Raw genomic sequence first — 115,343 nt, forward strand, 5'->3', positions numbered from 1 at the left:
CACCGTTATGGTTCCTGCGTATGCAATCAGTGAGCTGAAAACCGCTTTTCAGATGGGTTTCATGATTTTCATTCCTTTTTTGGTCGTTGATATTGTTGTGTCAAGTACCCTTATGGCAATGGGGATGATGATGTTGCCGCCGGTCATGATTTCTCTTCCATTCAAAATTCTTCTTTTTGTACTGGTGGATGGCTGGTATCTCGTCGTTAAATCTTTACTCCTTAGCTTCAGTCCGTAAGTGCAAGGATCATCTAGACATTGGGAGGTGGCGCCTTGACAGGGGATTTTATCATTGAGCTAGCAGGGCAAGCGATATTTGTCGCTTTGAAAATAAGTGCCCCCATGCTGGTCCTTGGACTTGTTGTAGGGCTGATCATTAGTATTTTCCAAGCAACAACGCAGATTCAAGAACAAACATTAGCTTTTGTTCCCAAGATTGTAGCGGTTCTTTTGGCACTACTGTTATTTGGCCCTTGGATTCTCGCATCGATGGTTGATTTCACTTATGGCATCTTAGACAATCTTCACAATTATATCGGGTAGGTTGATCAATCATGGAGATGATACTTCAAGGATTTTCTGTAGCTTTGCTAATTTTTTGTCGAATAACAGCTTTTTTTGTAGTAGCGCCCGTGTTTTCTACACCAGGGGTACCTCAGATTTTTAAAATAGGATTATCTGTCTTTATTACGATGATTGTTTATTTAACTTTTGGTACGGACCAGGTTATTGCTATGGATGCAGCTTACGTACTGCTTATATTCAAGGAAGTTTTAATGGGACTGTTGCTAGGTTATGTTGCACTTCTCATGATTACGGCCATCCAAACCGCAGGAGCGTTCATCGATATCCAGATTGGTTTTAGTATGGCAAATGTATTTGATCCGATGACAGGTACATCAGTACCTCTCACAGGGAACCTGAAGTACGCTTTTGCAATCCTGTTGTTTCTGACGATGAATGGACATCACCGGATGCTCGATGCCATCGTATACAGTTATAGATGGGTGCCTCTTGCTGGAAACGATATTTTTCAGGCATTTGCAGACGGCAGTGTTGCAGAACTCCTGATCCGTGCATTTTCACAAGCTTTTATGCTTGCGTTTCAGATGGCTGCGCCGCTAGTGGTTGCCTTATTTATGACCGACGTAGGACTTGGGTTTCTTGCCAGGACGGCACCGCAGTTTAATGTTTTTGTTATAGGGGTTCCACTGAAAATCATTGTGGGTCTTTCCATGATGTTGCTCGTAGTACCTGGTTTTCTATACATTTTCGAAAATTTGTTTGGTGTATTATTTGAAGCAATGCAGGGTGTCTTAGAGGTAGTTGGTCAAAGACCTTAGATAACACAAATGCGGGAGGAGAGTAGGATGAGATTTAAACTGGACCTGCAGATGTTTTCCGGAGAGAAGACAGAAAAAGCGACGCCCAAGAAACGCCAGGAATCAAGGGAAAAAGGGCAAGTTGCAAAAAGTATGGAAGTTTCCGGAGCGGCCATTTTGCTCACCTGCTTTATGTGTTTTGTTATTTTTGGAGATTTTTATAAAGAACGAATTACCTATGCTTTTACAGATATCTTTATGAACAGGCTTAGCATGGATGTTACGATACCGAATGTGATGTCTATGTTCGGGCAGCTCGGCATGGAGATTCTTATCATTCTTGCTCCTGTTTTTGCGGCGGGTGTCATTGTCGGAATCCTCGTGAATTATTTGCAAGTCGGCTTTCTGCTCACGGGAGAAGGGGTGGCTCCCAAGTTTAGCAAGCTGGATCCTATAAAAGGGTTTAAAAATATTTTATCCATGAGATCCATTGTAGAGCTGCTTAAATCCGTTTTAAAAATGCTCATTATCGGATTTCTTGTGTATAACATCTTGTGGGGGGCAAAAGATCAGTTTATAGAACTCAGTCACTTATCATCAGAGGGGATCATGAAATTCGCTGCAGAGATGACCAAGAAACTGGGACTGGATATAGGAATTGCATTGTTTGTTCTTGCGATACTCGACTACATGTACCAAAAATATGAATACGAGAAGAACATTCGAATGTCCAAGCAAGATATTAAAGATGAGTATAAAAAAATGGAGGGTGACCCCCTCATTAAAGGAAAAATTCGTGAACGCCAAAGACGTATGGCGATGCAACGGATGATGCAAGAAATCCCAAATGCGGATGTCATCATTACGAATCCAACCCATTTTGCAGTAGCACTGAAGTACGATGGGAATGAAATGGATGCTCCAAAGGTAATTGCAAAAGGAGCCGATCATGTAGCGCTCCGAATAAGGGAGATTGCTAAGGATAATGGGATTATGCTTATGGAAAATAAGCCGCTGGCAAGAGCATTGTTTCAACGTGCGGAGATCGGTGACTCCATTCCTGCGGATCTCTTTCAGGCGGTCGCTGAAGTATTAGCATATGTGTATAACCTAAAAGGCAGAAATAAACCATCGGGGAATCGGAGGCACAGAAACTAGTGAAAATAAAAGAGTTATCAGTCTTAGTTGGAATTATCGGCGTTGTGCTCATGATGATTCTACCTATACCCGTTGGATTACTGGATGTTCTTATGGTCATCAATATTTCAATCGCGCTTATGATCTTGCTGGTAGCTATGAACACGAAGGAAGCTTTAGATTTCTCTATCTTTCCTTCTTTACTGCTTGTAACGACTTTATTTCGACTATCTTTAAACATATCAACTACCAAACATATTCTTGCGGAAGCCTATGCTGGTAAAGTGGTTGAGACATTCGGAAGTTGGATATCCAGTGGACAACCAATTATTGGTTTTATTGTGTTCCTGATCCTAGTTGTTGTTCAGTTTATTGTTATAACCAAGGGGGCTGAACGTGTCGCAGAGGTAGGGGCTAGATTTACGCTGGACGCGATGCCTGGTAAACAAATGAGTATTGATGCTGATCTTAATGCCGGTCTTATTAATGAACAACAGGCAAAAGAGAGACGTAGTAAAATTGAACGAGAAGCCGATTTTTATGGGGCGATGGATGGTGCAAGTAAGTTTGTAAAAGGAGATGCAATTGCAAGTATTGTTATCTTGCTGATCAATCTCGTCGGCGGATTCATTATTGGGATGGTTATGTTAGGAATGAGCTTTGGCGATTCCTTGTCTACATATTCCCTGCTAACCATTGGGGATGGGTTGGTAAGCCAGATTCCTGCACTACTGATTTCTACTGCTTCTGGACTAATTGTGACTAGAGCGGCATCCGATGGAACATTTGCGGATGATATTACGGGTCAGTTATTTTCATATCCAAAGCTTATGTATATCGTTGCAGCTACGGTAACTTTCCTGGGAGTCTTCACGCCAATCGGTCCGATTACAACCTTGCCTCTGGCGGGTCTGCTGTTTTTCGGAGGTTGGAAAATGCAGAAGAATCTCAATAATAAGCAGATTTCCGAAGAACAGATGGAAGAAGAACAACAGATTGAAGAAGTTCGAAGTCCAGAGAGTGTAATTAACCTGCTTCAGGTGGATCCTATCGAGTTTGAGTTTGGATATGGACTCATTCCTCTTGCAGATACCGGACAAGGTGGAGATCTTCTTGATCGGATCATTATGATCCGCAGACAGTGTGCGTTAGAGCTCGGTCTTGTCGTCCCGGTGATTCGGATTCGCGATAATATACAGCTTAGACCTAGTGAATATGTAATCAAAATCAAAGGCAACACCGTGGGCGGTGGAGAATTGTTACTTAACCATTACCTAGCAATGAGCCCAGGGTATGATGACGATTCGATCAGCGGAATTGAGACAATGGAACCGGCTTTTGGACTTCCCGCATTATGGATAGATGAATTGACGAAAGACCGTGCAGAGTTATCAGGGTACACCGTTGTTGATCCTCCATCCGTTGTTGCCACACATCTGACAGAACTTATTAAGAGACATGCACATGAACTGTTAGGACGCCAAGAAACTAAAGCAATTATAGATAATTTAAGAGAAAGTTATCCAGCACTAGTAGATGAACTCATTCCTTCTGTACTCTCAATTGGAGATATTCAGAAAGTTTTAGCCAAGCTGCTTAGGGAGAAAATCTCAATACGTGACATGGTGACGATCGTAGAGACATTAGCGGATTATGGTACATATACAAAAGACCCAGATGTTCTCACCGAATATGTAAGACAAGCTCTATCAAGACAAATAACTCAGCAGTATACCCTGAAAGGGGAGACGATGCGGGTGATTACAGTAGGCCCTAATCTTGAGAAAAAAATTGCCGAGAGTGTCCAACAATCGGAGCAAGGGAGCTATTTAGCACTAGATCCTGTATCAAGTCAAACGCTGTATCAAAAATTGACAGAACAAGTCAATCGTCTGATTCAGTCGGGTCAACAACCTATTGTTCTTACATCACCTACCATTCGGATGTATCTCCGTCAGATTATCGAAAGAACGATGCAAGATATACCTGTGTTGTCGTACAGTGAGCTAGAACCAAATGTTGAAATTCAAAGCGTTGGGGTGGTGAACTTATGAAAATGAAAAAATACATCGTTGATACCATGCCCGAGGCCATGAAACTCATTCGGAATGAACTTGGACAAGATGCGGTCATCTTGTCTACCAAAACCGTTCGAGCAAGTGGTTTAGCAGGAATACTGCGCAAACACAAGATCGAAGTAATCGCTGCAGTTGAAGAAGACAAAATACAGCCAAAGGAACCTGTCCAGGTCCCTCCTGCTATTCAGACGATGCCAAGGAATGCGGTTCCTGAGGTATATCGAAAAGCAGGGAGTTTCAATGAAAAAGAAACAGCTGCTCAGCCTTTAACTGAAACGAACGAAATAAAGCCAAAGGCAACTCTGCAACAAAAAACACAAGAATCAGGAAAATTTTCGAGTCCTCCTGCAGAGTTACAGCCGCACCCGGAAGGGGCGGATTTTTCCGTTTCTTCAAGACAGGAGCCGTTGAAAGCGGAAATGGAAGCAGGAAGTCTGACGGAGAAACTTCTCCAAGAAATCAGTCAGATGAAAACGTTTATGGCTACGATCGCTGAGAGTCAATCGAATGAAGCAAGCTTACCTGGAGATTTGAACGAGATTCGCACGAAGCTGAAAGATCAAGGAATTGCCACGGATATTTGGAGCATCTGGATGGATTCAGCAAAGCAGTCTCTTCAGGTTTCGGAGGAAGAAGCGGGAGAAAACATCGTTAGACCTCTGATTGAGGACTTTTTATCAGAACGGATTACGGACGGAATTAACAAATCTACTCGAATCGTATACGTAGCAGGCCCGACAGGCGTAGGCAAAACAACAACGATAGCGAAACTTGCTGCAGAGCAAATGTTCAAGCATAAACGAAAGGTGGGGCTCATTACTGCGGATACGTATCGTATTTCTGCTGTTGAACAGTTACGGACGTATGCTGCGATTCTCGGTATCCCACTTGAAGTCGTGCAGTCACCGGCGGATACCATAAGAGCACTAGATCATCTCTCTGAGTGTGATTTGATTCTTATGGACACGGCCGGCCGTAATTATCGTAATGAGATCACCGTCTCTGAACTCAAAAGCTTACTGCCGGATGAACCGGAAAGTGAACTAATTGTGGTACTTAGCCTGACAGCCAAAACAGAAGACATGCTTACGATACTGGATCACTTTCATAAATATGGGACACCAAAATTGATTTTTACAAAAATCGATGAAACAGACACGCTTGGATCTCTTTTCAACGTCCTAAAAAAATATCCAAGTAAGCTAGCTTATATTACAACGGGACAAAACGTACCGGAGGATATTATGCTTCCGGATCCAAAGAAATTAGCCGATATCATTCTTGGGAGTGAGCCGTCATGATAGATCAGGCGGCTTCTCTAAGAGAAATGATGTTAAGTAATTCTCTTCCGCAGCTGAATGAGGAGAACTTAGTTCAGGCAAAGACAATGAACCAAGCCAGACTCATTGCAATATCGAGCGGTAAAGGAGGTGTAGGTAAATCAAACTTTACACTTAATCTCGCTTTAAAATTGCATACAGCTGGCAAAAAGGTGCTGGTGTTTGATGCGGATCTGGGGATGGCAAATATCGATGTATTAATGGGTGTATCTTCTAGGTTCAGTCTATATCATGTGCTCAAGGGTGAAAGAAGAATTCAAGATATTATTCAGTTTGGTCCACACGGACTGCCCTATGTGGCAGGTGGATCTGGGTTCATCGAACTTTTGACTCTAACGGAAGAAGACCTTCATGGTTTTACATCTGACCTAGATATTCTTTCTGAGGAATTTGATTATATTTTGTTTGATACCGGAGCTGGTCTGTCCCTCGAGAACAGGCGTTTTATCGCCGCTGCTGATGAGTGTATCGTGGTTACGACGCCGGAGCCCACTTCTATTACGGATGCTTACGCATTAATAAAAGTGATGCACAGACACCTGAGTGATCCTGTAGCTTTTAGCATTGTGGTGAATCGGGCGGAGAACCGAAGGGAAGCGGAACAAGTCAGCGCTAAAATTGGACTTGTTGCGAAACGATTTTTAAATGCTACCATTCCTTTGCTAGGGTATGTTTCAGACGATCAGCATGTGATGCGAGCTGTGAAGAAACAAACACCATTTACGGTGATGTATCCACATTGTACTGCATCCCGAGACATGGAAAGAATAGCATCGGGATATATGGATCTTGCATTACCTTTGACACAGAATACACAAGGGTTCAAAGGGTTTATGAACAAATGGTTAAAGAAAACCATCTAATGTAGGTTTCATTAAATTCAGGGGTGTCAATCATGTCAGTCTATCAAGTACTTGTTGTAGATGATTCAGCTTTTATGAGGAAAATTATTACCGATTTAATTGAACAAGATCCGGCTTTTAAAGTGATGGAGACAGCAGCTACAGGAAAAGAAGCGATAGAAAAAGCAAGAACACACCATCCTGATCTCATAACAATGGATGTAGAGATGCCTGTTCTTAACGGTCTAGATGCTCTTAAAGTAATCGTAGCTGAGGATGAAATTCCGATTATTATGCTCTCGGGTATCAATGAATTGGGTTTACGAGAGACAATTATGTCGCTGGAAGCGGGAGCATTTGATTTTATACGAAAACCGTCAATCAACCATGGACAGGACATAGAAGAAGTTGGGAAAGAGCTTCGGAATCAGATGAAAGAAGCCATGCTAATGAAGGCAAGGCGTGCAGAAAGAAAATTGAGTGAAGAGTTGCTGACAGAAAAAGTAGATTTGCAAACACAAGAACAGTATGAAGTTCCATCTCTCAACATTCAAAAAATGAAAAGTCCTCATCTGTATAAGTCTCGTCCTGCAAAAGAAACACAAACGAAAAAAAACAAGGCGGTTTTTCCGCCGAAGCCGGTCACAAATAAAAATATTAAGCTTACTAAGCATGATAAGAACGATGAAGAAGTCAAAAATAGCACTCAGAAAAAAATGATCGTTTCTTTACCTGAACTTCCTGTATCTTCGAAAACACATGATGTATCCAAAGTGTTTCGCCGCAAAAATGCAACGATTATGCTGGAAGATACACAAAGCGAAAAACAAAAGACGAATATGATGATCCAGCAACTTGTAGCCATTGGATGTTCTACGGGTGGACCACGGGCGCTTAAATCATTGTTATCCCAAATTCCTAAGGATTTTCCCGCTCCTATCGTCATTGTGCAGCATATGCCGCCTGACTTTACTAGATCGCTTGCGAATCGCATTGATTCGTTTAGTCATATTCGGGTAGTTGAAGCAGAGCAAGGAATGCATCTGGAAGCAGGAGTAGCGTATATCGCTCCAGGTGGATATCACATGAGGGTGAATGAAATAACAAATGGGAACTATGAACTTCGTTTAAGCCAGGAAGAAATAGTGAATGGACATCGACCTTCCGTAGATACCCTTTTCGAATCCATTATCCCTTATTCTCAACTGCAGAGGCATATTGTTCTTCTTACAGGGATGGGCAGTGATGGAGCTAGGATGATGAAACGTCTTTACGATACAGGTGTTCGTTCCACTTTTGCGGAGAATGAAGAAAGCTGTGTTGTGTATGGAATGCCGCGAGCAGCAGTAGAACTCGCCTGTGTTCAGCAAGTATTGCCTCTAGAAGAATTAACCTCGAAGCTGATCCAAGCGGTTATGAAACAAACCTAATTCACGAAGGAGGTAATTCAAAGTGGATATGAATCAATATTTGTCCATGTTTATTGATGAGTCTAACGATCATCTACAATCTTTGAACGAAAAAATGCTAGAGCTTGAACAAAGTCCCGAAGATTTATCGATCGTTCAGGTGATTTTTAGATCTGCCCATACATTAAAAGGGATGGCAGCAACTATGGGGTTTGAAGATCTTGCTTCTCTGACTCATAAAATGGAAAATGTGCTCGATCTCGTTCGAAACGAGAAAATGAAAATGAAAGAATCGATATTTGATGTCTTATTCCAAAGTCTGGATGCACTCGAGTCCATGGTACAAGATATTATGGCAGGTGGAGAGGGCAAGTTGGATGTCTCCCATATCGTTTCTTCCTTACTAGCTATTGAAAAAGGAGAAGAGAACTTACCTTCTGTGGTAGAAGCTCCACATGTCTCTAGTACGGATCCTGCTTCTTCAATGCTTGCGCTTGATGAATTCCAAAGCTCTGTGCTCTTACAATCCATTCATGATGGCCAAGGAGTAATGTTTTTACAAGTTAGCATTAGCAGAACAAGTCAGTTAAAATCGGTTCGTGCTTATATGGTATTTGATTTGCTGGAACGATCGGGTGACATCATTACGACCGAGCCATCCGTTCAGCAAATAGAACAAGATCAATTTGAATATGAATTTTCATTATATTACATAACACAGATGCAAGTGGAAGAGTTAAAGAAAGCAATTCTTAATATTTCAGAGATCGAAGAAGTGAGTGTCATTCCATTAACTGAAGAAATGCTGGGGCTTGGGACTAAGGAAGCGGCAGCAACTACGGAAGTGATGGAAAAGCCTGAAGCAACATCAGAAACAGATACAAGTAGTACGAAGATGGAGAGCACGGAAGCAGTACCAGGCGATGAAAAAGAGAAAACAGTTCGAGCTGCTTCAAAAACAAATACGGCACCTGCAGCTTCTAAAACTATTCGCGTAGATATTGAACGGTTAGACGTTCTTATGAATTTATTCAGTGAATTATTAATCGATCGTTCCCGTTTAGAACAGCTCTCTAATGAACTGGAGCATACAGACTTAATCGAAACAGTTGCCCATATGAGCAGAGTTAGTTCGGACTTACAAAATATAGTGCTTAAGCTTCGGATGGTTCCGGTAGATACCGTATTCAATCGGTTCCCAAGAATGATTCGAGATTTGGCCAAATCACTAAACAAAAAAGTGGATCTTGTTATTACAGGTGCGGACACAGAACTGGATCGTACGGTTATTGATGAGATCGGGGACCCGCTCGTTCATTTACTTCGTAACGCAGTAGACCACGGGGTGGAATCAATCTCTACTAGATTGGAGTCGGGGAAATCCGAAACGGGTACCATTCAATTAAGGGCATTCCATAGCGGCAACCATGTATTTATTGAGATTGAAGACGACGGTGCCGGGATATACCGAGATAAATTACTCAAAATTGCTATATCACGCGGCGTCGTAACGGAAGCTGAATCCGCCGAGATGACAGATCAGCAAGTCTTTCAGTTATTGTTTGCGCCTGGTTTCAGTACAGCAGAAACCATCTCAGACATCTCAGGCAGAGGCGTGGGTCTTGATGTAGTTAAGGCAAAAATTACTTCACTTGGCGGGAATGTGACCATTCATTCGGTCCCGGGAAAAGGAACGAACTTTTCAGTTCAACTGCCGCTGACTCTTTCTATTATCTCAGCAATGCTCATTAAGCTTGGAAGTGAGAAATACGCTATTCCGCTTTCTTCGATCGTAGAAACAGGCATTGTGAAAAAAGAAAAAATCCGCATGGTTCATGGAACCAAAATGATTTCATTTAGAGAAGCGTTAGTTCCTTACGTGTCACTTGCTGAATTCTTTAATGTAGAAGATTACAGTGATGAAGCAGAGGATGAAATAGAGATTGTTGTGATTCGTAAAGGAGATCAGCTTGCAGCTTTAGCGATCGATGATTTTATCGGACAGAACGAAATTGTTATTAAAACACTGGGTAAATATTTACCGAATATCCAAGGGATTTCTGGCGCAACCATTCTCGGAGATGGACAAGTCGCACTAATTATAGATCCTAACGGCTTAATTAAATAGTTCTTTGCAGGCGAAAGTTTCTCATTACCTACTTACTTAGGAGGCATTAATCATGGCAGAAGACATGAAAGTAATCGTTTTTAAGCTTGGGACAGAAGAGTATGGAATTGAAGTAGAACGTGTTCAGACGATTGAAAGAATGCTTCCGGTTACCCGTGTTCCAAAGACATATTCATTTGTAAAAGGAGTTGTTAACCTTCGCGGAGTCGTCATTCCGGTTATTGATTTGGGAGGACGTTTTTCCCTTCCAGAAACAGAGTATACCGATCAAACACGGATCATTATCGTTACCGTTTCGGATATGCAGGTTGGTTTTATTGTAGATTCGGCCAATGACGTTGTTGATCTTAACGAAAATGATATCGAAACGCCTCCTGAAATTGTCGGTGGTATTAAAGCCAAATATCTAAGGGGGGTAGCAAAGTTAGAAGAAGACAGACTTCTAATTATGCTGAATCTCCATGAAGTATTGAATAAAAGTGAAATTATAAGTCTTGAGAGTATGGAAGGATAAATGATGGCTACAATCAATCAATTTCAGGAGTTTGAGATGGATATCTTGAAAGAGATCGGAAATATCGGAGCAGGGAATGCGGCTACAGCGCTTGCTACTCTGCTCAATAAACCGGTAGATATGGGTGTGCCGACTGTCCAAAGGGTTCCTTTCGAAGCAATAGCGGAAAGTGTTGGCGGTGATGAGAGTATTGTAGCTGCCGTTTATTTTCGGGTAGAAGGAGAGGCTCCGGGGAACATGTTTTTTATGATGACCCCGGAGGCCGCCAAACAGCTTTTGTATCATTTTAATTCGGAAGTAAGCTGTGAACATCTCGAATTCACGGAAATGGAATGCTCGACGATCTCTGAAATTGGAAATATTCTGGCTGGATCTTATTTATCATCCCTTGCTGATTTCACTCGTTTAAAAATGTTCCCTACCGTGCCTGGATTTGCACTAGATATGGCAGGAGCTATTTTAAGTTACGGGTTACTTCACATGAGTCACACCGCTGACGAAGCCCTTTTAATCGATACTCAATTTCTCGAAGGTCGGAACCAAGTACAAGGACAATTTTTTCTAATACCCGATCCTGAGTCCTTTCATGTAATATTCGAGGCTTTGGGAGCGCCCTATCATGATTGAACAAAGAAACATGGTAAAGGTAGGAATGGCGGATCTAAACATCATTACGGAACCGGGTATCATTCGTACAACAGGACTTGGGTCATGTGTGGGTGTAACGCTATATGATCCATTAGCCAAAGTTGCGGGGATGGCACATGTCATGCTGCCTTCCTCTTCTATTGCGAGAGAAGGTATTTTGAATAAGGCGAAATACGCGGATACTGCCATCGTAGAAATGGTAGAGAAGATGATGGGAGCAGGAGCTTCAAGCTCGAGACTCATAGCCAAAATGGCAGGGGGATCACAGATGTTTCAATTTGCTGGAACAGGTGATACGTTACGTATTGGGCCTCGTAACACGGAGGTTTGTAAACAAATGATAAGAGAACTTCGCATTCCACTTCTAGCTGAAGATTGCGGCGGGAGTCATGGAAGAACCATTGAAATAGATCGGGACACTGGAATATTAACGATTCGAAGCGTACAGATGGGTGTGAAGGAACTATGAATAGAATGTTTGGGAATGTTCGAATCAATTTTTTAGCCGGAATTATCGGACTGATCATCACGTTTTTCGTTTCATTTAGCAGTAACTTACTATCTACCAGTCTTTTCCGGGCAGGGGCGGCTTTTATCATCTGGTTCTTACTAGCCTTTCTTCTAAGGTACGTACTAGGCAGTGTATTGGCACCTCCACCCGACAAAGGAGGACCTGAGAGCCTAGAAGATGGACAAGAAACGAAAGGGGCTCAGTTTGATGTTATTGCTCCGAATGATGATGAAGCGCTGAAGGATATTCTGAATTATGCTCAAGCAGAACCAATTGAAGAAAAAAAGAAACAATCTGCAGTGGAGAGCGGCTTTGAACCACTTAATCCTCCGAAACTTGTTCGGACAAAAGATGCTGAAGAATTAGCACAAGCCGTTCGTCACCTGTCAGGCAAATAGAGGAGGGAAACGATATGAAAGAACCTAATTCATCCCATCTGGCCGACATGGACCTGTGGGAAAAGTGGAAGGAGCACGGGGATTTAGATGCTAGAAAAATCTTGATCGAGAAGCATCTTCATATCGTTCATTATGTATCCAGCCGGTTAGCAGTAGGGCTGCCCAAGAATGTATCAAAAGATGATCTTGAGAGCAATGGAGCGTTGGGGTTAATTGATGCACTCGATAAATTCGATTATAAAAGAGGGCTTCAATTCGAAACCTATGCCTCATGGAGAGTAAGAGGGGCGATCCTAGATGGACTTCGTCAAGGGGACTGGGTTCCGCGTTCAGTTCGTGAGAAAGCAAAACGAATTGAAGAGGCCTATCAACATTTAGAACAAAAATATTCGCGAACCGTCAGTGATGAAGAGATGGGGCAATATTTAGATTTAACTGCCAAAGATTTTCAACATATGATACAAGAGGTGGCTGTAATGTCGTTATATTCTCTTGAAGATCCGCTGAGAGAAGAAGACGCCGAGACAAGAATGTCTCTATTAGTTGACGAGAGAGCATATCCTCCTGACCAAACGGTTCGTGATATTCATCTAAAACAAGCACTTGTAACAGGATTAGATAAATTGACCGAGAAGGAACGTATCGTTGTATCCCTTCTATATTATGAAGACTTATCCCTTAGTGAAATTGCAGAAGTGATGTCTCTATCGCCATCTCGGATTTCTCAGTTACATTCTAAAGCGATTTTACGCCTTCGAGGGACTCTTGAGAAGCAGCGTGAACTGTTAATGAATCGGGACTAATCAAAGGTAGGATGATGACCTGAGAAAGAAGGAAGTTGTATATGACCCAGAAAATAGAGCTCAAACAACATGTGAAAGTACTGTTTTCGGATAATCAAAGCAGCGCATGGATTGATTTATCAAATCTTACATCCGAGTTAGATTTAACCGAACAGGAACTAAACACATTTCTTCTAACCGAAGGTATTACGTATGGAATTCAAACGGGTACAGTTCGTGCAATCGCCGCAAGTCCCCTGAATTTTTATGGTCAAAAGATATTAATAGCCGAAGGGGATCCTCCTGAAGCCGGTAAGGATGGAATGATTGAGTTCTTAACGAGCACCGATTTAACAGGAGAACGAAGACCACTCGAGACAGGGAACGGAAAAGTAGATTATAAGGAAATTACGAGGCTGAATAATGTAAAAAAAGGCCAGGTCATTGCTAAGAAAATAGATCCAAGGCCAGGCAAGCCTGGAAAAAGTGTGAAAGGAGATCTTATTCCTTTCTCTCCAGGTAAAGAAGCGAGATTCAAGACAGGAAAGAATGTGGTAGTCAGTACCGAAGGAAATGCGATGTACGCCTCGATCGATGGACTGATCACGACAACGGAAAATGATCGAATCAATGTATTTCCTGTATTTGAAGTGAATGGGGATGTGGATTACCGAACAGGGAATATAGATTTTGTAGGTACCGTTGTTATTCGCGGGAATGTACTATCTGGATTTAAAGTGAAGGCGGCAGGAGACATACGTGTAATCGGCGGTGTAGAGGGAGCTGAAGTCTTTGCAGAAGGCTCTATTGAGGTAACAGGGGGAATTATAGGTTACAACAAAGGGCTTGTACAAGCTGGTGTTGATGTAAAGAGCTCATTTATCCAAGATGCAAATGTAGAAGCAGGTCAAAGTATATATGTCTCGCAAAGTATCATGCATTCATCGATTAGAGCAGGTAGAGAATGTATTTGTGCAGGAACCAAGGGACTAATTGTAGGCGGTCTCATTCAAGCAGGTGAAAAAGTAGCAGCTAGAGTAGTTGGTAATCCGATGTCTACCGTAACAACAATTGAAGTTGGCGTCATGCCGAGACTGCGTAATGAACTTACAAATCTTCGTCAGCAGCAAAAGGGTTTGAGCGAAAGTATAGATAAGACGGCCAAAGCTCTACATCTATTAGATCAAATGGCTGCTACAGGACATATATCTGATGATAAGATGCATATGCGGATGAAACTTCAAGTGACGCGTGAATCTAGTATGCAACAAATGAAAGAGAATAGGGAGCATATACTGGATATAGAAAAAGTGCTGGAAGATACCTCGAAAGCAAGAGTCGATGTAACTAAGATGATTTACGGAGGCTCTAAAATAGTTATCGGCAGATACACCAAATTTATTAAAGATACAGCTACACAAATTTCATTTTTTTATCAAAACGGTGATATTTCTATGGTTCCTTTAAAAAACAGATAAGTGTATTTATTTTTGGTAACAGTGGAGGAGTGAAGAGGGTGAGCTTGAGAAACGTAGAACTTCAAATTGCTATACCTCGTACGAGTGAGGCAGGACGATATCAAAGCGAATACGATCACAGGAGATCATCAGAACAGTCCCTACTAGCATCAAACGAGAATAAAAAAGCAAAAAAAGAAAGTAAACAAAGTCCGAAAACATCAGAATCAGAACAGACAGGGATAAGAGATCGTTCAGCTTCGTCTGAGACGTTGGAGATGAAGAATTCGAATGATCTTGAAGAAATTACAGAAGAGACACTGGCAGTTACGCCAGCGGAACACCCCTATAAAGGGAAACACATTGACTACAGTTTATAAGTAGGCATACATGAATAGGAGAATAACCTCATGGAACCTTGGAGTACCCTCGTTGTGTTGGGTGTTGGTATCACCCTATTTGCCTGGTTTATGCCCAGATCAAAACCTCAAACAGGGGGAAAAGTGATTAAAGATGTAGAAACAACGTTAGAGCAGTATTTGGCTGAGATTGAACTGGAGAATGAGAAGGTTATACAGAGTATCCAAAAATGGAAGCAGGACTTTTCACATACGAACAACCTAAGAGAAGAAGAAATTCACGATATGAAACAACAGATCCTAAATCTCGAACAGCAAGTTTCCACATTGATGAATGCAAATGCTTTCTCTGGTACGAATACAGAAGCTACTGTGAAAAAAACTGACCATGCAGTAACTGACGATACATTAAAAGAAGAAATTATTATACAGGAAGAGCTAACCATTCATAAGCGTTACCGTGAGGTCTTTCAATTAGAGTCAGAAGGAAAATCAACTGATTATATAGCTAAAAAGCTAGATATGCCCAAGGGAGAAGTACAATTGATTCTACAGCTCGGTGAACGGGAGAGAATGGTATGATGAAAAATCGTTCCTTTCTTATGGGACTTGGAATAGGCATTGCAGTCTGCGCTTTAATTCTGCAACTTGCACTGATCGGGCAGGGTGCGGCAGAAGGAAACGCAAAGAATGTCTTGTCACGTACAGATATAGAAGAACAGGCAAAAACAATGAATCTTAAGGTATACGATGTGAATCAAGAGGTAATGACTGAAGAAGAATGGGCGGAGCTAAAAGAAGAAGGTGCAGGGTCAGAAGAAAAGGAATCGGGTGCAGCTACAGCTACAGTCCCTCCTGATAAGCCAAAAGTTCCGCAGAACGAAACGCCTGATGAGCCAAAGCAGCCGACTTCTGAGAAGACGACAGAGATAGTCAAATACAAAGTGATACAAGGTGCAACCTTAAATGACGTTGCGGATCATTTAAGTTCTTTACATGTGATTCAGGACCGGGATGCATTCTTAAAAGAAGCGAATCGTCAAAAAATCAACAGAAAAATTCAAACAGGCACCTATGAATTTCAGCAGAATGAATCAACCCGTTCTATTATTAAGAAGATCACCACTGCTCCTTAATTTTGGATCCTATGATGATGTTACTAATTTAGAACTAAACATTGTTGCATCTCAGTTTCACTTATGATATATTAATTGACGGTGTTAAAACACACGCTACGCTAATTCTGTCGAGGGTGCTTCCTTTAAGGGAAGTCTTGTCGGGAAATGATGCTAGCGGAGGACACAAAAACCAAAATATTAGGAGGTGTGTGGAGATGGCAGTTATCTCCATGAAACAGCTTCTCGAAGCTGGGGTTCACTTCGGTCATCAGACTCGTCGTTGGAATCCAAAGATGGATCGTTATATCTTCACTGAAAGAAACGGTATTTACATCATTGACTTGCAAAAGACAGTGAAAAAAGTTGAGGAAGCTTACAACTTTGTTAAAAGTATTGCAGGAGAGAACGGTACAGTTCTTTTCGTAGGTACTAAAAAACAAGCACAAGATTCCGTAAAAGAAGAAGCAGAGCGCGCTGGTCAATTTTACATTAACCAACGTTGGCTTGGTGGTACTCTTACTAACTTCCAAACTATTCAAAAACGTATCGATCGTTTGAAAAAATTGGAAGCGTGGGAAGAGGACGGCACATTTGAAGTTCTTCCTAAAAAAGAAGTTATCCTTCTCCGTAAAGAGAAAGATCGTCTTGAGAAATTCCTAGGCGGTATCAAGAACATGAAGGGTCTTCCAAGTGCCCTGTTCATAATCGACCCTCGTAAAGAGCGTATTGCAGTAGCAGAAGCTCGTAAATTGGGTATCCCAATCGTAGGTATCGTTGATACTAACTGCGATCCGGACGAAATCGATTATGTTATTCCTGGTAACGATGACGCGATTCGCGCGGTTAAATTGCTTACTGGAAAAATGGCTGATGCTGTTATTGAAGCACATCAAGGCGAAGAAACTTCCGCTTAAGATTGCTTTCAAAGGCCTAAAGTATATGAATTAAATGAAAAAGGGTGGTTGGCAGGTGGATAACCTCTCACTACCCTTTTTTTAGGGTCATACGCAAATTTATCCTCTGGAGGGAATTAACAATGGCAGTAGATGCAAAATTGGTGAAAGAACTTCGTGAAAAAACGGGCGCAGGTATGCTCGATTGCAAAAAAGCACTAGAAGAAGGAAACAACGATGTAAACAAAGCGATTGAAATTCTTCGTGAAAAAGGCTTGTCCGCAGCAGCGAACAAAGCTGGTCGCGCAGCAACAGAAGGCGTAGTACAATCTTACATCCACGCTGGTGGACGTATTGGTGTACTCGTTGAAGTTAACTGTGAGACCGACTTCGTTGCTATGACAGATCAATTCAAAGAATTTGCTCGTGACATCGCTATGCAAATCGCTGCTTCTAACCCACGTTACGTGAGCCGTGAAGAAGTTCCTCAAGAAGAAATTGAGAAAGAAAAAGAAATTTTGAAAGCTCAAGCTCTGAATGAAGGTAAACCAGAAAAAATCGTTGAGAAAATGGTTGAAGGCCGTATTGGTAAATATTACGAAGAGTTCTGCTTGCTTGAGCAATCTTTCGTAAAAGACCCAGACAAAACCATTGAACAATTGCTGAACGAAAAAATCAGCACAATTGGCGAAAACATCTCAATCCGTCGCTTTACTCGTTATGAGCTTGGTGAAGGTCTTGAGAAAAAACAAGACAACTTCGTTGAAGAAGTTATGTCTCAAGTAAAACAATAAAGAAAATGATCGAATCAAAAGACGGCCCATGTTATTCTTGAAGATAATGTAATGATTTACATCTTAGAGATTACACAGACAGCTTTATATGGAAAGAACAACTGGATTGTCCGAGATTCGGCTCAAAAGGTTTTCTTTAACTAAGAGTGGAACACAATCCGTGTTCCTTTCTTTTTAACTAATATAAGGTTAACATGTGCTTAATTGACGTGGGGAAGCGTCATTTCGAAGTGGAGGGTGAACATTTGGAACAGCCGGTATTTAAAAGAGTTGTGCTTAAAGTGAGTGGGGAATCCCTTTCTGGGCAAAATGGTTACGGGATTGATGCAGAAACAATCTCATCCATTGCACAGCAAGTTAAAGAAGTAGTAGAACTTGGAGTCGAAGTTGCGATCGTATGCGGTGGCGGTAATATTTGGCGCGGGATTGCAGGTAGCGAGAATGGTATCGACCGTGCAACAGCGGACTACATGGGTATGCTTGCAACTGTTATGAACTCGCTTGCGCTGCAAGATGCATTAGAACAGATTGAAGTGCCGACACGTGTTCAAACTTCAATAGCGATGCAGCAAATCGCTGAACCATATATTCGTCGTAGAGCAATTAGACATTTGGAAAAGGGAAGAGTTGTAATTTTTGCAGCAGGAACAGGTAACCCGTTCTTCTCAACAGATACAACAGCTGCTCTTCGTGCAGCTGAGATTGAGGCTGAAGTTATTCTGATGGCGAAGAATAAAGTAGACGGTGTATATTCTGCAGATCCGTTTAAAGACGAAACGGCTGTGAAATTCGAACAATTGACTTATCTTGATGTGTTGAATAAGAATTTAGGAGTTATGGACTCCACTGCTTCCTCACTCTGTATGGATAATAATATTCCTCTCATTGTATTTGCTATTACTGAGCAAGGTAATATCAAACGAGTACTTCTCGGTGAAAAAATCGGGACAATTGTGAAAGGAAGTGTAGATTAATGCCGCAATCAATTAAAAAGAACGCAGAAGAACGCATGGAAAAAGCGATCCTTGCACTCAAACGTGATTTATCAACACTTCGTGCAGGTCGTGCAACCCCTTCTTTACTTGATCGAATTCAAGTTGAATATTATGGCGCACCTACGCCAGTTAACCAGCTTGCAAATATTACTACGCCAGATTCTCGTACTCTGATGATCCAACCTTGGGATAAATCTTCCTTGGCTGATATCGAACGTGCCATTATGAAGTCAGATCTTGGTCTTACACCGCAAAATGATGGTGCTATGATTCGTCTAAGCATTCCAGCACTTACAGAAGAACGCAGAATTGAACTTGTGAAATTCACCAAGAAATTTGGGGAAGAAGCAAAAGTAGCGGTTCGTAATATCCGACGTGATGCAAATGACGATATCAAAAAGTTGGAGAAATCCGATATTTCTGAGGATGAGTCCCGCAGACATCAAGATGATATTCAAAAGTCTACTGATAAATTTGTTGCTGAGGTAGATAAAGTACTCGCTGCAAAAGAAAAAGAAATCATGGAAGTGTAATATAATAAGCTTACGGCCCCTCCGCCTTCGGTGGGGTTTGCTCTTTTCACAGCAAGGAAAAGAAACTTCATGGAATTTTGGAGGAAGTCGAATGATGAAACGCGCTCGGTCGTGGTGGAATAAGAACGGCAAAGAGACGCCTGAACTGTCAAAAGCTAATATTCCGCAGCACGTGGCTATTATTATGGATGGCAATGGTAGATGGGCCAAACAACAAGGTATGCCTCGCATCGTTGGACATCAAAGCGGTATGAAAGCTCTTAAACGGGCAACGATTGCTGCAGATGACTTGGGAATCAAGTATCTGACAATGTATGCCTTCTCGACAGAAAACTGGACGAGACCGAAAGATGAAGTTGATTTTTTGATGCGTCTGCCTGTTGACTTTCTTGCACAGGAATTAGATGAATTAATCGAAAAAAACGTATGCGTACGAATGATGGGGTACGAAGAAAATTTACCTGATCATACGGTGAAAGCATTACGTGAAGCAATTCGAAAAACAAAAGATAATACCGGACTGATTCTTACTTTTGCATTGAATTATGGCAGTAGAAGTGAAATAACAGATGCGATGAAAGCCATTGCTCAGCAAATTGAAACAGGTGATCTGACGGCCAATGATATCACGCCTGATCTGATTGAGAAGCACTTGTTGTCTAAAGATCTGCCTGATCCGGATTTATTAATTCGAACAAGCGGTGAACTTAGAATAAGTAATTTTATGCTGTGGCAGCTTGCTTATAGCGAAATGTGGTTCACGGATATTTACTGGCCAGATTTTAATAGAGAACACTTATATGAAGCAGTAGCCGAATACCAACGCAGAACAAGAAGGTATGGCGGTCTGAAGTAATGGAGGATGGACCAAGTTGAAACAGCGAGTAATAACTGGAATTGTTGCCGGTGCTTTATTTTTGGGGTTTGCAATGCTGGGCGGACTTTGGTATAACTTTTTCATTTTTTTAATGGCACTTATCGGGTTATACGAGTTCATACGGATGATTGGTGTTCCTGCTTTTTCGGGTACAGCGATCATTGGATATGCCGGTATTCTATTCCTTATTTTTCCTAATTTGCTTGCAGAGCTAGGGTTAACGTTTACATTAAATCAGATATTGTGGCTTTTGATGATACTGCTGCTTATCGCTACCGTAACGACAAAAAACAAGATTACCGTTCAGACTGCGGCTTTGATTTTTATTGGTGTCGTATATGTTGGGATCGGTTTTTATTATATTGCAGTAACACGTCAATTACCGGCAGGGTTGTTTTGGACTTTCCTTCTTTTGGCAAGTATATGGGGTAGTGATGCAGGAGCTTATTTTGTAGGCAGGTCGATTGGTAAGAATAAACTTTGGCCGATGATTAGTCCTAACAAGACCATAGAAGGTGCGGTTGGCGGGATTATAATAGCCATTATTATTGCACTTTTATTTGCTGGGTTCTCCGGCGGCCTCCTTGGTTTCGGAAGAGCTGTACTCATCGGGTTGTCTGCTTCCGTTATTGGTCAATTGGGAGATTTAGCACAGTCTGCCTATAAACGTGTATATGGAATTAAAGATTCTGGGAATCTGCTTCCAGGGCATGGTGGTATTCTCGATCGATGTGATAGTTGGATCTTTGTGTTTCCGTTCGTACATATCCTCATGCTCCTCCCTTACTAAGGAAAGACAAACCATTTTATGTAATTACTAGAGGTGTCATTTGTGAAGAAAATTTCAATTTTAGGTTCGACAGGCTCCATTGGAACTCAAACACTAGATGTCGTTCGAATGCATCCTGAAGAGTTCCAGGTAGAGGGCTTGTCAGCAGGTACCAATATAGAGCTGCTTATCGAGCAAGCTAAGGCCTATCGTCCTCGTAAAGTGTCCGTCAGTCGCAAAGAAGATGTAGATCATGTACGTATGCACGTGCCGGAAGGCACAGAAGTGTATTATGGCAATGAAGGTCTGATTGAAGTAGCTGCGGGTACAGATGCGGATACCGTCATTACAGCAGTAATGGGCAGTGTGGGACTAACATCTACATTAGCTGCGATAAGAGAAGGAAAACAGATTGGCCTAGCTAACAAGGAGACTCTTGTAACAGCCGGTCATCTTGTTACTGCACTAGCTCAGGAGAAACAAGTGCAGATTATTCCGGTAGACAGCGAACATTCAGCTATTTTTCAGTGTCTGAATGGGGAGCAGTTGCGTGAGGTTAAACAGATTACGCTCACTGCTTCAGGCGGGTCGTTTCGAGATTTAACTAGACAACAGCTTCAGCACGTAACCGTCGAAGATGCGCTTAAACATCCTAATTGGTCAATGGGGTCCAAGATTACAATAGACTCGGCAACAATGGTGAATAAAGGGCTCGAGGTAATAGAGGCTCGATGGTTGTTCGATCTTCCTTATGAAAAGATCAATGTTCTTCTTCATCCAGAAAGCATTATTCATTCATTCGTAGAGTTTCAAGATACAAGTATGATTGCACAAATGGGTAACCCGGACATGCGTGTTCCCATTCAGTATGCATTAACGTATCCGAAACGATTACCTTCCCCAGCTTCATCTTTATCACTTTCTGAGATCGGAGCGCTGCATTTTAAAGAAATGGACATGGAGCGGTTTCCTTGCTTAAAGCTCGCTTATGAATGTGGTAAAATAGGGGGAACCGCAACAACCGCATTTAATGCGGCAAATGAAGTGGCGGTTGCTCGTTTTCTTAAAGGGGATATTTCTTTTCTTAAGATCGAGGAGATTATTGCAAGAGTACTAGATACTCATCAAAGTATTCCGAGTCCTGATCTAGAGCAGATTGAACAGGTTGATCAGCAAGTGAGAGATTATGCAACCTCTTTATAATACAAGGTTTCTTCCTGCCTGCAGCAAGAGAGTGGTTTTTAAGAATTTGCTTCTCTTGTATCGTACCTTTGAATAATGATAATGTAGTAGGACAAGATCAGCTCTTCTTAAGCAAAAGGAGGAAGGAAGTAATTGGAAACCTTGCAAATTGTAATTTTAACGGTGCTCATGTTTTTCGTCATCGTGACGGTGCATGAATGGGGCCATTATTATTTTGCCAAACGGGCTGGCATTCTTGTCAGAGAATTTGCCATCGGCTTTGGTCCGAAACTGTTTTCTTATAAGTATCAAGAGACCATATTTACACTGCGGTTACTGCCATTCGGCGGTTATGCGAGGATGGCTGGAGAAGATCCTGAATTAATAGAAATTCAGCCGGGTCAGACCATAGCGGTTAAGACAGCCGATGGACAGGTCAAAACGATATACTTGGATCAACTTGATAATCGGAAAAATGTGATTCGAGGAGAAGTAGTTTCTATCGATCTTGAAAGACGACTAATGGTTGAACTCGATGTAGATGGCGAACAACAGCAATTTCCTGTTCATCCTGCAGCAATGCTTGTTGCAAGAAACCAAGAAACACAGATCGCTCCCAAAGATCGTCAGTTTAACAGTAAAACGGTCGGTCAAAGAGCGCTTGCCATTTTTGCCGGACCGTTTATGAACTTTTTACTGGCTTTTATCCTGTTTGCGATTTATGCGATGGCCGCAGGGACACCAGTGGAGAATCCAACCTATGTCAAGATTGGTACGATATCCGAAGGAATGCCTGCAGCAGAAGCGGATCTTCAAAAAGGTGATATTGTGGAGACAATCAATGGTGAAACTATTGGTGGGGATTACACGAAAATGATTAACCTGATTGCTGATTCGCAGGATAAACCCATGGAATGGACCGTGCGGCGAGGAGACGAAGTATTTGATCTAACGATTACTCCGCGTGCGATGGAAGGTCAAGTGGGAGGGAAAGTCGGTATTACTGCTGAATTCCCTCGTGAAGAAGTGGGATTTGCTGAATCCTTTGTCGTTGCTGGAAAAAACATGGTAACCACCACTGAAAATATATTTGAAGGTTTCAGACAACTCATCGCTAAGTTTAGCATTGATGATCTCGGTGGACCTGTGCGAACGTTTGAAGTGACGGGGCAAATTGCGAAGCAAGGCATATTGCAGCTAACCCAGTGGACCGCCATACTCAGCTTGTATCTCGGTATATTTAACTTATTGCCGATTCCGGCATTAGATGGCAGTCGACTTATCTTCCTTGGGATTGAAGGATTGCGTGGCAAGCCCATTGACCCTGCTCGTGAAGGTATGGTACATTTCATCGGGTTTGCGATGTTGTTCATTCTTATGATCGCAGTAACTTATAATGATATTTTACGATTAATTAAAGGATAATTGTGTTCCCTCGGAGTGATCACTTTAGTGATGCTCCCAGTAGGAACTACGGGAGGACGGAATCAAGTCTTATGTCAAACGATAAACAGTTTGTTACTGAAATTACACCCCAGTCAGAGGATTTTTCTCGCTGGTATATTGATACAATTAAAAAAGCGGATTTAATGGATTACTCCCCAGTTCGGGGCTGTATCGTGTTTAAACCAGACGGTTATGAAATTTGGGAACACATTAAAGAAAATATGGATCGCCGTTTCAAAGAAACTGGCCATCGTAATGCTTATTTTCCTATGTTTATTCCAGAAAGCTTCTTCCAAAAAGAAAAAGAACACGTAGAAGGCTTTAATCCAGAATTGCCATGGGTTACTGAAGCGGGCGGAGAGAAGCTGGAAGAACGTTTAGCGATTCGTCCAACTTCTGAAACGATTTTTGGTCATATGTATTCCAAGTGGATTCAATCCTATCGTGATCTTCCGGTGATGATTAACCAATGGGCTAACGTTGTTCGCTGGGAAAAACGGACCATGCCTTTCTTGCGTACAAGTGAATTCTTATGGCAAGAAGGTCATACTGCTCACGAGAACGAAGAAGAAGCTCGCCAAGAAACGATGCAGATGCTTGAAGTGTACCGTGAAGTCGTAGAGGATATTCTTGCAATTCCAGTTATTACTGGACAAAAGACCAAATCCGAGAAATTTGCAGGTGCAGTCGATACATTCTCCATTGAAGCAATGATGAAAGACGGCCGGGCTGTGCAAGCAGGTACTTCCCACTATATGGGAACTAACTTCGCTAAAGCATTTGAAATCCAGTATTTGAACCGTGAAAATGTGCTGGAATATGCTCATACGACTTCTTGGGGAACAAGTACTCGTCTCATCGGTGCAATGATTATGGTTCATGGTGATGATCGTGGTCTTGCTTTGCCACCTAAAGTAGCACCAACTCAAGTTGTTATTATTCCAATTGGACCACCGAAAACGCGTGATCAAGTGGTTGGACGTGCGGATGAATTGTTCGCAGAACTGAAAAAAGCGGGAATCCGAGTGAAAATGGATGATCGCAGTGATGTTCGTCCGGGTTGGAAATTCAACGAGTACGAAATGCGTGGTGTGCCGGTGCGTCTTGAAATCGGTCCACGAGATATGGAAAATGGAGTATGTGTTCTTGTTTCCCGTATTACAGGTGAGAAGAAAGTCGTGCAACAAGATAATCTTACGGAAGAAATTCAAACCATGCTTGAGCAGGTTCAAAAAGATATGTTCGACCGTGCAAAAGCTTTCTTACAAGAACATTTTTATTCCGTAGATACGCTGGAAGAAATGAAGGCTTTAATGGAAGAAAAACGTGGATTCTCACTAGCAGGCTGGTGTGGTTCAGAAGTTTGCGAAGATAAGGTGAAAGAGGTAACGGGAGCAACAAGCCGGAACATTCCTTTTGAACCATCCGAGGAAAAACATGCTTGTCTCGTTTGTGGACAGAAAGCTGAACATACTGTAGTATTTGCTAGAGCATATTAATATTGATTAGTTTTACAGAGTAACACAAATGATAAGCTTCTGTCCGAAATGAGACGGTGCCCCTTTACGGATCGGTTCCCATTTTTGTGCGCAGAAGCTTTTCATGTTTTTTTTGTTTGGAACGGGGGGGAAGAATCGTTTGAACGATACAACTGAACAAAGAAGAAGGTTCGAATTGTTGATGAAACAGGCGGACCTGCCTGCAGGTATAGCAGAACCTCATTTTGTTGATGGATATATTGATCATGTGGAAATCAGCCGTAGTAATCGTGACTGGCATATTACGATAGCCAAGGAAACACTGGTTCCGGCTCCTGTTTTCCGAGCTTTTTGTTTGCATATCCGTGAAAAAATGAGTCATATCGCCAAAATAAGTTTTACTTTTCAATATCAATCCGGGGTTTCGGAGGCTGATATTGTAACGGAATATTGGAATTTATTTCTAGAGTGGGTTCATCAGCAGGTTCCATCCGTAAACGGTTGGATGAATCGGGCTTCTCAAATCGTAGAATCCGGCTTGCTTACGTTAACACTCAGCGATGGAATGGCACTGGAACTGGCTCGAAAAAAACAGATTGATCAAGCTATCGTGAATTATTATGAGCGTTTTTTCAAGCTGCCGCTCAAGGTGAAAATGCTAGTGGGTGAGAGTAACCGCGAAGCAATGGCACAGTTCGAACAGAAGAAGCGAGAAGAAGAGCGGGAAGTTATTCAGAATATGATGACCATGATCGAAGCGGAAATGGCACCTCTTGAGGAAGAAGAAGGGGACGTAAGGCTTCAGATGGGTTATGAAATCAAAGAACAGCCGGTACCTATTAAGGACATCCAGGATGAAGAGAAGAAAGTGACTTTACAGGGAACGGTATTTGGACTCGATAAAAAAGAGTTGCGTAACGGAAATACACTTTATACTTTTTACCTTACAGACTTTACGGATTCCATGCAGATGAAAGTATTTGCTAAGTCGAAGGAAGATGTGCGAATTCTGAACCTGTTGGCTAACGGAAAATGGGTGAAAGTTAGAGGCCGTGTAGAATACGATCGCTTCATGCAAATACCAGAACTTGCGATGATTCCATCCGATTTGGTTGAAGTACAAGCACCCCCTTCTCGTAAAGACAATGCAGAACAAAAACGCGTTGAATTCCATCTGCACACGAAGATGAGCACGATGGATGCTGTCACTTCTATTGACAGCTATGTAAAAACAGCTGCTAGTTGGGGACATAAGGCAATCGCTGTAACGGATCACGCGGGCGTGCAGGTTTATCCCGAAGCTGCTAAAGCGGCTAAGAAACATGGCATCAAAATGATGTATGGCTTAGAAGCGAACATTGTAAATGATGCGGTAGCCGTTGTGCTAGAACCGAAGCCACTTGATTTGAAAACATCGACGTACATCGTCTTTGACATAGAGACTACAGGTCTATCCGTAACACAGAACAAAATTATTGAAATTGCGGCAATTAAAATGGTTGAAGATAAAGAAGTTGATCGATTTTCAACATTTGTCAATCCGCATGAACGGATTCCTTATAATATTCAACAGCTGACCAATATTAATGATGAAATGGTGAAAGATGCACCAGAAATAGAACCTGTATTGAAAGATTTTATTACTTTTGTTGGCGATGGAATTCTAGTCGCTCATAACGCAAGATTTGATATGGGCTTTATTCAAGCGAACTTGAAGTCTCTAGGAATGGCACCACTTGAGAATCCAGTACTTGACACACTGGAACTTGCTCGGATGCTTCATCCGTCCATGAAGAATCACAGGCTGAATACACTAGCGGATAAGTATAAAGTATCGCTTGAGAATCATCACCGGGCGATTGATGATACGATTGCCCTTGCCGGCATTTTGATAGGTCTCTTAAATGATGCAGCACAGATAAAAGGGATTACGCAACTGGATCGCTTGAATGATTTCGTAGGAATGGATCTGTCCAATTCAAGACCGTTTCACAGCGGTATTTATGCATTGAATGCGGTTGGTAAGAAAAACTTGTACAAGCTAGTTTCCCTTTCTCATACAGAGCATTTTAAGCGAGTGGCTACCATTCCAAAGTCTAAACTGGTGCATTATCGAGAAGGACTGCTTATCATGTCAGGCTGTGAAAAAGGCGAGTTTTTTGAGGCGGTTCTTAACAAGTCAGTGGAAGAAGCCGAAGAAATTGCGCATTTTTATGATGTATTAGAGATTCAGCCCATCACGATGTATATGCATCTAGTGGATAAAGGGCTTGTAGCTACACCGGAAGAGATTAAAACAGCGATTCGCAAAGTTGTCGAGATCGGGGAGAAACTCGGTAAACCGGTTGTAGCAACAGGGAATGTGCATTACTTGGAGCCTCGCGACAAAATTTATCGGGATATTACGATTCACGGGATTACAGGTTACAGCCCGCTTAAAGATATTCGCAAACCAGATGCTCATTTCCGGACTACAAATGAAATGCTCGAAGAGTTTGAATTTCTAGGTAAGGAAAAAGCATTTGAAGTGGTCGTAACGAATACAAGCGAACTTGCTGATCGTTTTGAAGAAATTCAGTTATTCCCTAAAGAATTGTTTACGCCGATCCTAGAAGGTGCAGAAGAAGAAATCCGCAGTAAATGTTATGATACGGCAAAGAGTATTTACGGTGAAGAAGTGCCTGATGTGGTTGTAAAGCGACTGGAAAAAGAACTCGAACCTATCATTAAATATGGATTCTCGGCCAACTATCTGATTTCGGAGAAACTTGTAAAAAAATCGAATGAAGATGGTTACTTGGTTGGCTCCCGGGGTTCCGTAGGTTCATCAGTTGTAGCAACATTTTTGGGGATATCGGAAGTAAACCCGCTGCCACCGCACTATATTTGTGGAAATGACGAATGTAAGTATAGCGAGTGGTTCCTTGATGGAAGTATTCGAAGCGGCTTTGACCTTCCTGTCAAAGACTGTCCGAAGTGCGGTACCCTACTAAAAGGGGAAGGCCAAGATATTCCTTTTGAAACCTTCCTTGGATTTAAGGGGGATAAGGTACCGGATATTGATCTTAACTTCTCAGGGGAATACCAGCCCAAAGCCCATCTCTATACAAAAGATTTATTTGGTGAAAAAAGTGTGTTTAGAGCAGGAACCATTGGTACGGTAGCTGAGAAGACAGCTTTTGGGTTTGCTAAAAAATATGAAGAATCACATCAAAAATCTTGGCGTGGAGCAGAGCTTAATCGCTTGGCATCCGGTTGTACAGGGGTGAAGAGAAGTACAGGGCAGCATCCCGGGGGTATTGTTGTTGTTCCTGACTATATTGAAGTAGAAGACGTTACACCTGTGCAGTACCCTGCTGATGATACAAGTGCAGAGTGGAAAACAACGCACTTTGACTATCATGCTTTTGAAGATAATCTGCTTAAGCTGGATATTCTAGGACATGATGATCCTACGATGATGCGAATGCTTCAGGATTTGACCGGAGTAGATCCGACAACGATTCCGATGAATGACCCTAAGGTTATGAGCATGTTTAATTCCACCGAAGCGCTCGGCGTTTCACCTGAGAAGTTACGGACTCCTGTAGCTACTTATGGTGTCCCTGAGATGGGTACTAAATTTGTGCGTCAGATGCTAATTGAATCACAGCCTTCGAGTTTTGCCGATTTGCTACAGATTTCAGGTTTGTCTCATGGTACAGGCGTATGGCTTGGCAATGCACAAGAACTCATCAAGAATGGAACATGTGACATTAAGACGGTTATTGGTTGTCGTGATGATATCATGTTGTTCCTGATCTATAAGCATGGAATGGATGCTGCTCTTGCGTTTAAGATTACAGAGAGTGTGCGTAAAGGTCGCGGTCTTAGTCAGGAATGGATTGACGAAATGAAAAATTGTAAGGTACCGCAGTGGTATATCGATTCTTGTCTTAAAATTCAGTACATGTTCCCGAAAGCACACGCATCGGCTTATGTAATCTCAGCGGTAAGAACCGCGTATTTCAAATTGTATTATCCAATTGAATATTATGCGACGTACTTCTCGGTCCGTGCCGAGGATTTCGATATTGAACTGGCTTGTCAGGGATATGATGCAATCTGCCGAAAGATTATTGAGATTGAACAGCTCGGTTTTCAGGCTTCCACCAAGGAAAAATCAATGCTTTCCGTGCTGGAGATGGCACTAGAAATGACAGCGCGCGGTTTTAGTTTCAAATCCATTGATTTGTATCGTTCGGATGCGACGCGTTTTATTGTAGATCAAGATTCACTGATTCCTCCGTTCTCTGCTTTGCAAGGAATTGGGGACAATGCGGCACGTAATATTGCTGCGGCGAGAGATCATGGAGAATTTTTATCCATTGAGGATTTCCAGCAAAAATCGAAAGCGAGTAAAACAGCAGTGGAGTTACTCACGCAAATGGGTTGCTTCCGCGGACTGCCGGAAAGTAACCAACTATCTCTCTTTTAGCTAATTGAAGAGAGTAGATTTAATTTCCATCCCTGGTTTTCAGATTACCTGAGTAAAAGTCTAGTCAAGTGTCTATACTTGTCACTAGTGACTGTCTATGTTATAATTTTAATGGTAATCATGTTGATAAAACCGTTGTTTAAAGAGTGGGGAAACCCACTCTTTACTCTTTGGTATATAGAAAATTCGCCGATTACCTTCGGCACTAACCTAATTTGGAGGTTATTGTATTTGAGCACAAAGATCAAAACTACCGTGGAAGAAATGATTAAGCCTTATCTGGAAGAGCATGCTTTTGAGCTCGTGGATGTAGAATACGTAAAGGAAGGCAATAACTTTTTCCTGCGTATTTACGTGGATAAAGAAGGTGGCATCGATTTGGATGATTGTGGACAGATCAGTGAATTCGTAAGCACTGAGCTCGATAAGAATGATCCAATTCCTGACGCTTATTTTCTGGAAGTTTCATCTCCCGGTGCGGAACGCCCCCTGAAGAAATCTGCTGACGTCGTCAAAGCGGTTGGGAAAAACGTATATGTGACTACATATGAGCCGATTGACGGACTGAAGGAATTTGAAGGTGAGTTGTTATCTTTTGAAAATGAGGAAATGGTAATAGCTTCTGGTAAAAAGAAGCATACGGTTCCTTATTCAAAAGTGGCGAGTGCACGATTGGCTATTGTTTTATAGTGTTAACTACACTCTATTATGAATTAAATTCATTCCGCGTGTAACGGCAAGGTTCTCTTCCTAAGTGAAGAGAATTTCGTCGTTTTACGCTATGGATGAGATGTTTGAAAGGGGGATTTACATTCATGAGTATGGATTTTATTGAAGCAATGAATGAATTAGAAAGAGATAAGGGGATCAGCAAGGACGTTTTGTTTGAAGCGATTGAAGCTGCTCTCATTTCTAGCTACAAACGCAATTTTAATGCTGCACAAAATGTTCGTGTTGATATGAACCGTAATTCCGGTGTTATAAGAGTATATGCCCGGAAAATGGTGGTGGAAGAGGTCCTCGATCCGCGCACTGAAATTTCTTTGACTGCTGCACGTGAGATTAATCCTCACTTCCAGCTCGAAGATATTGCAGAGATTGAAGTAACGCCAAGAGACTTCGGTCGTATTGCTGCTCAAACAGCAAAACAAGTGGTTACCCAGCGTATTCGTGAAGCAGAACGCGGTCTGATTTATAATAAGTTTGTAGACAAAGAAGAAGACATTGTAACTGGAGTGGTTCAACGTCAAGATCTTCGCAGCGTTTATATCGACCTTGGCAAAGTGGAAGCTGTTCTGCCTCTTACAGAGCTGATGCCTAATGAAAAGTTCGTCCATGGTGAACGTATCAAAGCGTATATCACGAAAGTGGAGAACACAACAAAGGGTCCTCAAATTATTCTTTCCCGTACGCATCCAGGCCTGTTAAAACGCTTGTTTGAACTAGAAGTTCCCGAGATTTTCGACGGTGTTGTTGAGATTCGCTCGGTAGCTCGTGAAGCAGGATTCCGTTCCAAAATTGCGGTACATTCTCGCAACGAAGAAGTAGACCCGGTTGGTTCCTGTGTTGGACCACGAGGAATACGCGTGCAGACCATTGTGGGTGAACTGCGCGGTGAGAAAATTGATATCGTGAAATATTCCGATGTTGTAGAGGAATACGTTGCCAATGCACTAAGTCCTTCCAAAGTATTGGAGGTACAGGTTTTTGAGAATGAAAAAATGGCTCGGGTTATCGTACCTGACTATCAACTTTCTCTCGCGATCGGTATCAAGGGGCAGAATGCGCGTCTTGCTGCGAAGCTGACAGGTTGGAAAATTGATATCAAGAGTGAAAGCCAGGCCGAACAGGAATACGGAAGAGAGAAAGATTCTTCTGAAGAAATGCATCAGGATTCCATCACCGTTGACTAACGGCGAATGATCGGGGGCCTACAAGATGAAACAACGTAAAGTACCGCTGCGAAAATGCGTAGCGTGTCAGGAAATGATGCCAAAGAAACAGCTAATCCGGGTTGTAAGAACTCCCAAAGAAGAAGTGCTGATTGACTTGTCAGGTAAAAAATCGGGCCGTGGAGCTTATCTATGCGGCAAAGAAGCTTGTTTTCGGCTAGCTCAGAAGAACCGTTCTTTGGATCGGGCACTTAAAGCTCAGGTAGTCCCTGGGATATATGAGCAGCTAGCACAAGATTTTCTTCGTGCTGAGGATGAATTTCTAGAAGCACAGAAAAGAGTGGACAATGAATAAGGCACTATCTTATATCGGGCTTGCAATGCGAGCAGGAAAGCTTGTTTCTGGTGATGAGATCGTACTCAAAGCCATCCGGTCATCTGAAGCGAAATTGGTTATCGTTGCGGGTAATGCTTCGGAAAATACACGTAAAAAATTTCGCGACAAGTGCAAATCGTACAACGTTCCTCTCGTGATCGGTTTTGATCGAGACTCCCTAGGCAGTGCCATGGGTAAACCTGAACGCATTGTGCTGGCGGTGACGGATCCCGGATTTGTAAGTATGATCTCGAAACAAGCCTTGACAATGTCGGAGGTGGAGTATATTGAGTAAACAGGAAAGCAAAGACAAACTGCGAGTTTATGAATATGCAAAATCAATCAACATGAGTAGCAAGGAAATCATTACCATTCTTAAAAAATTAGAAATACCCGTGAACAATCATATGAGCGTAATGGAGAACGGATCTGTAGCAAAAGTGGAGCAATTTTTTAATAGCATAAAATCAGATGCTGCTTCCAAACGCGAACAGAATTCGGCTCAGACGGTTTCAACATCAGCGGTTAAAGATGATAAGCTTAATCGCTCGAACCCGTCTCTTCAAGGAGGTGCCAATTCGAATTTGAAGAACGAAATCAAAACAAATCAAGAGTCAGGCAATGTACAGAATGCTTCAAGTGACTCTCAACCAAAAAAACAACAGGAAAAGCAGGTAGGTATGAATAATAGACCAAATCAAAACACAAACAATGGAACACCAAGACAAGGCGGGCAAGATTCCCGCAGAACGAATGGCAGCGTAGGTCAATCAAGCAGCGGACAAGGTAATCGTCCAAGCAGTGCGGGAAGCAATAGACCCGCTGGCCAAGGCAGCAACAGACCGGCTGGACAAGGTAACACTTCAAGCAGCAATAGACCTTCTAGTCAAGGTAGCAATACGAATAGACCTTCTAGCCAAGGTAATAATACAAACAGACCTTCTGGCCAAGGCAGCAACTCAAATAGACCGCAACAAGGTAGCGCTACAGGTCGCCCGGCACAATCTTCGGGTCAAGGTCGCACGAGTACTACAACAGGTAGCACTCAAGGTACTAACAACAACCGCGGTGGAAACAGTAACCAAAATCGCGGCAACAGTAGCAACCGTCCAGGTGCTGGCCGCCGTTTTGAAGATGGTAACGGCAGAGGTAACTATCGTGGCAACAACCGCGGCGGTAAGAACAACCGTGGACGTAACCAAAACCAACCTCCTCGTGAGAAAATCGATAACACACCGAAGAAAATTATCGTTCGCGGTAATATGACGGTTGGTGACGCAGCAAAACTGCTTCATAAGGATGCTTCTGAAGTCATCAAAAAACTCATCTCGATGGGTGTTATGGCTACGATCAATCAGGAACTAGACCTTGATACAATCTTGCTTCTCGCAGGCGAGTTTGGTGTTGAAGTTGAAGTGAAGATTCCGGTTGAAGATGACCGTTTTGAGACAATGGAAGAAAATGACGACCCAGCTGATCTGCAAGCTCGTCCTCCAGTTGTAACCATTATGGGTCACGTTGACCACGGTAAAACAACACTTCTTGATACCATTCGTTCTACTAGCGTAACAAGCGGTGAAGCTGGCGGTATTACACAGCATATCGGTGCTTATCAAGTAGAAATCAACAACAAAAAAATTACGTTCCTTGATACTCCTGGTCACGAAGCATTTACAGCAATGCGTGCTCGTGGTGCGGAAGTTACGGATATGACGATTATTGTCGTTGCAGCTGATGATGGTGTTATGCCTCAAACGATTGAAGCAATTAACCATGCTAAAGCAGCAAATCTACCAATTATCGTAGCGGTTAATAAGATCGATAAACCGGGCGTTGATCCGGATCGTGTTAAACAAGAACTTACGAACTATGAACTTGTTCCAGAAGAATGGGGCGGAGATACCATTTTCGTTAACGTTTCTGCGAAACAAAAATTGGGTATCGAAGAACTTCTTGAAATGATTCTGCTTGTAGCAGAAGTGAATGAATATAAAGCAAATCCTGTCAAACGTGCACGTGGTACAGTAATTGAAGCGGAACTCGATAAAGGCCGTGGACCAGTAATGCGTTTGCTTGTTCAAAATGGTACTTTGAAAGTCGGAGACGCTTTTGTTGCGGGTAACTGCTTCGGCCGTGTCCGTGCAATGGTTAACGACAAAGGACGTAAGATTAAAGAAGCAGGTCCTTCTACTCCAGTTGAAATCACTGGTTTGCAAGAAGTACCACTTGCGGGCGATCCATTCATAGTGTTTGAAGATGAGCGTAAAGCTCGTTCAATCGCAGACAAACGTGCGATTACACAACGTGAATCAGATCTAGGTACACAAACCCGAGTTACCCTTGATGATCTGTTCCAGCACATTAAGGATGGCGAGATGAAGGCTCTGAACGTAATCATCAAAGGTGACGTTCAAGGTACCGTTGAGGCACTTAAAGGCTCCCTTGCTAAGATTGAAGTAGAAGGCGTACGCGTGAAAATCATTCATAGCGGTGCTGGTGCAATTACAGAATCTGATATTATTCTCGCAGCAGCTTCTAATGCGATTGTCATTGGATTTAACGTTCGTCCTGAAGTTCAAGCAAAATCAACAGCAGATGCTGAAAAAGTCGATATTCGACTCTACAACGTTATCTACAACGTAATTGAAGAGATTGAACAAGCGATGAAAGGTATGCTTGATCCTGAATTTAAAGAGAATGTTATTGGGCATGCTGAGATTAGAAATACGTTCAAAATCAGCAAAGTCGGAACCATTGCAGGTTGTATGGTGACTTCCGGTAAGATTACTCGTGCATCACAAACTCGTATCATCCGTGATGGTATTGTTATTTTCGAAGGTAAACTAGATACCTTGAAACGCTTTAAAGATGATGTGAAAGAAGTTGCTCAAGGTTATGAGTGTGGTATCACTATTGAGAACTTCAATGACATTAGAGAAGGCGACGTTATTGAAGCGTTCGTTATGGAAACAGTGGAACGTAAATAGCGTCAACTGCAAGAGAGGTGACATGAGTGGCTAAAATTAGAACTGGACGTGTAAGCGAACAGATAAAAAAAGAGATTAGCTTGCTAATCCAAACCGAGCTAAAAGATCCTAGAGTCGGTTTTGTTACAGTAACGGGTGTTGATCTAACAAACGATCTGTCGCAAGCTAAAATTTACCTCAGTGTACTCGGAGACGAAGAACAAAAAAATAATTCATTAAAAGCTCTCCACAAAGCAAACGGATTTATGCGTAGCGAACTGGGGAAAAGAATTAAATTTCGTCATGTACCTGAGTTGATATTCAAAATTGATGAATCCATTGAGTACGGTAGTCGTATTGAGAAATTGCTTACCGAGATTGATACCAAGGATTCAAAATGAGATGAATAGAGGAGACGGCAATGCAGACCTATGAACAGGCGCTTCAACAAGGGAAGGAATTTCTTTTGGAGCATGATGACTTCCTGATCGTGTCGCATGTACAGCCGGACGGAGACGCAGTCAGCTCCACCGTAATGGTGGGCTGGCTTCTCTCATGTCTGGGGAAGAAATTCACGATGATTAATGAAGGACCGATCCCGCCACGAATGCATTATATGTGGGGAACTTCTCAAATTTTAAACGGAACTGCGACGGAACCATCCAAACCCTATACTTATGTTATCTGTGTAGACTGCGCCGACTACGAACGAGTAGGACGTGTGAAACATTGGTTTGCGGAAGAAAAGCAGATCCTGAATATAGATCATCATCCGACAAATAATGGTTATGGCAAAGTAAATATTATTAAAGATGATGCTGCTGCTACAGCAGAAATTTTATATGATTTGATTGAAGTAATGGGCTTAACCTGGGATAAAGATGTGGCTACAGCTGCATATACGGGGATTCTTACAGATACCGGAGGATTTCGTTATTCAAATACAAGTCCTAAAATAATGGAAATGGCATCTGCCCTATTAAAACATGGAGTTAATGGACCTGAACTAGCTGAAATTTTACTGGAGCAAATGACCTATCCTCAGCTGCAAGTTCTTACTAAAGCGCTGGCTACTCTTCAATTAACTGAGGATGGAAAGATAGCTTGGGTTGTGGTAACGCCTCAGGATATGGAAGAATGCGGTGCAGCAAATGATGATTTAGAAGGAATCGTTAACTACCCGCGTAATATTCAAGGGGTAGAAGTAGGGATCTTCTTCAAGATCATTTCAGATGATGTGGTAAAAGCTAGCTTCCGATCGAATGGTAGAGTTGATGTTGCGGCTCTTGCTAAAGATTATGGAGGCGGTGGGCATGTTCGTGCTGCCGGTGCTAGAGTGGAAGGTCCATGGATGGAAACAGTAAAACAAGTTGTAGAACGGGTGAAAAAAGAGCTATGAGTGGTTACGAAGGAGTACTTCCAGTACTAAAACCGGCAGGCTTTACCTCCCATGATGTAGTTGCTAAATTGAGAGGCATTCTGAAAATGAAAAGAATTGGGCACACAGGAACACTGGATCCTCAGGTTACAGGTGTCCTGCCTCTTTGCTTAGGAAAAGCGACAAGAGTAGTAGAGTACTTGCAGGAGCTTCCGAAAGAATATCATGCTACGCTTCGGCTCGGGATTGCGACAGATACGGAAGACATGACAGGTGAAGTAACAGCGCAAGTCGATGACGTTCAAGTGACGTATGAACAAGTAGAGGCAGCACTGAAGCGGTTCCATGGGGTTATCTCTCAGGTTCCTCCTATGTATTCTGCTGTAAAAATTAACGGGAAAAGGCTTTATGAAATTGCCCGTGAAGGAAAGACAGTGGAACGCAAAAGCAGAGAAGTAACCATACATGAACTTGAACTTATACGAATGGAAGATGTAGACGGATTGCCGGAAATTTCTTTTCGTGTACTGTGTTCCAAAGGGACTTATATTCGAACTTTATGTGTAGATATTGGAGAGGCGCTAGGCTATCCCTCTACAATGGTTAAACTTGAAAGAACGATGTCTGCTGGTATCCCAGCAGGGCGCTGTTTGACGATTGAAGAGATACAGCAATGTGTTGAGAATGACACGTTGTCTACTTATCTAATTCCTACAGATCAATCGATTTGGAATTTCCCTTCCCACACGATTGAGTCGGAACAAGAGCGCTCTGTACTACAAGGTAAAAAAGTGTCTGCTTCTTATGTCCAGCCTGCTTTGAAAGAGGAGGGATTGTTCCGCCTTTACTCTAAGGAAGAACAATTTCTAGGAATTTATCAGTGGGATGCGGAATCAGATACAATTACCCCTAAAAAAGTTTTTTTACCGGAACCAAGTTGAAGTGTGATCAATAACAGATACGGCAACAGGATTATCATGGGAATTGCAGGTGAATTAGATTGAAAACAATAAATTTATCATTTCCTCTGACAGAAGAAGTGCGTAAAGAGATTGCCGTTCCTCAGGCACTTGCGATGGGACAGTTTGATGGGCTGCATTTGGGACATGTAAGTGTGATTGAGTCGGCTATAAAACGATCCAGAGAACAGGGGATTCAAGCTGCTGTCTTAACTTTTCACCCTCATCCAAAAGAAGTGATGCGTAAAGGTGACTATCAGGGTTATCTGACACCGCTTCGTGATAAAGAAGAAATCCTTGAAAAAATGGGTATAGATGTTCTATATGTTATCGAATTCAATGCGTCTTTTTCTAATCTTCTGCCAGAACAGTTTGTAACTGAGTTTTTGATTCAATCCGAAGTAAAAGTAGCTGTGGTTGGTTTTGACTTTCGGTTTGGTCATAAAGGAGCCGGGGACGAAAACAAACTACGTGAACTCGGATTGCCTCATATGAACGTGGTAACCATTCCTCCGCTTATGCTGGATGGTAAAAAAGTGAGCAGTACTTCGATTCGTTCTGTCTTACACGAAGGAGATGTAAAGGAAGCTCAGCGTATGTTGGGCAGACCTTATTCTCTAAGAGGGACTGTGATTGACGGAGAAAAAAGAGGACGTACCATTGGTTTTCCTACAGCCAATGTAGAGCCATCAGAAAGCTATGTTGTACCACGGAAAGGTGTATATGCCGTTTGGGTATCGCATCGTAATCAGAAGTTTCCTGGTGTCATGAATATTGGAGTTAAGCCTACTTTTCATAAAGATCGGATTAAACCTTCTTTTGAAGTTCACTTGCTCGATTATAGTGGGGATTTATATGGACAGGAACTCACTGTCGAGTTGGTAGAGTTTCTACGACCTGAACAACGGTTCCCATCCATCGACGAACTCATCGCCCAGATTCAGAGAGACTCGGAGACGGCGAAGCAAATTTTAGCGAATCTATCGTAGAATACTTAAATATTGAAGTTTAGATTTACATGAAATAGGCAAGTATGATATACTAAGATACGTTGCTGAAAGGCAACCATAACCTTAGCTTTAGTTGAAGGCTCTCACCGGCCCCGACGAGGCTACAGGCGATTATAATGAAGGAGGTGAACAGGATGGCTTTGACTCAAGAACGTAAACAACAATTGATCGAAGAGCACAAAACTCATGAATCCGATACTGGATCTCCAGAGGTGCAAATTGCTATCCTTACGGAAAACATCAAGAGTTTGACGGATCACTTGCGCACACACAAGAAAGATCACCATTCCCGTCGCGGGCTTTTGAAAATGGTAGGTCAACGTCGTAAGCTCTTGGCTTACTTGAAAAACAAAGATGTTAGACGTTATAGTGCTTTGATTGAGAAGCTTGGATTGCGCCGTTAATCTTCGTATATCCTAACAACGACAGCCTGGTTGTCCCCGTCTCTCTATTATAGAGGAACGGGCTCGCAGCCGGGTTGTTTTGTAGATTTAGGCTTCTTTTTTTTGTGGACAGGAATAGTCCCAATTAAAATTTTGTGAATATGTCAATACTAGGTCATACTAGTAAATAAAAAAATAAATTATGTGAATAGAAGGAGGGGTCTCATGGAACAACGTGTTGAGATGCAACTTGGCGGCAGAACACTAATTCTAGAAACAGGACGTCTTGCTAAACAAGCAAACGCTGCTGTAACTGTACGCTATGGAGATACCGTTATTTTATGTACCGTAACTGCGTCAACTGAACCTAAAGATTTGGATTTTTTCCCGCTTACGGTTAACTACGAGGAAAGACTATATGCAGTAGGTAAAATTCCGGGTGGATTTATTAAAAGAGAAGGCAGACCGAGTGAGAAAGCTATTCTTGCCAGCCGCCTGACAGATAGACCAATTCGTCCTTTATTTCCGGAAGGATTCCGTAATGATGTTCAGATCCAGAATATCGTAATGAGTGTAGATCAAGACTGTGAACCAGAAATTGCAGCAATGATCGGTACTTCTGCGGCACTAAGTATTTCAGATGTTCCTTTTAATGGACCTATCGGCGGAGTAGCTGTTGGCCGTGTTAATGGTGAATTTGTAATTAACCCGGATATTGCTGCTCAAGAAGCGAGTGATATCTATGTTGTGGTTGCAGGAACTAAAGATGCGATCATGATGGTAGAGGCAGAAGCGAATGAAGTACCAGAAGAAGTGATGCTCGAAGCGATTATGTTTGGTCATGAAGAGATCAAAAACATTGTTGCTGTAATCGATCAACTGGTACAAGTTGCAGGTAAAGAGAAAATGGCAGTTAAATTGCATGCAGTTAATGCTGATATTAATGCTGAAGTTCGCGAGTATGCAGCAGCACGTCTCGTTGAAGCAGTTCGTATTGAAGAGAAGCATGCAAGACAAGATGCGATTGATCTAGTTAACGATGAAACGGTTGCTTTCTTTGGTGATAAATACATAGAAACTCCTGAATTGTTAAAAGACGTGAAGGAAGTTCTTCATGACATCGTTAAAGAAGAAGTTCGTAGATTGATCACGCATGATAAAGTGCGTCCAGATGGACGAGCACTGTCTGAAATTCGTCCAATCGATTGTGATACAAACCTCTTGCCGCGTACACATGGATCCGGATTGTTCACTCGGGGACAAACTCAGGCGCTCAGCGTATGTACACTTGGAGCATTAGGTGATGTTCAGATTCTAGATGGTATTGATCTGGAAGAAACAAAACGCTTCATGCATCATTACAATTTCCCACCATTCAGTGTCGGTGAAGCAAGACCGCTTCGTCCTCCAGGTCGTCGTGAAATCGGTCATGGTGCACTCGGAGAAAAAGCATTGTCTAAAGTGATTCCGTCTGAGACTGAATTCCCTTATACGATTCGTCTTGTTTCTGAAGTTATTGAATCCAATGGATCAACATCTCAGGCTAGTATCTGTGCTTCTACACTTGCAATGATGGATGCTGGGGTACCAATTAAAGCTCCTGTAGCTGGTGTGGCAATGGGTCTGATTAAAGATGGAGATCATGTATCGATCCTGACTGATATTCAAGGTATGGAAGATCATCTTGGCGACATGGACTTTAAAGTAGCCGGTACTCCTGAAGGGGTTACTGCAATTCAGATGGATATTAAGATTAATGGTATCGATCGTGCTATTCTTTCCGAAGCTCTTAGTCAAGCAAAAGAAGGACGTATGCATATTCTTGGTAAAATGATGGAAGCTATCCAAAAACCAAGAGAAACATTATCTCAATATGCACCGAAAATTCTTACCATGCACATTAACCCGGATAAAATTCGTGATGTTATTGGCGCAGGCGGTAAAATCATTAATAAGATTATTGAAGAGACCGGCGTTAAAATTGATATTGAACAAGATGGCCGTGTGTTCATCTCTTCAGCCGATCAAACAATGAACGATAAAGCTCGTGATATTATTGAAGGCATCGTTCGAGAAGTGGCTGTTGGTGAAATTTATGTAGGTAAAGTGAAACGTATTGAGAAGTTTGGTTGTTTTGTGGAAGTACTTCCTAACAAAGAAGGACTTGTTCATATCTCCCAACTATCTACAGAGCGTGTAGCTAAAGTGGAAGATGTAGTAGCTATTGGAGATTCCATTACAGTAAAAGTAACGGAAATCGACCAACAAGGACGCATCAATCTTTCCCGCAAGGCAACTTTGACTGCAGAAACAAAAGCTTAATCTTAATATAGATCTTACAAAAGAGACAGAAGTTTATTCTGGCTCTTTTTTTCATACATATTCAGCCTCTTGTACACATAAGATGGGACAAACGTGACCGGGGGGTTGAAGCAGTGAAAACGAACAAGAAAAAATGGGCTGCCGTGCTTGTTAGTGCGGCAGCCGTCGTTTTGATCGGACAAGTAACGGATGTAACAAGTTTTATTACGGATCAAAGGGTAATTCATACAGAAGATGCATTTGATATGTATGTTGATGCTACACCAGAAGATGAACTAAAAAAACAGATTACACTCAAAGCAGCAGAGCTGAAAATAGAACCTATTGATGCTAAGCTAGATCGGGTTTGGAAAGCAATCCCGGGATATAACGGATTAGAAGTAGATGTAGAAGCAACTTATCAAAAAGCATTATCTTCTCCAAAATCAGAGTCTATTTCCTATGTGATGAAAGAGATCCCGCCCAAAGTCTCGCTTGACGACATTGGTCCTCATCCGATTTACCGAGGCAACCCGGAGAAAAAGATGGCTTCTTTTATGATCAATGTAGCTTGGGGCAATGAATATCTTACTCCAATGCTCGATACACTCGATAAATATAAAGTGAAAGCCACATTTTTTCTTGATGGGAGTTGGCTGAGTAAGAATAAAGACCTTGCTCTGGAGATTAAAAGGCGCGGACATGAATTGGAGAACCACGCGTATTCTCATCCGAATATGAGCCGGCTGAGTACGGAACGAGCCATTCTCGAGATTAGCAAGACCAAGCAACTGCTTAAGGAGTCGCTTGGTGTAGATAATAAATGGTTTGCTCCCCCTTCCGGAGATTATGATGAGGAAACAGTGAATCTCGCTGCTGAGCAAGGTCTAAAGACAGTGCTATGGACGATTGATACGGTAGATTGGAAGAAACCTAGTTCTGAAAGTGTGGTTGCTAAAATCACAAAAGGGACGGAGGCAGGGTCTCTTATTTTAATGCATCCAACTGCTGCTTCGGAAGGCGCTCTTGAAGGGATGATTCAAGGAATTACCCAAAAAGGAATCACGCTTGGAACGGTAAGTGAGACCTTATCGCCCGCTAGACTTCAAACGAAAGTTGAGTAAGACCATTTTTTTTGGTAGGATTATGATATTTGGTTGGGAACTAATCAAAGTCATTTTAAGATATGATTTTTAAAAGTTAGTTATTAAATTTGGGGAGGCCAGCATGTGAAAAAAATGAAGCTGAAGAATGGCCTTAGAGTGGTCATGGAAGAAATTCCAACAAGCCGATCGGTTTCCTTCGGGATATGGGTTAAGAATGGTTCGCGTAATGAAGATGATCAGAACAACGGAGTATCTCATTTTATAGAGCATATGCTGTTTAAAGGCACGGATCGTTTTGACGCGAAAGCGATAGCAGAACAATTTGATGCCATCGGCGGTAATGTGAATGCATTTACCTCAAAAGAATACACTTGTTATTATGCGAAAGTTCTTGATGAACATTTGCCGATTGCGGTAGATGTACTATCGGATATGTTCTTTCATTCCAAGTTTGACAGTGAGGAACTCGCGAAAGAGAAGAATGTAATTTTAGAGGAAATCTCGATGTATGAAGATACACCGGATGATATGGTTCATGATTTAATTTCGCTTGCAGCTTACGGAGATCATCCTCTAGCTTATCCGATTCTCGGTACAGAAGAAAAATTAAATGCAATGGATCAGACGACACTTCGTAATTTTATGAAGGAACGTTATACGATTGAAAATACAGTGATCAGCCTTGCCGGAAATATGGATGCTGAACATATTATGGAATTGCTCGAAAAATATTTTGGCTCTTTTGATCTTCATGGTGAAATGCAGGAAGTTTCTGAGCCTGTATTTAAAGGTGAACAGCTGTTTCATAAAAAGAAAACGGAGCAAAATCACATTTGTTTAGCTTTTCCAGGATGCTCTATTCACGACAACAAACAGTATGCAATGGCCCTCATTAATAATGCGATTGGGGGCGGGATGAGTTCAAGACTGTTCCAGGAAATAAGAGAAAAACGAGGTCTAGCTTATTCTGTCTATTCCTATCATAGTGCACATGCAGATAGCGGTTTGTTTACGATCTATGCAGGAACAGCCCCTAAACAGACAAAAGAAGTTATGGAGTTAACGATTGCCCTTCTTAAAGATCTAGCCGTTAATGGCTTGTCTGAAGAGGAACTCCGCAAAGGAAAAGAACAGCTCAAAGGCAGCCTCATCTTGAGTCTTGAAGGTACAGGCAGCCGAATGAACCGTAATGGTAAAAACGAGCTGATGGTAGGGAAACACCAAACCCTTGACCAAATGATTGAAAAAATTGAAAATGTAACAATGGACGACATCAATGTTGTTTTAGACCGAATGTTTGCTGTACCTTATGCACTGGCTATGGTAGGCGCTTCGGATAAAGCAATTGCATCTATGAGGAGGAACGAGTTTGTCAGTATCCGTACAAATTAAAAGATTAGCTGGGAATGAAGATATTTCACTTCCAGCTCAAATGTCTGAACTAGCAGCAGGGTTTGACCTGTATGCCGCTGTTGAGGCTGATAAGACATTAAATCCAGGAGAGCGTAGTTTGATTCCTACGGGATTTGCTATGGCTTTACCAGCGGGTTATGAAGCTCAAATTCGCCCCAGAAGCGGCTTAGCTTATAAACACGGAATTACCTGCCTTAATACGCCGGGAACAATTGATGCAGATTACCGTGGTGAGGTGAAGGTGTTGCTTGTGAATTTAGGACAAGAACCTTTTACAATTCGCCGGAATGAACGCATCGCTCAAATGGTAATTCAAGTCGTACCTGCGGTTACTTTAACCGAAGTAGTAGAATTATCTGATACGGTTCGGGGTACCGGTGGTTTTGGTCACACAGGTAAATAAGAAAATAGCATGAATGAAGCTGCTCTTCCGTAATGGGAGGGCAGCTTTTTTATGCTTATCAATCACCAGGGCTATCTGTAAGGCATAGGATGATATCATACAGCTTTTGAAAGGAGTGACATCCTGATGTTGACCGGAGTTCGGATCGTCGTTTTAGGAGGAGATGCACGTCAGCTTGAGGTCATCCATCGCTGCGTAGAGCTTGATGCATCTGTAAGTATAGTAGGATTTGATACTTTGGAGCATTTTCCTGAAGGAGCTGTCAAAGAAACCTTGTCTGACCAGCTTCTTTCTTCCGCTGACGTATTAATACTGCCGGTGGTGGGATGTGACGACAGCGGAAATATTCAAGCTAAGTATGCAAGCGAGGGGACAACGTTAACTTTAACTGCAAAACTTGCAGCTGAACTTCCAGAACATTGTACGATATTCACAGGTATGGCAAAACCTTATTTAAAAGAAATCTGCAAACAGAGTAAAGTTCGTCTTATTGAACTTCTTGATCGGGATGATGTAGCTATTCATAATTCGATTCCGACAGCTGAGGGCGCAGTCATGCTAGCTATTCAAAAAACAGATTTTACGATTCATAACTCAGTTGCGTTCGTATTAGGACTCGGACGTACGGGTTTTACAATGGCAAAAACACTTCAAGGTTTGGGTGCTGATGTAAGGGTGGCTGTAAGACGAGAAGAAGACATTGCTAGAGCATCAGTGATGGGCTTAAAGCCTTTTCTGACGAGGGATTTAGAGAAGCATGCAAGGGAAGCTGACTTGATTTTTAATACGATACCGTCTATGATAATCACAGCACAAATCCTGTCCAAAATGAAGTCGAAATCGTTTATTATCGATCTTGCCTCAGCACCTGGTGGAACCGATTTTCGGTATGCAGAGAAGCGCGGTATTCAAGCGATGCTCGCCCCTGGGCTCCCTGGCATTGTTGCTCCCAAAACAGCGGGTGTTATTATTGCCAACTCCATTGTTAAGCTGCTTTTAGGTGAACAAAATGATCGGGGGAATAAGCAATGAATTGGCAGGGTAAAACGGTTGGTTATGCAATAACAGGATCTCATTGTACTTTTGAAGAAGTGATGCCGGTAGTACAAAGGTTTAAGGATGAAGGGGCAGATGTTGTACCTATCATATCTCAGACTGTACTTACCACAGATACTCGGTTTGGTACGTCTCAAAGCTGGCAACAACAGTTGAAAGATATAACAGGGAATGATATTATTTCTTCGATTGTAGAGGCTGAGCCGTTAGGACCATCGAAAAGGCTCGATGTACTGGTTATTGCACCTTGCACAGGTAACACAACCAGTAAGCTAGCAAATGCAATGACAGATAGTCCCGTTCTGATGGCTGCGAAATCGCAAATGCGGAATCAACGGCCGGTAGTCCTTGCTATTTCGACGAATGATGGCCTTGGACTAAACGCAGCGAATATTGCGAAATTACTTGTAGCGAAGTATATCTATTTCGTTCCGTTCGGTCAGGATAATCCAGAGAACAAACCGAACTCACTCGTCGCTAAAATGCATTTGATTCCCGAAGCAGCTTATGCCGCTCTAGAAGGAAGACAATTGCAACCTATACTTATGTAAAGCGGCAAATGACATGTTAACTTCACGAATGAGAGGTATCGCAAGATGCCTTTTTTCGAGGTGAGTATACTAAGCACTTTTAGGTATATGATCCTTTATAGCATTCTTATATGTGTCTTTTTTGAAAAATGAATTGATGTAGAATGTAGAACAGATTACTAACAGACACTGCAAGTATGCAGTATGTCAAAATCATCGCATCTGAACGCTTAAGCAACGCAGAAGGTTTAAATTCCATTTGTTCTACATCCTTTATGCTTAGGTCTTCTTGATACACAAATGGAGGAATTCGTGCATGGGCATTTTAGTGCAAAAATTTGGGGGGACGTCCCTTTCAACACCCGCTGCTAGAGAACGTGTTCTTCAGCATATGAAGCGTGAAATTAAAGCAGGGCATTCACTTGTTGTTGTGGTATCTGCGATGGGACGCAGAGGCGAACCTTATGCAACAGATACTCTTCTGGACTGGATTGGAAGTAATGGAGATGCTCTTCCTGCAAGAGAGAAGGATTTGCTGCTATCTTGTGGTGAATTTATTTCTGCAACAACATTAACCAGTTTGGCACAGAGTGAAGGACTCACTGCGACCGTTCTAACGGGCGGGCAAGCCGGAATTATTACCGATCACCAATATGGCAATGCCAGAATCATTGAGGTGAAGCCGGATCGGATCTTAGAAGAACTGAAATCTCATCAAGTGGTTATTGTTGCCGGTTTCCAAGGCATTAATGATATAGGTGATATTACTACATTAGGACGCGGAGGTAGTGACACGTCAGCAACAGCTCTTGGGGCTGCACTCCGAGCGGATATGGTCGATATCTATACCGATGTCGAAGGTGTACTGACGGCAGACCCGAGAATTGTAGAAGATGCGAAGCCTCTTTTATATGTCAGTTATGCAGAGATTAGTAATATGGCTCACCAAGGCGCAAAGGTTATACATCCGCGTGCCGTAGAGATCGCCATGCAGTCACATATTCCGGTGCGTGTACGCTCTACTTTCGGTGATGGTGCAGGAACGCTTATTACTCACCCAGAAGGAGTTCGCGATATTCAATCTGGCGTTGTTGATCGTCATGTAACCGGTATTGCACATGTAAGCAACGTAACGCAAATTACGGTTGAAGCAGAAGAGAATGTAGGTAAACTACAGCTTCAGGTCTTTAAAGCGATGGCAGAGAATGGCATTAGTGTTGATTTTATTAATGTTTCACCATCTGGCGCCGTATATACCGTATTTGATTATGATTCCGAAAAAGCGATCCGTGTCCTACAGGAACTTGGACTAAAACCGAAAAGTTTATCCGGTTGTGCGAAGGTTTCGGTTATTGGCGGTGGGATTAACGGTGTCCCAGGAATTATGGCTCGTATTGTAGAGTCACTCGCTGATGTGAATATTGACATTTTGCAGTCAGCCGATTCGAACACAACGATTTGGGTACTAGTGAAAAAAGAAGATATGGTAGGCGCAGTTCGCGCTCTTCATACCAAATTTGAGCTCCATCTATAATCAGCAACAGATCAAGGAGGACATAAACGTGGAATTTGGAAGACTAATAACGGCCATGGTAACGCCATTCAATGATCAAGGCGAAATCCATTGGGAAGAAACCTCTAGGCTCATAGATTACTTAATAGATGTACAAAAATCAGACGCTCTGGTCGTATCAGGTACAACAGGAGAATCACCGACCCTTTCGGATCAAGAAAAAGTGGAGTTGTTTTCTTTTGCGGTAAAACATGCTGCTGGGAGAGCCAAAATTATAGCAGGTACGGGCAGCAACAGTACACACCATTCAATCAAGCTTACACAAGAGGCAGAAAAAGCTGGTGTGGACGGGGTTCTTTTAGTTGTTCCATATTACAATAAGCCGAATCAAGAAGGAATGTTTAGACATTTCGAAGCGATCGCGAAGTCTACTTCCTTACCTGTGATGCTGTATAATGTGCCAGGAAGAACAGTCGCTAGCCTTTCTGTAGAAACGACACTTCGACTTGCACAAATCGAGAACATTGTAGCTACAAAAGAATGTGCATCCATGGAACAAGTGACGCTGATTGCTTCCGGTGCTCCGGAAGGGTTTGTTGTCTATTCTGGTGATGATTCAGCAACTCTGCCAGCCCTTTCTGTGGGAGCTTATGGTATCGTGAGTGTTGCGAGTCATATCATAGGTTCATCCATGAAAGAAATGATTGAATCTTACGTGAACGGAGATGTACAGAAGGCAACTTCCTTACATCAGACGTTATTCCCTGTATTTAAAGGTTTGTTTGATGCACCGCATCCGCTGCCGAATCCTGTAGCTGTAAAATATGCATTAACACTTAAAGGCTTTGAAGTGGGTTCAGTACGTCTTCCGCTCGTTGCACCTACTGAACAAGAAGCTAAGTTCATTTCAGAACTGATTGCAAAGATGGACTAACATATCTGATAAAAAATAGAGCATCCTCGAACTCTTCGTTAGAGCTTCGGGGATTTTTCTTTATATTTAGAGTTTCAGCAATGCTTGTTTTGAGGAATTAAAACCCATCCGTATAAGTGGAAAAAGGTTGTTTTCTGCATTTTATTTTGATTGTTTTTAAAGAAAACGGGAAAACTACACCTTACAAAGCATGCTCGACTTGTTTTTTCGCTTTTTAATCATGTATAATGATGTCAAGTGACTGGGTGCGGTATATTTTTGAAAAAGGTTTAATTAATGATAAGTGTGCAGGAACTTCGGCTGAGAAGCTGTAAGTTTCTTAAACAATAATAACAAATATTAACTATTATAAGGTACGACGTCCAACTACCATAGGAGGTTCAGATTCATTTGTCTAAGAAAAATAATAACGATAAATTGATGATTTTCTTTGGGCGGCGTCGGTGAAATCGGAAAAAACATGTATGTTGTTCAGTACGGTAATGACATTGTAGTCGTTGATGCGGGTCTTAAATTCCCAGAAGAGGATATGCTCGGCATTGATATTGTCATTCCTGATATTTCTTATCTTACCGAAAATCGTGACAAGGTAAGAGGGATCGTTCTGACGCATGGTCATGAAGATCACATCGGCGGTTTGCCTTACGTTCTAAAACACCTTAATGTTCCTGTTTATGGAACAAAGCTTACACTTGGCTTAGTGGAGAACAAACTTAAAGAAGCCAATTTACTTGGCGAAACAAAACGTATTCTTATTAATGAAGATTCCGTAATCGAGCTTGGTAACAGCCTCACGGCTTCATTCTTTGGAACAAATCACAGTATTCCAGACTCTGTTGGCGTATGTATTGAAACACCTGAAGGTGTAGTCGTGCATACCGGAGACTTCAAGTTTGATCACACACCAGTCAATGGTCAATTTGCAGATCTTCAGCGTATGGCTGAAATTGGAAGCAAAGGTGTTTTGGCTCTCTTGTCGGATAGTACGAATGCAGAGAAAGCTGGTTTTACTCCTTCTGAGAAGAATGTCGGTATCGTTCTTGAAGATATTTTCCGTAAAGCAAGTCAACGTGTAGTTGTAGCTACTTTTGCTTCTAACGTGCATCGTGTTCAACAAGTCATTAATGCAGCTGAAGTGACAGGTCGTAAAGTAGCAGTAATCGGTAGAAGTATGGTGAATGTTGTTAATATTGCTTCTGACCTAGGTTACCTTGAGATTCCAGACGGGATGATCATTGAACCAGAAGAAGTAGGAAAAATGGCAGCTGACCGTGTGGTTATTCTGTGCACAGGTTCCCAAGGGGAGCCAATGTCAGCACTTACACGTATGGCCCGTTCTACACATCGTAAAGTAGATATTTTACCAGGAGATACCGTTATTATTGCGGCTACCCCTGTTCCAGGTAATGAAAAATACGTAGGACGTACAATTGATGAACTATTCCGCCTCGGTGCTGAAGTTCACTACAGCGGAGCTAACTCCGGCGTTCACGTATCTGGTCACGGAAGCCAAGAAGAACTTAAACTTATGCTTAACCTTATGAAGCCGAAATACTTTATTCCAATTCATGGTGAGTTCCGGATGCAACGTCGTCATGCTCTGCTTGCAGAAGCGGTTGGCGTAGAACGTGAAAACATCTTTATTACCGATATTGGTGAAGTTGTTGAGATTCAAGGTGGTTCTGCTCGTAAAGCAGGTAAAGTATCTTCCGGTAATGTATTGATTGACGGTCTTGGTGTCGGTGATGTAGGTAACATTGTACTACGCGATCGTAAACTTTTATCACAAGACGGCATTCTGGTTGTAGTTGTAACACTAAGCAAACAGGATGGAAAAATAGTTTCGGGTCCAGACATCATCTCCCGAGGTTTCGTGTATGTTCGTGAATCGGAAGGTCTGCTAGATGAAGCAAACCGAATTGTGACGAGTACCCTTCAGAAGTTAATGAGTGAGAATGTTAATGAATGGGCTTCACTCAAAACGAATGTAAAAGACTCTTTGGGTCGTTTCTTATATGAACAAACGCGTCGTAGACCAATGATTTTGCCAATCATTATGGAAGTGTAATACGTTTTTAACAAACAGATTAAAAAAGATGAATCAAAAGGCACACAGTCGCCTCTTCAACCAACAGGTAATATTGGACGGTTCCCTGTTGGAATGAAGAGGCTTTTTTGTGTAATTTTGAATAGAAACAGATCCTTAACTGCCATAATAAACAAATATGGACGTTTATCAATGGCAGAGAAGGGCGTGTTTATTAATGCAAGAATTAAATAATAAAACAAAAGAAACAAACAATGAAACCCCAATCGCACCGCAAGAAGAGATTAAAAATAATCCAGTTGTAAATACCATTCAAGAACTAGGAACAACGTCTGTTCCTGTCCCGCCTGGGGAATCGAACATTTTTTGTATGACGATTATCGGTCAGATCGCAGGACATCTTATATTACCGCCACAAAATAAAACAACAAAATATGAGCATTTAATTCCTCAGCTTGTAGCTGCAGAGCAAAACCCGCGCATAGAAGGAATCCTCATCATTTTAAATACAGTGGGTGGAGATGTGGAAGCGGGACTAGCCATTGCTGAAATGATAGCATCAATGACGAAACCTACCGTTACGGTGGTTATTGGGGGAGGACACAGTATAGGTGTTCCTATAGCGGTCAGCAGTAGCTATTCGATTATTGCAGAGAGTGCTACCATGACCATACATCCGATCCGAATGAATGGATTATTCATTGGTGTACCTCAGACTTTTGAATATATGGAAAAGATGCAGGAAAGAGTCGTCCGTTTTGTAACTTCTCACTCGCGGATCTCCGAAGAGCAATTTAAACAGCTTATGTTCAAGACAGGGGAGCTTAACCGTGATATTGGAACCGCAGTTGCAGGCGCTGATGCAGTTGAGTATGGGCTGATGGATGCGGTAGGCGGCATTGGGGACGCGATTAAAGAATTAAATCGCCGTATTCAAGCAGGGAAAGACATGGCCGAGCCGAAAGGATTAACACAATGACGATGTATACGGTAATGCCTACGGAGCAGCTTTGGGAAGGGATGTGGAAAGAACAGCTGCCTATGATGGAGATGAGTGTAGCGGGACGTTTAATTCAGGTGATGCCGAAGGACGAAAAAACAGGGATTATTGTAAGAATGTTAAGTGGAGGGTTATACGACTATTTAGATCCTGCATATTCACCGGGGAGAGAAATCCCGCTTTATACAGGGAAAATAGAACAAGGATAACCTTCTATACAGCCGAAAAAGAACATATGTGCTGTAGTATGTACTTATGGTATAATATTCTTCTGGAGGTGACCTTTTTTGGCCAGAAAGAAGAAAAAGAAAAGAAAATCAACCCTTGGTGGGGTTCTTAAATACGAGATCTATGGAATCATTTTGATTACTTTGTCTGTTATTGCCCTCTCTGGTGAGGCCACAGTTGGACGCTCTTTATCCAAAATGTTTGGACTTTTACTGGGCAAGTTTTATTTTGTAATCCCGCTTATCGGGATATTTTATGGCCTCATGGTGATGATTCATCGGAAGTGGCCGGCGAGCTGGAATCTTAGAAAAAGCGGCTTGGTGTTGCTTGTCCTTGCTTTGACCTTAATGAGTACAATCTCAGCTATGGAACAGAAGCTTGGTCCGATGGATCTGTTACGTGCATCCGAAGTGATGAATCAGATACATATTGATTTGCAAACCGAACTGTTAAGAGCGGATGAAACAAGTAATGCTTCCATGCTGGGTAGAGATATCAGCGGAGGATACATCGGAGCGGTAGAATACGCTATATTGTTATGGTTATTTGGCAATATGGGTGCGAACTTGATGATGATTGTTATGTTCTTTATCAGTTTTATGTTGATTACCGGTTTATCTTATGTAGACTTAATGCGAATATTTAAAACTCGTGTCCTTCGATCAGGACGAGCCCTTGCTGCGAAATGGAAATCTACATCTAAATCAGGGACTACTCGCAAATCAGGTACGAAAAATAAGACGAAACCAAAACCGAAAGTTATTCCTTACCATGATGAAGAGGACGAAGAGGATCAGTATATGGAGGATCTCCCTAGTCGCAAAGCACCTTTATTCTTTCAATTGTTTGGTAATGCGAAGACAAAGCAGCATGCAGATGATGATTCTCAGGTAGATCCGTATCAAGAGGGTGGACAAGAGGTGGTTTACGGATCGGCCTCTTCGGATACGAATCTTCCATGGGCAGAAGGATACTCGGAGCTCAGTAACTCTTTACCAAAAGATTCAGAAGTGAAACCGGGAGGTGCTGCAAGTTCAGCGCCCATCATTCGGGACTTCTTTGAGAATGTACGTAATGAAAATGCGGTGGAGGAAGATGATCTGGATGATGCTTATCCTTCAGAAGAGAACCTTGCTGTATCTTCAAGCGTAGTGGAAGAGTCTGGTTCTGTTTCAGATGTAGTCCATTCACCGGAAGTCCTATCTAAGGTAGACTCGGGAACAGTAGAAGTACCAGAAGAAGGTGCCATTCAGCAACCGGCTCCACCGCCTAAACCTTATAAGCTTCCACCGTTTAAGTTGTTGTCTAGACCAAGTAACAGCGGTAAGGGTGGAGATCAGAATGATTACAAGCAAACTGCACGTAAACTAGAGGCTACGCTTGAGAGCTTTGGTGTCCGCGCTAAAGTCCTTGAAGTCGTTCGTGGTCCAGCGGTAACAAGGTATGAAATTCAGCCGGATATCGGTGTTAAAGTGAGCCGAGTAGTCGGTTTAACGGATGATATTGCACTTGCGCTTGCGGCTAAGGATATTCGTATGGAAGCTCCCATTCCAGGTAAATCCGCCATTGGTATTGAAGTACCGAATGGAGAGGTGTCCGTTGTTACGATGCGTGAAGTGATGGAAACTACGGTCTTCCAGGAAGCAGAATCCAAGCTTTCTATCGCATTTGGCCGTGATATCTCGGGTCAAACGATTGTCGGAAACTTGGCAAAAATGCCCCATCTACTTGTTGCCGGCGCTACAGGCTCAGGGAAATCCGTGTGTATCAACGGAATCATCACGAGCATTTTGTATAAAGCGAAGCCCGATGAAGTGAAGTTTCTGATGGTCGATCCCAAGATGGTAGAACTTAATATGTACAATGGGATCCCGCATCTGCTTGCCCCTGTGGTGACGGACCCGAAACGTGCTTCACTTGCGCTTAAGAAAATTGTTGTCGAGATGGAAAAGCGTTATGAGCTGTTCTCTAAGTCAGGTACCCGGAACGTAGAAGGATATAATAATCTGATGAAAGATAATCCTGCTGCTATCCTTCCTTATATCGTTGTAATTGTCGATGAGCTTGCCGACCTTATGATGGTTGCCGCCAATGACGTAGAAGATGCCATAGCGAGACTTGCTCAGATGGCTCGTGCTGCGGGCATACATCTTATTATCGCAACTCAAAGACCGTCCGTTGACGTTATTACCGGTGTAATCAAAGCGAACATACCATCCCGAATCGCTTTTGGTGTTTCTTCACAAGTCGATTCCCGTACAATACTTGATATGGGGGGAGCAGAGAAACTTCTTGGTCGTGGAGACATGCTCTTTATGCCAGTCGGTTCTTCTAAGCCGGTTCGTGTACAAGGCGCGTTTTTGAGCGATCAGGAAGTAGAGAATATTGTGAGCTATGTTCGTGACCAGGCAGAGGCAGAGTATGATGAATCGCTTGTACCTGAGATTGATGATACTTTGCAACAAGCGGAAGAGATTCAAGATGAGCTCTATGATCAAGCTGTACAGATCATCATAGAAGCCAAACAGGCATCCGTATCTCTCCTTCAGCGGCGAATGAGGGTAGGTTACACTCGTGCTGCAAGACTTATTGATTCTATGGAAGCTAGAGGTGTTATTGGTCCTTACGAGGGCAGTAAACCGAGAGAAGTTCTTATCTCCATGGAACAATTTCAAGCAAATAAAATAAGTTCATAGTATGACTAAGGAGTTCCTTTCTAATGCGAAAGGGGCTCCTTTTTTATTTTCATATTTACTATTTCCACTCTTTAACATCTTTTCTACTATGACTAAACGTGAATAGGAACAATAACTGCTAAACATAATAAATGTAGCCAACAAGAGAACATTAAAGAAAGGTAGATTCTACACATGCGAAAAATCAATCTTTGGATCCTCGCCGGCGTGATCTTACTATCGGCTTCTTCATATCGTCTGATCCTGATGACAAATGAAGAAAAGACAGAATCAAAAATCGAGCAGAATGCCGAAGCAGTTCCTACGTTTAGTCAAAACCTGGTTACATCTGGTGCCTATGGACAGGATGTATATGAACTTCAAGGCCGGCTTAAGTATCTTGGTTACTACTATGGTAAGATTGACAGCCACTTTGGACCCAAGACACTAGGTTCCGTCAAGTGGTTCCAATCGGAATTTGGTATCAGAGTAGATGGTGTCGTTGGTGCTAAGACAAAACTTAAACTTTACAACGCCACTAAGGATTGGCGTCCAACCGAGCCAGGACCAGGGGCAGCTAGTGGAGGCAACTCATCTTCTGGTAATAACTCGGGAAGTGATAACAAGGGTAATAGTGGAAGTAGTGGGAATAGTAACATGGGAAGTACCAACTCACTGGGACTAACTGAGAATGAGATTAAGATAATGGCTAATGCCGTTTACGGAGAAGCACGCGGGGAACCTTTTGAAGGACAAGTGGCTGTAGCAGCTGTCATATTAAACCGCGTTGAATCACCGCAGTTCCCAAATACTCCGTCAGGTGTTATTTTTCAACCGGGTGCGTTTACGGCTGTAGCAGATGGACAGATTTATCTTGAACCGAACGAGCAAGCACGGAAAGCGGTAATGCAAGCCTTAGATGGATGGGATCCATCAGGAGGATGTCTGTACTACTTCAACCCGAAAACAGCGACTTCTAAATGGATATGGTCTAGGCCTCAGGTGAAAACGATTGGTCAGCATATATTCTGCATGTAAGTTATAGAATGGGATGGATAAGAGTCTATTACATTTCTGAAAGCAGCAGCTAATTACTTAATAAAGAATGTACGGACAGCAATCGGCGGATTTCCCTCCGGTTGCTTCTGTGCTTTTGAATGAGTTAGAATGAAATCATACTAGGAAAATTAATGAAAAATTATGACGTCGTAAAGGGGTTTTGAAACTTGACTAATACAGGATTCGAACGCGGCAGCAATCAGCATATTCGCATTCATGTGCTGCCTACCAAACGCTTTAAGACGTTTGCCATATCTCTGTATGTGGGCGCGCCGCTTAAAGAAGATACGGTAACCAGTACAGCATTGATCCCATTCGTTTTGCGTAGAGGAACATCATCATATCCAGAGACAATCCAGTTTCGTGAGCAGTTAGAAGAGCTGTACGGAGCAGGATTCGGTTTTGACGTATATAAAAGAGGAGACCATCAAATTATCCAGTTCCGTATGGATACCATTAATGACTCCTTTGTTCAAAGCAGTGATCGTCTGCTTGACCGATCCTTTGCTTTTCTAGGCGAAGTGGTTACAAGCCCTGCGAAGGAAAATGGTCATTTCCGCTCTTCCTATGTTCAACAAGAGCGGGATACCGTTCGCAAAAGACTAGAGTCCATTGTAAATGATAAAATTCGTTACGCAGGAGAGCGCTGTATTGAAGAGATGTGTAAAGGAGAACCCTACCGTCTTCATCCTTTAGGAGAACGTAAAGATCTTCCGGGAATTGATCCAGAAGGTCTTTATCATTCCTATGAACAGTGGCTTCAGAACGCGGGAATGGACCTATACGTAGTAGGAGACACCACTCTTGAAGAAGTGGAAAAACTCGTAGAGAAGTATTTTCATCTGAATCGCAATACTTCTTTCGAATATAAAACGGAAGTAAGTAGTCGTCAGCACCGCGAAGTACAAACCGTTGTTGAGAAGCTGAATGTAAATCAGGGGAAACTGAATATGGGTCTTCGAACATCCATTACATATGGAGATGACCAGTATGCATCTGCCTTAATGTACAATGGTATTTTGGGCGGGTATCCTCACTCCAAACTGTTTGTTAACGTGAGGGAGAAACATAGTCTTGCTTATTATGCTTCTTCGAGATATGACGGTCATAAAGGGATTGGAACGATTCAATCAGGAATCGAGATCCCTAATTACGAGCAGGCGGTCGAGATTATAAAGAATCAATTATCCGATTTAAAAGAAGGTAAAATCTCTGACCTGGAGATGAACCAAACCAAGGCGATGATTCGTAATTTGCTTAAGGAAATCGGAGATTCCGCATTTGAAATGATTTCTTACGATTTTAACCGTCAATTGTCAGGTAAAGAACGGACAACGATGGAACTGCTGAAGCAAATTGAGTCCTTAACGAAAGAAGATGTTCAGAAGGCAGCGGAAACGTTCCAGTTGGATACCATTTATTTCTTGAGAGATCAGAAGGGGGAATGACCGGTGGAGAGCATACGATATGAACATCTACAAGAAACTTTGTATTATGAAGTAATGGACAACGGTCTTTCTGTATATGTACTCCCTAAACCGGGGTTTGAAAAAACCTATGCTACCTTTGCTACGAAGTTTGGTTCTGTTGACAACCATTTTCAAGTAGAGGGTAAGGAAGAGCAGCAAGTACCGGACGGGATCGCTCATTTTCTGGAGCATAAAATGTTTGAAGAGCCTGAAGGCGATGTATTTGCTAAGTTTGCCTCTCATGGAGCTTCTGCTAATGCATTTACAAGTTTTGATCAAACCGTATATTTATTTTCAGCTACCGAAAATATTAACGAAAATATCGAGACACTTGTGAATTTCGTACAGAATCCTTATTTTACAGATCAAAATGTAGAAAAAGAAAAAGGAATTATCGGTCAGGAAATTAATATGTATCAAGATAATCCGGATTGGCGCGTATATTTTGGATTAATCGAAGCTATGTTCCAAAAACATCCGGTGCGGATTGACATTGCCGGTACGATTGAATCCATCAGTACGATTACGAAAGAAACCCTATATGATTGTTATAATGCATTTTATCACCCGAGCAATATGCTTCTCTTTGTAGTAGGTGGAGTGAACCCAGAGGAAGTCATGGACCTCATTCGTAATAATCAGGCCCAGAAGAATTATGAGAAGCAAGGAAAAATAGATCGTTTATTTGAAGAGGAACCTCTGGAAGTAGGACAGAAACGCCGGGAAGTAAAACTTGCGGTTTCTTTACCTAAATGTTTATTTGGGTTTAAAGAACTTAGTAAAGGTCTGAGCGGCGAGGAATTGGTTCGAGAGGATTTAACCACGCGATTGATGCTTGATTTATTGTTTGGTTCAAGTACTGAACTGTATCAGAAACTTTATGACGAAGACTTAATATCCGATGGTTTTGGGCATGAGTATAACAGTTCAGCACAGTATAGCTTTTCCGCAGTCGGCGGAGATACAAAAGATCCTGATCTTCTGTTAGAACGTGTTCGTACGGAAGTGGAAGCGATGCAGCAAAAAGGGTTTGACCAAAGTCACTTTGAACGGACTCGCAAGAAAAAAATGGGTGGATATTTGCGTATGCTTAATTCCCCTGAGAGTATTGCACATGAATTTACTCGTTATCAATTCCGCGGCGGCGATCTTTTCCGTGTACTGCCTATTTATGAATCTATTACGCTCGAAGATGTAAATCGTCGTCTTAGAGAACATATTAATTGGGATCAGCTGGCCGTATCTTTGGTGGTGAGTCCTTAACATGGAGAGAGAAACCGGATCCTTTATGAAGCCTATACTCGATACAACGGTTCTGGTTACAGGAGCAAGCAGGGGAATTGGAGCTGCCATAGCTAAGCGTTTTGCGTCTGTTGGAATGAATGTAGTTATTCATTATATGAACTCTCATGAAGCAGCCAACGAAGTCGCAAGGCAGTGTATGGACTTTGGCGGTAGAATTATGACCGTCAGTGCGGATCTAACCAGTAAAGAACAAATCGAGCGCATGGCTCAAAAATTAAAAGATTATGATATGATTCCTGATATTCTGGTAAATAATGCTGGGATTTCTCATTATGGTCTTTTATCCGATGTCACGGAAGAAGAATGGGATCATGTCATGGCAGTGAATCTGAAAGGCACTTTCCTCTGCACACAAATGTTTATGCCGGATATGGTTTCCCAGCGGTATGGCCGGATCATTAACGTCTCATCAATCTGGGGGATTTCAGGGGCTTCTTGTGAGGTTCTATATTCAGCGACTAAGGGAGGCATCAATGCCTTTACGAAAGCGCTGGCCAAAGAACTGGCTCCCTCTGGTGTGACGGTGAATGCAGTGGCGCCAGGTGCCGTGGATACAGATATGATGAATTCCTTTGACGAAGAGGAAAAGAGAACGTTAGAACAAGAAATTCCGGCAGGGAGACTTGCTAAGCCAGATGAAATCTCGTCGTTGGTCTATTTTTTAGCACTCCCTGAGTCTGGTTATATTAATGGACAGATTATTTCGCCGAATGGCGGTTGGTTGACCTAGAAGACAGTAAATTAATTCCTGTATAAGGAGTACGTACCTTGCTCATATTAACTACTGCTCACTTTAAATCTCATGAGAATGCTAAGGAGGATTTAATGATGTCAACAGTAGTCAGTAATTTTGATGCATGGAAAAAATTTCTGGGTGATCGTGTAGCGCAGGCCGAAAAACTCGGTATTAGCGAAGATGTCATTAACAAACTTGCTTACGAAATCGGTGATTTTCTTGATGAAAAAGTCGATCCGGCAAACCCATCCAACCGCGCATTAAAAGAACTATGGGACGTGGGTAATGAGGAAGAGCGTCGTACAATTGCTAAGCTCATGGTCAAATTGGCTAAGAAAAACGCATAGTGGCGCAAGGAAGAGCTCCCGAAAGGGAGCTTTTCTGTAATTGTTACATCCTTGGTTCTTGTAATTCATTTTTATTTTATATATCATTAGTAAGACCCATGTTTGATGGATTCAGATCCAAACATTTTCTGCTCGGGGAATGACTGATTATGTCGAATATTGAGGAATAAGCTTCAGAGGTGTTAATATGGAGTACAAACAATGGTATATGGAGTACAAAATACATAAGAACAGACCTGGACTCCTTGGTGATATTGCTTCCATGCTTGGAATGCTTGAAGTAAACATTTTGACTATTAATGGTGTTGAAGGAAAAACAAGAGGGATGCTGATCGAGTCAGATGATGATGAGAAGATCCAACTCTTAGGTCAAATGCTGAAAAAAGTGAATAACATTACGGTAACAGCTCTTCGTGCGCCAAGACTTGTGGATATACTCGCTGTCAGACATGGCCGATATATTGATCGTGATTCAGATGATCGTAAAACTTTTCGCTTTACTAGGGATGAACTTGGGTTACTTGTTGATTTTTTGGGTGAAGTATTTAAGAAGGAAGGAAATCAGGTGATTGGTCTGCGGGGAATGCCGCGTGTAGGGAAAACGGAATCCATTATCGCGGGAAGTGTATGTGCGATGAAACGATGGACGTTTGTATCGTCGACCCTATTGCGCCAAACCATACGTAGTCAGATGTCTGAGGACGAAATGAACCCAAATAATGTTTTTATTGTTGATGGGATCGTGAGTACAATTCGTTCTAATGAGAAACACTATAATTTGCTGCAAGAGATCATGAGCATGCCGAGTACGAAAGTAATTGAGCATCCTGATATTTTCGTGCAAGAATCTGAGTATGACTTTAATGATTTCGATATTATCATTGAACTTCGAAGCACTCCAGACGAAGAGATTATATATGATACGTTTACTGCAAATTATACCGATGATCTGTAAAGGTACAGCGATAATTTAAAGAAATGTGTTTTTTATAAATGAAATACATCTTTGATAAGACAAAAAAAGAGGAGGAATTCGCATGTCTGAACTGGGTCAGCAGTTGAAAGAGGCCCGGCTGCAAAAAGGACTAAGCCTTGATGATGTTCAAGAAATGACGAAGATTAGAAAAAGGTATCTTGAAGCAATCGAATCGGGAGATTATAAAGTCCTCCCTGGCAGCTTTTATGTGCGGGCGTTCATTAAAACCTACGCTGAAACGGTAGGATTGAATCCCGATGAGTTGCTCGAAGGACATAAGAAGGATGTTCCAGATTCAGAACAAGAAGCTACAATGGAACCGGTTATTACTAAGCGTTCCAGCCGTCCGGCATCGGAGCGTAATAACAAATGGCTCACTACTGTATTACCTTGGACTTTTTTGGCTCTCATTCTAGTCTTAATTTACGTTTATGCGGTCAGTGATAACGGTAATAAGCAAGCTGAGACACCAAGTGATCCTGATACGGAACAGCTTAACCCACCCGTAAATGAAACGCCGACACCACCCGAAGACGAGGGAACTGCCGGCGAGAATACAGAGGAGCCAGGTACCGATGTAGGTGGTGGTGATCAACAAGATCCGAATGATGGAGAAGATACTCCGGCTGAAGAAGAATCTACGGAGGAAGAACCTGTCGAAGAGCCAACTGAACAGCCAGTGAAGATTACGCCAAGTGGTAAAGCAGGTAACATTACGATCTTTGACGTTGCGGGCGGCAGTGCTGATGAACCGGTGAAGGTTGTAATCAAAGCTTCAGGTCTTAGCTGGATGGAAGTATATGCAGGTGAGAACTCTAGTGGTGAGAAATTGTTCAGAGATAACACGGCAGAGGGGCAAACCTACAGCTTTGATCTGGGCCCAGAAGGAATGTATATTAAATCTGGTTATGCTCCCGCTACGGAAATTACCGTTAATGGTGAAGTAGTTACCGATGGCAAGACGACGAATCGGATTCGTTTAGAGCGTGTGGAAGGATCAAGTTCTGATCAGAGCAATACTGCAGGCGAAGATGAATCTTCAGATTCTGGCGAGTAATTGCCTACTCTAACATGTACAGCGAAATGTCGCTGTACATGTTTTTTCGAGTAAGGTTTTCTGACAACACTTTGAAAAGAGATTCGATTTATGTACCCTATTCTAATATAATGTTACATAGGGCATCATGACTAATGAAAGGAAGTGGATAACATGAGTGAAAGTTCATTTGATATTGTATCCAAATTAGATTTGGCGGAACTAACGAACGCCGTAACCCAAGCAGAGAAGGAAATTGCGAGCCGTTACGATTTTAAAGGTAGTAAGAGCAGTCTTAAAATAGAGAAAGATGCGCTTATTATTGTTTCTGATGATGAATATAAACTAGGTGCAGTCATTGACGTTTTACAATCAAAAATGGTTAAAAGAGGTCTACCGCTAAAAAATCTCGACTATGGCAAAATTGAACCTGCTTCTATGGGTACAGTGCGTCAGCGACTTGGTTTTAAACAAGGAATTGATCAGGATAACGCTAAAAAAATCAATATTCTGATTCGTGACTCTAAGCTGAAAGTGAAAAGTCAAATTCAAGGGGATCAAATCAGGGTCACTGGAAAAAATCGGGATGATCTTCAAGCAATTATACAGTTGCTGCGCTCAAGTGATTTGCCTCTTGATCTTCAGTTTACAAACATGAAGTAAAACAAGACATGCATTCATGAGTAAATCTCTATTAGTTTTCATGCTCGCCATATTTAAAATATTTATGTTTATTTAATATGCAAGAGTAGTATAAATAGAGATGTTGAGATTTACATTACATACCTCATGAATGACAAAAAGACATAGGTGGGATTTGCTACGATGCAAATCTCCAAGTACGATCTAAAGGGGAGGGCGTCTTTCTTGAATTTACCCAACCGAATCACACTAGCAAGAATTTTTATGATTCCGGTCATGATGATCTTCTTGCTAGTTGATTTTGATTTCTATCCATCTCCAATCCAGTTTGGTGACTATTCTCTTCCTTATAACCAGCTCATTGCTGTAATTATTTTTATCGTAGCTGCGAGTACAGATGGAATTGACGGATACATTGCGCGAAAACACAATCTGGTTACCAATTTGGGCAAACTGCTCGATCCTCTTGCAGATAAACTTTTAATTACTGCCGTACTGGTTTCCTTAGTTGAAATGGGCAGCGTACCCTCATGGATGGCTGTTGTTATTATCAGTCGCGAATTTGCGGTAACAGGATTACGTCAGGTAGCGCTCCTAGATGGTTCAGTTGTAGCTGCTAGCTCTTGGGGCAAGGTGAAGACGGTAACTCAAATTATCGCAATTTCTCTTTTGTTATTGAATAATTTCCCGTTTGCTTTGATATCCATTCCTATGGATGTCATTTTCATCTGGCTGGCCACCATCGTGACTTTATACTCTGGAATCGACTATTTTGTTAAGAACAAACATCTTCTTCGTCAAAATTAAGCTTAAACAAAAGCGTAATTGTTTAATATAATTTTATAATTAAACCAAAAGAGCAATAGGTTAATCCTATTGCTCTTTTGGAGACTAGAAACATAAGCTGGGAGACTGGAGGAGTTAAAATGAAAGCAGAGATTATAGCAGTGGGTACAGAACTTTTACTCGGTCAAATAGTGAATACGAATGCTCAGTTCCTATCAAAGGAGCTTGCCGCTATTGGTGTGGATGTATACTTTCAAACGGTTGTCGGGGATAATGCGAACCGAATGAAACAAGCGATAGAAACGGCTCGCAGCCGTGCAGATATTGTTGTTTTTTCAGGTGGAATCGGTCCGACTCAAGATGATATTACAAAGGAAGTTTTAGCCGATCTTCTGGGACTTAACCTTCTCATGGACCAGCGTTCCTTGGATCAAATTGAAAAAATGTTCACTAGACGCGGTACAGTAATGACGGAAAATAATAAACGTCAAGCTACTATTATAGAAGGAGCAAGTCCGCTGCTTAACGAAACGGGACTAGCACTTGGTAATGCGATCAGTCATGAAGGAACCCATTTTATTATTCTTCCTGGTCCTCCTAAAGAGCTGAAGCCTATGTTTACAAATCAGGTCTTGCCTTGGTTGTATCAGCATGTTTTAGCTGGCGAAATGCCAATATATTCAAAAATGCTTAAGTTTGCTGGTATCGGTGAATCCATGCTGGAGGACAAGCTGAAAGATTTGATTACAAGTCAAACGGATCCCACGATTGCGCCTTACGCCAGTGAAGGAGAAGTTACCGTACGAATCTCAACAAAGGCTCCAAGTGAAAGGGAAGCCATGGTGAAGCTAAACGAGCTTGAGCTACTCATTCAGCAACGTTTACCTCAGCATATGTATGCAAGCCATGATATTCCGATAGAACATGTTATCGTTGAGATGATGGCAGATCGTGAACAGACGCTGGCAGCAGCTGAGAGTTGCACAGGAGGACTCTTGATGGCCCTTCTTACTTCTATTCCAGGCAGTGGAACCATGCTCCGAGGTGGATTTGTATGCTATTCTAATGAAATGAAAGAGAAGCTTCTGAATGTGCCGCATCATTATCTTGAAGGAGAGGATGCGCCTGGGGCCGTGAGTCCTGAAGTCGCGAAAGTACTCGCAGAACAAGCTCAGATGATTACAGACTCAGATTACGGACTATCCATTACGGGTGTAGCAGGCCCAGGATATTCGGAGCGAAAAGAAGTCGGACTTGTATATATCGGTATAGCTGAACGAGGCAAGGAGACAGAAGTTCATGAGTTAAAACTGAGCGGTAATCGGGAAACGATTCGAATCCGTTCTGCCAAAACCATTTTATATCGTTTGTGGCGCCGACTGATTGAAAACGAAAAACTTAACTAGATGATCAGTTAATAAGTAGATAAATATAACAACTAGTAAAATAAATTTTATCAAATTTGTTTGACGCTTTTGTTTGGAACCAGTATACTACAAGTAATCGGAAGAACCGGGCGCAAATCAGATTTGCACAGGTTCTTCCTTTTTTTGTGTTCTGAAGATCAGCGGGCCCCTGATCTCTCAAAAAAACGAATGTATGTTCTCAAAAAATGCTTGGCAAACGAGTCCAAAGAGAGTATCATAGAGTTATAAACATAGAAGGATGTGAGTTTATTGTCAGATCGTCGTGCAGCGTTAGATATGGCGCTACGTCAAATAGAGAAACAATTCGGTAAAGGTTCAATTATGAAACTGGGTGAATCAACTCACATGCAAGTAGAAATTGTACCCAGCGGATCGATTGCTTTAGATATTGCACTAGGAACCGGCGGATTTCCAAGAGGTCGGATTATTGAAATATATGGACCAGAATCATCAGGTAAAACAACTGTTGCACTTCATGCTATTGCTGAAGTACAAAAGGCAGGCGGACAAGCTGCATTTATTGATGCAGAGCATGCGCTTGACCCGCAATATGCAAGTAATTTGGGCGTAAATATTGATGAATTGCTTCTTTCTCAACCAGATACAGGGGAACAAGGTCTTGAGATTGCTGAAGCTCTTGTAAGAAGCGGTGCTGTTGATATTGTGGTAATTGACTCTGTTGCAGCACTTGTACCTAAGGCAGAGATTGAAGGAGATATGGGGGATTCCCACGTAGGTCTCCAAGCTCGTCTGATGTCTCAAGCTCTTCGTAAGCTGTCTGGTGCGATCAGTAAGTCCAAAACGATTGCAATCTTTATCAATCAGCTTCGTGAAAAAGTGGGAGTTATGTTCGGTAACCCAGAAACAACACCAGGTGGACGTGCACTGAAGTTCTATTCCACAGTTCGTCTTGATGTGCGACGGATTGAAAGCATTAAGATGGGTAACGACGTTGTCGGAAACCGTACAAGAATTAAAGTAGTCAAAAATAAAGTGGCTCCTCCGTTTAAACAAGCCGAAGTCGACATTATGTACGGTGAAGGGATTTCCAAAGAAGGAAGTCTTATTGATATCGGTGCTGAACATGGGATTGTTGACAAGAGTGGCGCTTGGTATTCCTACAGCGGTGAACGTTTAGGCCAAGGCCGTGAAAATGCAAAACAATTCTTGAAAGAAAATGTTGCGATTGCTAATACAATTGAGCAAAAAATTCGTGAAGCGAGCAATTTGACAACGGTTGTTGAAGCTCCTTCTGATTCAGACAAGGCGAAAGAAGAGAAAGAAGAAAAAGAATTGTTTGAGGTTGAATAAGAGGATTTGCCGATTGTGAGAACAATAGTGTAAAGATAAGAAACCGCGGCTTATTTTTAGCTGCGGTTTTTTTGTTTTATGGCGTATGTCGGATAGACGATCGATAGTAGAACAAAGTATGGGGGGACGGGCTAAATTGAGAGAATACGAAGAGTTCGATAACAATGAAGAAGCGCAAAGAGGCGTGAGCCACTTTCCTGAGCAAAAGCTTGAAATTACCCGTGTAGAGAAGATGAAAGGACGCAATGCCAGGTATATCATCTATTTTGGTGAATACGAATTATCCGTTCTTGAAGATGTGATGATTAAATATCGAATGATAAAAGGGAACACTTTTCATAAAAATGAGCTGGAAGAAATCATAATTGCAGATGAAAGGCAGCGTGCTTATGTAGAGGGACTTCGTTTTCTCGGACGAAAAGCAAGGACGCGACATGAAATATCAAAAAAATTAAAAGAAAAAGAGTTTACATTACCTATTATTGAAGAAATATTAACCAAACTTGAGCAAGAGGGACTCATTGACGATTCATTATATGCTAAAGAATGGACTAGACAGCGTATTTCAAATCACCGCAAGGGAAAACTGTGGGTAGGTCAAGAGCTTCGTCAAAAAGGCATTGCCAAAGATGATATCACAGAAGCACTTGGTGAAATTAGTGTGGAAGAAGAGTGGAACAGCGCTCTTATGGTTGGACGCAAAAAATGGAATCAGATCAAAGGTGATCTTACGGAAAAGAAACGTAAAACTTTCCCTTTTTTAATGAGAAGAGGATACTCTGGAGAAGTGACACGAAAGGTAATGACAGAACTTGTTCGAGAGAGCTCTGAGGAGGAACAGGAGTTTGATGAGGATTTTTAGGGAAAAAGTGGTGACCGAGGTCCCTAAAATGTTCATTCTCTTGACAATATCTTAACACGAATACTAAAATGTACATGAGCCTATGCAACAAAAAAAGTATTTTTTCCTTCCAAAAAAGTACAATTGTTGCAGAGTCTTGTATAAAGGTTGTAATGTAAGCCCGCCATGTCCTGCGGCGGTAGAGTGTACATGCCCTGGCGTGTACAAAAAAAGAAACAGTGATTTTCACTGTATGGATTTTTTTGTAAATGTGAAGTCTTGAAATGCAAAAAACAAAACATGAATATCCCAAGGAGAAATCCCTTGGAGGAATCAACGAGGAGGTGAACAGAATGGATGCTATCGCCTGGTTAATTCTCGTTGTTGCCGCTTTAGTTTTTGGGGTTATTGGGTTCCTTGCCGGATATTTTATTCGCAAATCTTTAGCTGAAGCTAAAATTTCCAGTGCTGAAGAAGCTGCAGTCCAAATCGTAGAAAATGCGAGAAAAGATGCAGAAGCACTGAAGAAAGAAACGGTACTTGAAGCGAAGGACGAAGTCCATCGTGTACGTACTGAAGCTGAAAAAGACATTCGTGAACGTCGAAATGAAATTCAACGACAAGAAAGACGATTGTTGCAAAAGGAAGAATCGCTGGATAAAAAAATGGATTCCTTGGAACGCAAAGAAGAACAAGTGGCCAACAAAGAGAAGCGAATTGATGAGACGCAGCAACAAATTGAAACAATCTACAAGAGTCAGGTAACGGAGCTTGAAAGAATCTCCAATCTGACGATGGAAGATGCTCGAAGCATCATTCTGTCCAACGTAGAGCAAGAAGTTCGTCATGAAACGGCTCAAATGATTAAGGATATTGAGCAACAAGCGAAAGAAGAGGCGGATAAGAAATCCCGCGAGATTATTACACTGGCTATCCAGCGTTGTGCAGCTGATCATGTTGCCGAGACTACCGTATCGGTCGTGACATTGCCTAACGAAGAGATGAAAGGACGTATTATCGGTCGTGAAGGCCGTAACATTCGTGCACTTGAAACCCTTACAGGGATTGATCTCATTATTGATGATACTCCGGAAGCAGTTATTCTCTCAGGCTTTGACCCAATTCGCCGCGAGATTGCAAGAACCGCCTTGGAAAAACTAGTGGCAGATGGACGAATCCATCCTGCACGTATTGAAGAGATGGTTGAAAAATCGCGTAAAGAAGTGGATGAACGTATTCGTGAATACGGTGAACAAGCTACCTTTGAGGTAGGAGTTCATGGATTACATCCAGATTTAATCAAAATTCTTGGACGACTTAAATTCCGTACCAGCTATGGACAAAACGTGTTGAAGCATTCGATGGAAGTAGCATACCTGACAGGGCTGATGGCTGGAGAACTTGGCGAAGATATCGTACTTGCCAAGAGAGCTGGTCTACTGCATGACATTGGTAAAGCACTGGATCACGAAGTGGAAGGTTCACACGTGGAAATTGGCGTGGAATTAGCGAAAAAATATAAAGAACATCCTGTTGTTATTAACAGTATTGCATCGCATCATGGTGATGAAGAAGCCACTTCTGTTATAGCGATGTTGGTCGGAGCAGCCGATGCTTTGTCCGCTGCAAGACCGGGAGCACGTCGTGAAACACTGGAGACTTACATTAAACGCTTGGAAAAACTCGAAGCGATCTCCGAATCATTTGATGGAGTTGAAAAATCTTACGCGATTCAAGCAGGTCGTGAAATTCGCGTCATGGTACAACCGGATAAGATCGATGATGCTGAAGCGTTCCGCTTAGCACGCGATATTTCGAAAATGATTGAGAACGAATTAGATTATCCAGGACATATTAAAGTAACGGTCCTCCGAGAAACACGTGCGGTAGAATACGCTAAATAAGAATGAAACGAAGAAAAGTGGCCGAGCTTCGGCCACTTTTCTCATTCATAGATGATTAATTTTCTCGTATATAGGTTAAAAGGAGGCAACACACATTAAAGTTCTATTTATCGGAGACATTGTTGGCAGCGTTGGTCGGAAAGCATTGAAGGAAAACCTTCCATTACTCAAAACAAAATATAATCCTCATATCATTATTGCGAATGGTGAGAATTCAGCATCGGGCAGAGGGATAACTCAGTCCATTGCCAGACAGTTCTTTGACTGGGGTGTTCATGGAATTACAATGGGGAATCACACTTGGGACAATCGTGATATTTTTGAATTTATCGATGATGAACCTCGCTTGATTCGCCCCGCTAATTTTCCGGAAGATTCTACACCAGGGAAAGGCCATGCTGTAATTAAGGCAAATGGGAAGGAATTGGCTATTGTTAATTTACAAGGCCGGACCTTTTTACCCGCGCTAGATGATCCTTTCCGCAAAGCTGATGAACTGGTAGATGAGCTCAAGAAGAAACATAAATGCATTCTCGTTGATTTTCATGCGGAGGCAACTTCTGAGAAAATAGCAATGGCCTATTATTTGGATGGCCGAGCTTCAATTGTGGTTGGTACACATACACATGTGCAAACCAATGATGAGCGAATACTAGAGGAAGGTACTGCGGCGATTACCGATGTTGGGATGGTCGGACCGAAAGATGGGATTTTGGGTATGGAACGGGAAGCTGTACTTCATAAATTTCTAACCAGTCTGCCAGTACGATTTAATGTGGACGAAGGAAAATGGCATTTCCACGCAGTTATTGTTGATATCGATGAAAACACGGGTAAAGCAACTAAGATTGAAAAAATCCGGTTGGTTGAAGATGAGTGGCGAATGGAATAAAGGATTCGTTAGACCTCTTTTGGCCAGGACGCTAGCACCTGATAAAAAGAAGGAATCTTTTACATTCTCGCGAATAACATTTATTAGAGTCTGTTCAATCAAAAGATCAAGCTAAAAACAATCGGGCGGACTATTGCATGTACCAAAGAGGGCGAGATATTCAGTTCAGATGCTGCATTTTCACATGTTGGACCATGTCGTGGAAACAATCCATCATCCTATTCCCAGGGGAGGTACTTACCATGGACGTATTAAAAGTTTCAGCCAAGTCCAATCCGAATTCAGTCGCAGGTGCATTAGCAGGTGTTCTAAGAGAACGCGGAAATGCTGAACTGCAAGCGATTGGTGCAGGAGCTCTTAATCAAGCAATAAAAGCAGTAGCCATTGCCCGGGGATTTGTGGCACCGAGCGGAGTTGATCTCATTTGTATCCCTGCCTTTACGGATATCGTAATCGACGGGGAGGACCGGACAGCAATTAAATTGATTGTAGAACCCAGATAAATAAGTAGTTATCTTAGCCTGTTTGCACTCGTTGCAAATGGGCTTTTTTGCGTATTCATGCATATAGAAAGAATGAGGATATGAATAGCTTCTTATGGCGGTAATGCGAAAAAGATGAAGGGAGTTCTTTTATGAAGTTAGATATTCCAGTTATTGATATGCACTGTGATGTACTGTATAAAATGCAGTTTGAACCAAGTCTCGACTTTCTAAACGATTCTGAACTAGATGTAACGATGAGCAGGTTGCAGGAAGGGAAAGTAGCGCTTCAAACATTTGCGATATATTTATCTGATCGGCTGGGTACACCGCGATTTGAACATGTCTATAAACAAATAGAGATATATGGCAGGCTAATCGAACAAAAGAGCAGTACGCAGGGTTTACGGCCTTTACGATGGAAACAAGATGCAGAGGAACTCCGTAATCTTATCTCCCAAGGTGAATGGCAGCAAAGGAATCAAATATGGAGTTTGTTATCACTTGAAGGTGTGGAGGGTCTTGAAGGGAAACTTTCTTATCTAGATCTCATTTATGAAAAAGGTGTTCGGTTTATTGGTGTCACATGGAATTATGCAAACTGGGCAGCAGATGGAATTCTGGAAGAACGAAATGGAGGCTTTACGAACAAGGGGAAAGCGCTCATTAAGAAATGTAATGATATAGGACTGATTTTAGATGTATCACACTTATCAGAGACGGGGTTTTGGGAGCTTGCAGATTTGTCGGAACAGCCGATGATTGCTTCCCATTCGAATGTAAGATCGATTTGTCCGCATCCTCGTAACCTTACAGATCATCAGATTCGTGCGCTCATTGCGCTGAATGGGCGAATCGGTATGACATTTGTGCCTTGGTTTGTGAAGAAGGAAGGGAAAGTTACAAAAACAGATCTCTTACAACATATTGATCACGTATGTGCTTTAGGAGGAGCAGACCATATCATGTTTGGATCGGACTTTGATGGTATTCATCAGTGGATAGAGGGTCTTGAACATTCTGGCAGGTATCCTGATTTGGTAGAACTACTGCTGAAATACTATCCCGAATCGTTAGTGAGACGGTTTATGTATGATAATATGCTTTCGTTTCTATGTGAAAATCTCAAGGATAAACCTAATTTAAAGTCTTAAAAAGCACTGAAATTGAAGGATGCCTTTTCAATTGGGTCTTAATATGGGTATAATATAGGACGGACCAAATATATAGACAGAGAATTAAGGAGTGTTATTTGAAATGACTAAAACAGTACCAGTAGGTGTGTCTGCACGTCACATCCATTTAACCCAAGAACATGTTGAAGCTTTGTTCGGAGCTGGATATCAATTGACTGAATTTAAACCGTTGTCCCAACCTGGACAATTTGCAGCAAACGAAACTGTTGCTGTTATTGGACCAAAAGGCCAATTTGATAAAGTAAGAATTTTGGGACCGGCACGTCCGGCAAGCCAATTGGAAATCTCTCGTACAGATTCTTTTGCAATCGGAGTAAAAGCTCCCGTTCGTGAATCCGGAAGTATTGAAGGTACACCTGGTGTAACTCTAAAAGGACCAGCAGGCGAAGTGACTTTGGAAGAAGGCGTGATTGTAGCTGCAAGACACATTCATTTCCATACTTCTGATGCAGAAAAATGGGGCATTAAAGATAAAGAATTGTTAAAAGTTCGTCTTGGCGGAGAACGTGGTCTTGTTCTTGAAAATGTCATTGCACGCGTATCTGATTCCTTTGCTCTTGATATGCATATTGATACAGATGAAGCAAACGCAGCTGGTGCTAAAACTGGTGATGTAGCTGAAATTATTGGCTAAGCATTTGTCCTTATAAGTACTAAATAAGTAAGGGTTGTTTCTATGGATTTTTTAATCCAGAAGGGACAACCCTTTTTTGTATGTTTAGGATGGGGAAGTACGGTAGATATGCACTGTGAATCATGATATAATTTGATGTAATGCCTTTTTGAGTTGGATATTGATGATCGATGATGGATAGGAAATACGAAATAGATTTAGCGTAAGGAGTGACCGATCTACCATGACGAAAGATACAAAGGATTACTCCAAGTATTTTGATTTTTCGGATGCAAAAGTACTCTCTGAAGATGAATTCGGCAAAAAAATCCGAATTCGTGGACGTGAAATCAATATTATATCGGAGCCTAATCACAAACGCGAGAAACAACGGGGGAAAGAGAATATTCAGGTGTTGTATGATAATGCGATTCCTGAAGAACTAAAAGCAATCGGTAAAGGAAAACACTATCTGGTATATACTTATGGATGCCAGATGAATGAGCATGATTCTGAAACGATCAAAGGGATGCTGGAAGAGATGGGGTATCAGCCGACCGAAGATCGTAAGGAAGCGGATATTATTCTTTTAAACACTTGTGCAATCCGTGAAAATGCCGAAGACAAGGTATTCGGTGAATTAGGTCATCTAAAACATCTGAAGACGGAAAAACCGGATTTGTTACTTGGTGTATGTGGATGCATGTCACAAGAAGAAAATGTAGTAAACCGTATCCTGCAGAAGCATGGGTTTGTCGATATGATTTTTGGAACACATAATATTCACAGACTGCCTTATCTAATCAAAGAAGCTTACTTTAGCAAGGAAATGGTTGTTGAAGTGTGGTCCAAAGAAGGCGATATTATTGAAAATATGCCTAAGAAACGTCAAGGTTTGCGCGCATGGGTTAACATTATGTATGGATGCGACAAATTCTGTACTTACTGTATTGTTCCATTTACGCGCGGGAAAGAGCGCAGTCGCCGGCCTGAAGATGTAATTGCGGAAGTCCGTGACTTAGCTCGCCAAGGTTTTAAAGAAATCACTCTGCTAGGGCAGAACGTGAATGCCTACGGTAAAGATTTTACGGATATAAAATATGGTTTTGGTGATCTCATGGACGAGATTCGCAAAATTGATATTCCAAGAGTGCGTTTTACAACTTCGCATCCGCGTGATTTTGACGATCATCTCATTGAAGTACTTGCCAAAGGCGGAAATCTGGTGGAACATATTCACCTTCCGGTGCAATCGGGTAGTACTGAAGTGCTGAAAAAAATGAGTCGCAAGTATTCTCGTGAACGTTATCTTGAGCTTGCACACAAAATTAAACAAACAATCCCTGGTGCTGTCCTGACAACGGACATCATTGTTGGTTTCCCTGGGGAGACGGATGAACAGTTTGAAGATACACTGTCACTCGTTCGGGAAGTGGGATTTGACTTTGCATATACCTATATTTATTCACCTCGTGAAGGAACGCCGGCAGCCGTAATGGAAGACAATGTTCCGATGGAAGTGAAGAAAGAACGTCTACAGCGTTTGAACAAGGCGGTTCAAGAATACAGCTTTGAAGCACACGAGCGAATGAAAGGACAAATTGTCGAAGTTCTTGTAGAAGGAGAAAGCAAGAATAATGACGAAGTACTGTCTGGTCGAACTCGTGGAAACAAACTTGTTCATTTTGAAGGACCAAAAGAATTAATCGGTACTTTTGTACAAGTAGAAATTAAAGATGCTAAATCCTGGTATATTAAAGGTGATTGGCTCCCTTTACCACAAGCGGCAAATAACTAATATACAACAAGAGATACATTGCAATATGAGTCAACCTAACAGAATGGAGCGATCATTATGGAAAGCGATCAACTGAAAGTCAATCAATATGGTATGCCTTCATTTCGAACGCGGGATCTCATTATACGCGATGATATTATGAATAAGGCCAAAGAGCTCGCTGATTTAATCGGTACGAGCGAAGAAGTTCAACATTTTAAACAAGCTGAGTCTAAAATTCAAGAACATGAGCGAATTCAAGGACTCATCCAAAAGATGAAAAAGAAACAGAAGGAAATTGTAGCTTTTGAGTCATTTCAAAATAAAGAAATGGTTGCGAAGATTGAAGCTGAGATCGAGCAACTGCAGGATGAGATTGATGGCATTCCGCTGGTGACTGAATTCCAGCAAAGCCAAAGTGATATAAACTATTTATTACAGCTTGTGATGTCAGTTATCCACGATACGGTCTCTGAGAAAGTGAACGTGGAGACAGGAACGGATGCACCTCCATCACGATGTGATTAATACAGTAAGGGTGCGGAAATGTTTCCGTGCTCTTTTTCTGTATCATTAAATAGATGACAAGAGTAGAGCATAGGATACAGGGTATTCTAAAGTACGAACAGCATGAGGGGAGTTACACAGATGAAGATAATCGAACAGATGGTTCAAGATGCAGATGACCGTTTTTGGGGACTATTAGGTTGCAAATTGATTCAAGCCACAGAGAACAAAGTTACGGTTTCTATGATTGCGGAGAAAAAACATACGAATTCTATGGGAATCGTACATGGGGGAGTCTTATCGTCCCTAATGGATCAAACAATGGGAATGGTAGCGGTAGCGAAAAAACAAATGGATAACTGTGTTACTACAAATCTAAACGTTCATTATTTAGCACCGATGCATGAAGGGGAACTTTTGGTAACAGCCGAAGTGATTCATGAAGCGGGAAGAAGTTTAACAACAAGAGCAGAAGTAAAAAACGCAGATGGAGCGTTAGGCTGTATGGCTACAGCTTCCTTCCGTTTAGTTGTGCCTAAGAAATAAAGGAGTAAGCAAGATTAGCTTGCCCTCATATGGATACGGTTGACAAACAAGATAATGATGTCATAATGAAAATATCAAAATGAAATCATAGCGGTGATAATAGATGAACGAGGAAATCAACCATTTTGCAGGAAATAATGATCCGGATCGTATCCTTCAAAAAAAGAAATATCGGACACCTGATGGTGTACCAGCGGACATTGTTATGTTTACATTAACGAAGCGTGAGCGTAAGACGGTCACCAAAACGCTTCCCATTAGAGAACTTAAGGTGATGCTGATTAAACGTAAATCTTGGCCTTTTGCTGGAAAATGGGCATTGCCAGGCGGATTCTGCCAAGAGAATGAATCTATTTACGATGCAGCAAAACGTGAGCTCATGGAAGAGACCGGTGTAGACGGCGGACATCTAGAGTATCTTGGAGTATATAGTCGACCAGGAAGAGACCCGCGCGGCTGGATTATCTCTCATGCGTTTTTTGCTCTCGTGGAAGAATGGATGCTCGAACATAGGCAAGTAACAGATGGCGCAGAAGAAGTAGGGCTATTTACGATAGAAGAAGCACTGCACAAGCTGGAACTTGGCTTCGATCATCGAACGATCATAGAAGATGCCTATAGAAGGATACAAGAGCAGATGCTGCAAACAACCATTGCAAGGCAATTTTTGCCTCGGCATTTTACGCTTAGTGAATTATATCAGGTTATTCAGAGTGTCGTTCCTGATTTTGAGGAACCAAATTTCATTCGTAAAATCACTTCAACGAGAAGCCGCAAGGGAATTATTGAAGAAGTGAGAGATGAAGAGGGAAATCCGCTTAGCTCGAATCAGTATTCTCAGCGTCCTGCGCAGCTCTACCGATTTACTGACCTGAGGCCGAGAATATCCATTTATACGTAAAGAATAGAGATGAGGAGTGAAAAGGATGAAAGCTTTGATCGTCATTGACTACACAAAAGATTTTGTGGATGGTAATTTACCCGTAGGGGAACCCGCAATCGCTATTGAGGAAAGAGTCGTGGACATTACAAAACAGTTTATACATAATAATGATTATGTTGTAATGGCCGTTGATTTACATGATGAGAAGGATCACTTTCATCCCGAAACTTCGTTATTTCCACCCCATAATATACGAAATACAGCGGGGAGAGAACTTTACGGCAGGCTTGGCACATTGTATAAAGACAATAAAGAATCCATTTATTTTATGGACAAAACACGATATAGTGCCTTTGCGGGCACAGATCTTGAGATGAAACTACGTGAGCGCAGAATTACCGAGGTTCATTTGATTGGGGTATGTACCGATATATGTGTACTCCATACCGCAGTTGATGCATACAACAAAGGTTTTTCCATCACGGTATATGAGGATGCAACTGCCAGTTTTAATGCAGAAGGTCATGTGTGGGCACTGGGACATTTTAAGAATAGTCTAGGTGCAACCGTGACGAAGCAGACCCAATAATCATACCAAAGAAATTGTTTGCGGCTTCACTAGAGGCCTGAGAGGATGAGACAGATGCAAACCACAAGCCTGGCATTACATACGGATAAATATCAAATTAATATGATGTACGCGCATTGGGTGAACGGAACTCACAAACGCAAAGCCGTATTTGAGGCTTATTTCCGCAGGTTGCCTTTTAAAAATGGTTATGCCGTTTTTGCAGGACTTGAACGGATTGTACATTATATTAGTAACCTCAGGTTTACAATGGAGGACATTAAGTATTTATCCAGCCAGGAGGAAAATTATGATCCGGCATTTCTTGAAGAATTGCTGCAGTTTACTTTCCAAGGCACGATTTATGCAATGAAAGAAGGAGCACTCGTATTTCCAGATGAGCCGTTAGTTCGCGTCGAAGGAAATATTATGGAAGCCCAACTTGTTGAGACGGCGATCTTAAACTTTATGAATTATCAAACATTGATCGCTACCAAAGCTTCTCGGATAAAACAAGTTTCCGGCGATAATAAATTACTAGAGTTTGGCACAAGAAGAGCACAAGAAGCGGACGCAGCAATTTGGGGAGCTCGTGCTGCTTATGTAGCAGGTTTTGATGCAACGTCTAACATGCTTGCGGGTGAGCAGTTTGGCATTCCAACAGCAGGTACGCATGCGCATTCTTGGGTTCAAAGTTTTGAAAGTGAGCAGGAGGCATTTGATGCCTATGCCAAAGTAATGCCAGACCAGGTAACACTTCTCGTGGATACTTTTGATACACTCGGAAGCGGTGTGCCTCATGCCATTGAGACGGCGAAAAAACTAGAAGCCAAAGGTAAGAAAATGAATGCGATTCGGCTCGATAGTGGTGACCTTGCGTACCTATCTATACAAGCAAGAAAAATGCTTGATGAAGCCGGTTTTCCATATGTTAAAATTGTCGCTTCTAATGATCTGGACGAACACACCATATTCAATCTAAAAGCTCAAGGGGCACAGATTGACACTTGGGGCGTGGGTACTCAGCTCATTACAGCAGCGGATCAACCTTCACTTGGCGGCGTCTATAAGTTAGTAGAACGTGAAGTAAGCGGGGGCATGCAGCCGACAATCAAAATCTCTGCGAATCCCGAGAAGGTAACAACACCCGGCAAAAAAGAAGTGTACCGGCTTGTAGATCCTAAAACAAACAAAGCCATCGCTGATTATATCTGTTATCCCGACGATGAACAGCCAAAGCAGAAAGAACCATTACAACTATTTAATCCCGTACATCCTTACATGAAGAAGACGATTAAGGATTACGATGTTGTGACGATGCTTGAGCCTATATTTGTTGATGGGAAGAAAGTCTACGAACTTCCAACGTTAGAACAAATTCGCGAGTACCATCGTGAGCAGATCGGTATGTTCTGGCCGGAATATTTACGTAAGTTAAATCCGGAAATCTACCGGGTGAACATTAGCCCAGCTGCATGGAATCTAAAACAAAAAATGATTTCGGATTATATTCAATCTTAATGAATTCAACCGTAAAGGAATTCGTGAGGAAAGGTCGCCCTAAAGGCGGCCTTTTTCTCTTGTACAAACATTGACTTGAAACTCTGACTGATTTACCCGGGAAATAATTGCTCTTATTTTTAGGAGATTATTTCTCGGGAAAGCGCACGAGTTGGCATTTCCCGTCAAAATACTACGAACCTTGCCACATAGAAGTAGAATTGTGTCTATGCGTTTCTCGTCTTATATATAGGGTAATTTTTATAAAGGGTTGTTATATAACTCATGGAAAATGGTAGTAAGTTGTGTAACAATGGGTGCATGTAAAGTATACAAAAATGGATAAAGAGGAGAGATCAAGAAATGAACGAAGTGAAAAATCAGATGTTTCAAGCATATATAGTTCGTAAGGATGACAATGGGTTTCGGGCTGGGGTGGAACAACTTACACTAGCTGACTTGCCTGAAGCAGACGTTACGATTCAAGTGGAATACTCCAGTGTCAATTATAAAGATGGACTAGCTAGTATAGAAGAAGGAAAAGTCGTTCGTGGATATCCGGTTATTCCAGGGATTGATCTCGCAGGAACCGTGCTTGAGTCATCAGATGATAGATTTAAAAAAGGAGATAAGGTACTCGCAACAGGTTATGAGCTGGGTGTAAAACACTTTGGCGGTTATAGCCCATATGCGAAAGTGCCTGGTGATTGGCTTGTATCTCTGCCTGATGGTTTAACAACAAAAGAAGCCATGGCGATTGGTACAGCAGGATTTACGGCTGCGATGTCCGTAGAGAGTCTGCTGCGTACAGGTATAAATCAAGACTCCGGCCCGGTTCTTGTAGCGGGTGCGAGCGGGGGTGTTGGAAGTATGGCAATTTCGATATTGTCTGCCCTTGGTTTTGAAGTAACCGCAAGTACGGGGAAGAAAGAACAGGAAGAGGAACTACTTCAGAAGCTTGGAGCAACGCAGGTAATAACGCGAGAAGAAGCTTATGAGACGGGAAAAGGGCCTTTATCTGCCGAACGTTATGCAGGGGGCGTTGATCCTGTAGGAGGAAAAATGCTGCAGAGTGTGCTTGGATCCGTGAAATACGGGGGCGGAGTGGCTCTCTCTGGTATGACAGGCGGTTATGAGTTTGAATCTAGTGTCATTCCGTTTATTCTGCGCGGGGTTCAGCTCATAGGTATTGATTCCGTATATTGCCCGGCTGATAGACGCGCTCAGCTTTGGAAGCATCTCGCTAAAGAATGGAAACCGAAATCAGCGCTGCAGCGGGGCGTAAATGAAATCACCCTTGAAGAACTACCAGTTACGCTAAGTCGGATCTTGGATGGTAAAGCGGTAGGGCGTACTGTTGTGAAGTTGTCATAGAATAAGAAGGATATGGCTGTAAAGTAACGATAAAAAAGACGTTTTACGAATGAGCTAAGCTCGCTTCTACTCCCATTAAATAAACAAGGCAACTGATGCTAGCGACAGTATGCCTTGTTTGTTGTGTGTCTATAGGTTAACTGTTCTTGTAGATCTCTCGCATAATATGACGTAATTCTGGAGCAATAATTCGGGTGATGGCGAGCTTTACTGCACCCCTCGATCCTGGCATTGAAAATATAGCTTTAGAACCGATTGTACCCCCAACCGCTCTGCTTAAAATAGCAGCTGTGCCGATATCCTCAGTAAAACTAAGGTACCTGAATATTTCTCCAAATCCCGGAAGTTCCTTGTCGAGCAGAGAGTGTACTGCTTCGTATGTATTGTCACGCGGTGAAATTCCTGTACCCCCCGTTAGTAATATAGCCTCAATATCATCTCTCACTACGGCTTGATGAATGACAGAGTGTATAGTAGCCGTCTCATCAGGGATAATGATATAATCGACAACAGCGTAGCCGTTTGTAAGAAGAAGTTCCTGCATGAGCTGTCCACCGGTATCTGTATCCTTGGTACGTGTATCCGATACCGTAATAACCATACAGTTTACACTAGTTGGCGCCTCCTGTTTGTGTTCTTCGACAGAATTCATAAAAATCAATCCTCCAAATTCAAGATATGAATCTACTTTAGTCGATTACTTCAGTAGACGCAAACGAAGCGGATATTTGTTAGGTATTAGAAGACAGATAAAGCAGCTACATAATAAATACGATGAATCATTTATTACTTGAATAAAATGAAATGCACCTGATGGGAAGGAAGTAGGAAAGATGACAATAGAGCAAAATACTAACAATAAGACAATACCTGTATATATTTTATCGGGATTTTTAGGAAGCGGAAAAACAACATTATTAGTAAAGCTGCTTGCATATTGGAAAAGTAAAGGAATGACTCCTGCAGTTGTAATGAATGAGCTGGGGGAGGTCAACCTAGACGGTGAGCTTATTGGAAAAGATGTAAACATGGCTGAAATACTTGGTGGATGTATCTGCTGTTCTGTACGAGGTGACCTTGCTCCGCAGCTTGTGGAATTGGTACAGAGTTCCTCTCCTGATGTGATTGTGATCGAAGCAACGGGAGCTGCAAATCCAGTAGAAATTTTAGATGGGATTGCGGACACTTCTTTATATGTGAAACTTGAAATAAGAGAACTAATCTCTGTTGTAGACAGCATTCACTTACTCGATACGTACAGGAAGCAGAAGGGCAAAACTTATCGCTTGATGCAAGAGCAAATTCGTGCTGCTTCTCAGTTGCTGCTGAACAAAATTGATCTTGTTACGGAAGAGGAACGTCAGGAGCTGGGGGAGTGTTTACGCAGATGGAACCCGCATGCTGAGATTCATATGACGAACTACTGTGCCACTCCTCCTACAGCGATCCTAAGAGAGAACGAGCTTCCAGGAGTGTCGGCTGAACACCGTTCTGTAGCCGCAAATGAGGTAAGTGATAACAGCTCAGAATCTGATCACTCTCATTCACATGATCACGTAATGGCTTATACTCATTATTTCTCAAAACCCATTAATAGTGTGCAGTTCGAATCATGGCTAAAGCAGTTACCAAGAGATATCTACCGTGCCAAAGGGATTGTTACTTTTTCGGATACCAACAGTCGGTTTTTGTTTCAGTTTGCTTATCGTGAAACAGATTTCACGAAGCTTGGAAGCAGCGATCGTTTAGAAGATGTAGGTGTTTTCATCGGAGAACATTTTTCCAAAACAGAGATAAAGCGTTCATTACAGCAGCTTGAAGCTTATGGAGAAACTGCGGAATGAAAAATATAACGTAAAAAGTCGAATCTTAAGTATTGTCATTGCATATTGATTAGCGTATCCCTTCTTCGGGTAATAGAAGAACAAATAGCGAATACGCGGAGGTATATCACAATGACAATGACAAACTTAGAGATTGAAAAGCAAACTCAAATTGCAGCATGTATTGAAGCAATGAATGCGTGTAATAAATGCTATGTATCCAGCCTAAAAGAATATGACCTAGCTTCCCTGTGGGAAAGCATGAAGTATAATAAAGAAGCAGCCGAAATTTGCAGCTTTGCAGCAGCAGCCCTTAGCCGTGGAACGGTATTTGAACAAGAAATTCTGGCTCTCGTAGTAAAAGCTTGTGAACAATGTGCAAATGAAAGCGAAAAATTCGAACATATTCATTGTCAAAGCAGTGTAGAAGCATGCCGCCGTTGTGCAGAGATCTGCTCAACAATGAGCATGGCCGTATGATGTGTTGTTCCCTTATATATGTGAGTAGGGAAGAGAAGTAGCAGAAGAAGGAGTTTATCCTTGTTCTGCTTTTTTTAATTTTCATTATCATCCGAATCATGACTGTTTTAACTTTGTTAAAGGATCGAAAATTTTAGTTAAACGGAGTCTTCATCACAAATAATAATTCACTAAAAAAGTTGCACTTTAGCAAAACTAAATATATAATATTACAAAATTATACATTCGATGATCAAGAGAGTAATCCAGGACACCGTATTGTTAGCGAACCGGGATGGTGGAAGCCGGTATGCAGGATCTGGTATGAAACGCACTTGGGAGATGGTATGCCGAAATCGCAGTAGGCGTATCCGGTCATTGCGGACGTTACCCGCATATAAGGGGGATAGACACATCTTTTTCGTTATGTTTTTCGCAGAAACGAATCGGTGATCTTTTCACATAGAGTGGTACCGCGGGAATAATAGCTCTCGTCTCTGATAAACAGAGATGAGGGCTTTTTTTGATATCCAATTTTAAAGGAGTGTAGAAAGGATGTTAACGAAAAAGATAGCTGGGATTTTAGATTTACATCTAGATATGACAGCACATGAGATAGAATCTATGTTAGAACAACCACCTCATCCTGAAATGGGTGATGTCGCCTTTCCCTGTTTTTTGCTGGCTAAATCACTGAAGAAATCCCCTGCAATTATAGCAGCTGAACTGGCAGCTTCTATTCAAGAATCCGGAATAACAGCAGTGGCGGCGGGTCCATATGTCAATTTCTTTTTTCAGCGGAGTACTGCTGCCGAGGCAATATTTGCTCAGTTAAGTGAACCGGACTTTGGGAAGCTTTCTATAGGGGAAGGGAAAAAAGTAGTCATCGATATGTCTTCTCCCAATATTGCTAAACCTTTTGGAGTAGGTCATCTTCGTTCAACCGTTATTGGTGCCGCTCTATGTAGAATGTACGAAATGGCAGGATACGGCGTAGAAAATGTAAATCACCTTGGAGATTGGGGAACCCAGTTTGGTAAACAAATTGCAGCTTATAAAAGATGGGGGAATGACGAGAAGTTGGCGAAAGAACCCATCAAGGAATCACTTAACTTATATGTTAAGTTCCATGATGAAGAAGAGCATGATCAAACGCTTGGCCCAGAAGCAAGAGAGTGGTTTCGTAAGTTAGAACAAGGTAATGAGGAAGCCATCCGATTGTGGAATTATTTTATTGAGATCAGTATGCAGGAATTTGAACGGATGTATAAGCGTCTTGGCGTAGACTTTGACCATGTTCTTGGCGAAAGCTTCTATATCGATAAAACGGCAGGGATTGTGACAAAGCTTCAGGAGTCGGGTCTGCTTATCGAAAGCGATGAAGCGCTCGTTGTCCCGCTGGAAGAGGAGGGAATGCCGCCTTGTCTTATTATTAAGCAGGATGGAACGACGATTTATCCTACAAGAGATCTCGCGACAGCTTTTTATCGCCATGAAGAAATGGGCGCAGATGAAATTCTTTATGTCGTCGGTGCGGAGCAAAAACTTCATTTTCAGCAGGTCTTCGCTGTTCTTCACAAGTTGGGAAAGTCTTGGGCGGAAGACTGCATCCATGTTCCATTTGGTTTAATGAAATTTGAAGGGCGCAAAATGTCCACGAGACGGGGAAAAGTAGTTTTTCTGGAAGAGGTTCTTGATGAAGCCGTTCAGCGGGCACGTGAAATTATCAATTCCAAAAATCCAAATCTGCCAAATGCAGAAGAGGTAGCAGAGCAGGTAGGAATAGGAGCGATTGTATTTGGAGATCTCAAAAATCATCGGTTAAATGAAATCGATTTTTCACTCGAAGAGGCGCTTAGTTTTGAAGGGGAAACCGGTCCATATGTGCAATATACGTATGCAAGAATTCAAAGCCTGCTTACAAAAGCACAGGAAATCGTTCCACAAGGGAATACAAGATCCTATACATCGTTAGATAAAATATCAATAAGTGATGCTGCTTGGCATTTGTTAAAACACCTCTCTAGATACCCTGAGTATCTTGAAAAAGCAATCCGTTTAAAAGAACCTTCTGTACTCGCAAGGTATGTTATCGATACGGCTCAGTTATTCAATCGTTTATATCATCAAGAACGTATTTTGGACGGTGAGCCGCAAGAGCTGGAGTATAAGCTATATATAGCACAAGTAACAGGTCAACGGATTCAGCAGATCCTCACCTTGCTTGGAGTGAAAACACCGGAACGTATGTAGTCTATAAATGTGCAGCGAGGAGGAGCGGTCTTGGTCATTCAATTAAATGAAGTATCAAAAAAATATGGGGAGAAAGCTGTTATCTCAAATATTTCTCTGCAAGTTGATCAGGGAGAGTGCCTCGTGCTGATGGGTCACAATGGATCAGGAAAAACCACCCTCCTTGAACTGCACCCCAAATGTTAGACATTAACTAACATTGGAGGTGCAGTTTTTATATGGCTAAGTTTAGTTCAGATAAAAAATTACAAGCAGTTATGCGTTATCAAAATGGATCGGAAGGAATAAAATCGATTGCGAAATCGATAGGAATCCATCATTCTGTCTTATTAAATTGGATTAAGCAATATGAGCACCATGGTGAAGAAGTTTTTAAAAAGCGCTATACACCGTATTCCATACAGGATAAACTAGACGTACTTAATTATATGAACGAATTCGGGACGTCTGCTAGAGAAACGGCTGCAATATTTAATATTGCAAGTCATAGCACCATTTTAAGCTGGCAAGAGAGCTTAAAATCACATGGAATGGACGCCCTAAGACCAAAGAAAAAGGGGCGTCCATCCGTGAAAAAAGAATCGATCAAACGAAAGAATCAAACGTTAGTAGAAGGGTCCGTAGAGGCCTTACAGGCAGAAGTGGAACGTTTACGAATGGAAAATGAGTATTTAAAAAAGTTAAATGCCTTAGTTCAAAACAAGAAAAAATCACCAAGGAAGACAAAGTAAAGGTCATCTATGAATTAAGGCATAAATACTCGGTGAAGGCGCTTGTGGCATTTGCTGCTATTCCACGAAGCACATATTACGATGTAGTGAAGAAGCTAGATCGTCCAGATCCAGATGCTGACTTGAAGGCTGAAATCAAAGCGATTTACGAGGAACATGAAGGTCGATATGGCTATCGTCGCATTCGAGATGAACTAGCCAATCGTGAGCAAAAGGTGAACCATAAGAAAGTGCAGCGTATCATGAAAGAATTAGGCTTAAAAAGCGTAGTTCGCATGAAAAAATATAAATCGTACAAAGGAACGGTGGGCAAAATTGCGCCAAATATTCTAAACCGTAACTTTACGGCAGAAGCTCCGAATGAAAAGTGGGTTACGGATATTACAGAATTTAAATTATTTGGTGAGAAGCTCTATTTATCAACTGTGTTAGACTTGTTTAACGGAGAAGTTATTACCTATACAATCGGCTCTAGACCAACGTATTCACTTGTTTCAGAGATGTTAGAAAAGGCTTTAGAACGTCTCCCGAAAAAACATAAACTATTGATACATTCAGATCAGGGATGGCACTATCAAATGAAGCAATATCGTCATGCCCTTGAATCAAGAAGAATTATTCAAAGTATGTCACGTAAAGGAAACTGTTACGACAACTCTGTAATGGAGAACTTCTTTGGCATTATGAAGTCAGAGTTCCTCTATTTAAAGGAATTTGAAAGTATAGAACATTTTAAATCAGAATTAGAAAAATATATCAATTACTATAATATGAAACGGATCAAGGCAAAATTCAAAATGAGTCCAGTGCAATACCGAACTCATTTTGAAAAAGTTGCCTAATGAAATAACCGTGTCTAACTTTAAGGGGTCACTTCACCTTCGATTGCTCGCAGGGCTAATCTCCCCAACAGAAGGAAAAGTGCTCAGGACAATAACTGAGGGTAATAAAAAGACATCGGCAAGAAAAACAGGATATGCGATTGATCGTTTACCCGTAACAAATTTTACAGCAGAAGATTATTTACTTGCCATGGGTGCAATGCAAGGTCTCAGTAAAAAGGATATTCTATATCAAACGGGTATGTGGTTTGAATTATTTGGACTTACGGAGGATAAAAACGAGCTGATTGCTTCTTATTCGAAGGGAATGAGACAGAAGGTAAATATCATGCAAAGTTTGTTAGGTGATCCAGAACTTTTGCTGCTCGATGAGCCTTTGTCTGGATTAGATCGGAATTCACAGAAGAATTTGATCGAATTACTATCAGCATATAAGAAAACAAAGATGACCTTAGTGTTTGCTAGTCATGAACATCTAATTGTAAGCAAACTTGCAGATCGAGTAGTTGAACTGGAAAGAGGAAAGTTGATGCGAATGCTGCAGCCAGAAGAAATAGTAACATTTGATACCGTTGTGGTTCGAGTTACTAATCTATCCGAAGCAGACGCAAAAGTCATTTCTACTGCTGAAGGTATCATTGAACTCAGTAGACAGTCAAAAAAAGAAGCTGAGCCCGAAGTAACGATTATCATGCACGGAAGCCATAGCGATATTTTACTAGCACATATTCTAGCAAAAGGCGGATCGATACAATCCGTGATCAGAGAAGGAAAATAAACAATTTTGAAAGGAGGGAAAAGGTTGATCTTATCTAATATAACGTATCTTCTACGTACCTATCTGAGATCAAGTGCTTATTTTGTACCTTGTTTTCTGTACGTTTTAATTACGATGCTATTGTATTCCTATAAGCCGAACCCGATTGCTGATAGTTACAGTATATCGGCAATATTTCTCTTTTTTTGTATCATGCTGGGTAGGAAGAAGTTTATATCATGCAGAAAGCCCGGATCAGCGGGCTATTACGCTTACGCATTCCCCACATAGGTGGAAATACTATTTATCCGAATGGTTATCTGCCATCGTAGTGACCTTCTTGTTAGCGACCATAGCCATCCTGTATCCGGTTCTCACGATGATGTTTCAAGATTTCCCAAGTGCGAAAGAATGGGTTGCAGCAATCACTGGTCATTTCACAGTAGGAATTTTAGGAACATCTTTAGCACTGCTAACCCAGCGAAGTATGATTCCTCAATTGAATTATGGATTAAATCTCCTTATCGTATGGTCTCTTGTAGGCATATTGCATACACAATTGATAGCATTCCTACCTGATTCCGTCCTGTTTATCAGCTGGATTTTGCCTCCTGTATTACCGCTTATTCAACAAATGCTAGCACTTGAATCTATATGGCCTATGTTAGGTTTGGAAATTTATTCAATTGTATACGCTATTATCTTAGGTTCATGTTATGTTTATCTATCTTCTAAAAAAAGAGATGTCATGTTATAACGCTTACATCTTTTTTTAATTTTATATGTAAACGCTATCTTTCTTGGTTCATTGTTTTTTTAGTGAAAAAACGTTATTTTGTGTTACGATTACTTACATTATCATTGATTTTTATCAAATATCGTTAATTACATATATAGTTTCTTCTCCAAGAAAATTTTACAATATAAACAAGAGGAGGGGGAACAATGGCACAGATCTCTACGGACACTAGATTGGCGGAGCGCAAAAAACCAAGAGGTCTAGCGGTTCGGTTAAGAAAACAATGGGAGCTCCAGCTTATGGTGATTCCAGCGCTGATTCTTGTATTCATATTTAGCTATATTCCGATGTATGGAGTGCTGATGGCTTTCCAGGACTACAGTATTTTTGATGGATTTTGGGCGAGCCCTTGGGTAGGATTTAAACATTTTGAAATGTTCTTTAATGCACCAGAATTCTGGACAATTATGAGAAATACGTTGGTCATTAGTGCGTTAAAGTTAATGATTGGTTTTCCTGCCCCCATTATTCTAGCCCTGATGTTAAATGAAGTTAAGCAAATGGCATTTAAGCGAGTGATTCAGACCATTAGTTATTTACCTCATTTTCTGTCTTGGGTTATCGTTGCAGGATTTGCCATGTCGATTCTTTCAACGGACAACGGTAGTTTGAATATCCTCTTACAATCACTGCGTGTAATTGATGAACCTATTGGATTCCTTGGTACAGCTGATTATTTCTGGACAATTCTTGTAAGCACCAATGTATGGAAAGAAATAGGTTTTAACTCGATTGTATACTTAGCAGCAATCGCAGGAATTAACCCAAGTCTATATGAAGCAGCAGAGATGGACGGTGCAAGCCGCTTGAAACAAATTTCATTCATTACGATACCTTCTATTATGCCCGTGATTATCATCTTCTTTATTCTTGCGATCGGTAACCTGCTAAATGCGGGTTTCGAAGACATCTTGTTGCTTGGATCAAACCCGGTTCTTCGAGATGTTTCCGATGTTATTGACACTTATGTTTACCGAATTGGTATAGAGAATCAGCGTTTTTCTTACGCTACAGCGGCTGGACTGTTTAAAGCCGTTATCAGTGTAACTCTACTTACGGTAGCTAACTATATCGCACGTAGATCGGGGAATAGCTTATGGTAGGTTTAATCGTGCAACAAGGAGACATGTCGCAAGGGGGGCAACTAGATGAAACACCGAAGTTTGAATGATCGATTGATGATGTTTATCATCTACACGCTTCTTATTTTACTAGGGTTCTCGACATTCTATCCTTTCTGGAATGCGCTGGTGGTTTCCTTTAATGAAGGGATGGATACGGCGCTTGGAGGTATAACCTTTTGGCCCCGGGAATGGACACTCGAGAACTACAGCATTGTATTCCAAGATAGCAGAATAATAAATGGATTTTACATATCTATCATGAGAACACTGATCGGTACTCTATTTTCCATTTTGCTTACTGCTTTGCTTGCTTTTGCGATGTCCAAACAGGATCTTATCGGTAAGAAATATTATATGATCTTCTTTATCGTAACCATGTATTTCAGTGGTGGTTTGATTCCTACCTTTCTCGTAGTTCGCAGTCTTGGATTAATGGATTCTTTCTGGGTGTTCATCATCCCGACGTTAATCAGTGCATGGAACATGATCATTTTCCGAACCTTCTTCCGTGGATTGCCGGATGGTTTGCTGGAGTCTGCCCAGATTGATGGGTGCGGTCATTTTAAAACCTTTTTCCGCATTGTCCTTCCGCTCTCCGGTCCGGTTATCGCGACACTATCGTTATTCACTGCGATCTTCCACTGGAATGAATGGTTTCTACCAAGTATCTACATTAACAATGAAAAGTTATTGCCGATTCAGTCCATGCTTCAACAAATCCTTAATTCCAACATCATGAGTGAACAGATGTCACAGCTAGACTCTGCTGCACAAGCCCGTATGTCTCGCATGCAAAATGTGACCACAAAGTCGTTATCTATGGCTACGATGATGGTTGCGACACTTCCGATCATTGCCGTATATCCTTTTGTACAAAAGTATTTTGTGAAGGGTGTACTCGTTGGATCGCTGAAAGAATAGGTGTTTAAAGTCATTTGGCTTTGGACCATAGGTCGTTTTGCCAGATATAATAAGGGGAGGGTTTACAAAGATGTGGAAAAAAAGAAACAAAGGAACTAGCACCTTGCTGGTTGCACTGCTTGCATCAGCAATCGGTATTGCAGGTTGTTCAAGTGGTAATGGGGGAACGGCTACTACACCAGAAGCAGAACCGACTCCGCCAAAAGAAAATGTAGAATCAACTTCATTTGAACTAGGGAAAGAAGATCTGAATTTCACTTTCTATGGTCATTATGATTGGTACACAATGCCGCAGTGGGGCGGTGACGAAGCAAGTAAATGGATTAAAGATAATAAAAAAGTGAATGTTTCTGCCATTAATTCGGGGGGGAATGCTGCTCAAAAGCTAAACACCATGATTGCTGCTTCTGAACTCCCCGATGTGATCTGGATGGACCGTAATGCGGATATAGAGCGTCTGCGTGAGGCGGGAGCACTTGTCCCATTCGATGATTATCTTGATAAATATCCGAACCTAAAAGAGTGGGCTGGAGAAGAAACGTTAAATATGCTTCGCTCCAGCGACGGTAAGTTATATCAATTCCCGAATTGGTATACATCACAACCAAATGGTAATGCAGGATACTTGGTTAACAAGAAGATGTATACGGAGCTTGGTGAACCAGCGCTCGAAACCACAGAAGACCTCTATAATTATCTTGTAAAAGTTAAAGAAAAGTATCCGAATGTTGTTCCATTTGAACCGGATCTTGCGGTAGATGGCCAAGGACTGGATGTTCTTTACGGTTCCTTTGGCGAAGATCATCCTCCTGTCTTTGTTAAGGAGAGAGCAGTACCGAAAGACAATCAGCTGACTTCTATTTTCCTTGATCCTGTATTTAGAGAATCAACGCAATATGCAAGCAAATTGTTCCGTGAAAAATTAATGGCCCAAGATACACTTACGCAAACAAAAGATCAAATTAAGGAAAAAGTATATACAGGACGTGTTGCCGTCGCAGCAGGGGCAAGCCCGACCGAGTATGGTGCTGTGGGTGATATTGAGCTGAAGAAGAAAGATCCAAATGATGGTTACTTCATGATCTGGCCTGTGCATAAAGAAGGTCTCGACAAAAATAAAATCTGGGCGGGTACGTATAACAGCCTTGGTTGGAACGTAAGTGTGATTACGAAAAGTGCGAAAGATCCTGAGAAAATCTTTGCTTTCCTTGACTGGTATACCTCTCCTGAAGGCCAGCGTGTCATTATGTGGGGACCTGAGGGGAAATACTGGGATGGAACAGATGAAGACGGAGCTCCCAAATTTACAGATGCTTATGTAACCGATGTGGAAGGACGTAACAAAATGATGGATGCAACGGTTAACCTTCAGTGGAACGGAAATACCGTCTTTGTAGATAATGCGAAAATGAAGTTTGAAAAGACACTTCCAGCGGATCAGCAAAACTGGGAGACAAAATATCAATCCGAAGTTACTTGGAAAACGCAATTCAATGCGACAGAGTATATCAACCTGACGGCAATGCCTGAGTCCGAAGAAGGAATTATTCAGCAACAACTGAATGAGATTTTCACAGAAGCAAGAGCAAAAGCGCTTTATGCGAAAAATGATGAGGAAGTATTATCTATTCTTGATAAAGCTCATGAAAATGCGGTATCTATCGGATATGATAAGTTACTTGCTTACAAAACAAAAAAGTGGCAAGATAATATCGCTAAAATAGCTGGAAAATAATATAGCTTACTGCTCTCTGATTTCACGAAGTGAAGTATAATAATGGTAAACGCGCACCGCTCTTCAGAAGAACGGTGCCATGCGTTTATCATTTATTCGTTGTGAATTCTCTACAGGGGGAGTGACACTATGTATCAGGTGCTAATAGTGGACGATGAGATTTTAGATCTGGAAGGGATGTGTCGATTTATCCCTTGGGTGGAATTAGGGCTTGAAGTGACGGGATCCGTAAATAATGGATTTGAAGCCCTCGAAGTGATGGAAACTAAACATGTCGACATTTTAGTTACAGATGTACATATGCCTGGAATGTCTGGAATGGAGCTTGCACGTAAAGCCCTTCAACTGCGTCCAAATTTAAAATTAATATTTGTAAGCGGATACCAAGATTTCACTTATGTGAAGGAAGCTTTGTCCTTACAAGCCTATAGTTATGTACTCAAGCCAATGGATGATTCTGAACTGATTACCGCACTTCAAAAAATAACGAATGAATTGAATGAAAAACTTCTGCGCGAAGAGATGGACTTGGTATTTAGTCAGGCAGCGATCAAATCGATTGAGTATCACCTGATTGGAACAAGCTCAACTCATAAAAGCGAGCACCACGCAGATCTATACCGTATTACATCTGATGCGAAGGCGCTTATTTTTGATAAACCATTGGATTGCTTGGTCTCCTGTCTGCTTGCTTGTGATCGAGTCATGGTACAGGAAGAACTAAAGGAGTTGCTTGTAGTAGCTCGAGGCGAAAACAACAAATCTCAACTGCATTTTATGGTGCTGTATTTACTTATACGTATCGATCATTATGTCAGTACTCAATTGAATTACCCTATTGGTTTTATTCCTCTTAGTGAGCTTGAAGTAGAGAAGATCAAAAACCATCAAACTAAAAGTGAACTTCTCTCCTGGTTGACAGATCATTTATTGAATCTATTCGACATGGAGAATCATCCGAGGTTCAAACAAAAGAAACATGCCAAGGTGATCGGTCAGGTTATCCATTATATAGAAGAACATTTACATCTAAATGTAACGCTCCGCGAGGTCGCTGATGAGCTGTGCTTTTCTCCTAATTACTTAGGAGCGATCTTCAAGGAAGAGACGGGGAAAAGTTATAATGAGTATATTATTGCCCTGCGTATGGAGAAAGCTCGTGACTTATTGCGAGATCCAAAAATCAAAGTATATGAGGTAGCTGATCGTGTCGGTTACCGATATATGCCGTATTTCAGCAGACAATTCAAAGAAACATATGGGATGACTCCTATTGAATATCGTAGGAAAGCATAAGAAAGAATGAGGCTGGCTCCATGTACAAACGGATGAATCAGGGTGCGAAATTTTTGCCTTTTGGCTGGAAATTATTTATTTCTTATCTCGTCTTAATTATCCTCCCAGTTCTGATCTTGGGCTATACCGCTAACTCCATCCTAGTCGATTCCATGCGGACACAAACCATCACCAATTTACGAGGAACACTTGCTCAGATGAGAGATAACGTTAGCTATAAATTAAGGGATACCGAAAGAATTTCAGATATGCTTTACTACGATGAGACGCTTGCACTGAGTCTAAGGAGATCTGAAGAAGGTTGGATCAGTTACGAGAAAACTTCAACCATTTTACTTCCGAAATTTAGGCAAGCGGTTGAATCAACGAATCAAAAATTATGGTTATCTATTTATCTGCGGGATCCTAACTTACCAGAAGTATATTATGATGCAGGACCCGTGGATTTACTAAAGATGAAAGATAAATACTTTGATGTATATCATATTCATCGGATTCAATTTGAGGATTGGTATCGAAGTTTCCCACCAGAGAAGTATGGCAAGACAATGAAATGGTCACAAGTGGATGATGATGAACAGTTTGGACGAATTTCTTTGCTTCGGCGATTGGTAAATACACTAGATCCTCTTGATTTAAAAGAAATTGCTTTTACTCGCGGCAGTATCTATCTATCTGAATTGTTTGAGAGCATGGACTATAATAAAATTGGGCCCGGAAGTATGATCGAAGTCGTCGATCAGAACGGCCAGAAAATGTATGCTACTAGTAGTCTGAATGCTGAAGGTCATCCTATCAAGCGTAATGAGAGTGCTTCAAGTGAACTGATTATTCATGAGGAGATACCAGAGCTTGACTGGACAATTACGGCTTATGTACCTCAAGGGATTTTGGGGAAAGGAGTACAAAAAGTTACCCAGACCACGCTGCTTATCTGCGTATTGTTTGTTGTATTGATTAGTGCGGTAGCCAGCTATTTCTCCAGATATATTTCAAAAAGATTCAGTAAACTGATTTCCGTACTTGTTATGTTTCAGCAGGGGGATTACCATAAACGAATTCATTATAAAGGAACCGATGAATTTACATTAATTGCCGATGCGCTTAATAAAATGGGGGCGCAAACAGAGCATTTAATTGAAGAAGTATATGAAACGAACCTCAAAAAGAAACAAGCTGAACTCGAGTCGCTTCAAGCCCAGATCAATCCCCACTTTTTATATAACACGCTCTCTTCGATCAGCAGGCTAGCGAAGTTTGGGAGAGTGGAGCAGCAACATGAAATGGTCATGAATCTAGCTAAATTTTACCGACTGACCTTAAATGATGGTCAGACTATCATTTCTATTTATAAAGAACTGGAACAGGTACAGGCCTATCTGGATATTCAGAAGGTAAAGTACGGTGATCGTATGGAAGTGGATTTTCATATTGATCCTGATATATTGGGGTATGAGACAATCAAGCTGATTTTACAACCTTTTATTGAGAATGCACTAGAGCATGCTTGGTGTGGAGATCGAATTTATATCCGGGTTACGGGTGAACAACTCACAGACAAGATCGTATTTCAGATCATTGATGATGGAGTTGGTATGAAGCCACAACATGCAGAATCCTTGCTTCAAAAAGATAGAAATAAACAAAAAGGATATGGAATATGTAATGTTCATGAACGGATTCAGTTGTCCTTTGGTGAAGAGTACGGGGTAAGCATTTATAGTCAGCTTGGTATGGGAACAAGTATCACAATCATCATTCCGGTGCAGAAAAAGAGTGGTCTCTCTCCAAAGAAATCAGATTTTGGTTGATTTTACCACAACTTTCCTAGTAACATAGGCATAAGAAAGTATAAAGGAGAGACATCTTATGCATGAGCATCGGCTGCTGGATAGTGAACATTCCAAGGAATTGTTCTCTTATTACGGTTTGGCGGTATACTACTCACAAGCCTTAGAACAACAACTCGTCAATTTGCTGGTGCTAATGAAGCTGACGCAAGGAAAGATTAGCCCGGAAGAGGAACTTACGAACTTATATTATAAAAAATTAGGAAGTTCATTAGGTCAACTGGTTCATGAAATACAGCATAATTTTGATTTCTCAGAAGAGGAAAGTATCCTTTTAAATAATATATGGAAAAAACGAAATTATATCGTGCATGATTATTTTAAGGAACGAATATTAGAAACCTTCACTCCCGAAGGTCGTTCTCAGATGATTGATGAGCTTATTGAATTCAAAGACCAAGCGCAGAAGCTAGAGTATAAACTACTGCATTACACACAAGTTCTGATTAATCAACTTGAACTCGAAGAGGAGACGGATCAAGAGTTATACGATGAGGAATGGGAAGACGGCTATTCGGCTGATGGGGATGGGAATTCCAAATAATAACAAAAACCCTCTTGCAAAATTGTGATTGCTCCGTAGGCAAACCGATTTTGCAAGAGGGTTTTTTATGTTTTTCTTGTGGGTTCGTGCATGGTTGTTAATTAAAGCGGAGAAGATGTCTGCGCCAGGGCTGGATGAATCGCTTGATCTGCAGCAGTGGAATCAGCTAGTAGGTTCCCTTGTTGCAATTGATACATCTGATAATATCGTCCGCCGAGGGCCATCAGCTCATCATGGTTTCCGCGCTCCGCAATTTGCCCTTGGTGAAGTACTAATATTTGATCGCTACTACGAATAGTAGAGAGACGATGGGCAATGATGAAAGTCGTTCTCCCTTTTTTCAGCACTTCCAGCGCACTTTGGATGATGGCTTCTGTTTCCGTATCAATATTTGCGGTTGCTTCATCCAGGATGAGGATGGCAGGATCATAAGCCAGAGCTCTTGCAAAAGAAATCAGCTGACGCTGCCCAGCGGATAAGGTGCTTCCTTTTTCTACGACTGGTTCGTCAAAACCTTGCGGGAGATGTGAGAGTAACTGTTCTGCACCCACATCCCGAAGGGCCTTTTCAATCGTGTCTCGAGTAATTTTTTCATCATTCAAGCTGACATTTGAAGCAATGGTGCCCGTGAAAAGATAAGGATCTTGTAGTACGATTCCCATATGTTCTCTTATCCATTGTTTTGGAATGTCTTTGACATCCTTACCGTCAATCGTAATGGAGCCTTTTTGTGGATCATAAAAACGAAACAGCAGATTAATAATTGAACTTTTTCCTGATCCGGTGTGACCTACGAGTGCGACCGTTTCACCTTTTTTCGCTTCAAATGATATATTCTTGAGCACATAATCTTTGTTATAAGCGAAGGAAACCTCTTTAAATTCTACGTTACCAAGATATCTCGGCATAGAACCGTCCGTTACTTGTTCGCCGGTCTCATCCATGAGTTCAAAGACACGCCCCGCAGATACCATGGAAGAATCCAGATTAGCCAGCTGATTAACCATACCTGTAACTGGCTGGAATAAACGGCTTAGTACGTCAACAAATGCGTAAAGTACACCAAGAGAGATCAGACTTGATCCGTCTATAGAACCTGCACCAAAATAGAGAAGAACAATAGCAAATGCAAGGTTACGAAGGACGTTTACAAGGTTATGGGTGGTGAACGCGTTTAGGTTGAGCATTTTGTTCTGATGATTCATGTAATCTTCGTTTAACGCTTCGAACTCCTCGTTTGTTTTCTTCTGACGCCGGAATACGCGAATGATAGACATACCCTGAATGGATTCGTTAATCATGGCATTAATTTCGCTAAGTCTCGAACGAATGATTGTATTATATTTCGTTGCGATTTTCCGGTAAAGGAACATCCAGACCACCAGTAAAGGGACAACAAAGAGGGAGATCAGTCCTAGCTTTACATCTAGAATGAAGAGAGCGACATAAACCCCAATCATGGTGATGATTCCTGAGAAAAAATTCGAGAGCACAGCTACAAACAAATCTTTGACTGCTTCCGTATCATTCGTGATTCGAGAAACGACTTTACCTGCGGGTAAATTATCAAAATAATGAACCGGAAGTCTTTGAATATGTGCGTATACATCCGTACGGAGCCTTTGAATCACTTTATTGGCTGAAGATTGCAACCAGTACGTTTTCCCAAAATCCATAATGATCGCTATCAGTAGAAATATAAAATATAAACCGACTAGCTTATAAATACCTGGAAGCTCTGGCGCATAGAAAGCGAACAGCTCATCTACAGATAAGGGTGCTGCTTGATAAGCTGCGCTTTGTTCACCGCGTGTCACTGTGAGTACGCCATTTTCGTAGGTTCGAGTCCCGCTATCTAGGGTCACGGGTTCGTTAATGAGATAAAAAGAGCGTCCACTTTGTAAGATACGAATCTCTTCACCTTGTATTTCTCCTTCACGAAAGCGGTCATAACGTTTGTAATATTGATCTTGATATAGAACCGCATCTTGACTTGGCTCTGACTCAAAGTAAGGTTTTTCGATCGCAAGAACGTGGTTATCGATCATGTTTTTTGCGATAAACGGAGCCGTCAGATCAGCAGCAACTCCGATCGATAACATGATAAGTGCAGCAATGAAAGTTCCTTTTGATTGTAGTGCATAGGCAAATAATCGCTTAGTAACGTTTTTTGTATAGTTCATATAGAGGACACCTCCTTAACGAGTAAGAGTAGATTCGACTTGCTGACGTACGTATTGTTCTTTATACCAACCCTCTTGGTTTAGGAGTTGTTCATGCGTACCTTGTTCCACAATTTTCCCTTGTTCTAGAACGATAATATGGTCCGCATGTTCTACCGCAGATAAACGATGGGTAGAGATGAACGTTGTTTTGCCGGATCTTTGTTTTCGAATATTAGTTATGATCTTTGCTTCGGTACGTGCATCCACAGCGGATAAGGCATCATCGAGAATAAGAATGTCGGGATCTGAAATGAAGGCTCTTGCGAGAGATACCCGTTGTTTTTGGCCTCCTGATAAAGCAATTCCTTTTTCACCAACGAGTGTTTCTAGTCCATCCGATAACGTACCTAAATCTCCATCAAACGCCGCGGTGCGAATCGCATCCATAACCATTTCTTCATTAGCATGAGGTTTACCAAACTGGATGTTCTCACGTACTGTTTTCGAGAACAAAATCTGTTCTTGAGGAACATATCCAATCCAGCTGTGAAGTTGGTCTTTAGAAATGTCATCCATCTTGGTATCGTTAATTAGAAGATCTCCAGAACCAGAGGGATATTCATGAAGTAGTTGTTTCAGCAAGGTTGATTTCCCGCTTCCTGTTCTTCCAACCACACCAAGAGTCTGGCCTTGATGAATATCAAGGTTTATGTCAGTCAGATTGGGGACAGTAGAAGTTGGATAGCGGAAGTTCAGGTCTTTCATTTGAATTCGTTCAGGTGCATTTACATGGACGGGTTCAGCAGGATCTTGCACATCAGGGACTACATGTAATGTTTCGTTCACACGGTCTAGGGAGGCACTGCCGCGCTGCATGACATTAATCAGCTCCCCAATGGCAAACATCGGCCAGATCATCATTCCAAGATACATATTGAAGGATACGAGATCTCCTAATGTAATTTCATTTCGAAAAACAAGGTAGATTCCGTAGCCAAGTCCGATAATATAACTGAGACCAACAAATAGGCGAATGGTAGGTTCGAATAAAGCATCCATTCTAGCTACAGCTAAATTTTTACGGTATACATCATCTGTAATTCCATTAAAGCGTTCTTCATCATGACGTTCTTGTACATAAGCCCGAATGACACGAACACCTGCCACGGATTCAAGGACTTGGTCATTCATATCACCAAAAGCATCTTGAGCAAGAGAGTAGCGCTCATGCACTTTTTTTCCATAAATCATCATGGCGATAGCGATAAAAGGAAGCGGTAGAGTTGCAGCAAGCGTAAGTTTCCAACTGATCAGAAATCCCATTGCAAAAAGTACTGTCGTCAAGTAAGCGGTCGAGTCTGTTAAGGTGAGCATTCCAAACCCTGCGGTTTGAGCAACAGAGCGTAGATCGTTCGTAGCCCTTGCCATCAGGTCGCCAGTACGATTTCGCTCAAAGAATGGCGGAGTCATGCGAAGCAAGTGGCCCATAAACCTGGATCTAAGTAATTTTTCGACGAGGTTAGCACCTCCAAATAGCTTGTGCATCCAAACGTATGTAATAAAGTAGATGACCAGAATAATACCAAGAATAAGTAAAATATACCGGGTAAGTGAAGGCCAGGTGATGGAGCCGGTGACAATATCATCAATGGCATGCCCGATCAGCCTAGGTGGAAGCAGTTCAGCGATGCCCACAAGAATTAGCAGCATTAAACCAACGATATATCGCTTTCGCTCCTGTTTAAAATACCAGCTTAAATTTTTCAGTACTGCGAACAAGGTGATCCCATCCTTTCTAAAATAAATTTCAATTTCTTTCATCTGTTTTGTGATACGATTCAAGATCCTAGCGCAATCTTACAAACCACAAAAAAAGGCATACCGTTCGCTAAACGGTATGCCTTCCTATATTCAGGTTCATACGTAGCAAATGTCACGTGCGTGAGCAGAAGCCGCTAATGATTGGATGTAAAAAAGTAAGTGTAAAAGTCGTGAGATACATTTTCACTGTTCAGAATGAATTCCAATTTCATTGATGGGCTGCTCCGTATTCAGTTGTCTGGTTGTAAATAAATCATCCATAATTCTAAACATCGGAATCACCCTTTCTCTAATTGGTAATTAATTCTAGCTAAGGAATCGTCTGAAAAAAATATTATCACCTGACAAATTATATGTCAAATATTTTCTGTATAATTACAAATATTGGGTAATTAAAAAATTGTTCTCCATTTTATACTTCATTCATGCGGCTTAAGTATGACTTGAAGGGAATCAATATGATAATATAAAAACAAACGATGAGGAGTTGACATAACGATGAGCATACACGTAACGGAAGCAGCGGCAGAATGGTACAAGAAAGAGCTTGGAATATCAGATGGCGAAGCCATTCGATTTTTTGCTCGGTACAGCTCTGGCGGAGGTCTTCATCCGGGCTTCTCACTCGGTATTGCTGTAGAACAACCCGAAGATCCGATTGAACGCACAGAGGTTTCAGGCATAACTTTCTTTATGGAAGAGCAAGACTACTGGTATTTAAAAGGTCACCGTTTGGATGTAACCTACGTGGAAGCAGAAGATGATATCTTATACCGATACGAAACAGAATAAACAAGTTGTCACCACTTAATTGCTTGTAGCTTATAGACAAGGAGGGAGGTCCTCGTGAATTCCAAAAAAGGAGATCTTGCGCAATTTGTAATGAAAAAATCCTTGATTACTGTGAAAGCTGCTGTGGTCGTTTTGAACAAACAGGGTAAAATTTTGCTTCAACAGCGTGCTGACGATGGATTATGGTGCATACCTCTTGGTAACATGAAGCCTGGCGAGATATTGGAAGAGACTGCGCTTCGTGAGTTATGGGAGGAAACAGGACTTAGAGCGGAGGGTATGAAACTCGAATTGCTGCTGTCTGGTCCTGAGCTGAAGCGAACTTTTGCTACTGGAGACGAAGAGTATGATCTGATTGCAGTCTATTCTGCACAAGGCCTGCTTTCTTCGGAACTAGATTACGGGGCAGTTAAAGAAGGACCATTGCGCTTTTTTGCAAAAGAGGAGACTCCAGAGCTTTGTCCAGTTACAAGTATGATGCTTTCTCGATTATAAGCACACAAAAACAACCTCTCCTGTAGTAGCAGGGGAGGTTGTTTTTGTGTTGTGTACTAATAAAATAAAAGTCAAGATTTCGGGAAGTCGTTATTTTCGACAGCATATTCAAAATCATCAATATCATAAATTTGAACAGAAACCTTTGCTTCAAGGATTCGAGAAATCCATTCGACTTGATCCGTTAGAAGCGGGGCCTTAAAACGCTGAGAGGTAAGCAGCAGTTCTGTCTCAATTGGATCAAATGACTCACCAAACACTGCCGTATCGAGTGCGTTCACGATACGTATAGAAATCAGATCACTGAGCAGTATAGGTGAGCTTTGCGCCCAAGGGATCTGAAGGGTTCTCCGTATTTTTTTTTGATTGAGCGGTTCTTCAAAGTACTGGAGCAGCTGACTTATTTTTTTCTTCACGTGCTGATCCTCGTGTTTCGATTCCATAAGCGGATCGAGACTGGATTGTAATTCGTATAATTCCACCACCGTGGTATAAGGTAACAGATATTCAATAGGCGCTGTTGGCGCCAGTAACTGACCATATATTGCGATCATCACGGCTTCCGTAACCAGTGTTCGTGGCATTGGGGTAATCCTCCTGCTGCTGCGATGTATTTTTCTTATTTTTGTCAATTGATATGAGTATAACATATATCACTTTAGCTATATAGTTTAAGAACAGGCGGCACACAAAAGACCATCACTTTGGTTGAAAAGTGATGGTCTTTTGATAAAGTATTAGGATTTACCAATCAGTAAGGATAAGATACCCGCAGCAATGAGCGGACCAACAGGGACGCCTTTAAATAGAGCGACACCAAGAACGGTTCCAATAAGAAGTCCAGCCACGACGGTAGGTTGTCCGCTCATTAAACTGGCGCCGCGACCGCCAAGGTATGCTACTAGCATACCAATGGCAATGGCAAGAAGTGACTTCCAGTTCAGAAAAGAAGAGCCGAGCGTATCCAGGCTGATCTTCCCGCTGGCAAGAGGAGCCATGACGCCAATCGTAAGTATGATAATACCAATGGTCAGACCGTACTTCTCGAGCCAGGGAAAAGCCTGCTGCATACCGGATACCCGGATCAGCAGAAGAACAACCACGGCAATTGTAATGGGGGTATTACTGCTGATAATCCCGAGAGCTGCAAAAGCTAGCAGCAAAAGGGAAGTGACATCCATTGTTTTCATCCTTCCTTAACCGCATCGGCAGCTTTGGATTTAATATGTTCCGCGATGAGCTTACCATGCCATCTTCCAGATTCGATAAATACTTCATTGGCATTGCGTCCCGAAGCAATAACGCCCGCTATGTATATTCCAGGAACACTGCTTTCCATTGTTTCCGGGTTAAAGAGAGGTTTGTCCATATCATCGGACATGGTAACACCTATAGAGGTAAGTAACTTGCGATCGGGACGAAATCCTGTCATGGCAAGTACAAAATCATTGGCAAGCTCGAAAGGAATGCCTTCGTTCGGAGTAACCACCACATGGTTTTCATGAATTTCGGTAACTCGTGAAGAAAGCTGCAGTTTTATTTTTCCTTTAGCTACCATCCCTTCAAAAATAGGACGTACCCATGGTTTGATATGCTCGGATATACTGTTTCCGCGGTAGACCATATCAATATCTGCATCCACTCGGGCAAGTTCAAGGGCGGCATCAACGGCTGAATTGCTACCCCCAATGATTGTAACTTTTGTACGTGCATAAGGATGTGCTTCTCGGAAGTAATGTGTTACTTTATCCATTTCTTCTCCCGGAATACCGAGGTAATTAGGATGATCAAAATATCCCGTGGCAACAACCACATGTTGTGCCTCATATATTGCGGTTTCATCTTTGCGATTCTTCGTTTTGACGCGAAACCCTCCCTCAGCAGAAGGTTCAATGGCATAAGCTTCTTCATACAAAGACATTTCTAAATCATAATGCGAAGCAACTTTACGATAATAGGCAAGTGCTTCATAGCGATAGGGTTTGTCATTAGGCGAACTGAAGGGTACATTTCCGATTTCAAGCAACTCTGCGGTACTAAAAAATTGCATATTTGTTGGATACAGGTAGATCGACTGAACGACATTATATTTCTCAATGATGTGTGCAGATAGGCCAAGCTTTTTACATTCAATTGCAGCAGAAAGACCGCAGGGGCCTCCTCCAATAATGATGACATCTTTCTTCATAAGGCTTATTTCCTCCTTTAATCATTATCCCTTCATACTTCATGGATAAACATAAGTATTATTATCGTATCGTATTCATCAATTGATTGCCAGTAAACAGGTGTAAGGAATAGGAATTGACAATAATTTGAAGTTAGATTACCATCTAATTAGATAAGTTACTAAATAGTGAATGAGGAAGGAGGGATTCTATTGCAGCTCGATAAAATTGTGAACTATCACAAGGCACTCGCTGATCCGACAAGAATGCGTATCTTATTACTTTTATCTCATGGGGAAATGAACGGGCAACAGCTTGCGAAGCGACTTAACTTGTCACAGCCTACCGTTACACATCACGCAGCGAAGTTAAGAAGAGCAGGCCTTATTAAAGAACGGCGAGATAAGAATACAATTTATTTCAGCTTGTATCCTTACTTCATTCAGCAGCATGCCGAAGCATCCTTACACTTTATTTTCAAAGGAGAGAATGAAATGGAAGAAATGGACCAGAGCCAGAAGTTAAAGGATTCGGTAATGCGTAATTTTTTCAGTAAAGACGGTAAGCTTAGATCGATTCCCGCCCAGTATAAGAAGAAACTGATTGTACTTCAGCATATGGTGGAACAGCTTGATCAAGGGAAGGAATATGAAGAAAAAGAAATGAATGAGTTTATCAAGAAGTTTCATGAAGATTTCGCGACCTTGCGCCGGGAATTTATTATGCACCAGTTTATGTACCGGGAAGATGGGATCTATGAAGTAAATCCGGTTGAAATGTGGACTCGGTGGGACCAAGTAAAATAAATGTTTTCACAAATAGATCCTGAGGATGATTTTTTATTGCTATAAGATGATGGTAGCGGCAACGGCTATCTACGTTCTGCATACGATAAGGGCAGGAGGAGTTGCACATGCCAAATTATCGTATCATTGTGGATCTAAGTGATCACATGCTTTATCTGTTGGATAATGATGTTGTAGTGAGAGCGTATCCAGTAGCAATTGGAGCGATGGTTACACAAACGCCCATCGGTGAGTTTACAATTGTGAATAGACAGGCAAATCCTGGCGGCCCATTTGGTGCATATTGGCTTGGTTTATCGAAAGCTCATTATGGTATTCACGGGACAAATAACCCGTCTTCGATTGGACAAAATGTATCTCATGGATGCATCCGTATGTATAACGACGATGTACTTGATCTCGCCAGCAAGGTATCTGTAGGCACGAGAGTTACTATCCGTTCATGAAGGTCGCTGTAGGCGTAAGTGGCGTACTGTAGTGGTGTCGGGAAACGGTCTTTCCGTGCTCATGCTCCACTTGTTTTGGCTGGACGTAAGTAGACTCGAAGAAGTAATGTCCAGCCAAAGCCAAAAGTCGCTATGATCTCGGAATGACCTTATTCCCTGGAGTCACGTTGTGGGATGAAGCTGGCTGTGGAAGCCGTGGGAGAACGGATATATCGTGCTCATCGTTACTGTAGTAGTGTCGGGAAAGGCTCCTTTCGTGCTCATGCTCCACTTGTTTTGGCTGGACGTAAGTAGATTCGCAGAAGTAAGGGTCCAGCCAAAGCCAAAAGTCGCTATGATGTCGGAATGATCTTATTCCCTGAGTCACGTTGTGGGATGAAACCGGGCAAAGCTTCCTCCCCAGGTGAGGGAGGGGTAAGGACGTCGCTGTTTTCCTTGGGGTAAACAGCGAGTCATAGAAGAAAGAGGGGAGGCAGGCTAGTAATTAGCTGCCTCTTATTTGTTATGTGAGTACTATAGTGGGTGAACCGCAATGGAGCTGTGAAGGTGAGGGAGAACGGGTAAACCGTGCCAACGTTACTGTAGTGGCGTCGGGAAACGTTCCTTCCGCGCTCATACTCCGCTTGTTTTGTCTGGACGTAAGTATACTTGAAGAAGTAAACGTCCAGCCAAAGCCAAAAGCGCTATGATCTCGGAATGATAGTGATAATTGAAGTCCTGAATAAAAGTGTGGGTTCACTTTTATTTTGGAATTGTCCCTTTTTTGTGGGCTCATGTGTTTTACCTTTATAAGAGTGAAATAGTAGAGCTTGAAAGGAGGGGGAATATGGATGAATACCGTGAACATCCTGCAAACCATCAAGTGCTTCATGCAATTAACCGAGTACGAGAAGGAGATAGCGAAGCTTATCTATTGATTGTAGAAATCTATCAACAGAAAATATTTATGTATTGCTGGCGATTACTCGGAAACCGGGAAGATGCGGAGGATGCTGTTCAAGAGATTTTAATGAAAGCATATCAGAATCTGAAAGACTATCGTGATGAAGCACACTTTCAGTCTTGGTTATACATGGTTGCCTATCATCACTGTTTGAATGTCATCAGAAGAGTACGTTTTCTACACCGGATCGCACCTTTGTTTAGAAGTGAGAAACATCTATCGGACGGTCCTGAGCAGGAGCTAGAGAAATGGATATTCAGTGAACCGCTGGAGAAGGCGCTTCAGAGACTATCTGCTGATGAAAGGAACATCGTCATTCTGCATATTTTTGAAGAAAAAAGTTTTAATGAGATTTCTGCTATTGTGAACAAATCAATGGAATCAGTAAAGAAGAAATATAGTCGATCAAGGCTGAAGCTAAAGAAGTGGATAGAGGAAAGTGAGGAGGAGAATGAATGGAAAGTCGCGCAGACCGTTTGGAAAAGAAGCTGAGAACCTATGAAAAAAGAGTAGATTATAAGGTGGATGTGCGTTCTGAGGTCATGAATCAAATCAGCCAAATGCCAGTCTCTACTTACTGCTCAAAAACAAAATTTGTATTTCCTAGGCAGAGAGCGTCTAGAACTCTCGTTTCTACTTTTGGAGCTTTCCTGATCGTAATAGTCCTCTCCTTTACCGCTTATGCTGCTTCTGAGTTTTTACAGCTTCGTGCAAAGGATGGAAAAGTACTGCTTGAAACGACTACTCCTTGGAATCGGAATGATAAAGTAGAACGATTGCACAAGTTATCTTTTCCCTACGTAAGTCAGGCAATCCGCTCTGTTCTTCCAGGTCAGCATATTGCTTACTACATAAAAGACGATACGATTAATCATTTGATAAGTGAAGTTAGTCCTAACGGGGGATTGCTCGGTTTTCAAGGAAATCAGATCGAATACTATACTCTGCCAATGTTAGAGCTAGAAGCGAAGAAGCTAAACTCTCCAATCACTCCTATTCCAAGTTCCATTACGGGAGGATATTCCTTTAAATCTGGCGGAATTTATTTAGATATGCCAAAATTATATAATACAGATGATACTCCGAATGATAAATATTGGAAGATCCAGGCTGGATTGGTGGAGGAAGCGAAGGCGGATCATTCAGACAAAAAATTATTCATAGAGACACTGGAATCTGACCAGCTAAGATCCATTTCTTTACATTATAGGAGAGGGAAAAATAAAGAGGACTATGTGACGGTCCTGGCATCTTTTACGGATGGAGTTAAACAAGAGGTGCAGCAAGAAGCAGGAATGATTGCAGAAAAAAGCGTAGTACATGGAAAAGAAATTCTTTACTTGAAATATGAAGGAGACAACCCTCATCAAGTGATCAAATGGATCGATGAATCGTCCGGGGCTTATTACCACATAAGTGACACGGAGAAAAGCAAGCTCAGTAAGCAAGAATTTTTGAAAATAGCGGAGGAATTCGTGCAGTAGTTCGTTCAGGTTATGTAAATATCTATCCATATGTTTGAAAGGGAGAAGAAGATGAAGATCCGTTCTGCTACGAAATCAGACGCTGTTCAGATTGCTGAGGTTCATGTGAACAGTTGGAGAACCACTTATAAGGGAGTCGTTCCAGAATCATATTTAGATAATTTATCTATTACGAAACGCACTTTAATATGGGAAAAGCAGCTAGATGAGGCAAACACAAACAGCGAGGTTTTTGTTGCTGAGAACGAGTCAGGGCAGATTGTAGGTTTTGTAAGTGGTGGACTTAATCGGCTGAACAGCATGTCTTTTGATAGTGAGATCTATGCTATCTATTTGCTCAAAGAATATCAAAGACAGGGAATTGGAGAACAACTTATGTCTTCAATCACAAGTTTCCTAACAGATAAAGGTTATAAATCCACCTATTTGTGGGCTCTAGAGAACAATCGCTATCGGTCTTTCTATGAAAAACTTGGAGGAGTACCTGCAGGCCGTGAAGAAATAGAGATCGGCAGTGTAAAACTCGGAGAAATTGCTTATGGATGGGATAATCTCGATCGTTTAACAACACAGAAATGAAAATAAAGTAAACGTGAAATAGTTGTTTCAACAATGTAAATATATGGGTAATCCTGATGTACCGGAACATCACGTATTCTTGCAGTCACTTGAGAAATACCAAATGAAAAAAGGAGGCTGTCACGTATGTCCAACTCCATAGACCGTTTTATAATCAGGAAATTAAATAGCTGTGAAGAAGAACATACCAAAGAGCATCTTCTAGAGCTGTTTATGATTCGAATTGAGATGGCAGAGCAAATGGAGGAGCTGATGAGTCGGCGTAAATCAGTATTTGCATACGAATATGTATGGTAATAAAATGGTACTGCCTGAGGACTTCTAATCGAAGAGGTCCTCTTTTCTTTGAGCAATTCTTCAATTCTACACACAGAAAAGCACCACCCCTTAATAAAGGGATAGTGCCAATGTGTCATTCTCACTAATGCTGTGCAAAATAGCCTCACTACCCACAATCTCGATACTAATCAGCGTATTTAAACATTTCTGTAATGCACGTTTTCCGTGGTTAATCTTTGTTTCTAAAGCACTGCTAAGAAGTTTTAATGTCTTTTGAACAGGTTGTTTGTTTTCTGTGTTAAAGTAAACTGGGATTTTTTTGTCTTGAAAAAAGATTAATGTTCTCATTGAAATCACCTCAACTAGATTACTAGAGTTATTTCATATTGCTAATACTATATTCCGTTGCTTAAAATTACCTTAAAATAACCTTATGTAAACATAAAGAACACCAATGTTTGCAAAGTGTTCACAATTTGGTTGTGAGCAACTAATGACTTCGGTTGTACTAACATTAAAAATGATGTCGATAAATATTCTTTTTAAGAGTAAAAAATGAAAATAAGTAAGTCAATAGTAATAGATTCTTCTGTTGAAACTAGGTATTTAGCTTTAAAAATGAAATCATAACATTGCAATTAAGTATCTTCTGTAAGAAAATATGATAGATTATAGGATGAGCTTAGTCGTTAATACAGGTGAGATATGATTTAGGACGATGGACATAGTCAAAAAGGGTGTGAATGGAATGATTCTCACAGTGGTACAAGGCAGACAGGGGACAGAGTGGCTTGACTTAGAAGTTCCGGATGAAAGCACCATTCAATATGTGAAATCAGTGCTTGCGGTTCGGATTTTTAATGAGCCTCCACAAGATCATGTTCAATATATAGTAGAAGCTAAATTTCCAGGTTCCCATTGGTTTGTGTTGCCGGATACGAAGTTGCTGTCTGAAACGGGGCTTCGAGAAGGAAGTTATGTTCGATTACAAAAAACGTTCTCTACAACAGATAAAGAAGCACCGGTTATAGGCAAACGTCTTTTATTTCAAACAGGTTCTCATACATAGCCAGAGGAGGGACTTTCATGAATATTTTGTACCAGCGTTCCCCCCGTATGAAAGAAGTGCTCAAAAAAGAAACCGTGGAGATTTTACGTCCTCCGGTTGAACCGAATAAACCGACTTTTTCTCTCATTTCTATTATTATACCGATCGTAATGACCGCCGTTACGGTTAGTTTGTATTTCTATTTAAGTAAGTCAGGGAAACTCAGTAACAGCAGTTTTATGACAATTCAGATGGTTATGATGTCGATGATGCTGATGACCTATACGATTCCATTTTTCGTATATTTAGGTAATAAGAAGGACTATAAGCGAAAGATTGAAGAGCGAGATCAGATGTATAGGTCTGAGCTTCAGAAACACCGGGATGAGCTTACACGGGAAGCCGAGCGTCAGGTACAGGTAATGCATGAGATTCATGGTGACCCTGAAGTTTGCTGTCAAATCGTTAAGAATAAGCACAGTTCCCTATGGGAACGGTCTCCTGAGGATAATGATTTCTTACAAGTACGTGCAGGGACCGGAGAGGTTCCGTTTCGTATTTCTGTAGTACCGCCTAGACAAGATGGATATGAGAAAGAACCGTTGATTGAGGCAGCACATGAACTGGCAGAAGATTTCCGTATGGTAAAAGACGCATCCATTGTTCTTCCTATCTATGAATCAAAAGTGGTAGGAATCGTCGGCGAACGAGAAGATGTGTTGTCTATGCTTCGGGTCATTGTTACGCAGCTGACCACGAGGCACTCTCCTGATGAAATGAAGCTTGCCGCTTTTTATGAAGACAAAGAGGCAGATGAATGGGAATGGATGCGATGGTTCCCTCATTTTTGGGATGATGAACGTGATCAAAGGTATATGGCTGACAGGCACAGCGGCGTACATCAGTTAGCTGACCATCTATATACGTTACTTCACCGCCGTAAAATGACTCGAAAAGAAAGAGGAAAGAAAAGTCCAGATCTTCCTTGCTATGTGGTGTTGCTGTCAGAAAGAGACATCATAGAAGAGGAACCTTTACTTCCTCTTATTCTAGAAGATGCTGAGGCGGTCACTACATGTACTATCATTCTTGCCTCACGTAAAGAATACCTGCCAATGCATTGCCAGCTTGTGGTTGAAGCAGGGAAAAAAGAAGGCAGTTATTCTAAAAAAACAGAGCAGGCAGACGTCATTCATCAATCTTTTGTTCCTGATCGAATGACGAGAGAAGAAGCAGAGATTAGTGCAAGGCACTTAGCGCCGCTTCGATTGAAACGTTCATCCGCCTCTGATATTCCGCCGCTGCTTCCCCTGTTTGATATGCTGGATGTTTCGAGAGTCGAGCAGTTGAATGTGGAATCTAGATGGACTGATAATCGTCATCCAAATACGCTGCCTGTTCCTATGGGAGTGCGAGCAGGCGGGAAACGCGTATATATTAATTTGCATGATAAAATAGAGAGACAAGGCCATGGACCTCACGGACTGATCGCAGGAACAACTGGCTCAGGGAAGAGTGAAGTTATTCAATCGATCGTAGCTTCGCTCGCATCTGAGTTTCATCCGCATGATTTGGCATTTATGCTGATCGACTATAAAGGCGGAGGAATGTCTAACACATTCAATGACTTGCCACATGTGCTAGGTACCATTACGAATCTTGATCAATCGTTAATTGAAAGAGCTAAAATTTCACTGCGAGCAGAACTTGTTCGGAGACAAAAGCTTCTTAATGATGCAGGGAATTTACAACATATTGATGAGTATTATAAATGGCTTGGTTCGCACGAGGCAGAGCCCCTGCCGCATCTAGTCATTATTATTGATGAATTTGCTCAGCTGAAGAGAGAACAGCCTGAATTTATGGATGAACTAATTAGTATTGCTGCGATTGGCAGAACTTTGGGCGTCCATCTAATCCTTGCTACTCAGAAACCAGCAGGTGTCGTCGATGATAAAATATGGAGTAACTCAAGATTCCGCATTTGTCTGCGAGTACAAAGTGAAGGCGATAGCCGGGATATGATAAAAATACCGAACGCAGCCTGGATTACAAAGCCCGGGCGCGGCTATTTTCAGGTCGGTAGTGATGAAGTATTTGAGGAGATGCAGTTTGCTTGGAGTGGAGCCCCGTATACATCGAGTGAGGAAGATAGTGCTTCGTCCCTTCCGCTGATGGAAGTGAGACTGAACGGCAAAAGGGAACCTTTGCTAACGGGAGAACGCGTAACGATGATGAAATCTGAAGGTTCTTCTAAACAGCTTCAGGTATTTATAGATTACATTGCAGAGATTGCTGAAAAGCAAGGAATCAAAAGGTTACTGGGGCCCTGGCTCCCTCCTTTGCCTGAATTGATCGAGCTTGATGAGATTACATCTCAAAAATCAATGACTTCGGATGAGACAGACGAAGGAATGTCCTGGGAACCGGTCGTAGGATTACTCGATGATCTGCCGAATCAAAAACAGGTACCGCTGCGAATCTCACTTCATTCTGGACATTATGCGATTTACGGTATGCCGGGTCTTGGAAAAACGACGTTTATTCAAACTCTCTTGATGTCACTTGCCGAGGCTAACGACAGTCCATGGCATGGATATGTCATCGACATGGGCCGCATGATGAGAGAGTTCAAAAATTTACCTCAGATCGGCGGTGTGATGACTGCAGAGGATGATGATCGGATTAAACGTTTATTCCGTTACTTGTCCAAAGTATTCATGCAAAGAAGAGAAATGATAGCAGATGCTGGTGTCAAAACGATCTCTGCTTTCCGCAGAGGGACGGGACAAAGAATTCCACAAGTTGTTGTTGTTATTGATGGATATTTATCTTTCCGTAATTCCTATCCCGATGAGAATGAACAGCTTGAGATTCTGCTAAGAGAAGGTGCAAGCCTGGGCATTACATTCGTAATTACGGCCAATCGGATCACAGACATTTTTGAAAAAGTAAGAAGCAATATTTCGAATGCCATTTCTTTTGAAATGGCAGATCCAAGTGATTATTATTATGCAGTTGGAAGACCTTCTCGGGTACCGAATGGTTATCCGCCAGGCAGAGCACTCGTTAAAGGGCAGACCCCGCCGTTAGAATTTCAAGTAGCTCTTCCTGTTACAGGAAGAGAGGAATCAGAGCGGGCAGAACAGCTGAAAATGCGTATTCAAAAAATCAATTATCAGTATTCGGGAACTGAAGTTCCACAAATCGAACCGTTGCCTGATGTAGTTACACTATCGGAGCTTCTTTCTGTAGAGGATAGACTGCAAGAGGAAGCGACTATTTATAAAGTCCCTGTGGGACTTATGACAGACGATCTTTCCCTGTTTCATATAAGCCTTAGAGAAGGACCACACTTTATGGTGGCAAGTCCTATGGAAGGCGGTAAATCCAGCTTTTTAATGACTTGGATGTTATCTCTTGCCTATCATCATTCGCCTGAACAGTTAAATATGTATACGATTGATACGAGGTATGGAGAGCACGGACTAGGTCAACTAAAAGATCTACCGCATGTTTATAAACACGCGGCCCGGGAAGAGGAACTTGCTCCACTTATTCAAGAAGTATATGAGAGAGTAATGAAACTATCTTCAGATACTTGTGGACCTGAGATTGTTTTGTTCATTGATGATGCAGATACTTTAGCAAAACAGATGAATGATTTCACAATGAAAGATCAGCTTGGTGTGATTGTAAGACAGGGAAGAGACCGAGGTGTACATGTAGTGTTGGCTGGTGTAGCCTCTGACTTTCCAACCTTTGGAGCTGATTGGGTGACGGATGTAAAAGCATCGCAGAGTGGATTATTATTTGGTACGCTTGACCCTAATGATTTATCCTCCTTCCGTATACCTTATTCAGAATCGAGTGCGGCATCGAATGGTCTAAAAGTCCTTCCGCCGGGCCAAGGGTACTATGTAAAACGAAGGTTTTCTAGGATTAAAGCTGCTCTGCCATGGAATAACACCAAAGAATGTGCTGAATGGATTAAAAAAATTCGTGACCGATGGCATGTTGTAGTTTGAAGGGAGGTGGCTCATAATGTTGACGGTTCATCATTCCAAACAGAAGGTAGTAACATTGGAACGAACAGAACTGTTTTTTCTGGCCGGAATCTTAGGATCTGACCGATTGCTTGGCATTGATGATCCTTTTCTTGGTTATTTAACAGAAGATATTGTTAAGGAATGGGATAAAGTTAAGGAAGCATTGTTGCAAAAAGGTTACTTGATTCAAGATGAAGGCTCCAGTGATATCACGATGACACCGACCGTGTTCTCAAGAGTTGCCATTGCAGGATTATCCTCGAGAGCATTCCGTTTTCAATATGAAGATAAAGGTAGTAGTTATGAAGGGTATCTGCACTGCACAAATGAGCGCGTAGTGGAAGTGACCCCGGTACATGAAGAGCAGGTAACCTACCAATTATCCGATCTTGGTAACGTAGAACAGGCATGTGAAGCTGTTGTCGATAAAATAAAATGGAGTCAAGAGAAAATCAGTGAAAATATTCCTGCACTAATGTTTTCAAAGAAAAAGTTTTATGAGAATATAAAGCAATACCAAGAATTGGACTCTTTGAGTCAAGCTCTTGCAGAAGATTGTCATGACAGGCAGGGAGCTCACGCACTTGCTAAAACAATTATAGAAAAGCAGACAGAAGGGGAACTTCAGCTGCTTGTCTGGAACGGACAGGAGTGGGAATCTCAATCTGCTGCGTTTATATCTGGTCCTTCCGTTAATTGGTTGTTACGCATGAGTACGATGGGTAAAGGGGATTGGCTCGTTGCTTCTCCGGCAACGAAAGAGCAGTTTAAGGAAATGCTTTTCGATTGGCTGAATCAGCCTCTAGATCAAGAAGAAAGGTGATGCATTATGCGCATTCGTGTGGAACCGAATGTGCTTCGAACGCTTAGCAGTCAATTGAAGCTCGCGGCGGAGCAAATTCAGCAAACTATTGTTGTTTTGGAGAGAGCTCTCAGTACTATCGAGGGAGATACAGCTGTTCATGAAGGTATCGTTTATGAATGGATGAGATCAAAGCAGCTGGCTTCATATATCGAAACAGAGCTTGAGAGATTTAGCTCCGAGTTGTCGCGGAAGGCAGAAGATTTTACTCGTGCAGACGAAGATTATCATACCGTTTTATCTTATATTGATTATTCTAACGTCTCACCAATGCGCATGCTGCAATCTCAACAGATTACTTCTTTAAGAAATAACGAGCTGACATCGTTTGCGGTATCTAATCCGAAATCAGCTTTAATGGCAATTCATCCATCGGGTAGTTCTGATGAAGGAAATGGGTTAGGAGTGCTCCTCCAAGCTTCTGAAACAAATCCAAGAGGTTGGATTTTCAAGGACCCAGTTATAGGAGGAAAGGCGGGTTAATAGAATCTAACAAACTTTTATTCGCTGCGATTCGCTTCCTATTTGCGTAAATATAGAATTATAGATGAGCTAACAAGCAAGAAAAACCTTTATCAACTCTTTGTTTACAGAAGTTTCATTCTTACTAATTGGGTTTATTTACATTTAGGACCAATGACTTTAGACAGGTCTAAAGTCATTTTGGTACAATTTTTTCAGGAATTAACTAAATTTTGAAGAATAAGAGGAGGAATATCATTCTATGTCAGGTCGTATTCTCATTTCCCCGGAGCAAGTGGATCAAGTAGCTAATCAATTTAAACAAAGCGGTGAGCAAAGTCAACAAATCGTTTCTAGTTTGACTCAATCCATTAATGGTATGGAAGGTCAATGGGAAGGGATGACAAAACAACGCTTCTTCACTGAGTTCCAGGAAGCAAGCAAGCAAATGCAAAGTTTTGTTCAAACCTTGAACAGCATCAGTACAGAACTTACGGCGATTGCTCAGAAATTCCGTTCAGTGGATCAATCTCGCTAATCTGTTGTCCCAAGATTATAATTATACTTACTAGAGTTAATTTCATAATACCTTTAGTTGCTTAATCAGGACTATATAGATCAAAAAGGTTCTATTTCTCTATATAGTCACAAGTTTATCGTTTCAATGAGTTATGAAATGGATTCACTACACATAAAAAATAGCTTTATCAACCTGGAAACCGGGAGTTAACATAACTTCCGGTTTTCTTGCATCGACAACGAAAAGAGAGGGATGTTCATGTCTTTTCAACCCAATCCGGGGGATCAGCTCCATATTAATGGGGTTACTTACCAGGTGGGACAACATCCGGCTGCCCCTGGCATTGCATATGCACAGACGGGAAGACAAGGTACCGTATATAAGTTGATTCCTGCCGACGGTAACGAATATGAATCTAAAGCGTTAAAAGTGTTTTTCCCTAAGTTCCGTGTCCCTGCCATGGTCTATCAATCTGAACAGATGGAAAAGTATAGCGAAGTGTCAGGCTTGCAGGTCTGCAATCGTGACGTGCTCACTCCTGAAAGAAACGGAAAATTAATTAGTGAGCATGGGGATCTACTATACTCAGTGCTTATGCCATGGATCGGCGGGATTACCTGGTTTGATATCATATGTGACAAAAAACGTTTGACTCCAAGTGAAAGTCTGACACTTGCAACCTCTTTTGCCGGGATCGGATCTGCTATGGAGCAAAGAGGGATTGCACACTGTGATCTATCAGCCCCCAATGTACTTATTCCGTTTTTTTCCGAAGATGAACAGCCTGAAGGCTCTGCAGCAGTTGAACTCGTTGATGTGGAACAGATTTATAGTCCGAAGATGGACAGACCCGATGCTTTATTAGCAGGTTCAGCTGGATATGCTGCCCACCGTATCGTTAACAGCGGTTTATGGAGCAGTTATGCAGATCGTTTTGCAGGAGCCGTGATTCTTGCAGAGATGCTTGGTTACTGTGATAAAGATATCGTGGACCTTACTTACGGTGAAAGTTATTTTGATCAGCGCGAACTTCAAACGGGCTGTGAGAGATACATGAAACTTATGCACTTTTTAGAAACAAGGTATGGTCGCAAAATTTCAGAATTGTTCAGCAGAGCATGGAATAGTCAGGATCTAAGCAGTTGTCCTACTTTTGGAGAATGGTTAATTGCCCTTTCCAATGTTGAACTTCTGCCGGAAGAAGATCGGCAAGAAGTTCAAGCGGACACAGTTGATGAAGGATTAGCAGCAGGTTCGGTTTCCACTAAACCTTGGGAAGTAGAATCTGACATTCATACGATAGATGAGCAAATCTTAAGTACTTCACCTAACCTTTCGGCGGAATCTAGTGTAGAGGATGATCCCCTTACTAACAAAAATTGGACTTCCGAAGAAATACAATATGCAGTTCAAAAAGCAAGAGAGTTAGAGAAACAGGGAAAGGTGATACCGGCTATAGATGCCTATCGTTCTGCCCTTTCCAAAACAGCATTGGGCAGTGCCTTATCCGTTGAGATTAGTGCGGCCATCCAGCAACTTGAAGCCAATCATCTCGAAAAGAATGAAGGAGATAACGTAAAAGCTCCTCCATTCTGGTTGCGCCATAAAAAATTAACTATTGCAGCAGCAGTAGTTTTAATTATCTCAGCGATCGCTATTCCTGGAGTGAACACCCTCGCGGAACGTGCAGAGACAAGACAAGCTCTTGCTCTGCAAGAAGCAGAGCAGTTAAAGAAACAAGAAGAAGTTCAGCAGGCTGCTGAAGCTGCCAAGCTTGCAGAAGAAAAGAAGAAACAAGAAGCAGCAGCACTTGCTCAACAGAAAGCAGAGGAAGAAGCTGCTAAAAAAGCAGCTAAAGAGAAAGCTGCATTACAAGCAAAGTATGATAAGCAAGCAAAATATGATGCTTATCTTGCTAAGGTAGAAGCCAAGAAAGAAGCTGCAAAAAAGGCGGAATTACAAGCAAAATACGATAAACAGGCAAAGTATGAAAAATATTTGGCAGATAAACAAGCGCTTAAACAGAAACAAGCGGAAGAACAAAAACAAAAGGAAGCCGCTTCGAAACTAGCAGCTCAAAAGGAAGCGGCTGCAAAATTAGCAGCTCAGAAGGCAGCAGCAGAGAAAAAGGCGGCTGAAAAAAAAGCAGCACAGAAAAAAGCAGAAAAAGCGGCAGCTTTGAAGAAAAAACGTGCCCAAAATGTAGTTCAGCTCATTGCTTCTTATAATTTGGCTTACAATGCTCAGCAAGGTAAAAAAATCGAAAACGCAAGAACGTATGCCAGAGATTTTATGGAACGCTATGAGAAAGATGCCAGTTACTATAACGGTGTCGGGAAAATATCTCAACGGGTAAAACATATCAAGAAATTTATTAGTAATCGAAGTTATCGTTTACCCAATATCTGATCTGTCCTCATTTTATTATTTTTAATTATTTTAGAGGTGAAGGAACAAGAATGAATTATACAATACAAGCCTCACAGCGTACGCCCGCACTGATCATTTATTTAATTGATATTAGTGCTTCGATGAATATGATGATGGATAATCGCAGACGGATGGACATTGTGTATGATGCTTTATCACTTGCCATCCGCCAAATGGTTTTTCGCTCCACGAAAGGGAATCGTCTAACTCCGAGATATCGAATTGCCATCCTGGCTTACAGTGATGATGTATATGATTTGCTTGGCGGCGTGAAAGGAATTGATGAGATTGCAGCCATTGGCTCACTCCCAGACCTGACACCAATGCGGTTTTCAGATTCGGCTAAGGCTTTTCTACAAGCGGAAAAGATTTTACAAAGCGAGCTGCCTCATATGCAAGATTGTCCTGCACCGCTTATCTGTCATATGACAGATGGAGTTGCGACGGGGGAAGACCCTGAGCCTATTGCCAAACGAATTATGGATATGAGTGTGCCGGATGGAAATGTTCTTATTGAAAATATATTTATTTCGGATCATCTTCTGGATGCGCCTATTACAGAGCCGAGAAGATGGGGTGGTATTTTAAAAGATACCGAATTAAAGGATGAACATGGGGAGAAGTTGCGCAACATGTCATCAGTTCTTCCTGAGAGTTATCGGGAAATGTTGATGGAAGCTGACTACTTATTATCCCCCGGTTCGTTAATGATGCTGCCTGGCTCATGCGCAGAATTGGTCTCGATTGGATTCCAAATGTCTGCAGCTACACCGGTAAGGTAAGGAGGAGAAGGGTTTGAAGTCTTTGCGAACGTCGGCACCAGATCGTGGAAAGCAGCTCTTCTCCGAGGAAACTTTTCATTATGTTAGTTCTCAACATACGAATGAGCCTTTATCCACGTATAAAGGACGCTGGCTCTGTCGATATGGATATGGTCTATCCTTTGAAACGGCATCTTATGGCGATAAAGGACAGGATTTTGCTGCAGTTCATATTCAGGGTGATGTATGCACCTTTGTACTCTGC

109 protein-coding genes, 2 pseudogenes and 1 other annotated feature (2 of these 112 only partly in view) are annotated in these 115,343 nt (G+C 41.7%); of the genes and pseudogenes, 104 read left to right on the forward strand and 7 right to left on the reverse strand.

What is annotated here, in order from left to right:
* From fliP to ACWPWY_RS04890, 74 genes and pseudogenes are all read left to right on the forward strand, one after another.
* Positions 1-238, forward strand: the final stretch of a protein-coding gene (fliP, locus tag ACWPWY_RS04525; protein WP_454190582.1) for a flagellar type III secretion system pore protein FliP. 518 nt of this gene lie to the left of the window's left edge; only the last 238 of its 756 coding nucleotides appear in the window; its start codon lies beyond the left edge, outside the window; it ends in the stop codon at positions 236-238.
* A 35-nt stretch (positions 239-273) separates the two neighbouring features.
* Positions 274-543, forward strand: a complete 270-nt coding sequence (gene fliQ / locus ACWPWY_RS04530) for a flagellar biosynthesis protein FliQ (protein WP_454190583.1) — start codon at positions 274-276, stop codon at positions 541-543.
* An 11-nt stretch (positions 544-554) separates the two neighbouring features.
* Positions 555-1,343, forward strand: coding sequence for a flagellar biosynthetic protein FliR (gene fliR, locus ACWPWY_RS04535; RefSeq protein ID WP_454190584.1), 789 nt, complete (start codon positions 555-557; stop codon positions 1,341-1,343).
* 27 nt (positions 1,344-1,370) lie between these two features.
* On the forward strand, positions 1,371-2,480 hold the full coding sequence (flhB, locus tag ACWPWY_RS04540; protein WP_454190585.1) for a flagellar biosynthesis protein FlhB: 1,110 nt from the start codon (positions 1,371-1,373) through the stop codon (positions 2,478-2,480).
* Positions 2,480-4,513 (forward strand): flagellar biosynthesis protein FlhA, encoded by a 2,034-nt coding sequence (gene flhA, locus ACWPWY_RS04545; protein ID WP_454190586.1) that lies wholly within the window; start codon positions 2,480-2,482, stop codon positions 4,511-4,513. Before flhB ends, flhA begins: the two co-directional genes overlap by 1 nt.
* Positions 4,510-5,838 carry a flagellar biosynthesis protein FlhF gene (gene flhF, locus ACWPWY_RS04550; RefSeq protein WP_454190587.1) on the forward strand — a complete coding sequence of 443 codons (1,329 nt, stop codon included), beginning with the start codon at positions 4,510-4,512 and terminating at the stop codon, positions 5,836-5,838. The genes flhA and flhF overlap by 4 nt, the downstream gene beginning before the upstream one ends.
* The gene (locus ACWPWY_RS04555; RefSeq protein WP_454190588.1) at positions 5,835-6,740 is read left to right on the forward strand and encodes a MinD/ParA family protein; all 906 of its coding nucleotides are present in this window, start codon (positions 5,835-5,837) and stop codon (positions 6,738-6,740) included. The genes flhF and ACWPWY_RS04555 overlap by 4 nt, the downstream gene beginning before the upstream one ends.
* A 32-nt stretch (positions 6,741-6,772) precedes the next feature.
* Entirely contained in the window at positions 6,773-8,149 is a 1,377-nt protein-coding gene (gene cheB, locus ACWPWY_RS04560; protein ID WP_454190589.1) for a chemotaxis-specific protein-glutamate methyltransferase CheB, read from the forward strand.
* 22 nt (positions 8,150-8,171) lie between these two features.
* On the forward strand, positions 8,172-10,256 hold the full coding sequence (locus ACWPWY_RS04565) for a chemotaxis protein CheW (RefSeq protein WP_454190590.1): 2,085 nt from the start codon (positions 8,172-8,174) through the stop codon (positions 10,254-10,256).
* 52 nt (positions 10,257-10,308) lie between these two features.
* The gene (locus tag ACWPWY_RS04570; RefSeq protein WP_454190591.1) at positions 10,309-10,770 is read left to right on the forward strand and encodes a chemotaxis protein CheW; all 462 of its coding nucleotides are present in this window, start codon (positions 10,309-10,311) and stop codon (positions 10,768-10,770) included.
* Positions 10,771-10,773: 3 nt separating this feature from the next.
* Positions 10,774-11,397, forward strand: a complete 624-nt coding sequence (locus tag ACWPWY_RS04575) for a chemotaxis protein CheC (protein WP_454192793.1) — start codon at positions 10,774-10,776, stop codon at positions 11,395-11,397.
* Positions 11,390-11,887, forward strand: a complete 498-nt coding sequence (locus tag ACWPWY_RS04580) for a chemotaxis protein CheD (protein WP_454190592.1) — start codon at positions 11,390-11,392, stop codon at positions 11,885-11,887. Before ACWPWY_RS04575 ends, ACWPWY_RS04580 begins: the two co-directional genes overlap by 8 nt.
* Positions 11,884-12,327 (forward strand): hypothetical protein, encoded by a 444-nt coding sequence (locus tag ACWPWY_RS04585; protein ID WP_454190593.1) that lies wholly within the window; start codon positions 11,884-11,886, stop codon positions 12,325-12,327. The genes ACWPWY_RS04580 and ACWPWY_RS04585 overlap by 4 nt, the downstream gene beginning before the upstream one ends.
* A gap of 14 nt (positions 12,328-12,341) precedes the next feature.
* On the forward strand, positions 12,342-13,130 hold the full coding sequence (locus ACWPWY_RS04590) for a FliA/WhiG family RNA polymerase sigma factor (RefSeq protein ID WP_454190594.1): 789 nt from the start codon (positions 12,342-12,344) through the stop codon (positions 13,128-13,130).
* A gap of 41 nt (positions 13,131-13,171) precedes the next feature.
* Positions 13,172-14,587: a DUF342 domain-containing protein gene (locus ACWPWY_RS04595; protein WP_454190595.1), complete on the forward strand. Its 1,416-nt coding sequence runs from the start codon at positions 13,172-13,174 to the stop codon at positions 14,585-14,587.
* Between the two features lie 38 nt (positions 14,588-14,625).
* Positions 14,626-14,946, forward strand: a complete 321-nt coding sequence (locus ACWPWY_RS04600; RefSeq protein WP_454190596.1) for a hypothetical protein — start codon at positions 14,626-14,628, stop codon at positions 14,944-14,946.
* A gap of 30 nt (positions 14,947-14,976) precedes the next feature.
* Positions 14,977-15,507 carry a hypothetical protein gene (locus ACWPWY_RS04605; RefSeq protein ID WP_454190597.1) on the forward strand — a complete coding sequence of 177 codons (531 nt, stop codon included), beginning with the start codon at positions 14,977-14,979 and terminating at the stop codon, positions 15,505-15,507.
* Complete coding sequence (locus tag ACWPWY_RS04610; protein ID WP_454190598.1) at positions 15,504-16,061, forward strand: hypothetical protein; 558 nt, start codon at positions 15,504-15,506, stop codon at positions 16,059-16,061. Before ACWPWY_RS04605 ends, ACWPWY_RS04610 begins: the two co-directional genes overlap by 4 nt.
* Positions 16,062-16,258: 197 nt before the next feature.
* On the forward strand, positions 16,259-16,957 hold the full coding sequence (gene rpsB, locus ACWPWY_RS04615; protein ID WP_191798431.1) for a 30S ribosomal protein S2: 699 nt from the start codon (positions 16,259-16,261) through the stop codon (positions 16,955-16,957).
* Positions 16,958-17,079: 122 nt separating this feature from the next.
* Positions 17,080-17,730 (forward strand): translation elongation factor Ts, encoded by a 651-nt coding sequence (gene tsf / locus ACWPWY_RS04620; protein WP_191798433.1) that lies wholly within the window; start codon positions 17,080-17,082, stop codon positions 17,728-17,730.
* Positions 17,731-17,975: 245 nt separating this feature from the next.
* Positions 17,976-18,704 (forward strand): UMP kinase, encoded by a 729-nt coding sequence (pyrH, locus tag ACWPWY_RS04625; protein WP_191798657.1) that lies wholly within the window; start codon positions 17,976-17,978, stop codon positions 18,702-18,704.
* Positions 18,704-19,258, forward strand: a complete 555-nt coding sequence (frr, locus tag ACWPWY_RS04630) for a ribosome recycling factor (RefSeq protein WP_213532580.1) — start codon at positions 18,704-18,706, stop codon at positions 19,256-19,258. The genes pyrH and frr overlap by 1 nt, the downstream gene beginning before the upstream one ends.
* 91 nt (positions 19,259-19,349) lie before the next feature.
* Complete coding sequence (locus tag ACWPWY_RS04635; RefSeq protein ID WP_454190599.1) at positions 19,350-20,114, forward strand: isoprenyl transferase; 765 nt, start codon at positions 19,350-19,352, stop codon at positions 20,112-20,114.
* 16 nt (positions 20,115-20,130) lie between these two features.
* Positions 20,131-20,925, forward strand: coding sequence for a phosphatidate cytidylyltransferase (locus ACWPWY_RS04640; protein ID WP_454190600.1), 795 nt, complete (start codon positions 20,131-20,133; stop codon positions 20,923-20,925).
* 42 nt (positions 20,926-20,967) lie between these two features.
* Complete coding sequence (locus tag ACWPWY_RS04645) at positions 20,968-22,107, forward strand: 1-deoxy-D-xylulose-5-phosphate reductoisomerase (RefSeq protein WP_454190601.1); 1,140 nt, start codon at positions 20,968-20,970, stop codon at positions 22,105-22,107.
* 132 nt (positions 22,108-22,239) lie between these two features.
* Positions 22,240-23,511, forward strand: coding sequence for an RIP metalloprotease RseP (gene rseP / locus ACWPWY_RS04650; protein WP_454190602.1), 1,272 nt, complete (start codon positions 22,240-22,242; stop codon positions 23,509-23,511).
* A 71-nt stretch (positions 23,512-23,582) separates the two neighbouring features.
* Positions 23,583-25,031, forward strand: coding sequence for a proline--tRNA ligase (proS, locus tag ACWPWY_RS04655; protein ID WP_454190603.1), 1,449 nt, complete (start codon positions 23,583-23,585; stop codon positions 25,029-25,031).
* A 139-nt stretch (positions 25,032-25,170) separates the two neighbouring features.
* Positions 25,171-29,487, forward strand: a complete 4,317-nt coding sequence (locus ACWPWY_RS04660) for a PolC-type DNA polymerase III (protein ID WP_454190604.1) — start codon at positions 25,171-25,173, stop codon at positions 29,485-29,487.
* A gap of 231 nt (positions 29,488-29,718) precedes the next feature.
* Positions 29,719-30,177, forward strand: coding sequence for a ribosome maturation factor RimP (gene rimP, locus ACWPWY_RS04665; protein ID WP_454190605.1), 459 nt, complete (start codon positions 29,719-29,721; stop codon positions 30,175-30,177).
* A gap of 125 nt (positions 30,178-30,302) precedes the next feature.
* Positions 30,303-31,400, forward strand: a complete 1,098-nt coding sequence (nusA, locus tag ACWPWY_RS04670) for a transcription termination factor NusA (RefSeq protein ID WP_191798450.1) — start codon at positions 30,303-30,305, stop codon at positions 31,398-31,400.
* A 25-nt stretch (positions 31,401-31,425) separates the two neighbouring features.
* On the forward strand, positions 31,426-31,734 hold the full coding sequence (gene rnpM, locus ACWPWY_RS04675; RefSeq protein ID WP_454190606.1) for an RNase P modulator RnpM: 309 nt from the start codon (positions 31,426-31,428) through the stop codon (positions 31,732-31,734).
* Positions 31,727-32,050, forward strand: coding sequence for a L7Ae/L30e/S12e/Gadd45 family ribosomal protein (locus ACWPWY_RS04680; RefSeq protein ID WP_191798454.1), 324 nt, complete (start codon positions 31,727-31,729; stop codon positions 32,048-32,050). Before rnpM ends, ACWPWY_RS04680 begins: the two co-directional genes overlap by 8 nt.
* Complete coding sequence (gene infB, locus ACWPWY_RS04685; protein WP_454190607.1) at positions 32,043-34,742, forward strand: translation initiation factor IF-2; 2,700 nt, start codon at positions 32,043-32,045, stop codon at positions 34,740-34,742. Before ACWPWY_RS04680 ends, infB begins: the two co-directional genes overlap by 8 nt.
* 26 nt (positions 34,743-34,768) lie before the next feature.
* Complete coding sequence (rbfA, locus tag ACWPWY_RS04690) at positions 34,769-35,122, forward strand: 30S ribosome-binding factor RbfA (RefSeq protein WP_454190608.1); 354 nt, start codon at positions 34,769-34,771, stop codon at positions 35,120-35,122.
* A 20-nt stretch (positions 35,123-35,142) separates the two neighbouring features.
* Positions 35,143-36,120 (forward strand): DHH family phosphoesterase, encoded by a 978-nt coding sequence (locus ACWPWY_RS04695; protein ID WP_454190609.1) that lies wholly within the window; start codon positions 35,143-35,145, stop codon positions 36,118-36,120.
* Positions 36,117-37,040 (forward strand): tRNA pseudouridine(55) synthase TruB, encoded by a 924-nt coding sequence (gene truB / locus ACWPWY_RS04700; RefSeq protein WP_454190610.1) that lies wholly within the window; start codon positions 36,117-36,119, stop codon positions 37,038-37,040. The genes ACWPWY_RS04695 and truB overlap by 4 nt, the downstream gene beginning before the upstream one ends.
* A gap of 59 nt (positions 37,041-37,099) precedes the next feature.
* Entirely contained in the window at positions 37,100-38,047 is a 948-nt protein-coding gene (locus tag ACWPWY_RS04705; RefSeq protein ID WP_454190611.1) for a bifunctional riboflavin kinase/FAD synthetase, read from the forward strand.
* Between the two features lie 155 nt (positions 38,048-38,202).
* The gene (gene rpsO / locus ACWPWY_RS04710) at positions 38,203-38,472 is read left to right on the forward strand and encodes a 30S ribosomal protein S15 (RefSeq protein ID WP_213532595.1); all 270 of its coding nucleotides are present in this window, start codon (positions 38,203-38,205) and stop codon (positions 38,470-38,472) included.
* A 204-nt stretch (positions 38,473-38,676) separates the two neighbouring features.
* On the forward strand, positions 38,677-40,773 hold the full coding sequence (gene pnp, locus ACWPWY_RS04715) for a polyribonucleotide nucleotidyltransferase (protein WP_454190612.1): 2,097 nt from the start codon (positions 38,677-38,679) through the stop codon (positions 40,771-40,773).
* A gap of 113 nt (positions 40,774-40,886) precedes the next feature.
* The gene (locus ACWPWY_RS04720) at positions 40,887-41,876 is read left to right on the forward strand and encodes a polysaccharide deacetylase family protein (protein ID WP_454190613.1); all 990 of its coding nucleotides are present in this window, start codon (positions 40,887-40,889) and stop codon (positions 41,874-41,876) included.
* A 114-nt stretch (positions 41,877-41,990) separates the two neighbouring features.
* Entirely contained in the window at positions 41,991-43,250 is a 1,260-nt protein-coding gene (locus ACWPWY_RS04725) for a M16 family metallopeptidase (RefSeq protein WP_454192794.1), read from the forward strand.
* The gene (dut, locus tag ACWPWY_RS04730) at positions 43,228-43,674 is read left to right on the forward strand and encodes a dUTP diphosphatase (protein WP_454190614.1); all 447 of its coding nucleotides are present in this window, start codon (positions 43,228-43,230) and stop codon (positions 43,672-43,674) included. The genes ACWPWY_RS04725 and dut overlap by 23 nt, the downstream gene beginning before the upstream one ends.
* A 126-nt stretch (positions 43,675-43,800) precedes the next feature.
* The gene (gene dpsA, locus ACWPWY_RS04735) at positions 43,801-44,706 is read left to right on the forward strand and encodes a dipicolinate synthase subunit DpsA (protein WP_454190615.1); all 906 of its coding nucleotides are present in this window, start codon (positions 43,801-43,803) and stop codon (positions 44,704-44,706) included.
* Positions 44,703-45,281, forward strand: coding sequence for a dipicolinate synthase subunit B (locus tag ACWPWY_RS04740; protein WP_454190616.1), 579 nt, complete (start codon positions 44,703-44,705; stop codon positions 45,279-45,281). Before dpsA ends, ACWPWY_RS04740 begins: the two co-directional genes overlap by 4 nt.
* Positions 45,282-45,576: 295 nt before the next feature.
* Positions 45,577-46,794 carry an aspartate kinase gene (gene dapG / locus ACWPWY_RS04745; RefSeq protein ID WP_454190617.1) on the forward strand — a complete coding sequence of 406 codons (1,218 nt, stop codon included), beginning with the start codon at positions 45,577-45,579 and terminating at the stop codon, positions 46,792-46,794.
* A gap of 28 nt (positions 46,795-46,822) precedes the next feature.
* Positions 46,823-47,707 (forward strand): 4-hydroxy-tetrahydrodipicolinate synthase, encoded by an 885-nt coding sequence (gene dapA, locus ACWPWY_RS04750; protein ID WP_454190618.1) that lies wholly within the window; start codon positions 46,823-46,825, stop codon positions 47,705-47,707.
* 390 nt (positions 47,708-48,097) lie between these two features.
* Positions 48,098-49,775 (forward strand): annotated as a pseudogene (locus ACWPWY_RS04755) (ribonuclease J).
* Positions 49,776-49,971: 196 nt separating this feature from the next.
* Positions 49,972-50,733, forward strand: coding sequence for a ClpP family protease (locus ACWPWY_RS04760; RefSeq protein WP_454190619.1), 762 nt, complete (start codon positions 49,972-49,974; stop codon positions 50,731-50,733).
* Complete coding sequence (locus ACWPWY_RS04765; RefSeq protein WP_454190620.1) at positions 50,730-50,963, forward strand: YlzJ-like family protein; 234 nt, start codon at positions 50,730-50,732, stop codon at positions 50,961-50,963. Before ACWPWY_RS04760 ends, ACWPWY_RS04765 begins: the two co-directional genes overlap by 4 nt.
* Positions 50,964-51,041: 78 nt before the next feature.
* Positions 51,042-53,678: a DNA translocase FtsK 4TM domain-containing protein gene (locus ACWPWY_RS04770; protein WP_454190621.1), complete on the forward strand. Its 2,637-nt coding sequence runs from the start codon at positions 51,042-51,044 to the stop codon at positions 53,676-53,678.
* A 174-nt stretch (positions 53,679-53,852) separates the two neighbouring features.
* Complete coding sequence (gene sleB / locus ACWPWY_RS04775; protein WP_454190622.1) at positions 53,853-54,695, forward strand: spore cortex-lytic enzyme; 843 nt, start codon at positions 53,853-53,855, stop codon at positions 54,693-54,695.
* 188 nt (positions 54,696-54,883) lie between these two features.
* Positions 54,884-56,164 (forward strand): EF-P 5-aminopentanol modification-associated protein YfmF, encoded by a 1,281-nt coding sequence (gene yfmF, locus ACWPWY_RS04780; protein ID WP_454190623.1) that lies wholly within the window; start codon positions 54,884-54,886, stop codon positions 56,162-56,164.
* A gap of 3 nt (positions 56,165-56,167) precedes the next feature.
* Positions 56,168-57,448 carry an EF-P 5-aminopentanol modification-associated protein YfmH gene (gene yfmH / locus ACWPWY_RS04785; protein ID WP_454190624.1) on the forward strand — a complete coding sequence of 427 codons (1,281 nt, stop codon included), beginning with the start codon at positions 56,168-56,170 and terminating at the stop codon, positions 57,446-57,448.
* 1 nt (position 57,449) lies between these two features.
* Positions 57,450-58,220 (forward strand): elongation factor P 5-aminopentanone reductase, encoded by a 771-nt coding sequence (gene ymfI, locus ACWPWY_RS04790; protein WP_454190625.1) that lies wholly within the window; start codon positions 57,450-57,452, stop codon positions 58,218-58,220.
* A gap of 98 nt (positions 58,221-58,318) precedes the next feature.
* Complete coding sequence (locus ACWPWY_RS04795; protein ID WP_213532611.1) at positions 58,319-58,573, forward strand: DUF3243 domain-containing protein; 255 nt, start codon at positions 58,319-58,321, stop codon at positions 58,571-58,573.
* A gap of 187 nt (positions 58,574-58,760) precedes the next feature.
* Positions 58,761-59,528 carry a DUF3388 domain-containing protein gene (locus ACWPWY_RS04800; RefSeq protein ID WP_191798485.1) on the forward strand — a complete coding sequence of 256 codons (768 nt, stop codon included), beginning with the start codon at positions 58,761-58,763 and terminating at the stop codon, positions 59,526-59,528.
* Between the two features lie 82 nt (positions 59,529-59,610).
* Entirely contained in the window at positions 59,611-60,606 is a 996-nt protein-coding gene (locus ACWPWY_RS04805) for a helix-turn-helix domain-containing protein (protein ID WP_454190626.1), read from the forward strand.
* A 153-nt stretch (positions 60,607-60,759) separates the two neighbouring features.
* Positions 60,760-61,248, forward strand: a complete 489-nt coding sequence (locus tag ACWPWY_RS04810; protein ID WP_454190627.1) for a YajQ family cyclic di-GMP-binding protein — start codon at positions 60,760-60,762, stop codon at positions 61,246-61,248.
* 204 nt (positions 61,249-61,452) lie between these two features.
* Complete coding sequence (pgsA, locus tag ACWPWY_RS04815) at positions 61,453-62,034, forward strand: CDP-diacylglycerol--glycerol-3-phosphate 3-phosphatidyltransferase (protein WP_454190628.1); 582 nt, start codon at positions 61,453-61,455, stop codon at positions 62,032-62,034.
* 119 nt (positions 62,035-62,153) lie between these two features.
* Complete coding sequence (locus ACWPWY_RS04820) at positions 62,154-63,419, forward strand: competence/damage-inducible protein A (protein ID WP_454190629.1); 1,266 nt, start codon at positions 62,154-62,156, stop codon at positions 63,417-63,419.
* A gap of 270 nt (positions 63,420-63,689) precedes the next feature.
* Positions 63,690-64,751: a recombinase RecA gene (gene recA / locus ACWPWY_RS04825; RefSeq protein WP_454190630.1), complete on the forward strand. Its 1,062-nt coding sequence runs from the start codon at positions 63,690-63,692 to the stop codon at positions 64,749-64,751.
* 136 nt (positions 64,752-64,887) lie between these two features.
* The gene (locus tag ACWPWY_RS04830) at positions 64,888-65,613 is read left to right on the forward strand and encodes a regulatory protein RecX (protein ID WP_454190631.1); all 726 of its coding nucleotides are present in this window, start codon (positions 64,888-64,890) and stop codon (positions 65,611-65,613) included.
* A 332-nt stretch (positions 65,614-65,945) separates the two neighbouring features.
* The gene (gene rny / locus ACWPWY_RS04835; protein WP_454190632.1) at positions 65,946-67,496 is read left to right on the forward strand and encodes a ribonuclease Y; all 1,551 of its coding nucleotides are present in this window, start codon (positions 65,946-65,948) and stop codon (positions 67,494-67,496) included.
* A gap of 94 nt (positions 67,497-67,590) precedes the next feature.
* Complete coding sequence (locus tag ACWPWY_RS04840) at positions 67,591-68,388, forward strand: TIGR00282 family metallophosphoesterase (protein ID WP_454192795.1); 798 nt, start codon at positions 67,591-67,593, stop codon at positions 68,386-68,388.
* A gap of 242 nt (positions 68,389-68,630) precedes the next feature.
* Positions 68,631-68,891: a stage V sporulation protein S gene (locus ACWPWY_RS04845; protein WP_007430104.1), complete on the forward strand. Its 261-nt coding sequence runs from the start codon at positions 68,631-68,633 to the stop codon at positions 68,889-68,891.
* Between the two features lie 131 nt (positions 68,892-69,022).
* Positions 69,023-70,024: a dipeptidase gene (locus ACWPWY_RS04850; RefSeq protein WP_454190633.1), complete on the forward strand. Its 1,002-nt coding sequence runs from the start codon at positions 69,023-69,025 to the stop codon at positions 70,022-70,024.
* Between the two features lie 103 nt (positions 70,025-70,127).
* Positions 70,128-70,700 (forward strand): phosphate propanoyltransferase, encoded by a 573-nt coding sequence (gene pduL, locus ACWPWY_RS04855; RefSeq protein ID WP_454190634.1) that lies wholly within the window; start codon positions 70,128-70,130, stop codon positions 70,698-70,700.
* 223 nt (positions 70,701-70,923) lie between these two features.
* Positions 70,924-72,477 (forward strand): tRNA (N6-isopentenyl adenosine(37)-C2)-methylthiotransferase MiaB, encoded by a 1,554-nt coding sequence (gene miaB, locus ACWPWY_RS04860; protein ID WP_454190635.1) that lies wholly within the window; start codon positions 70,924-70,926, stop codon positions 72,475-72,477.
* Between the two features lie 57 nt (positions 72,478-72,534).
* Positions 72,535-72,984, forward strand: coding sequence for a RicAFT regulatory complex protein RicA family protein (locus ACWPWY_RS04865; protein ID WP_454190636.1), 450 nt, complete (start codon positions 72,535-72,537; stop codon positions 72,982-72,984).
* A gap of 120 nt (positions 72,985-73,104) precedes the next feature.
* Positions 73,105-73,509 carry a PaaI family thioesterase gene (locus ACWPWY_RS04870; protein ID WP_454190637.1) on the forward strand — a complete coding sequence of 135 codons (405 nt, stop codon included), beginning with the start codon at positions 73,105-73,107 and terminating at the stop codon, positions 73,507-73,509.
* Positions 73,510-73,612: 103 nt separating this feature from the next.
* On the forward strand, positions 73,613-74,410 hold the full coding sequence (locus tag ACWPWY_RS04875; RefSeq protein ID WP_454190638.1) for an NUDIX hydrolase: 798 nt from the start codon (positions 73,613-73,615) through the stop codon (positions 74,408-74,410).
* A gap of 25 nt (positions 74,411-74,435) precedes the next feature.
* Positions 74,436-74,981: a cysteine hydrolase family protein gene (locus ACWPWY_RS04880; RefSeq protein ID WP_454190639.1), complete on the forward strand. Its 546-nt coding sequence runs from the start codon at positions 74,436-74,438 to the stop codon at positions 74,979-74,981.
* A 54-nt stretch (positions 74,982-75,035) separates the two neighbouring features.
* Positions 75,036-76,481 (forward strand): nicotinate phosphoribosyltransferase, encoded by a 1,446-nt coding sequence (locus ACWPWY_RS04885; RefSeq protein ID WP_454192796.1) that lies wholly within the window; start codon positions 75,036-75,038, stop codon positions 76,479-76,481.
* A 342-nt stretch (positions 76,482-76,823) separates the two neighbouring features.
* Positions 76,824-77,834: an acrylyl-CoA reductase family protein gene (locus ACWPWY_RS04890; protein ID WP_454190640.1), complete on the forward strand. Its 1,011-nt coding sequence runs from the start codon at positions 76,824-76,826 to the stop codon at positions 77,832-77,834.
* A 136-nt stretch (positions 77,835-77,970) separates the two neighbouring features.
* Here the strand turns inward: ACWPWY_RS04890 and ACWPWY_RS04895 are convergent, their stop codons facing one another.
* A complete protein-coding gene (locus ACWPWY_RS04895) occupies positions 77,971-78,492 on the reverse strand; it encodes a MogA/MoaB family molybdenum cofactor biosynthesis protein (protein WP_454192797.1) in 522 nt (173 codons plus the stop codon).
* Between the two features lie 175 nt (positions 78,493-78,667).
* On the opposite strand from ACWPWY_RS04895, the gene ACWPWY_RS04900 reads away from it, so the two are divergent.
* From ACWPWY_RS04900 to ACWPWY_RS04965, 14 genes and pseudogenes are all read left to right on the forward strand, one after another.
* Entirely contained in the window at positions 78,668-79,678 is a 1,011-nt protein-coding gene (locus tag ACWPWY_RS04900) for a CobW family GTP-binding protein (protein ID WP_454190641.1), read from the forward strand.
* Positions 79,679-79,789: 111 nt separating this feature from the next.
* Positions 79,790-80,137, forward strand: a complete 348-nt coding sequence (locus tag ACWPWY_RS04905) for a four-helix bundle copper-binding protein (protein ID WP_454190642.1) — start codon at positions 79,790-79,792, stop codon at positions 80,135-80,137.
* 219 nt (positions 80,138-80,356) lie between these two features.
* Positions 80,357-80,618, forward strand: a binding site (T-box leader).
* 53 nt (positions 80,619-80,671) lie between these two features.
* Positions 80,672-82,369: an arginine--tRNA ligase gene (gene argS, locus ACWPWY_RS04910; protein WP_454190643.1), complete on the forward strand. Its 1,698-nt coding sequence runs from the start codon at positions 80,672-80,674 to the stop codon at positions 82,367-82,369.
* 30 nt (positions 82,370-82,399) lie between these two features.
* Positions 82,400-82,555 (forward strand): ATP-binding cassette domain-containing protein, encoded by a 156-nt coding sequence (locus ACWPWY_RS04915; protein ID WP_454190644.1) that lies wholly within the window; start codon positions 82,400-82,402, stop codon positions 82,553-82,555.
* A 32-nt stretch (positions 82,556-82,587) separates the two neighbouring features.
* Positions 82,588-83,942, forward strand: a protein-coding gene (locus ACWPWY_RS04920; RefSeq protein ID WP_454190117.1) for an IS3 family transposase whose coding sequence is annotated in 2 segments (ribosomal slippage) — positions 82,588-83,041 and positions 83,041-83,942 — 1,356 coding nt in all. Because the reading frame shifts where the segments join, the coding sequence is not laid out codon by codon here.
* A 10-nt stretch (positions 83,943-83,952) separates the two neighbouring features.
* Entirely contained in the window at positions 83,953-84,720 is a 768-nt protein-coding gene (locus tag ACWPWY_RS04925) for an ATP-binding cassette domain-containing protein (RefSeq protein ID WP_454190645.1), read from the forward strand.
* A gap of 145 nt (positions 84,721-84,865) precedes the next feature.
* On the forward strand, positions 84,866-85,456 hold the full coding sequence (locus tag ACWPWY_RS04930; protein WP_454190646.1) for a hypothetical protein: 591 nt from the start codon (positions 84,866-84,868) through the stop codon (positions 85,454-85,456).
* Positions 85,457-85,644: 188 nt separating this feature from the next.
* A complete protein-coding gene (locus tag ACWPWY_RS04935) occupies positions 85,645-86,601 on the forward strand; it encodes an ABC transporter permease (protein ID WP_454190647.1) in 957 nt (318 codons plus the stop codon).
* A 45-nt stretch (positions 86,602-86,646) separates the two neighbouring features.
* Positions 86,647-87,543 carry a carbohydrate ABC transporter permease gene (locus tag ACWPWY_RS04940; protein ID WP_454190648.1) on the forward strand — a complete coding sequence of 299 codons (897 nt, stop codon included), beginning with the start codon at positions 86,647-86,649 and terminating at the stop codon, positions 87,541-87,543.
* Positions 87,544-87,613: 70 nt separating this feature from the next.
* Positions 87,614-89,278, forward strand: coding sequence for an extracellular solute-binding protein (locus ACWPWY_RS04945; RefSeq protein ID WP_454190649.1), 1,665 nt, complete (start codon positions 87,614-87,616; stop codon positions 89,276-89,278).
* A gap of 129 nt (positions 89,279-89,407) precedes the next feature.
* Positions 89,408-89,821, forward strand: a pseudogene (locus ACWPWY_RS04950) (response regulator); the annotation flags it as partial.
* 402 nt (positions 89,822-90,223) lie between these two features.
* Positions 90,224-90,574, forward strand: a complete 351-nt coding sequence (locus ACWPWY_RS04955) for a helix-turn-helix transcriptional regulator (RefSeq protein ID WP_454192798.1) — start codon at positions 90,224-90,226, stop codon at positions 90,572-90,574.
* A 20-nt stretch (positions 90,575-90,594) separates the two neighbouring features.
* Positions 90,595-92,385, forward strand: coding sequence for a sensor histidine kinase (locus ACWPWY_RS04960; RefSeq protein ID WP_454190650.1), 1,791 nt, complete (start codon positions 90,595-90,597; stop codon positions 92,383-92,385).
* Positions 92,386-92,443: 58 nt separating this feature from the next.
* Positions 92,444-92,968: a hypothetical protein gene (locus tag ACWPWY_RS04965; RefSeq protein WP_454190651.1), complete on the forward strand. Its 525-nt coding sequence runs from the start codon at positions 92,444-92,446 to the stop codon at positions 92,966-92,968.
* Between the two features lie 101 nt (positions 92,969-93,069).
* Here ACWPWY_RS04965 and ACWPWY_RS04970 read toward each other — a convergent pair whose 3' ends face one another.
* Both ACWPWY_RS04970 and ACWPWY_RS04975 read right to left on the reverse strand, forming a co-directional pair.
* A complete protein-coding gene (locus ACWPWY_RS04970; protein WP_454190652.1) occupies positions 93,070-95,151 on the reverse strand; it encodes an ABC transporter ATP-binding protein in 2,082 nt (693 codons plus the stop codon).
* 15 nt (positions 95,152-95,166) lie between these two features.
* Complete coding sequence (locus ACWPWY_RS04975; RefSeq protein ID WP_454192799.1) at positions 95,167-96,912, reverse strand: ABC transporter ATP-binding protein; 1,746 nt, start codon at positions 96,910-96,912, stop codon at positions 95,167-95,169.
* Between the two features lie 540 nt (positions 96,913-97,452).
* Here ACWPWY_RS04975 and ACWPWY_RS04980 point away from each other — a divergent pair.
* A complete protein-coding gene (locus tag ACWPWY_RS04980) occupies positions 97,453-97,746 on the forward strand; it encodes a HesB/YadR/YfhF family protein (RefSeq protein ID WP_454190653.1) in 294 nt (97 codons plus the stop codon).
* A 54-nt stretch (positions 97,747-97,800) separates the two neighbouring features.
* Positions 97,801-98,241, forward strand: coding sequence for an NUDIX domain-containing protein (locus ACWPWY_RS04985; protein WP_454190654.1), 441 nt, complete (start codon positions 97,801-97,803; stop codon positions 98,239-98,241).
* A 71-nt stretch (positions 98,242-98,312) separates the two neighbouring features.
* On the opposite strand, the gene ACWPWY_RS04990 is transcribed toward ACWPWY_RS04985, so the two are convergent.
* The 3 genes from ACWPWY_RS04990 to ACWPWY_RS05000 all read right to left on the reverse strand — a co-directional run bounded on the left by ACWPWY_RS04990 (position 98,313) and on the right by ACWPWY_RS05000 (position 100,429).
* On the reverse strand, positions 98,313-98,825 hold the full coding sequence (locus tag ACWPWY_RS04990; protein ID WP_454190655.1) for an ADP-heptose synthase: 513 nt from the start codon (positions 98,823-98,825) through the stop codon (positions 98,313-98,315).
* A gap of 153 nt (positions 98,826-98,978) precedes the next feature.
* Positions 98,979-99,422: a DUF441 domain-containing protein gene (locus ACWPWY_RS04995; RefSeq protein WP_454192800.1), complete on the reverse strand. Its 444-nt coding sequence runs from the start codon at positions 99,420-99,422 to the stop codon at positions 98,979-98,981.
* Positions 99,423-99,427: 5 nt separating this feature from the next.
* Positions 99,428-100,429: a YpdA family putative bacillithiol disulfide reductase gene (locus ACWPWY_RS05000; protein ID WP_454190656.1), complete on the reverse strand. Its 1,002-nt coding sequence runs from the start codon at positions 100,427-100,429 to the stop codon at positions 99,428-99,430.
* A 192-nt stretch (positions 100,430-100,621) separates the two neighbouring features.
* Here ACWPWY_RS05000 and ACWPWY_RS05005 point away from each other — a divergent pair, with 192 nt between their 5' ends.
* From ACWPWY_RS05005 to ACWPWY_RS05030, 6 genes are all read left to right on the forward strand, one after another.
* Positions 100,622-101,215 carry a DUF2087 domain-containing protein gene (locus ACWPWY_RS05005; RefSeq protein ID WP_454190657.1) on the forward strand — a complete coding sequence of 198 codons (594 nt, stop codon included), beginning with the start codon at positions 100,622-100,624 and terminating at the stop codon, positions 101,213-101,215.
* A gap of 107 nt (positions 101,216-101,322) precedes the next feature.
* Positions 101,323-101,661: a L,D-transpeptidase gene (locus tag ACWPWY_RS05010; protein ID WP_454190658.1), complete on the forward strand. Its 339-nt coding sequence runs from the start codon at positions 101,323-101,325 to the stop codon at positions 101,659-101,661.
* Between the two features lie 826 nt (positions 101,662-102,487).
* Positions 102,488-103,096 (forward strand): RNA polymerase sigma factor, encoded by a 609-nt coding sequence (locus ACWPWY_RS05015; RefSeq protein WP_454190659.1) that lies wholly within the window; start codon positions 102,488-102,490, stop codon positions 103,094-103,096.
* A complete protein-coding gene (locus tag ACWPWY_RS05020; protein WP_454190660.1) occupies positions 103,060-104,088 on the forward strand; it encodes a hypothetical protein in 1,029 nt (342 codons plus the stop codon). Before ACWPWY_RS05015 ends, ACWPWY_RS05020 begins: the two co-directional genes overlap by 37 nt.
* Positions 104,089-104,139: 51 nt before the next feature.
* Complete coding sequence (locus ACWPWY_RS05025; protein WP_454190661.1) at positions 104,140-104,667, forward strand: N-acetyltransferase family protein; 528 nt, start codon at positions 104,140-104,142, stop codon at positions 104,665-104,667.
* 126 nt (positions 104,668-104,793) lie between these two features.
* A complete protein-coding gene (locus ACWPWY_RS05030) occupies positions 104,794-104,964 on the forward strand; it encodes a hypothetical protein (RefSeq protein ID WP_454190662.1) in 171 nt (56 codons plus the stop codon).
* 90 nt (positions 104,965-105,054) lie between these two features.
* On the opposite strand, the gene ACWPWY_RS05035 is transcribed toward ACWPWY_RS05030, so the two are convergent.
* Positions 105,055-105,294, reverse strand: a complete 240-nt coding sequence (locus ACWPWY_RS05035; protein WP_454190663.1) for a hypothetical protein — start codon at positions 105,292-105,294, stop codon at positions 105,055-105,057.
* A 370-nt stretch (positions 105,295-105,664) separates the two neighbouring features.
* Between ACWPWY_RS05035 and ACWPWY_RS05040 the strand changes: the two genes are divergently transcribed.
* From ACWPWY_RS05040 to ACWPWY_RS05075, 8 genes are all read left to right on the forward strand, one after another.
* On the forward strand, positions 105,665-106,015 hold the full coding sequence (locus ACWPWY_RS05040) for a hypothetical protein (protein WP_374705804.1): 351 nt from the start codon (positions 105,665-105,667) through the stop codon (positions 106,013-106,015).
* Between the two features lie 17 nt (positions 106,016-106,032).
* Complete coding sequence (gene essC / locus ACWPWY_RS05045; RefSeq protein WP_454190664.1) at positions 106,033-110,022, forward strand: type VII secretion protein EssC; 3,990 nt, start codon at positions 106,033-106,035, stop codon at positions 110,020-110,022.
* A gap of 16 nt (positions 110,023-110,038) precedes the next feature.
* Positions 110,039-110,866 (forward strand): hypothetical protein, encoded by an 828-nt coding sequence (locus ACWPWY_RS05050; RefSeq protein ID WP_454190665.1) that lies wholly within the window; start codon positions 110,039-110,041, stop codon positions 110,864-110,866.
* A 6-nt stretch (positions 110,867-110,872) separates the two neighbouring features.
* A complete protein-coding gene (locus ACWPWY_RS05055; protein WP_454190666.1) occupies positions 110,873-111,388 on the forward strand; it encodes a WXG100 family type VII secretion target in 516 nt (171 codons plus the stop codon).
* Between the two features lie 241 nt (positions 111,389-111,629).
* Positions 111,630-111,905 (forward strand): WXG100 family type VII secretion target, encoded by a 276-nt coding sequence (locus ACWPWY_RS05060; RefSeq protein ID WP_191798528.1) that lies wholly within the window; start codon positions 111,630-111,632, stop codon positions 111,903-111,905.
* Positions 111,906-112,145: 240 nt separating this feature from the next.
* Positions 112,146-114,296, forward strand: coding sequence for a hypothetical protein (locus tag ACWPWY_RS05065; protein ID WP_454190667.1), 2,151 nt, complete (start codon positions 112,146-112,148; stop codon positions 114,294-114,296).
* Positions 114,297-114,346: 50 nt separating this feature from the next.
* Entirely contained in the window at positions 114,347-115,099 is a 753-nt protein-coding gene (locus tag ACWPWY_RS05070; RefSeq protein WP_454190668.1) for a hypothetical protein, read from the forward strand.
* Between the two features lie 13 nt (positions 115,100-115,112).
* Positions 115,113-115,343: the start of a hypothetical protein gene (locus ACWPWY_RS05075; protein ID WP_454190669.1), read on the forward strand. It continues 612 nt past the right edge of the window; 231 of the gene's 843 nt are visible here — the first part of the coding sequence; its start codon is at positions 115,113-115,115; its stop codon lies off the right edge, out of view.

Source organism: Paenibacillus sp. Marseille-Q7038 (assembly GCF_965111595.1).

Bases quoted from the DNA above. Each gene is read 5' to 3' on its own strand.
- ACWPWY_RS04885 (WP_454192796.1), top strand. From the start codon at position 75,036: ATGCAAACCACAAGCCTGGCATTACATACGGATAAATATCAAATTAAT.
- ymfI (WP_454190625.1), top strand. From the start codon at position 57,450: ATGGAGAGAGAAACCGGATCCTTTATGAAGCCTATACTCGATACAACG.
- ACWPWY_RS04570 (WP_454190591.1), top strand. From the start codon at position 10,309: ATGGCAGAAGACATGAAAGTAATCGTTTTTAAGCTTGGGACAGAAGAG.
- ACWPWY_RS04865 (WP_454190636.1), top strand. From the start codon at position 72,535: ATGGAAAGCGATCAACTGAAAGTCAATCAATATGGTATGCCTTCATTT.
- ACWPWY_RS04580 (WP_454190592.1), top strand. From the start codon at position 11,390: ATGATTGAACAAAGAAACATGGTAAAGGTAGGAATGGCGGATCTAAAC.
- ACWPWY_RS04555 (WP_454190588.1), top strand. From the start codon at position 5,835: ATGATAGATCAGGCGGCTTCTCTAAGAGAAATGATGTTAAGTAATTCT.
- ACWPWY_RS05060 (WP_191798528.1), top strand. From the start codon at position 111,630: ATGTCAGGTCGTATTCTCATTTCCCCGGAGCAAGTGGATCAAGTAGCT.
- proS (WP_454190603.1), top strand. From the start codon at position 23,583: ATGTCAAACGATAAACAGTTTGTTACTGAAATTACACCCCAGTCAGAG.
- rny (WP_454190632.1), top strand. From the start codon at position 65,946: ATGGATGCTATCGCCTGGTTAATTCTCGTTGTTGCCGCTTTAGTTTTT.
- ACWPWY_RS05020 (WP_454190660.1), top strand. From the start codon at position 103,060: ATGGAAAGTCGCGCAGACCGTTTGGAAAAGAAGCTGAGAACCTATGAA.
- ACWPWY_RS04960 (WP_454190650.1), top strand. From the start codon at position 90,595: ATGTACAAACGGATGAATCAGGGTGCGAAATTTTTGCCTTTTGGCTGG.
- ACWPWY_RS04760 (WP_454190619.1), top strand. From the start codon at position 49,972: ATGCAAGAATTAAATAATAAAACAAAAGAAACAAACAATGAAACCCCA.
- ACWPWY_RS05035 (WP_454190663.1), bottom strand. From the start codon at position 105,294: ATGAGAACATTAATCTTTTTTCAAGACAAAAAAATCCCAGTTTACTTT.
- ACWPWY_RS05025 (WP_454190661.1), top strand. From the start codon at position 104,140: ATGAAGATCCGTTCTGCTACGAAATCAGACGCTGTTCAGATTGCTGAG.
- ACWPWY_RS05015 (WP_454190659.1), top strand. From the start codon at position 102,488: ATGGATGAATACCGTGAACATCCTGCAAACCATCAAGTGCTTCATGCA.
- rpsO (WP_213532595.1), top strand. From the start codon at position 38,203: ATGGCTTTGACTCAAGAACGTAAACAACAATTGATCGAAGAGCACAAA.
- ACWPWY_RS04575 (WP_454192793.1), top strand. From the start codon at position 10,774: ATGGCTACAATCAATCAATTTCAGGAGTTTGAGATGGATATCTTGAAA.
- ACWPWY_RS04875 (WP_454190638.1), top strand. From the start codon at position 73,613: ATGAACGAGGAAATCAACCATTTTGCAGGAAATAATGATCCGGATCGT.
- ACWPWY_RS04635 (WP_454190599.1), top strand. From the start codon at position 19,350: ATGATGAAACGCGCTCGGTCGTGGTGGAATAAGAACGGCAAAGAGACG.
- ACWPWY_RS04940 (WP_454190648.1), top strand. From the start codon at position 86,647: ATGAAACACCGAAGTTTGAATGATCGATTGATGATGTTTATCATCTAC.
- ACWPWY_RS05065 (WP_454190667.1), top strand. From the start codon at position 112,146: ATGTCTTTTCAACCCAATCCGGGGGATCAGCTCCATATTAATGGGGTT.
- ACWPWY_RS05050 (WP_454190665.1), top strand. From the start codon at position 110,039: ATGTTGACGGTTCATCATTCCAAACAGAAGGTAGTAACATTGGAACGA.
- ACWPWY_RS05055 (WP_454190666.1), top strand. From the start codon at position 110,873: ATGCGCATTCGTGTGGAACCGAATGTGCTTCGAACGCTTAGCAGTCAA.
- ACWPWY_RS04890 (WP_454190640.1), top strand. From the start codon at position 76,824: ATGAACGAAGTGAAAAATCAGATGTTTCAAGCATATATAGTTCGTAAG.
- ACWPWY_RS05010 (WP_454190658.1), top strand. From the start codon at position 101,323: ATGCCAAATTATCGTATCATTGTGGATCTAAGTGATCACATGCTTTAT.
- pduL (WP_454190634.1), top strand. From the start codon at position 70,128: ATGACTAAAACAGTACCAGTAGGTGTGTCTGCACGTCACATCCATTTA.
- dapG (WP_454190617.1), top strand. From the start codon at position 45,577: ATGGGCATTTTAGTGCAAAAATTTGGGGGGACGTCCCTTTCAACACCC.
- ACWPWY_RS04800 (WP_191798485.1), top strand. From the start codon at position 58,761: ATGGAGTACAAACAATGGTATATGGAGTACAAAATACATAAGAACAGA.
- nusA (WP_191798450.1), top strand. From the start codon at position 30,303: ATGAGTATGGATTTTATTGAAGCAATGAATGAATTAGAAAGAGATAAG.
- rnpM (WP_454190606.1), top strand. From the start codon at position 31,426: ATGAAACAACGTAAAGTACCGCTGCGAAAATGCGTAGCGTGTCAGGAA.
- ACWPWY_RS04795 (WP_213532611.1), top strand. From the start codon at position 58,319: ATGTCAACAGTAGTCAGTAATTTTGATGCATGGAAAAAATTTCTGGGT.
- ACWPWY_RS05070 (WP_454190668.1), top strand. From the start codon at position 114,347: ATGAATTATACAATACAAGCCTCACAGCGTACGCCCGCACTGATCATT.
- essC (WP_454190664.1), top strand. From the start codon at position 106,033: ATGAATATTTTGTACCAGCGTTCCCCCCGTATGAAAGAAGTGCTCAAA.
- flhB (WP_454190585.1), top strand. From the start codon at position 1,371: ATGAGATTTAAACTGGACCTGCAGATGTTTTCCGGAGAGAAGACAGAA.
- ACWPWY_RS04810 (WP_454190627.1), top strand. From the start codon at position 60,760: ATGAGTGAAAGTTCATTTGATATTGTATCCAAATTAGATTTGGCGGAA.
- ACWPWY_RS04990 (WP_454190655.1), bottom strand. From the start codon at position 98,825: ATGCCACGAACACTGGTTACGGAAGCCGTGATGATCGCAATATATGGT.
- ACWPWY_RS04590 (WP_454190594.1), top strand. From the start codon at position 12,342: ATGAAAGAACCTAATTCATCCCATCTGGCCGACATGGACCTGTGGGAA.
- ACWPWY_RS04900 (WP_454190641.1), top strand. From the start codon at position 78,668: ATGACAATAGAGCAAAATACTAACAATAAGACAATACCTGTATATATT.
- sleB (WP_454190622.1), top strand. From the start codon at position 53,853: ATGCGAAAAATCAATCTTTGGATCCTCGCCGGCGTGATCTTACTATCG.
- ACWPWY_RS04980 (WP_454190653.1), top strand. From the start codon at position 97,453: ATGAGCATACACGTAACGGAAGCAGCGGCAGAATGGTACAAGAAAGAG.
- ACWPWY_RS04955 (WP_454192798.1), top strand. From the start codon at position 90,224: ATGGAGAATCATCCGAGGTTCAAACAAAAGAAACATGCCAAGGTGATC.
- ACWPWY_RS05000 (WP_454190656.1), bottom strand. From the start codon at position 100,429: ATGAAGAAAGATGTCATCATTATTGGAGGAGGCCCCTGCGGTCTTTCT.
- ACWPWY_RS04945 (WP_454190649.1), top strand. From the start codon at position 87,614: ATGTGGAAAAAAAGAAACAAAGGAACTAGCACCTTGCTGGTTGCACTG.
- ACWPWY_RS04595 (WP_454190595.1), top strand. From the start codon at position 13,172: ATGACCCAGAAAATAGAGCTCAAACAACATGTGAAAGTACTGTTTTCG.
- ACWPWY_RS05030 (WP_454190662.1), top strand. From the start codon at position 104,794: ATGTCCAACTCCATAGACCGTTTTATAATCAGGAAATTAAATAGCTGT.
- ACWPWY_RS04610 (WP_454190598.1), top strand. From the start codon at position 15,504: ATGATGAAAAATCGTTCCTTTCTTATGGGACTTGGAATAGGCATTGCA.
- ACWPWY_RS05040 (WP_374705804.1), top strand. From the start codon at position 105,665: ATGGACATAGTCAAAAAGGGTGTGAATGGAATGATTCTCACAGTGGTA.
- ACWPWY_RS04965 (WP_454190651.1), top strand. From the start codon at position 92,444: ATGCATGAGCATCGGCTGCTGGATAGTGAACATTCCAAGGAATTGTTC.
- tsf (WP_191798433.1), top strand. From the start codon at position 17,080: ATGGCAGTAGATGCAAAATTGGTGAAAGAACTTCGTGAAAAAACGGGC.
- pnp (WP_454190612.1), top strand. From the start codon at position 38,677: ATGGAACAACGTGTTGAGATGCAACTTGGCGGCAGAACACTAATTCTA.
- fliR (WP_454190584.1), top strand. From the start codon at position 555: ATGGAGATGATACTTCAAGGATTTTCTGTAGCTTTGCTAATTTTTTGT.
- ACWPWY_RS04995 (WP_454192800.1), bottom strand. From the start codon at position 99,422: ATGGATGTCACTTCCCTTTTGCTGCTAGCTTTTGCAGCTCTCGGGATT.
- ACWPWY_RS04845 (WP_007430104.1), top strand. From the start codon at position 68,631: ATGGACGTATTAAAAGTTTCAGCCAAGTCCAATCCGAATTCAGTCGCA.
- ACWPWY_RS04905 (WP_454190642.1), top strand. From the start codon at position 79,790: ATGACAATGACAAACTTAGAGATTGAAAAGCAAACTCAAATTGCAGCA.
- ACWPWY_RS04585 (WP_454190593.1), top strand. From the start codon at position 11,884: ATGAATAGAATGTTTGGGAATGTTCGAATCAATTTTTTAGCCGGAATT.
- argS (WP_454190643.1), top strand. From the start codon at position 80,672: ATGTTAACGAAAAAGATAGCTGGGATTTTAGATTTACATCTAGATATG.
- rpsB (WP_191798431.1), top strand. From the start codon at position 16,259: ATGGCAGTTATCTCCATGAAACAGCTTCTCGAAGCTGGGGTTCACTTC.
- ACWPWY_RS04970 (WP_454190652.1), bottom strand. From the start codon at position 95,151: ATGAACTATACAAAAAACGTTACTAAGCGATTATTTGCCTATGCACTA.
- miaB (WP_454190635.1), top strand. From the start codon at position 70,924: ATGACGAAAGATACAAAGGATTACTCCAAGTATTTTGATTTTTCGGAT.
- cheB (WP_454190589.1), top strand. From the start codon at position 6,773: ATGTCAGTCTATCAAGTACTTGTTGTAGATGATTCAGCTTTTATGAGG.
- ACWPWY_RS04605 (WP_454190597.1), top strand. From the start codon at position 14,977: ATGGAACCTTGGAGTACCCTCGTTGTGTTGGGTGTTGGTATCACCCTA.
- ACWPWY_RS04850 (WP_454190633.1), top strand. From the start codon at position 69,023: ATGAAGTTAGATATTCCAGTTATTGATATGCACTGTGATGTACTGTAT.
- ACWPWY_RS04880 (WP_454190639.1), top strand. From the start codon at position 74,436: ATGAAAGCTTTGATCGTCATTGACTACACAAAAGATTTTGTGGATGGT.
- ACWPWY_RS04805 (WP_454190626.1), top strand. From the start codon at position 59,611: ATGTCTGAACTGGGTCAGCAGTTGAAAGAGGCCCGGCTGCAAAAAGGA.
- truB (WP_454190610.1), top strand. From the start codon at position 36,117: ATGAGTGGTTACGAAGGAGTACTTCCAGTACTAAAACCGGCAGGCTTT.
- ACWPWY_RS04935 (WP_454190647.1), top strand. From the start codon at position 85,645: ATGGCACAGATCTCTACGGACACTAGATTGGCGGAGCGCAAAAAACCA.
- ACWPWY_RS04740 (WP_454190616.1), top strand. From the start codon at position 44,703: ATGAATTGGCAGGGTAAAACGGTTGGTTATGCAATAACAGGATCTCAT.
- ACWPWY_RS04765 (WP_454190620.1), top strand. From the start codon at position 50,730: ATGACGATGTATACGGTAATGCCTACGGAGCAGCTTTGGGAAGGGATG.
- ACWPWY_RS04870 (WP_454190637.1), top strand. From the start codon at position 73,105: ATGAAGATAATCGAACAGATGGTTCAAGATGCAGATGACCGTTTTTGG.
- frr (WP_213532580.1), top strand. From the start codon at position 18,704: ATGCCGCAATCAATTAAAAAGAACGCAGAAGAACGCATGGAAAAAGCG.
- ACWPWY_RS04695 (WP_454190609.1), top strand. From the start codon at position 35,143: ATGCAGACCTATGAACAGGCGCTTCAACAAGGGAAGGAATTTCTTTTG.
- ACWPWY_RS04725 (WP_454192794.1), top strand. From the start codon at position 41,991: ATGAAGCTGAAGAATGGCCTTAGAGTGGTCATGGAAGAAATTCCAACA.
- ACWPWY_RS04680 (WP_191798454.1), top strand. From the start codon at position 31,727: ATGAATAAGGCACTATCTTATATCGGGCTTGCAATGCGAGCAGGAAAG.
- ACWPWY_RS04820 (WP_454190629.1), top strand. From the start codon at position 62,154: ATGAAAGCAGAGATTATAGCAGTGGGTACAGAACTTTTACTCGGTCAA.
- dpsA (WP_454190615.1), top strand. From the start codon at position 43,801: ATGTTGACCGGAGTTCGGATCGTCGTTTTAGGAGGAGATGCACGTCAG.
- flhF (WP_454190587.1), top strand. From the start codon at position 4,510: ATGAAAATGAAAAAATACATCGTTGATACCATGCCCGAGGCCATGAAA.